This window comes from Ruegeria haliotis, assembly GCF_013377785.1.
Taxonomy (GTDB): Bacteria; Pseudomonadota; Alphaproteobacteria; order Rhodobacterales; family Rhodobacteraceae; genus Ruegeria; species Ruegeria haliotis.
The window spans coordinates 1-113,540 of the sequence record NZ_JABXWT010000015.1; the positions used below are offsets into that span (position 1 = coordinate 1).

The window sequence follows — 113,540 nt, forward strand, 5'->3', positions numbered from 1 at the left end:
ATCTGCGTTTCATGATCCATCCTTTTCTTGGACGGATTACTAACACCTCAAGGGCCTGATTTCAGGGGGCTGGGTCAGTTTTCATCTGGAGGTACGATTGGACTGCTTCGATCTCTCTTGCCTAACATCATGTCCAAGCCCGAACTGGGTGGTATCAATCCGGTCTCAAACCTTCTATGCCTGCCTGAAACCAAAAGAGGACACTCAATGCCTAAATCCAAAAAGCCCAAGGCAAGGCGCCCGGGTGCAAACCCTGTCAAGAAGCCTGCTTGGCATCAAGCGCTCAACGGCACTGCCGGACAACATGGGGAGCGGCCAACTAAGACAGGCAAAAAGGCACAGAACAAATCGGCTTAGGCCGACTGCAAATTTGAAGTGACTTGGTGAGATAGCCGTATTGGACATCTTGGCCGCCAAGTGCCCATTTGCGTGCGTTTCCGCCGGTGACGTTCAAAGGCGGCCCAGAGCCGACATCCATCTGCTAATCGTGATGCTGCGGTCGCAGCCCGCTTTCCGGCATTCGACGCGAGCGCAAAATCTCGCGGTTTTCGAAATGACAGATCAGGACAAAAGCCGCCGTCGCCAAGAAAATCTCAGATGAGCCCATCAATATCTCAATCTGCCGCAACTTCGAGGCAGTCTCTTCCGGTTTTGGTCGCTTGTTTGCCATGTGGTTCCTCCGTTTCTTTAACTATACAGCCGCAGTTTCATCAACGCCTGTGTATTCCGTAACCTTGGTGCCGGGTGGCACCACCAAAGCTTCGTGATCCGGTCCAAACCAGGGGCCAACAAGTCTACGGCAAAATCTGCCCGAGCGGCTCGCAATTGCGTTTCTACGTATTTGATACCGAAAGCCTCCATGCACTCGCGAAAGTGCTGCTTCGCTCCTTCAAGCCCGCCCGTTGCGAGGCCACAGCCCAAAAATTAGAACACACTTGCTGAGTAGTGAGGATTTGACATATTGGATACAATATCCCATATGCACAGCACAGAGGTCTTTGAAAGGGGAGACATGCTCAGAATACTCGCGACTCCAATCTTTATGTGTCGAGATATGATGCTGAGGGTCGAGTCGTTTTACTGAGATCTTAACAATGCTTTGTTCGCACGAACCCGCAAGTTCGGATTAACTTGAACCAAGCGTGGCCGCCCTCTGAAACAGTCATGAAAGTAGACCGAAAATGCCCAAGACGATTTTCTCAGGAACCATGCCAGCCTTGATGACACCCTGCAAAGCTGACCGAACGCCGGATTACGGTGCCCTCGTGAAGAAGGGCGCTGAGATGATTCAGGCTGGCATGTCCGCGGTGGTCTATTGCGGGTCGATGGGGGACTGGCCGCTTTTGACCGACGCTGAACGGATGGAGGGCGTCGAGCGTCTGATCGCAGCTGGCATTCCGGTCGTGGTTGGTACAGGCGCGATCAATTCGAAATCTGCTGTGGCGTTTGCTGCACACGCGCAAAAGGTGGGCGCGGTTGGTCTTATGGTGATACCCCGTGTTTTGTCACGCGGCTCGTCCCTGATTGCACAAAAGAACCACTTCAAAGCAATCCTGAACGCAGCCCCTGATGTTCCGGCGATCATCTACAATAGCCCGGTTTACGGCTTTGCCACCAAGGCCGATCTGTTCTTCGCCCTGCGGGCCGAGCATCCGAACCTTGTTGGGTTTAAAGAGTTTGGCGGCAAAGACGATTTGCGCTATGCGGCGGAACATATCACGTCACAAGACGATCAGGTAACGCTGATGGTGGGTGTCGATACCGAAGTTTACCATGGCTTCGTGAATTGCGGGGCGACCGGCGCGATCACCGGGATAGGAACGGCTCTGCCCAAGGAGGCGCTATTGCTGGTCGCCTTGGCGCAGAAAGCCGCTGCCGGACATCCCGAGGCCCGTATCCGAGCGCGTGAACTGGAAGAGGCATTCGGCGTACTGGCCAGTTTTGACGAGGGCACGGATCTTGTTCTTTACTACAAGCATCTGCTGGTGCTGAATGGCGAGGAAGAATACCGCCTGCATTTCAACGAAACTGACGAGCTGACGGATGCACAACGCAATTATTGCGAACAACAATACACTTTGTTCCGCAGCTGGTTTTCTGACTGGTTCCGTCAGGGCGGTATCATCTCCGAATGCATGTAATCGATAGCCATACTGGGGGGATGCCGACGCGGGTCATCCTTGACGGCGGTCCGGATCTTGGGACTGGCCCACTGGCAGAACGCGCCCGGCGACTGGCCACCGAGCACAAGGCTTTCTACAAGTCCGTCCTGTTGGAACCGCGCGGGCAGCCCGGCATGGTGGCCGCATTGTTGGTCAAGCCAGAGGATCCCACCTGCGAAACAGGTGTCATTTATTTTGACGCTGATGCGGTTTTGGGGATGTGCGGACACGGCACCATAGGTCTGGGTGTGACTTTGACCCACCTGGGGCGGATCGGAACCGGCACCCACAAGATCGAAACTCCGGCAGGTGTGATTTCGATTGAGGTGCTGGACCAGAACACCGTACGCGTCACCAATGTCGAGAGTCGCCGTATTCATCATGCCGTTACCGTCGAAACCGAAGGTTTTGGCGTAGTCACAGGCGACGTGGCTTATGGCGGCAACTGGTTCTTCATTGTCGACCCGAGCCCGATCCCAGTAACACCCGACAATATCCGTCAATTGACGGATTTGGCGATCGCGATCCGCGAGGCATGTAATACACAAAGGATTGGCGGAGAAAATGGAGAGCCAGTCGATCACGTTATCTGTCAGGGGATCTCTCCCAATGTGGGCGTTAATAGCCGGAATTTTGTGCTGTGCCCGGATGATCAATATGACCGTTCACCCTGCGGAACCGGCAGTTCGGCCAGGCTGGCCTGCCTCGCCGCCGAGGGGCGCCTGGCGCCGGGTGAAGAGATCATACAGGAAAGTGTGATCGGCAGCCCCTATCGGTTGTCCTATCAGCCGGGATCTCTGGGCGGTGTCATCCCCTCGCTGACCGGGCAAGCTCATATCATGGCCGAAAGTAAACTTATGTTTGCCGAGAATGATCCGTTTCGATTAGGAATCTTTGACTGATACTAACGTGAGGCCGATCTGGTATCGGCCTCTGCGAGCTTCATTCTTGGGCGGATCATAAATATGCAGTCTGAATCAGAGAACGATGTCTTGGTGATCGGTGCTGGTATCATCGGCATCAGCACCGCGCTCGAGCTGCAAAGACGTGGCCGCAACGTCTGTGTTCTGGATCGTGAAGGAGTTGCTGCCGGCGCATCGCAAGGGAACGCCGGTGCTTTTGCATTTGCCGAAATCGAGCCATTGGCCGCACCGGGGATCCTGCGCAAGGCGCCAAAATGGTTGTTGGATCCTTTGGGACCTTTGTCGGTGCCCCCGTCATATGCGCTGAAGATCGCGCCATGGATGTTTAGGTTCTGGCGCGCAAGCTGGCGTGACCGTTACGCAGCTTCAATCAATGCTCAATCCATTCTCATGGATCACTGCCGCGCGGCTCTGGAACGGCAGGTCGCGAATGTGACGGGCGAGCCCATGATGCAACGTGATGGTCAGTTGCAACTTTATGAAAGCGAAGCAGAGTTCTGCGCCAGCCTCCCAACTTGGGATATTCGCAAAGAGCTGGGTATTCCCTTTGAGTTGCTGCGCAGCCCGGATGCCATTACCGAGATTCAACCCGGATTGAATCCCCGCTTTACCCACGCCGGGTTCACGCCCACATGGCTCAACACCGTCGATCCGAAAAAGTGGACGGATCATCTGGCGTCGCAATTCCTTGCCCGAGGCGGAGCAGTGAAAGTAGCGCAGGTCATGGCGCTGACCCCTACGGATGCAGGCGTGGTTGTCGATACGACAGCCGGTGAAATATCGGCCCGGCAGGTGGTTGTGGCCGCCGGGGCGTGGTCTCACCGATTGGCCGAACACCTTGGCGACCGTATCCCTCTGGAAACTGAGCGTGGCTATAACACGACGCTGCCTCCGAGTGCATTTGACCTGCGCACACATTTGACTTTTGGTGGGCACGGCTTTGTTGTGTCGCGGATAAATGGCGGTGTCCGCGTCGGCGGCGCTGTCGAGCTAGGCGGGCTGGATCTGGCCCCGAATTACAAACGTGCCGACGCGCTTTTGGCCAAGGCAGCTCGGTTCCTGCCTGACCTCGACACCAGCGGCGGCAAGCAATGGATGGGATTCCGGCCTTCCTTGCCTGACAGTCTGCCAGTCATTGATAGGTCAACCAAGGCGCCGCAGGTTCTTTATGCGTTTGGTCACGGCCATCTGGGCCTGACGCAATCGGCTGGAACCGCAGAACTGGTCGCGGATATTGCGATGGGTGCGCCACCGGTCATTGACATGTCACCCTTTGCCTCGTCACGGTTCTGATCCGGAGAACGCCCATGCGCAGCAGCAAGACCATTCACGTGATTTCAGCCCATGCCGAGGGTGAGGTCGGTGACGTCATAGTCGGCGGTGTCACCCCGCCGCCGGGTGACTCCCTGTGGGCGCAAAGAACTTTTATCGCCAAGGACGAAACACTCAGAAACTTCGTATTGAACGAGCCTCGCGGCGGCGTGTTCCGTCACGTGAACCTGTTGGTGCCTCCGAAACACCCCCAAGCGGATGCCGCCTGGATCATCATGGAGCCCGAGGACACGCCCCCCATGTCCGGATCAAACTCGATCTGTGTTTCTACTGTGTTACTGGATGGTGGGATCATTCCGATGCAAGAGCCGGAAACACATATGGTGCTCGAGGCTCCGGGCGGGCTGGTTCGGGTGCGTGCGGAATGCAGGAATGGCAAAGCGGAACGCATATTCGTCCAAAACCTGCCCAGCTTCGTCGACAAATTGTCGGTGCCGCTGCAGGTTCCGGGGCTGGGATCAATCACCGTGGATACGGCTTATGGTGGGGACAGTTTCGTGGTGGTCGATGCGCAAGCCCTTGGATTTGACATCGCTGAACACGAAGCCCGAGATATTGCCCGACTGGGCGTGACAATCACCAATGCGGCCAACGAACAGCTTGGGTTTACACATCCCGAAAATCCGGACTGGGATCACATCTCGTTCTGCGCGTTTTGTGGTCCGCTTGACGAAACTGAAACCGGTCTGACGGGCAAATCCGCTGTGGCTATACAGCCCGGCAAGGTCGATCGGTCACCAACAGGGACTGCTGTTTCAGCCCGGATGGCATTGATGAGCGCAAAGGGTCAAATGAAACCCGGACAGACTTTTGAGGCCGTATCGATTATCGGCTCACGCTTTACGGGTCGAATCCTCGACAGTGCGCGGGTGGGTGATCGCGCGGCCATCGTACCCGAGATAAGCGGTCGCGGTTGGATCACAGGCATTCATCAACATATGCTGGACCCTGACGACCCCTGGCCCAGCGGATACCGGTTGTCGGATACCTGGGGCGTGTGAAGGTAACGGTGCAGGCTTGCGTCCGCAAAGGTTTTGGACGCCCTGGATCACGAGTTCCTGCTGCTTCCTGATTGCGGCCGTGTACGCTGTTGCCGGTCATATCAGTGTTTGGGCAACCGCTCTATTTCAAATAGCTCTGGGGTAACCATTCAGTTGTAAACGCCCCTCGGTAGCCAGTGCATCTGCAATGGAAATGGTCGCCATCTCTTAAAGCCTTGGCGCGCCACTGGAGATCAAGTTAGGCGCTCAACAGGAGAAAACCCAGACAGCTCAATAAACAACAAGACGTGGGAGAAAGTGTGAGAACACCATCCGCTTGATATTGAATTATACTTGTTGTCAGGCGCTTGCACAGGTTTGATGGCGGAGACGAAGGGATTCGAACCCTCGAGACCCTTCCGGGCCTACTCCCTTAGCAGGGGAGCGCCTTCGACCACTCGGCCACGTCTCCGCCGACGGGTATATCCGTGCATGTCACCGAGATACAAGGTCGATTTTTCAAGCCTGCGCATTTTTCTGCATACGCGCGATTGGCAAAGACGGGCGGCAATTCCGATCAAGTAATCTTGCACGGCGTTTCGTTTTCTTCATGATAAGAACCAACGAAAGTGACGAAGCAGTCAGTGCGAACGCTCGAACACTTTTTGCAGTGTTGTGCGAATGGTGACTTCGATAGGTAATCGCTACTGGAAGTGAGTAAATGGGGCGGGTCTGATGGCATTCAAGTTGGTTTCCTGCGATGGCGGCGGGATTAGAGGGTATTTGACATGTTTGATCCTGCAGAGCCTTCAAGATGAAACGCAGTTTCTGGACAAGGCCGATGGCTTCGCGGGCACGTCAACTGGCGGTCTGATCGCAGTCGCCCTGGCTGATGGTCGGTCGCAAGGCAAAGATTTGGGCGCGTTAATCCGGGATCTGACTGTGCTTTACCGCGATGATGCAGACAGGATTTTTCGGGAAAACGAACGCACATTTCTGGACAAGGCCGTCGATGAATTTCTGAGGAAACTCAAACTGGGCGGAGGGCCCGGCATTACCGCCGCCCAATATAACTCGTCCGGCCTTGCTGAAATCGGTCAAGCCCTCGTCGGGGACCGGACGCTGGATTCGCTGGATCCTGAACTTGTTCTGGCAGTCAACACTGTGTGCCTGCATCGAAGCGACAAAGTAGGCTGGTCGCCCTTTACTGTCACAAACCAGGATTTGGAACACGAGAACTGGTTGGATATGCGAGCGGTCAAACTGTTGGACGTTGCCATGGCAAGCTCGGCTGCGCCGACTTACTTTCCACCGCACCTTATTACTGCGGGCGGCGTCGACTATGGCTATTTTGCTGATGGTGGAACGTTTGCCAATAATCCGGTGATGAACGGGATCAACGTTGCCATTGCTGCGGAACGGGCAGGTGGGCTGGACCAGATCGAGGCGCTGTCTATCGGTACGGGTCAGCAACCTACGGACATCTCGGAAGAGATGATCAAGAATCCGGATGACTGGGGGCTGCTCAAATGGTTCGGCATCACGTCAAACGCGACCAAGGGGGCGTTGATTGAGCTTTTGCTGACCACCTCGGCGGAAAACCAGTACTGGATGGCGCATCTGGTATTGAAGGACAGATTGGTTCGTTTGAATCCACCCCTGCCCAAGGTCGTGGGACTGGCTACGCACAAGCCCGAATCCTACGATATGATGGATATGGCATTCCAAGCCAGCAAACAAACTGAACACTGGGAAAAGGCCGTCAATCTACTTCGTAAATGGTAGGCAAGGACAAGGTTGCGCCTGTAGACATAGTGCTTAAGATTTAGTTAATAGATTAATAAAAGTTTAAACGTGCGCCAGGGGGGTGGACATGGGGGAATCCGGCATTGCCGAGAAACTGGTAGAGGTGTTGCATCGCCCCGATGGCGATCGCGCATTGCGGCCGGTTCATACGATTGGGATTGGCGCAACAGGGTATTTCAAGCCTTCGCCGATCGCCCGTAACTTCTGCATTGCCCAGCATTTCAGAGAAAAGCGAACAAACGTCTCCGTGCGTTTCTCGAACGGTTCGGGGGCGGCAACAGCGCATGACGGCTGGTCGGACGTGCGCGGTTTGGCAGTTCGGTTTCACCTGTCAGATGGAAGTGACACTGACCTGATCGCCATGACACTGCCCGAATTCTTTTCGCCCACGCCCGAGGATTTTCTGAACTTTGCCGAGGGAGCAAAGCCAAAGCCCTATAAGGGCGAAACGCCCTGGCAGAAAATCTTCAACCTGTTGCAAGTGATCTTGCCAAAACGCGATCCCTATCCGGGGGAGACGATCAGTCCGGATGAAGGGGCCATCGAGTTTGCCGATCAGAATCCGCATGCGCAGTTGGCTGTTCTGGACGCTGCGGAAATTGGCGCTCCGGTTAGTTATGTGCGCGAATCTTATCATGCAGTTCACACATTCGTTGTTACCGGTGCGGACAAAACACGGCGCTGGGTTCGCTTTTCCTGGCAACCGATTGCCGGTGTCCTGAAAACCAATCCGAACCTGCCTCCGGTTGATGACTATCTTAGGCAAGAGCTGAAAGGCCGTCTGGCATCCGAACCTGCACGCTTTTCCCTGATGATGGCGGTTGGCGAGGTTGGCGACGATTTCAATAACTCATCACGCCCATGGCCGCCGCATCGCAAGCGGATCATGATGGGGACCTTGACGGTGAATGCTGTACCGGAAGATCAAATTGAACACTCCGAAAAGCTCAGCTTTAATCCGGGTCTTTTGACTGAAGGTATCGAAACTTCGGAGGATCCAGTGCTTAAAATCCGCATCGATTCGTACAAAATCTCAAGCGAACGGCGCAGCGCAACGCCCTGCCCATTCTCGCAGGGGTAACAGCATGACACGTCAGAACAGTTGGTTTAATCGCTACGTCAATAGCCTGCCCGAACGGGGGTGGTTCAAATTCCTTTCGCGCTATGTCGTGGTTCCCTATTGGATCTGGAAGGACCCAAAACCAAAGTTGCCGGGTGGCCCCAGACCGTCCCCGCAACCCAGCGAAAACGTTCAACGCATGATGAACCTGATCATGCCGCTCAAAGATCCATCGCCAGCTGGACGCGCGCGTGCGACATTGGCCGTCGCGCAAAACGTAGAAGAGGTTTTTGCCGGGCTCGACAATGTCGGTACAGTTCACTTTGCCCGGTTTCTGCTGATTGACGACAAAATTTGTATGATCTCTGTTTATGACGGGGATTTCAGCAACTACATCCGTGATTTTATCACCACAATCGGCAGTGTGTTCAATGACGTCATCTCTTTGGTGGAAGGAGCAGAGCATCTGATCCCAACCGAGCACAATGTCGAAGAGTTCATTGACTGGGTGCAGGAACATGATCTGTTCCAGGCGCCGGATTTCGCGACCGATTTGTTTGGTTTGCAGGATGCGGCCAAAGGACTGCCGCCGAACAAACCGCCACATAAGCTCGAGTCGTTGCCGCGCGAGTTCGTTCTGCAGCTGCACGCAAATCGCAACATTTCATTGGGGGGCGGTTATCGCGCCTATCCCGGGGTTTCGGCGGCGCAAGTGCGCCAGAAATTTGGACAGGGCTGGTGAATACGACTTTCAATCTCGCCGACATTCAGGGCAACATCCTGCGGGGCTATCGCCGCGATTTCGTGCGCCATCTGATCCTTGAGGTGACCGACAAGGTAACCGCACGGCGGTTTTTGGCAGCCGCTGTTGACGGCAGCAGCACCGACGTCCCAGCCATCACGCGCGATGTAACGTGGAAGGTCAGGCCACCCTTTTGCTTTAACATTGGCATTACGTTCGAAGGATTGCGTGCCTTGGGCACCCCTTCGCAACACCTGAACACCTTCCCGACCGAATTTAAACACGGCATGACCAAGCGCGCGATCAAGATTGGTGATTTCGGCAAGAGCGCGCCGGAAAACTGGCCCGCGCCATTTGATCAGCCCGACCGGGTGCATCTGATCGCATCGATTCACGCGGACGATGAAGCACATCTTGATCAGATCGAAGCACAAGTCGCCAAGGCTTTTACTGTGCTGGGTGTACGCAACGGGCGTAACCTGCCCGATGGCAAGGTGTTCTTCGGCTATGTCGACGGCATTTCGCAGCCACGGTTCAAGCATGTCATCGACCCGGACATGAAGGATGTGGACGAGCCGATGGACCCACTGGGAACGGCCTTGCTGGGCTATCCGACCAAGCAGGAAGGCGTCTTGTATCGTGTGCCCACGCCGCATGAGTTGGGGTTCAATGGATCGTTCAATGCGTTCCGGGTGCTGGAACAGGATGCGGCGGCATTTGAGGCTTATCTGGACGCGGCCGCGTCCACCTTGATGGATCACCCCAAGAAACACCTGCTGGCGAACCCGGATCGGCTGGATCTGATCGGCAAAGATCTGGACATGCACGGCGCCCTGCGTGAGGTGGTCGCCGCGCAGATGTGCGGGCGCTGGCGCAATGGCGTTCCGTATGAGTTGTCGCCGGATGCGCAATTCCCCGAGACCGAGGTCTCACCGACCAATTTCGACTACACACATGCGTCGCGCTGCCCGGCTGGATCGCACCTGCGTCGTGGCAACCCGCGCGGTGGTCCGATCGTTCAGCGTATTGCCAATTACACGCGACGGCTGGTGCGGCGTGGTATGTCTTATGGTCCGGATTTCGACCCCCGGAATCCTGATAGTCGCGAACGCGGGCTGCTGGGCAGTTTCATCGGCGCCAATATCGCCGCCCAGTTCGAGGCAGTAATGTGCGACTGGATCAATCTGGGCCTGCAGGATCCGAACATCACCGGTGCGAACGATCCGCTGCTGGGCGCCAACACGCCCGAGACCAGCTGGTTTGACATGACACTGTCTGACGGCGATTCAATCCGTCTCTATGGGTTTCCCCGACTGATCTTCACGCGCGGAGGGGCCTATACGTTCCTGCCAAGTCTGGCTGCCATCAAATACCTGTCCGAGTTGACGGATTAAGGCAAACGTCAGCTTAATTCGGTCAGCGCCTGATCAATCCGTGTCAGCATCGGTGACCGGCCCGCAGTTTCTACAATGACGCGGGCTTTGGTCAGGTATTCGATGGCCAGCAGCTTCTTTTTCCGGGCCTTGTAGAGCAATCCCATAATCATGTCGCAGCGGGCGATGTAATGTCCCTTGTCGTCGAATTGTGGGTTCTGCCGCACCTTTTCGATCATCGCGATCAGCTCTTTTTCACCAAACAGCATGACCCGGACGATCGAGCGCAGATTCCCGAGCAGAACGCCGAGGGACCCGCCACCTTCGCCGGTCAGAATGGCCAGATACATCTCGCACAGGAACAACCGGGCCCAATCGGCAGAGACCTTTGTGCCCTCGTCGGTTCGTTTCTGGATGGTGTTTTCGATCTGGCGCAGACCGTCCGCTATTTGCCCATTCAGCGCATAAGCCACACCCAACATGGTTGCCGGACCCATTGTGAACAAGGTCCAACCCTTTTCATCACAGGTGTGAATGTGGCGTTGCACGGTCGCGATGGCATCCGGTTTCTTAAGCGGTACCAGTGCGCCGATCCTGGCCGCCTCGGCGATAGCCAGTTCAAATTCGACCTGTGAGGCCTTGCGCGCCTCTTCCGCCATGTTCAGCGCCAGTTCATAATCATCGGTAACCATCGCGATCAGGGCTTTCATTGCGGTCCCATAGCCCAGGGATCGCGGGTCGTTCTTGGAGGTGCCAACTCCGATCATCCGGTCCGAGGTTGCATGCGCCCGTGCGACCCGTCCGCGTGTCAGTTCATTCCAGCCAACCGTGGCAAGAAAGAAATTATGGATGTACGCATCATCAATCTTTTCAAGCTCGGCTTCTATGACGCGTCTTTTCGCGTCAAAGAGCTCATTTTCGATCGGCGAGAAATAGATCGAAACCGATAGTTCATTCACCATGGCATAAACCCGCGACGCCGCATCGCCCAGACGCTCGGCCATGGCGGTCAGATCCTGCTGGACCCAATGGGCCTCGCGGTATTTGCCGTTGCACACAAGACAAGACACGTAATGGTGCAGGAACAGGGCGTGATGCGGGTTGTCACCGACTTGTTCAAGGATTGGCCGAACCGTTCCTGCCAGCTCGATGATAGTCTTGACGCGCAACGAAATATTCGCACAGAGCGCGAAACTGGCCAGAAACGCAGCAAACTGCTCTTTCGTGGCGCAGGTTGGGTCATTTTGGTACAGTTCAAGCGCCGAGACGAAATACCCGTTGGCTTCGTCCAGTGAGTAGACCCCCAGACTTTTGTCCCCGGCCATGGCACTGTAGCGAAAAGCCTGATCTGTCCGATCCGTTTGAGCGTAATGGAACGCAAGGGTCTCTGCGGCTTCCTGCAGACGATTTGCGTTACGCATCTCAAGTGTGTCGGCAATGGCCAGATGTAATTCGGCCCGGCGGCTTGAAACAAGACTCTGACAGACTGAGTCGCGTAACAGCACATGTTTGAAAACGTAGTCCGACGAGTTCGGTTCGCGGTACAGGACATCCTGCGCCTGCAGCCTCTGCAGGGCCGCGCCAGTGCTGTCGGCATCGTCGACCAGTTGCGACAACAAACCGGGATCGAACCGACGACCGATGATGGCCGCAGCTTGCAACAGGTCGCGGTCTTCCGGCTGCAATCGTTCGATTCTGGCGGTCAGAAGGTTGCGCATACTGGCGGGCAACCCGGTTTCGATCAGTTCAGTGTCGAGATATGCTCTGCCGCCTTCAACACGCAAAGCACCCTGATCCTGCAAAAAGCTCAGGATTTCTTCGCCAAAAAGCGGGTTGCCTCCGGCACGCTCGGTTAATTGTTGCGCCAAACCATCTGGCAAGGCGTCGACACCCAGTCGGGTCTGCGCCAAATGTGCAAACTCATCAGGGCCGAGCGGTTTCAGAGCCACGGTCGTCACGCCGACATGGTCCAGCCATTCGGGTGTGTATTCCGGGCGCCGCGTCTGAATGATCAACAGATTTTCCAGACCGTCGTTTTCGACCAGGTTACGCAACAGCTCTTCGGATGCACTGTCGATCCAGTGGCTGTCCTCGAACAGCAGGATAACCCTCTCATGCGCGCATCTGGCCTTCAGCAAGACCGGTAACAGCTTACGTGTGCGCAGGCCGATAAGGACGCCGTCAAGACCGTCAAGCGCACCTGCCGGGGGGGTGAGCCCCAGCAGGTTGAGCAACAAGCCCAGATTTTCCGGGGAATACAGGTTCCACATCTGCAGACCCGCTTCCAGCTTCTGTGCCACTTTGGCCGGATCGTCCCGGTTACGGATCTGAAAAGTGTTTCTGAGAATCTCCAGGATTGGCAGGTACGGAGTCTGTTGGCCGTCGGCAAAGCAATAGCCAGTCATTACCAGAGTGTTCTCAGACGAAATACGCTGGAGGAACTCAAAGACCAGACGTGTTTTACCCAAACCCGGCTCGGCCACCAGGTCGATGACGGACAGAGTGCTGCGCGCTTGGGTCAAGGCGGTGGACATTGCCTTCAGCTCGGTATCACGCCCGACATAGCTGCTGAGGCCCTTTGCGACCGAGGCGTCAAACCGGGTCGCCTCTTGGTGAATGGCCTGAAGGCCCCAGAGTTTCTGAGGCGCTGACAAACCTTTGACCTGATGTTCACCAAAAAAGCGAAGATCGGTTACCCACTCGACCAAGCTGCGTGTTGTATCGCAAATCAGCGTATGTCCGGGTGCCGCCAGGTTTTCAATGCGAGAGGCCAGATTCACCGTGCTACCCACGGCAGTTGCCGGGCTGCCCGCACCCTGTACTGCAGCCATCAACACATTGCCCGAACTGATACCCACGCGCATGACGGGCCGAACGCCGAACCGGGTCTGGATGTCATCGGCCGCTGCGGCAAAAGAAGCATTGATCGACATCGCCGCCCGGCAGGCCCGCAATGCTGGATCTTCCAGAGCATCAGGTATCCCAAACAATGCCATGATACTGTCGCCGGCAAAATCGCGTACTGTGCCGCCGTGTTCTTCAACGGCACCAACGAGGGTTTCATACACCAGGCGAACAAATTCCAGCGATCTCTCTTCACCGAGATCGGCGACAATCGCAGTGTATCCGACCATATCAGCAAACAGCACAGAGACCTGGCGCTTTTGCCCCAGATCCAACTGTCGTCCAGCTGTTGTTACCGTGTTGTCCCCCATATCAGCAAACGGTTTACAACACCCTGTGGTGTCCCGCCAGCTTTTGATGACAACTTGCCGTAAAGGCACAGTCAAAAACCAGCTATTATGTCACGCTTTGCGGCGTCAGACCTGACAGTTGTCGCCGCAGTTGATGCTTCAGGCGGTGTATTCCAGCTTCAGACCGGGGCGCGGCCACCGTGTCTTGTAGATTTTTCCTGTGCTTGAGGCTGTGATCCACAGGTCACGCATGTCGTCACCGCCAAAACACAAATTGGTTGTGAACAGGTCAGGGATGGCCACATGTTCGGTCGTGCCATCCAGACTGAAGACAGTGATGCCGCCGTTGAACAATGTACCGACGCAAATACGACCGTCTTCCTCGACCTTGAGGCTATCCAGCCACTGATACCCCGGCAGAGTTTGCACGACATTGCCGGGCATCCCGTGGATCGGGCCGGGTTCCACCTGACCCGGGCCAGTGATCGTCATGGCCCAGAGCCTGCCGTACACTGTGTCGGATACGTAAACGGTTTTTCCATCCGGTGACAGCCCGACACCGTTCGGCATCGGGATTGTCGCGGCCTTGATCAGCGTTTTCCCGTCTGTTGTCGCATAGTACAGCCCACCATAGCGCGTCGATTCTTCGTCTTCGATCCCGGTGTCGGTGAACCAGAACCCACCGGCGCTGTCGAATACGATGTCGTCGGGTGCGATCAGACGCTTGCCTTCATACGAGTCGAACAGTTGCGTGACGTTACCGGTGGTCAGATCGACCCGGTGCACGGATCCACCCACATAATTCGGACGTATCGGAGCGGGGACGATGATCTGATCCGGGCCATAGGGCACAAAACTGTAGACACCACCATTGTTGCAGACATAGGCCGCGCCGTCCGGCCCGATGGCGACGCCATTCGGGCCGCCGGGGATTTCGGCAACCACACTGACCTGACCGTCTGTTCCAAGTCGCGCAAGGGTCTGGTCCTTGAGGTCGACGAACAGCAGCGATCCGTCATTCATCGCCACGGGGCCTTCCGGAAACCCCAGACCGCTGCACATTTCTTCCAGTTCCAGTTCCAGTTCCATTGCCATGTTGCCTCTCCCTCAGCCTGCTGTCGCCAAGCTTTCTATTTAACTATGATGATGAAAATACGCCACTTTCGAATCCGGAGGGTCCGAAGGTCAAGCTTTGTCCTGAATCAATGATGTCTTCGGGCACAAAAAAACCTGCGGCAGGATAAGCTGCCGCAGGTTGGACGCGAATTGACGTTTATTTGAAGACGTCCGCAAGGTCTGCGACGCTGACGCCTTCTTTGATCTCTTTGAGGCGGGCAAAGATCATCGCGACCGCGACGCTCGCCCAGCCGTAGGCAATCGCGTTCAGCACTGTTTCGGCCAATACCCATGGTCCAAGCGTCGGTGTCGCTGTCTGCAAGACCGAGAAGTCGCCGAGGAGAGCCACGAAAATGAACCCAACGACGGCTGAGACCAGAATGATGCACAGGAAAATTAGGAACAATGTTCCAACGATTGGCCAACGGTAATTCTTGGTCAGATTCGCGCTGCGTCTCATTGCGCCAAAGCCAGCTCGGTCGATCACGATCGCAGGGACCAGAACGGCAAATACGGCGTATAGCCAGACCCCTGGTATGATCAAAAGTAGCATGCCGATCATGATCAATATTGCGACCACGAATGACAGGACCACAATTGCAGGAAGATTGCTGAGAGCGGTGGCAAAGTAGCGGCCGACTTGTGCAGGGCGCCCAAGTTTTGCGTCGTAAGACAACTGAATGACCATCGCAGTTGTGATCGCGGTAGCAACCAATGAAACAAGAAGAGTGACGATCAGGGTGGAAGCAAACCCCGCCCCGTCAAATTCTGCGCCAGGGGCGATATCGAAAGAGGTGTCGACGGCATATGTGTTTACGATGACATCGACCAGCGCAGGTATGAAACCCAACAGGATGACAAGGTGGATCTTCCTGAAGAAGATTGAAAATGTATCGCTGATGACCGCGCCAACGCCAAATGGTACGTGCAGGTCGGGGTTTACTGTATCTGTCATATCGAATTCCTAAATCAAGAATTTTTGTTCTTTGGCCAATAAGGCCGCGCAGCCGCTATCATCCGCAAGCAGAAAGATTCCGATGCCTTCCCGTTTGGGTAAAACAGCAACAACAGACCTTATCCCTGATCGGACTGAATAGCATGATGCTTGTCTTTTCGTTTGTCACCAAACAGCTGGCGCTGTTCCAGGAACGCGCGCTGGGCTTTGTAAAACGCTTCGAGAAAGGCTTGCTGATCCTCAGGACGCACGGGATCGGCGTAGTCGATCTTGCGCCGGACCTGTGCGACAATTGCAGCCAGCGTCTCTTTGTGACGTTTGTATGCGTCCGGTCCTTTTGCTCGGTTTGCGCTGCGCAAAACCCCTTCGAGTGTCTGCAACTCGAACGCGCCATAATGCTCAAGCTGATATGAAAGAAATTGAAATGACGGCTGGGCGGCTGATGGAGGGCGGACAGCCTTGGACATATCCTGCAGCAAGATCGGTTTCGGCAGATGGATCACATAAGTCCCCGCGATGATATCGCCCAGACGCTGGCGACGGCGGTTGAACAGCGGCACGGCGAGTACGCCCATCACCCACAGCAGTGCAAGGATCGAAGGCAGCAATGCCTCGGCGTTCAGTGTCAGGATCAGTGTGCCTGGCAGAAAGATCTCGGCTTCTTTCATCAGGTTGCGCACGACCAGCGACTGCGTGGTCAGGGCCTGCCCATCTACCGAAACGACCTTGATCTTCATCAGGCGCTTGCCAATTGTCTGCCCGTTCCAGATCAGCTCGGACACGGCGTAGTACGGAATGCGGATGAAAAAGAACAGCATCGCAGCAATCGCGATCGCAGTATTTGCAGAGACGATATCCAACGCCAGAACCAAAAGAAAAACCGCCAGCGCACCAATGCCGGTGATCAACAGGTCGGTGAACTGCGCGGCAGTTCGAACGCCAACGCCCGCGATGCGAAAATAGAGCGGCACCCCTTCGGGCGGTAGCAGTCGATCCAATGCAGGCCGGGTCATGGTCGCTTTCTCCCGCCCAATGCGAACCACAACAGCCACAAACCGCCCACGCCCCAACCTACAGCAGTGCGGGTCGTGCGATCCTGGATCAGCTGGCGCCCGAACCCCTCGAGTAGCGCCGCGACCACCAGCATCATCGCCGCGATCAGTGCCAGCTTGACCGCGTCGTGACCTGCTGCGCGCAACGCAGCCCGCCGCGTTTGATGTCCGGGAAACAGGACAGCAAGGCCCAGTTTCAACCCACCCGCGCAGGCGATGCAAATCGCCGATAGCTCAGTCACGCCGTGAATGGAAAGCCAGCCGAACATATCCCAGCCCAATCCCCGATCGATGTACAAGGCGTAGAACACGCCCAGAATCAGGCCGTTATAAAAGACCAACAAAATAGTCGGCGCACATAAGAACGCCCCAAGACCAAAGACGAATATGGCAATGCGGGTGTTGTGTGAAAACAGATAGGTCGCAAACGCGCCCAGACCCGACCCGGAGTCTTCGCCATAGATACTCGCCCGCAAAAACTCGGTGCTCGCGTCCGGACCGCGACCGCCGGATAGTTCAGACGGCATGAAGACGTAGAACCATTCGGGATTATCGAAGTAAAAGAAATACCCGGCAACCGCCCCTGCCGTCATGCACAGAAATCCCATCAGTATGACCCGCCACGAGGCGCGCATCGCTTGCGGCCCGCCCGTGGTCAGAAATCTGCGGATGATCCCGCCAAGGCGTTGTTGCGGGGCATAGACGCACAGATAGGCGCGGCTGGTCAATGCCTCGAGATAGTCAAGAAGGCCCCGATCCAGCGAAATTTCACGCGCGATAGACAATGAGGTCGTCGCCTGACGATAGAGATCTGCCAGATCGCGCGCCTCCTGAAAGCTCATGCGATGCAGGCCCTGACCTTCGGCCTTGTCGACAAGGTCCGACAGCCTGCGCCAGTCACCTTCGCGCTCTTGCCGGAACCGCGCTGAGCGGATCAGATCAGCGTTGGACATCAGATCATCTCCCGCGCTTTGATTTCCAGATAGGTCGAGATCAGGCGGGTCGAAATCTCGCCCGGTTCCGCATCGATGACGGTGATGCCCAGCTGGTGCAGGCGTTCCAGGACAAGGCGGCGTTCGTGCAGCAATTGCCCGGTAGACACGGTTTCCGCCACGCCGTTCATATCTTGAGGCGCGCGGTTGACCTGTGCCTCCAGGATCGGATCGCGCAGCGCCACAAACACGATCAGATGCCGTTTTGCCAGAACGCTCACATTTTCGACCATCAGCTCGGCCGAGATGGTATCGACGAAGTCTGAAAACACGATGATCAGGCTGCGTTTGGGCGTCCGCGCGTTCAGCTCGGTCATGGCCAAAGTGTGGTTGGTCTCAACGCTTTCATAGCTCAACTCGGCCGTGCGGCTGCGCAGCCGGGCAAAGGCGGTGCGGCCCGGTTCGGGGGGCAGAAATAGGCGGGGCTGGGCGTCGTAGGCGTATAACCCAACAAGATCTCCGCCAATGGCTGCAGCCCAAGCGGTTGCCAGAGCGGCAGTGATGGCATGGTCGATCTTTGGCAGGTCTGCGATTTCCTCGCGCATCTGGTAGCCGTTATCGAGCGCGATGATCACGTGATGATTGCGCTCGGCCCGCACCTCTTTCGCCACTAACGAACGGTGCCGGGCCGACCGTTTCCAGTCAATCGATTTGGCGTCCATTCCGGGAACGAAATCACGCAGTTGGTGGAATTCGGTTCCCTCCCCAATGACGCGGTTTTCCTTGACGCCAAACAATCTGGATTGAACGGTTGTCGAAATCTCGCCCGACTGCACCCGGCGGATGTTGGGAACCACTGCGACCTGAAGGTCAAAACCCATCTTGGGAACGAACTCGAACAGCCGCAGGCGAGAGGACCAGGTTAGCCACAGGTTTGCAAACACCCATGTGCCGCGCCGGGTTGCACGAAAAGGGATTTGCACGCGTCCTTCGGATAAATTGAAGTCCTTTGGCCCCCGCAGCCCGTCGGGCCAGTCCAATTCACCGCGCATGTCAGGTGCGGCGGGATTGACGGTCAACTCGATCTGGTTTTCCTCACCCACGAACACGTCGCTTAGGGGCTCTACGGTGACCACCCGCCTGCGCGGCCAGGACAGCAGCAGATCGCAGGCTGCCAGCAGGCCCAGCAGGACCCACGGCCATCCCGCGGCCGGGCGCGTTGCGTCCCCGGCGACGACGGCAATCAGCGACAAACCGAGCGCCACGCAGGCGGCGACCAGCATTATGGGCGTAGGACGGATCAGCGGGGCGCCTCGATCTGATTTAGGATGTTTTCCAGGACCTGACGCGCACCGCGCCCTTCGATCTCGGCCGAAGGGCTGAGGACAATCCGGTGCTGCAGGGCGTGGATGATCAGGTTCTTGACGTCATCCGGGATGGCAAAATCGCGCCCAGCCAAGGCCGCAGCGGTGCGGGCTGCACTCGCAATGGCATCCGCTGCCCGTGTTGATGCGCCAAATGCGATATCCGCATTGTCGCGGGTGGCGCGCACCAGTCTGAGGATATAGGCCAGAATATCATCGTCCAGCACGATGCCATCGATCAACCGACGCGCCGCAGCCATGGTTTGAGCATCCAGAAGGGCATTGACGCTCTGGGTTGCACTTAGAAAATCCAGCGGCTCATTGGCGTGCTGGCGCAGGATCGACAGCTCAATATCTTCGGGCGGGAAAGTCAGGTTCACCTTGAACAGAAATCGGTCAAGCTGAGCTTCGGGCAGGGGGTAGGTTCCCTGTTGCTCAATCGGGTTTTGCGTCGCGACAACGATGAACTCCGAGCCTAGCGAGTGGTCAGTTCCATCGATCGTCACCATACGCTCGTTCATCGCTTGCAGCAGGGCGGCCTGCGTTTTGGGCGGGGCGCGGTTGATCTCATCCGCCAGCAGGATCTGACTGAAGACCGGGCCCTTGGTCAGTACAAACTCACTGGTTTGAAAATTGTAGATCGAGGTGCCCAGAACATCACCGGGCATCAGATCCGGCGTGAACTGAATGCGCCCGAATTGCAGATTCAGCGCACCCGCGAAGCTACGCGCCAACAGCGTTTTGGCCGTACCCGGAGGCCCCTCAAGCAGAACGTGCCCGCGGGCGAACAGTGCTGTAAGCAACAAGTCGATCGCCTCGTGCTGGCCTTGGACAACTTTGCCGATCTCGGCTCGCAGGGCCTCGGCATGGGCGAACAATTCATCAAGCGTCATCGGCAAGTTGCTCCAGTATCAGTTCAAATTGGTCTACATAAGGTATGGCGTCAGCGGCGCTGAGATGCGCGGGCAATGCCCGGATCGTATCGATCAATTCTTCCAGCTGCTGCGCGAGATCAGGGTGTCGGGCGCGGACGAAGTTCAGGTAAGCCACTTCGGGGCGACCTGCTATTTTGTGTGCGGTTCCGAATGTTGCGGTCGCGTGGGCCCGCAGCCGGGTATCAATGAAATCCGTCAGCAAGGCCCCATCCTGATCCGTCAACCGCATGAGCCGCGCCCGAACCCTGTTGGCCGTCCGTTTCCCCGTACCCAACATAGGTTGAGGGTCATGGACAGGTCCGTTGCGAATACCGCCCCGCCAGATCGCAAGAATCAGCAGGATGCCAGAGCCGATCCACAAGATAAGAAACGGCGGCTGGAACAAACGCTTCAGGTCTTCCCAAGTGCGTTCGCGTTCGATCACCTGTTCCGATTCCGTTAGCCAGTTCTGATCGCTGTAATCAATGACAATCCGGCCCTCGCCCGCGATGTCCGGCAAAAGCTGTGCGGCGATCCAGGCATTGTCCCCAAGGCTTAGCCCGTGATTGTTCAGAAGATCGGGATCGGACAGGACATAGACCTGATCCTGCTCACCTTCGCTGGGCAACGGGCATAGGCCCAGCACCATTGCACCGGGTCTGCCCAAAATGGGCACGCATCCTCGGCCTTCGAAAACCTGTGCTGCGTAGATACGCGCCAGCAGGGATTCATCCGGGTCTGACGTCAGGGCGTATTCCGAAAATGGCGTGTGTGCGTGGAAAACTTGCCCCACATCCATCCCGGCCAATTGGTGCAGCAGCGCCTGAACATCCGCGCGTGGCGCAATCAGGAAAGGATGGCCAAAACCCGTCAGCCGCATGCCGCTACGCCATTTCGGTAGAATGATGAGGCTGGGTACGGATTGCGCCTTTTCCCGGATGACCGCAACGTCCTGATCGAATTCATCCGTCTGGAGCAGCAGGTCCTCTTTGGTCTGCGCCACGTCGCGGTCGCTGCCGGGGTTTGTGTCATAAATCGGTTGGATTAGCAGCCCGACCGAACTGCGATCCAACGGCCACCCTCCGGTGAAGCTCTGGGCTGTGTGGCTCTGGTTGTTGAGCCAGTACTCCAGCCCGTCAAACCCGCTGGCCGAGTCGCGCAGGGCGTATTGCCGCCCCGCAAGCAGATAGAGGAATATTCCGGCACACAGCACCACCACGACCCCGATGACGATCCAGTCCAGACGTATCCGATCCTCGGGCTGAAACCCGGTTGTGTCGGTCATGTTCCCACCTTTCGGAGGATCGGTCGAATGCGCGAAATCAATGCGTCGAAATCGCCCTCGTTGATCGAGCGGTGGCCGAAATTCACCCGTTCGCTTTCCAGAACCAGGGCACGAAGGTCCGGGATGTACCACAGGCTTTGCGGCAAGCTGCGCAGCGCTTCACGATGTGTCCAGCTGCGTTTGAACAGCACTTCGTTGGCAGTCAGGCAGCGGGACAGCGCAAGTTGCGCCAGACCAATGACGGCCAGATCGCGATTGCCCAGTTTCAGGATGGCTTCCAGATCAGGTATTTCTCCGTTGGCCATCTCTTGGTGGGATGAGGAAAGCCGGGCTTTCCGCCGTGCATTTTCGGATGACGATCGCAAGGACACCGACGTCTTGCCTGCGGCAAAATAAACAAACACGATCAGAAAAATGAGCACGACCGCAGAAATGATCCCCACCACCCACTGATTGTCGACTGTAACCGTACGAGACTGTCCCGCGTCCGGTGTAAATTCCGTATCGAGGGGCGGAGCCGGCTGTGTGGGGTCAAAATACACAACATCGGTGTCAATCCCCCGATACCTGACGGCTTTCAGATATCCCTGACCAGAAGCGCTGATATCGGGTCGGGACAGTTCGACCTCTTGTGCGCTGACGGATGACAGTGCGCACAGACAGAACAGAGAGATCAGGACCACAAAAAAAAAACGCATTGCGCTACCGATAGATCACTCTCGTTTTGCACGCAACAACCTCGGTGGAATTCACGCAATGATTGACTAAGCCGCAGCGCTGAATGCGTGTTCCCCGACTCGGATTGTTGCCGTGCTGTGACTTCCCGACGACCGCCGGACCCATCGGGTCCGAAATCCCGGCGCGCAATTGTGATTCTCTCTGCTGTGACTTTGATCAGTGATCGGATATTTCCTAAAAACAAATAATATCAATCACATAGATGCTTCAGTGCTATCGGTCACGATCCGGTAACGCCCCCATGGGACCTCTCTTGTGTCGATAAGGAGGACACCATGTCGCAACATCCTGCGTTCATACAGCCGTTGCCGAAATCAAAAGTTTCCACCGATGCGCCAGACCCCGGCCGACGCCGCGCTGCTGCAGTAGTAAAACGCGCTGCGGCAATCATAACGGCTAACAATGGCGAGTCCGAGACTTTCGCGGGGACATGGCCCACGAACTTTTCGAAAGGCCTTGCGCACGATGCCCATGGTGTTGTCGATGCGCAGGCCTATACCGAATTTTTCGAAGAAGTCGCCGAACCCACCTACACAGACAACACAGGCAACCGGATCGCCTTGTTCGACATGCCCGCGTATTCCGGGCCATTTCGCACCAAGGCAAGTGTCGATGGTCGCGATTTCAGGTGGCGCGCGTGGGAGGGGCCGATCTCGGGTCAGCAGTTCGGGCTCGAAGGGTCCGACGCAAGTGTAGTGGGTATAGCGCCTGCGCCGCGGTTGGGCTCGGATGAGCTGGCCGCAGAGATGGCTGAGGTTTATGCGATGGCGCATCTGCGTGATGTTCCTTTCGAGACCATCCGCGGTGGATCCGAAGATGCTGACAAGGTGACCGATGCGCTGGGCCAAATGCCTTGGTTCCAGCCCAACGCGTCCCCTAAGGATGCTAATGGTCAGGAAATAAGCAAAGTATCCGCAGCTCGTCGAATTCGGGATGGTGGCGCACTGACATCGCAAACATTATTTCGCGGTTCGAGCCAGGGTTGTGCACAGGGGCCGTATCTGTCGCAGTTTCTGCTGCAAGGTCACGATCCTCTGGTGGGGGGTGAAACAACACTCACGCGGCTGCCCTCAGATCAGTTCGTGATGGCTCAGGCTGCGCCCGTGGCCGGGATGGTCCCGTTTGGCGCGCAAGGGATTGATCAGCGGATCGCGCCACAAGCGGTTGGCGTCGATTACCTGCGCGACTGGGCCGAATGGCTGGACGTGCAAAACGGGGCCGATACGACCTGCGAACAGGCTTTTACATCTGATGGTTTGAAGTTCATCGAAACGCCCCGTGATCTTGCAACTTTTGTGCATTTCGACACGATTTATCAGGCTTATCTCAATGCCTGCCTTTTGATGCTCAACTGGGGCACTGCCACCGACGAAGGCCTGCCGGAACCTGGCCATCTGGGCTTGTGCGGCCCGTTTGCAACTTTGGGCGGGTCAAACATCCTGACTCTTTTGGCAGAAACTGCGACCCGGGCCCTGCGCGCCATCAAGTGCCAAACCTTCCAGATCCACAATCGCGCCCGTCCGGAAAAACTGGGCAGCGTGGCCAGCCTGGTGGCAAATGGCCATGGCGCCGTACTTGGAACGGCAGAGCGGTTGGCAGAGGCACATCTGAGCAGACTGGAAAGCGCCACTTGCGATGGGTTCAGTCTGATTGACGCTGTTGCCGCTGCGCCGGACGAGAAACGCTTCTCGCATAATGCGAATTCGCACAAAGGACTGCCGAGCAATGATCGCAATCTGCTGTTGCCGATGGCCTTCCCCGAAGGATCGCCAATGACCCCCGCCTATGGTGCCGGTCACGCGGCGGTTGCTGGGGCCTGCGTCACGATTCTCAAAGCCTTTTTCCGAACGCATACGGCGGATGGGACTCGTGTGTCACTGGCGGATGCCGGGGCAGAGGGGGTGTATGTGCCGGCCCCTGGTGGTCAGACGTTGGTCAACGCATCACGGGCAGGGGACGATGTGCACAGCCTCACGCTCAATGGTGAACTGAACAAGCTGGCTGCGAATATCGCGATCGGGCGCAACATGGCCGGGGTGAACTATTACAGCGATTATTTCGACAGCGTTCGCATGGGCGAGCGGATCGCGGTTGGTATTCTGGCCGAGCAGACGGCCACCTGTTCCGACGCGGTCAGTATGTCGCTTGAAACCTTTGACGGCGACTGCCTCAGCATCGTTGGCAACGGCAATCAGGGCAGCGAAATCCGCATCCGAAACAGTACGCCCGAGATGTGGTGGACCCGTCACCTGCCGGAACAGGCGGGGTGGTGAGCGATGTGTGGCACTATGGTTCGGGCGGGCAGACCGATATGACAAATCTTAGTTCGAGCCCCGCAAATGCCGTCATGGCGGCTCCGGATGGATACTGGTCCAGACGACCGGACCTGCGGCCGCATTTTCCTGCAATCGAACGGAATACTGAGATGTCTGTCTATCAATCGCCGGGTTGTGCCGATCAGGGCGTCAGCGAGGCTGCCTTGGCGGCCTGGAATGCGCGTTTGAAGACCGTGATTGATGGTCACGGTGTTAGTCCTTTTCTGGTAGCGGACCCACGCGATATCGACGACGGACAGACGTCTGCCGGCTTCAGATGGCCGGGTAACCCGCGAGAACCTTTGGATTGTCTGGGCGAAGATCTGGCGGCGCGGCTGTCGGATCTGGGTTGGGCCAGTCGGGCCGAACTGCACAATGAATACCTTGAATACGCGCTGGTCATGCGGCCCGATCACAGCGGCAGGTTACGCCCCAAGCGCTTTATCGCCACGACCGAGCTGATGGAATGGTGGATGACCATGGCCGTGTTCGATCTGGAGTATTTCCTGAACGCGGTCGCAACCATTACACGGCGCACCTATAGTTCGAACGAGCTGTTCGGCATGACACCCGAGGCTTGGAACACCTTGGAGATTTCGGCGCGCGTAGCCTGTTTCCACCGGCGTCTGGTGGGTGCGGGCCGCGAGCATCCGCCCGAGCATCCTTTGAATATCGAGCATGTATTGTTCATGGCCAAAGGCATGAACGGGTTGAATGATCTGGCTTTTGCCATGCATTTTAGCTCTTTCCCCTATTTTGTGGTGGACGGTGGCAAGAGACGGCGCGCGCGTCTGGACGAGATATTCGCCTTTGGCAATCGTCAGGATCTTTTCTGCCGCAACGCTGTCTCGCGGGCTGCTCAAGGCGTATATAATCTGGCCTTTATCGAGGGCTCTGACCCGCCGCAGGGTCGCGCAATCGCGTTTGCTGATCCGCTTGGCATGTATATGCAGGCTTTTCCCACGTCCCATCTGTTTATTGATCAGACCGAAGTGCCGGTCGATTGGCTACGGTTTTCGCGTGGGTCCGAAGAGATGCCGATGCGGCTTGAATTTGGGCCCGGCGATGATGATCCTCGGTTTCTGGACGAAGTCACCTTGGGCACGGGGGCTTCGGCGCGACCGATATCGGGGTATTGTCTGGCGCATTTGATTCAGGTCGGTCCGCTGGTGAAGGCCACGGCCAAGCCACGTATGATCACGAAGGTCGAGTTCGTTGAAATCCCCTCGGTCGAACCAGGTGGGATTATATGCGGACTTCCCGGAACCGAACGGTGCAAGCAGATCTCAGAGTTTGCAGACCAGTGCGAATCCTCACCAGGCGTTGGTTCTGATGTCGTGCGGCGGCGGGATGGGTGATTTGTGCCTAGACCGGGACGGCCTTGACCACTGGCAACGGAATTTCCGGTGCGGTCATGTCAAAAACCGCGACGTGTTGCCCTACGGCCTCGGCCGCTGCATTCAGCGCCGCGCCCAAAGTCGGTTCGGGTGCCTGCCAACCGTCGACGTCAAAGCGCGCAGTTGGAGAAACCGGACGATCCCCGCGGGCGCCGCGATACAGTTGGAACAGCCGCGCTTCTTCCTCATCCATTCCGTCCTGTGTGACACCGGTATGGTCCAGAGTGACCATGTTTCGCCAGGACACCACGGCCTCGGATGCGGCGTGCCAGATGCCGTTTTCCAGATTGGCAGAGAACGCCGTTCCATATGTCGGTCGCCCGCCATCAGAATCGGCGCAGACCGCGCGGATCAACAGACCGATGCCCGGTACCTGAGCAAGATGAATGTCCAACTGACGCAGGTGGGCGGCCAGCCACTCAGTCAGATCCTGCGGCATCGCCTCAGCGGGCAGCGCGTAGGCGTAGGCTTGGGGATCAAGCGCGTGCTCCAGACATTCCAGCACTGCATTCAACGCTGCGGCCTCGTACGAAGGACCTGCCGCAGCACCTTTGGACGTGATCTGTCCATTGGTGTCCGGCGCGCCCAAAGCCAGTGCGTGGTTTGGCATCACATGGGTCGCGCCGTCCGACCCGATCAGGCTTTCACGGTTTTCGGGCGCGTCGGAACTGAATTGCAGCGCGTACCGTTCGATCGCCTCGAATCCGGCCAGCCGCGCCGCATCTTCTCGGGTGCGCGCAGTACCGAAAGACAGGCGTCGCGCCATGGCGCCAACGGGTGGCTGGGTTCCGTCCCGCAGCTCAATCAAACGAAAGGCGGCGTGGATTGGCGCAGCCTTTGGAAATTCGGCAAAGGATGGTTTGGAAATGAGCCTTGCCGTTTCGGCCCGTTCAATCAGCGTGTCAGTCATTTTCGTTTCCGGATAACAAGATAAGGAGTTATACAAATGGTTGTGGTTTCGAGGGAAGGACATTTGAAATGGCACGATTGACGCTCAATCCGAATTACTCTCTGAAAGATCTGGGCTGCGAGGTCCTGAAGGCCGCGCGTGGTCGAGCAGTTGGGTCCAAAGGTCAGGAAGAAGAGGCGGAAATGAAAATTCGCGAGATGATCGCGGACCGAGAGCACCTCGACGTCAAATTTGTCTATGACACGGACAAGATGATTAACATCATCATCCCGGATCTGAGCGACAAGATCACAGAAGACAATACGGATCACGACTGCTGGTGCTGTGACTTCGTATACGAAGCAATGGGCGGTATCGTCGTCTACGGCTGCGGCAAGTAGCGTGGTATCCCAGCTCATCTGAGGGACCTACGTGGCAACGGCGCGGACCAAGATATTCCTGACAGGCCCGTTCCAGGTGATTTGCGACGATGGCCGGGATGCAACTCCGCGTGGCACCAAGGCGAAGGCACTTGTCGCCTTGGTGGTGTTGTCCAAGAATACGATCCGCAGCCGGATCTGGCTGCAGGATCGGCTGTGGAGCCAAAGCTCACCGGCACAGGGCGCGGCGTCCCTGCGCAAGGAATTGAGCGTTCTGACCAAACATTTTGGCGCTTTCGGCCTGACATTTCTGGATGTCGGGCGCGGGAACGTGGCCATCAACCTGGCTGAGGCCGAGGTTGATCTTTTCGACGAACAGCTTCAGCCGGATCGGGCCGAGCTGTTAGAGGGGCTGGATGTTGCTGACCCCGAGTTTGAAGAATGGCTTGCCGTCGAACGGCAGGCCTATTGGGATATCGACACCGGCGAAGGTGGTCCGGGTCCGCTGGGTGGACTTGTCCCGGCGCGGTGGGGGCGTCAGCGTCCCGCCGTCGTGGTCGAACCGATGGAGGTTGTCGGGGACACCCCCGACATTGCTGTGGCTGCGACGTCGATACGTGATGAACTGCTGTTCCTGCTGGGCACTTTGTCGGATGTTATCGAACTGCGCGACGCGCGCCGGCAAGAGGGTCCGGTCGACGGCTATGTTCTGAGTGGCAGCGTTGTCGGTGCCGAAGGGCTGAGGGTTGCCGCACAGCTGACCTCGACCTCGGATCAGATTTGCCTGTGGACCGAGCGGTTCCGCTTTCGCAAACAGGATACGTTTGACGCGGTCGAAGAGATCGCCATGAAAGTGGTCGAGGCCCTGCAACTGCGTCTGCGCGATGGCCACTGGTCCGAGATCTGGTCGGCCCGCGGCACCTCGACCGAAGTGTGGACGGCGTTTCAAAACGGGCGCATTCAGGAAAGCCATACGACCGAGACCGGGCTGTTTCATGCAATTCGTCAATACGAGACCTGTCTGCAGCGTGATCCGGATTATCTGCCAGCCATCGTTGCAATCGGGTTTTGCCGGTTGGACCTGATCCGACTGGGAATGGATAACGTACCCGAACAGACATTGGCGCAAGTGGATGCCAAGTGCGTAAGCCTGCGTGCGAAACATCCGACTGATCCGTATTGTGCGGCACTCGAGGCCTTTACTTGCAATGTGGCTGGCAAAACCGAAGACGCTTGCCATTTGATGCGCAAGGTCGTGGACAGGTTTCACAGCAGCCCCGAGCTTTTGGGTTATTACGCTGGCCTGCTTGGGTATGACGATCAGCTCGAGGCTGAAATTGCCGTATATCGGCAGGCTCTTGCACTGACTCCACACCCCCCGATCTGGATCGAGGCCAATCTTGCCATGGCCATGGCACTGCTAGAGGATAAGGCAGCGTGGCAGCACGCGCATAACGTGCTGCGCGTGGATCCCGGCAGCGTGCGTGCACGGGTAGTTTTGTGCATGTTGTCGGTTGCCGCCGGAAACCAGTCCTTGGCCCGCCGCCATGCCCGCCGCATTCTTGAACTGCAACCGGGTTTCACGGCCAAGCGCTGGGCCTGGCCGGCCTGTTTCAAAAATCAGAACCACTACACGGATGTGGCAAACCTTCTGAGTGCTGCGGGGCTGTAGAGGGCTTACTCCGCGTCCAGCACCTTTCGGGCGGCACGAAAGCACTCGAGCGCTTGCGGAACGCCGCAATAAATTCCGATCACGTGGATGATGGCGCGGATCTCCTCCTTGGTGACACCATTGTTGATCGCGCCTTTGCAGTGGAGTTCCCATTCATGCATCTTGCCCAGCGCACCGATCATCGACAGGTTCATCATCGACCGCGTTTTGGCGTCGATTACATCATCCCCCCACCCAAAGCCCCAGCACCAGGCGGTCATGGCTTCCTGAAATGGGCGGGTGAAGTCATCCGCCGCCGCTAAATTCTTTTCAACATATTCAGCACCGAGCGTGCCCTTTCGTTGCTCCAACCCTTTCAGAAAAAGGTCTTCGTCGAAAATATCTGCCATGCGAGGTCTCCGGTTCTTCAGTGTGTCAGGCGGTGTTTATAAAGATGATCATAATGCGGTTTCATCCGGCGGTGCACCTGTTTAACCCGGTCCGGCGCGTCAGTGATCGAGATGTATTTGCGGGGTTGTGGGGCAAGACCGGTCGAGTTTGCAAGGTTGGAATGGAACGATCCGCCATCCCACCAACTGTGCGCCGATGGATCGCCACCTGCCTCCCAGTTCAGCGCCTCCTCAAGGAAGGGAATGCCCACGGCTTCGCAGAATGTCTGTGTCATGGCGTGTGGATCTTCCAGCAAGTCATCACTGTCAATCACCGGTGGGGGTGTTCCGTTCAGGGCGGTCAACAGATCGAACAGAGCACGTTGTTCAGGAAACCCAACCTCGCCTTCGGCAAAGTCCGGCCATTGCTTGTACATCGAAGTGATGGTTTTTGCCGGGTCGCGGATCAGGAACGCATGGGTAAAATGCGATAGAAACTCGGCGTCCCACATGTGGTTGATGTAATGCGGGAAATCCTTGAAGAAGACGGGTCCTTTGGTGGAACGCGCCCGGATGTCCGCCCATACGCTGTCCAGAGTCAGGCCCGGCGTCGTTTTTTCGCCCAACTGATAGCGATGCCATAGCGGTTCCTCGCCTTGATACCACGCCTCGCCGAACGGTTCGTGTAAACAGTCCAGATCACCGCGTTGCCGCATCATCCATTCAAACGCTGTCGACGTGGATCGGGGCACGGCCCAGAGCGCGAGGATTTTGTGCATGTTGTTCCTTTCGGACGATCGGTCTTGCCTGATTTTGGTGCTTACAATCGCCTGAGAAGTTGCCCGTGAGGTGTCGCAGGCGCCAACCCAAGCGATTTGAAGATGCGCCAATAAAGCGCGATATCGTGGCCAATGACCGGCTTGCCCAAGGCGCTTTCCAACCGATCGGCCAGATGCAACGGGCGCTGGGGCAGGCCGTCGGGACCGGTGCGAAAATTACACATGCCATTGATAACGATCGCGTCCGCTTGCGGGGCTTTGTCAGCGACGTATTCAAAGCTTTTCAAGGCAAGATCACCATCGAACACCCAGCGTTGTTTATTCACTTCTTCCTGACTGTCAAACCATCCCTGATCGTGAAAATTTCCAACCCAAACCACGTCGAACCCGGCCTCGCGCAGAAATCTGACCGTGCCTTGCCACCATTCGGGCCAGTGATAGGCCGCGTTTAGCGCCACTTTCTCAATATTCATCTCGCGCAGAGCATCCACTATCGCATAACCAGCCATGTGAAAGCGGATGCCGTACTTGTCGGACAGATCCTCGCAATGCTGCCGCACGCCTTCGACACCCAGCCCACAGGCATGCACCCAGTTGGACCCCACCTGACCGCAGACATCGGCACCATTGCGGGACATGCAGTGGACAAAATCGTCAAGCAAACCGAAATTCTGCTTTCGCTGATCCAACCCATGCACATAGTCCGGCACGTGCAGCATCCAGCCATGCACACCGACTGTCTCTGGACACATGCGCAGGAAATCTGACGGTGCCGCGTCAAAGTCGAATGGCGGAGACGTAAAGCCCACCTGATAGGGGAACAGCTTGTGTTCCGGGCGCCATTCACCGGGCATCAGCATGCGGTTTATTCCTTGTCCGGGTCAGTGGGGTCGGCTTGAAAACTCTGATGTTTGGGGATGTCATCCGCCAGTCGCAGCCATGAGGCCGCACTGCCCATGACCACATGGGCGTCAGGGATGTAGTCAGACGCGTCATCCAGTGTCGCGGAGTGGATGTGGATTTCACCCGGCCATTTGTCAGACCGAAAATAGAGGCGTGAGCCACATTTGAGGCAGAACCCCCGGTGGGTCCCGTGGGAGCTTTCATAGTGATTGATCTCGCCGGTCCAATTGACCATTTCGGGGGCCAGCCCGAGGAAGGTGGTGAAGGGGGAAGACGTAGCCTTTTGACAGTCGCTGCAATGGCAGGACAATCGGCGCGTGACCTTGCCGGTCGAAGACCACTTCACCGCGCCGCACATGCATTGGCCGTTTAGTTCAGCCATCTACGCCCTCCCGCATCCATTGCTGCAACCGGGCGATCGAGTGTTCCGACATCACGCCGCAACCGGGATCGAGGACCAGCGGGCCGGGGCGGTAACCGCGGGATTTGAGGCCACGATGCACGCTTTCGACCAGATGGATGTCCTCTTCAACCGTGGTTTCGCGGTCCTGAACGGCCAGTTGACGGATCACCGCGCTTTCCGAGCCGCCCTCGGTGTACCAGCCGCGCCAGACGGTGCAGTGATCGGCATCAGCCGCGCGCCAGTGATAGGTGTTCAACACATTGCCCGGGTAGCACTGGAACGAGAACATGGGCCACAGAAACCACGACTGGTAATCGCCCGCATGGGGCACTGATAGGTCGATGGGATAGGTCATTTTGTCGAGGCTTTGACATTCGGTCGTGTGCCGAAGGACATAGCCACCGCTGGTGTCGGGCTGGATGTCATAGGTCTCGGGCTTGACCACGCCTGTCGCAAAGGTGGGATGGTTGGTGGGGCAGTGGTAGCATTCCGAGTAATTCTCGATACTGACTTTCCAGTTACAGTTTTCGGGAATCTCGACCCATTCCAGCGGTTCCAGATCGTCGATATGGGGCACAAAGGCGCGGATTTCCTCGCGCACGCCGGGGTACCATTCATCCATAGGTGCTGCATCATCGTCGAGGTTGACGAAGATGAAGCCATTGAACACTTCGGTGCGGACCGAGGTCAGGCAGATCGCGCTGCGGTCAAAGCCGGGGACGGATTTGATATTGGGCCCGGAGCGCAGCTGGCCGGTCAGCTCGTAGGTCCAGGAATGATAGGGGCAAACGACAACGCGGGTTCTGCCTGTGCCCGATACCATCTCATGCGCGCGGTGCTGGCAGACGTTGTAGAATGTCCGGATTTCCCCATCGCGGCCCCGGATGCAGAACAGGTTTTGTCCGGCAATCTCGAACGCAAAATAGTCGCCCGGTGCGTGGATCTGTGCCACATGCCCGGCGAATTGCCATGTGCGGGCCAAAAGGCCCTGCATTTCTTGCTCGAAGATATCCGGGTTGGTGTAATAGCGGGCATCAAGCGAGTGGGTGAGCGGCGCGTTCATTCGGGCTCTTCCGCGTAGAGGCCAAGTTGGTGGCGGCGGCGATGGAAACGTTCGACCCGTTCGACGATTTCGTCGCTGGAGACGGCAATCACAAAAGACAGCAGCGTTTCCAGCAGGGCAATGGTTGAGACGGAGGACGGAAAGAATTGCGGCGTGTCGGCGGCCACGACAAAGCCGTGATGGGCGTTCAGGATCACCGGGCTGGCCGGGCTGTCAGAGATGCCGATGACGGTCAGCCCCTGTTCGCGGGCGAGTTTGATCGCCTCGATCACCTCGGTCCGGTAGGGGTGGCAGGTGATCGCGATCAGCACGTCCTGACCATCGGCCCAGGCCAGATCATCGACAGGGGTTGAGCCGGGGCGGGGGATGGCATGGAACTGTTTCATCCCGGTGGACGCAAGATAGGTAAAGTTGCGCGCGTTCGAGTTGTTGACGCCTACGCCCAGTGTGAAGATCTGACGGCAGTTCCAGATGTCTTCGGCGGCGGATTTCAGGCGCGCGGCGTCGATCCCAGCAAAGGTTTCTTCGATATTGCGGATCGTGGCGCCGATGATGTCGGCATATAACCCGCCCAATTCCCCCGACTTGCCGATATTCTGCAACCATTTGGCACGATCTGGAAACGACACGTGACCTTTGCGGATGGCATCGCGGAAGGGGGCACGGAAATCTTCGTACCCGTCGAAGCCCACCTGCCGGGCCATGCGCACAAAGGTGTTGGGTTTGACGCGGGCGGCTTCGGCAATCTCGCGCACGGTCGAAACTCCGACATCCGTTGGGTTTTCCAACACATACCGTGCGGCCTTCTGCGCCTCGGGCGTCAGGGCGTCCCATTCCTCGGTCAGGCGGTCCAAGGCGGTAGATGATACATTTGTGTCATTCATGATTGACGATGGTACAAATGTGGAATTAGCCTGTCGAGCAGAAAAGCGACTCGGGAAGAGGAAAATCATGTCCGGGAACGAACTGCCGTCACATGCCCGCGTGGTCATCGTAGGCGGAGGAGTCATGGGGGTTGGCCTGGCCTATCATCTGGCGCATGAGGGCTGGGGTAATGACACCGTTCTGCTGGAAAAAGCTGAGCTGACCAGTGGCAGCACTTGGCATGCGGCGGGTCAGATCACCCATTCGATCTCAAGCTTTGGGCTGGGCAAGTGCGTGGACTACAACATTGGCTTGTATTCCGGCGTGTTGGAGGCCGAAACCGGGCAGGCGGTGACCTGGCACGGCTGCGGGTCGTTCCGGCTGGCCTATACCGAAGACGAGATGGACTGGTTGCGCCACACGCTGTCAGTGGGTCGGTCGCTGGGGTTCAATATTGAACTGGTCGGCCCCGAGAAGGTGGCCGAGCTGCATCCGTTCTATAACCTCGACGGCGTGTTGGGCGCGCTGCATACGCCCGATGACGGTCATGTCGACCCAACCAATGTGACCATGGCGATGGCTGCAGGGGCACGTCAGAAGGGCGTTCGTATCGTACGCAACTGCCGGGCGACGAATATCACACAGGCCGAGAATGGTGAGTGGGTGGTCGAGTCTGAGAAGGGCACCATAACTTGCGAGCATGTGGTCAATGCGGGCGGCACCTATGCGCGGCAAATGGGCGAATGGTCGGGGCTGCAACTGCCAATGACCTCGATGACGCATCACTACTTTGTCACCGAGCCGGTGCCCGAGTTTCAGGATCTGGGTAAAGAACTGCCGGTGATCCGCGATGACCGCAAGGTTTCGGGCTATATCCGGATGGAGCAAAACCGCGGGTTAATCGGGATTTACGAAAAAGAGAACCCGAACTCGGTCTGGCATGATCACTGCCCATGGGAATACGAAAACTGGCTGTTCGACGCGGATTACGACCGGGTGATGCCGTGGCTTGAGGAAAGCCTGAACCGAATGCCGATCTTTGCCGAATTGGGTATTCAGCGCGATGTGCACGGCGCGATTTCGCATCCCCCGGATGGCAACCCTCTGATCGGGCCTGCGCCCGGCGTGCGTAACTATTGGTGCTGCTGCGGAACCCAGATCGGCATCGGCTGGGGGCCGGGTTTGACCCGCGAACTGGCGCGGTGGATGGTGCATGGGGCGGCCGATATCTCGATGCGGGAATATGATCCGCGCCGGTTCGGCAACTATGCCACCAAGAATTGGCAGGTGATCAAGGCCGAAGAAGATTACTGCCTGCGCCACGAAATCCCTTTTCCGCATTTCAATCGTCTGGCGGGACGACCGATCAAGCCGTCTCCGTTACATGATCTGTTAAAATCCAAAGGCGCGGTGCACGAAGAAGTCTACGGGTTCGAACGCCCCCGCTGGTTTGCGCGGGGCGATGTGAAACAGCGCGATCACTATTCCTTCCGCCGCACGCCAGCCGATGACATGGTCGCGACCGAAGTCAGAGCCGTGCGCGAACGCGTCGGCATCATGGACGTGACGGCCTTCACCAAGGTCGAGGTTGCGGGTCCGGATGCCTTTGCTCTGCTAGACCGACTGACCGCCAATCGGATGCCGCAAAAGGCCGGTTCAATTACGTTGACCCACACGCTGAACCGGCGTGGGCGGATCGAACTGGAGACTACCATCGTTCGCATGGCCGAGGACCGGTTCTATCTGGTCTGTGCGGCCTTTTTCGAACAGCGCCTGCTGGATCACCTGGCGCAGCAGCGCGCGAATGAGGATGTGCAGATCACCGCGTTGTCCGCCGACTGGTCTGCTTTGTCACTGAATGGGCCCCGGTCGCGGGACGTACTGTCCCGCTGCACCGATGCCGACCTGACCAATGCCGGGTTCCGCTGGCTGTCGGCGCAGGAAATCATCATTGCAGGTCACAAGATCTGGGCCTTCCGCATGTCTTATCCGGGCGAGCTGGGGTGGGAGCTGCATATGCCCAACGCTGCCTGCCTGGATGTCTACACAGCGCTTTGGGCGGCGGGTGAGCCGTATGGCATCACTGACTACGGCAGCTTCGCCATGAACGTGATGCGGATGGAGAAGGGTTTCAAAGGCGCGGGCGAGTTGACAAACGAAGTCACTCTGGCCGAGGCGGATGTGCTGCGGTTTGCCCGGACCGACAAGGAATATCTGGGCAAGGATAAGACGCTGAATTCCGATTTGCCGTGGATCTGCGCCTATCTCGAGATCGAACCAGATGGTGAAATCGACGGCCATGGCGGCGAGGCGGTCATGCTGGACGGGTGTGTCGTCGGTTCGACCGCTTCGGTTGTTTACGGCCACACCGTCAGCAAAATTCTGGCCTTTGCCTATATCAAACCCGATGCCGCAACCCCCGGAACCGCGTTGCAGGTCGTGATCCACGGCAAACCCCGCGCGGCCCGCGTTCTGGGTGAACCTGCCTATGACCCCGAAAGCCTGTTGCCCCGCACAGACGCCATACTGGAGACTGCATGATGGCCCTGCCTGACACGATGAAAGCCATGGTCACGATGGGCCACGGCGGTTTGGAGCAGATGGTGCTGCACAAGGATTGGCCACGTCCGGAGCCCGCCACCGGAGAAGTGCTGATCCGTGTCGCTGCCTGTGGTCTCAATAATACCGACGTCAATACCCGTTCGGGCTGGTACTCGAAGACCGTGACCGACGCGACAACCGGGGGTGCGTTCGATGAGGTTGGAGAAGATGACCCGACATGGGGCGGTGCGCCGATCACTTTCCCGCGCATTCAGGGGGCCGATATCTGTGGTCACATTGTGACCGTAGGCGAAGGCGTGGACAGCGCCCGCGTCGGACAGCGGGTCATCACAGATGGGTGGCTGCGCGATCCGGCAGATCCCGGGAATATGGACAAGACCGGGTATTTCGGGTCGGAACGGGACGGCGGGTTTGCGGAGTACGCTACGACTCTTGCAGTGAATGCTGTTCCAATCACATCGGACCTGTCCGATGCTGAACTGGCGACATTCTCCTGCTCCTATTCCACAGCCGAGGGGATGCTGACCCGCGCAGCCGTCACTGAACATGACACTGTGCTGGTCCCCGGTGCCTCTGGTGGCGTGGGTGGGGCGCTGGTGCAACTGGCCAAGCGTCGCGGCGCACGCGTGATCGCAATGGCATCCGAGGCCAAACATCCAGACGTGGCCAAGCTGGGTCCGGATCTTATCGTGCCGCGCGCGCCTGAAAATTTGCGCGATGCGCTGGGGTCCGAGAAGGTCACGGTGGTGGCTGACGTGGTTGGCGGCCCCTACTGGCCGCATCTGATTGACAGTCTGGAACGTGGCGGGCGGTACACGTGTTCGGGCGCGATTGCCGGGCCGATGGTCGAATTTGACCTGCGTACTTTCTATCTGCGAGATCTGACCTTTACAGGCTCGACCGTGATCGATCCTCAGGTGATGCAGAATCTGGTGAGATACATCGAAGCCGGAGAGATCAAACCTGCCCTTGCTGCGACCTATCCGTTGGAGGAACTGCGGGATGCTCAGGCTGCGTTCATCGCAAAACAGCACACCGGCAACATCGTGGTGATCCCATGACACTGGATGACGTTCTGGGGGCCGCGCGGAACTTACACCGGGCACATCCCGACCTTGCGGATTTTGGGCCATGGCCCGATGATCTGAGTCCATCGGGCTTGCAGCCAAGCCTTGTACCGGCTGCAAATCTGGTGCGCGAGTTTGATCTGTATGGGAATATAGCAACGCAGGATCTGGTCGCGGCCATCAAAGCCACGGCGCATCTGGCGCATTGGAAACTCACTTATACCGAAGAAGAGGTCGGTGCAGATTTCCTCAACCGCTATGGGTACTACGAGCTGTTTGGTCCAACTGGACATTTCTATTCGAACCAGTTGCGGGGCTATGTCGCCTTTTGGGGGAGCGGTCTGAACTATGATTGGCACAGCCACAAAGCCGAAGAGTTGTATCTGACACTGGCTGGAGGGGCGATGTTCCGGATCGACGGAGAGGAAGCCTTTGTAGGCCCAAATCAGACCCGCATGCATGCAAGCTGGCAGAGCCACGCGATGGTTACGGCGGATCAGCCGATCCTGACACTTGTCTTGTGGCGCGGCGAAGGTATGGGTGAATTGCCCCAGATGGATGCCGCATGATGAACTTCATAGAGCGAACAGGTCAGATTTGGGTGACGCGTCGGATTTCGACAGACTTAGCGCACCGATAGAGGAGTTCACCCTATGAAACAGCAAGCTGTTGCAACCCAAATGATTGACGACGCCCGCGTGCGGGTAACGCGTTTTGATTTTGCGCCCGGTGCGGAAACCGGATGGCATTGCCACGCGATGGATTACGTCATCACCGCTGTTACCGATTGCGACATGCGTCTCGAGTTACCGGACGGAACGGTCAACGACGTAATGGTCCCAGCGGGAACCGCGTATCGCCGCGACGAAGGGGTCGAACACAATGTGATCAATGCCGGGGACACGTCCATGTCCTTTGTCGAAGTGGAGCTAAAATGAAGATTGCACGCATTTCGGTCTATCATGTCGACTTGCCGTTGGAGCATCCATACTGGCTGTCTGGCGGGCGGCTTAAGTTCGAAACACTCGATGCAACGCTGGTCAAAATTGAAACGGATACCGGCCTGATCGGATGGGGTGAGGGTACGCCTTGGGGGCACACCTATGTGCCCGCCCATGGTCCGGGTATTCGTGCCGGAATTCAGACGATGGCCCCCTTTGTGCTGGGGCTTGACCCGCGCCGGATGCTGGACGTCGAGCGGGCGATGGACATTGCCTTGCCCGGGCATCTCTATGCCAAAAGCCCGATCGATATGGCCTGTTGGGATATAGCCGGTCAGGCGGCGGGTTTGCCGATTGCAGACCTTATGGGGGGCGGGTCACGCACCCCGCGCCCGATTGCATCCTCGGTCGGCGCCAAGACCGTGGATGAAACGCGGGCGGTGATGGACCGGTATCGGCAGCGCGGTTACGTCGCCCATTCGGTGAAAATCGGTGGTGATGTCGAACGGGACATCGCTCGTGTGCGCGATGTGGAGAGCATTCGGCGTCCCGGTGAAATTGTCCTTTATGACGTGAACCGGGGCTGGACCCGTCAGCAAGCGCTGCGGGTCATGACGGCCTGCGAGGACTTGAACGTGATGTTCGAACAGCCTTGCGAGTCGTTGGATGACATTGCCGCAATCTCGGGCCGCCATGCCTCGCCCGTTTCGGTTGATGAAAGCCTCGTGACCTTGCAGGACGCCGCACGGATTGCCCGCGGTGGGCTGGCCGAAGTGTTTGGGATCAAACTGAACAGGGTTGGCGGTCTGACCAAGGCCGCGCGGATGCGGGACATCGCGCTGGCGCATGGGATCGACATGTTTGTCATGGCAACCGGCGGATCGGTTCTGGCCGATACCGAGGCTCTGCATCTGGCCGCTACCATTCCGGACGATAACTGTCATGCAGTCTGGGCCTGTCAGGACATGATTACGGTCGACATCGCGGGTGGCCGGGGGCCGCGCAATGTCGACGGGCATTTGCACCTGTCCGAAACACCGGGACTTGGCGTACATCCCGACGAAGACGCGCTGGGCGATCCGGTCGGAGTCTATGGATGAAGATCACCAGGATAACGCTCTGGGCTGTCGATCTGACCAGTCATGAGACCTATCATATGGCAGACGGCAAGACTTGCGCGACCGTGACGTCCCATATCCTGTGTCTTGAGACGGACACCGGCCTGAAAGGGTGGGGCGAGGTCTGTCCGATCCCGCATTACCTGCCTGCATTCGCTGATGGCGTGCCGGGTGCGGTTGCGGAGATGGGGCCTGAAATCCTTGGTATGTCCCCCTTTGGTGTCGACGCGCCGATGCGCAAACTGGATGGGTTTCTGCAGGGTCACGCCTATGCAAAGTCTATCGTGGATATCGCACTATGGGACCTGTTTGGGCGGGCATCTGGCCTGCCAGTCTATGCTCTGTTGGGGGGACGCACGCGGCAGGATATGGCGCTGTATCACTCGATCACCTGCATCGCCCCGGATGAAATGGCGCGGATTGCCCAGACCGCGTACCAGACTGGTATTCGTCAGTTTCAGGTCAAGCTGGGCGTCGAAGGGGATTGGCAGGCTGACGCCGAACGTCTGACCAAAGTGCGCGAAGCCGTCGGACCGGGACCGTTGGTTTATGGCGACTGGAACTGCGGCGCTTCGCGTCTGCACGCCACGAGAACCGGTCGCGCTGTGGCGCATCTGGATGTCATGCTGGAACAGCCCTGCAAAACGCTGGAAGATTGCGCCGCCGTCAGGCGGGCGACCGGGTTGCCGATGAAGATCGACGAGAACGCCTATGATCTGGCCTCACTGCTGCGGGCGTACGAACTGGGCTGCATGGATGCAGTGGCGCTGAAACTGTCAAAGTTTGGCGGGATTTCGGCCATGCGTCGGGCGCGGGATTTGTGTGTGCATCTGGGCGCCGAGATCTGTGCCGAATGCACCTGGGGATCAGATATCGTGACCGCTGCCTCGCTGCACTTTGCGGCATCGACCCCACACGGATCATTGCTGAACACATGTGATCTGTCGTCTTACGTTTCGCCACGTGCCTGCCCTGATGCACCGATACGTGAAAACGGCAGGATTGCCCCACCGGATGGACCGGGTTTAGGTGTGGTTCCAGACCCCGACATTCTTGGTTCCCCGATTTTGGAGATCGTTTGAGATGCTTAAGATCAATACCCAATCCGAATGGATCGCCCGCGCACAGGCTGTTTTGCCAGCCGGAGGCTTTGGCAATTTCGACCCCGGCATCATTATCGCCCGGGGTGAGGGGAGTCGCGTCTGGGACGAGGATGGCGCGGAATACATCGACTATCTGATCGGATCCGGGCCGATGCTGCTGGGCCATGGCCACCCCGAGGTGATAGAGGCTGTACTGGAACAACTACCCAAAGGCATGACGTTTTTTGCCAATAACAGCAAAGGCGTCGAATTGGCCGAGGCCATCGTGGATGCCGTGCCCTGCTGCGAACAGGTGCGCTTTGTGGCATCAGGGGGTGAGGCGGATATGTATGCGATCCGTCTGGCCCGCGCCTATACCGGGCGCACCAAGATTCTGAAATTCGAAGGTGGCTATCACGGGATGAGCGCCGAAGCGCAGATGAGCCTTGCGCCCAGCCGCGAGGTGAATTTCCCGCAGGCCGTTCCGGACAGCGCGGGCATCCCGGACGGCGTGGCCGAGCAGGTTCTGATTGCACCCTTCAACGATCTTGAGGCGGTGTCCAACCTGCTGGACGAACATGATGATATTGCCGCGATCATGGTCGAGCCGCTACAGCGCATCGTTCCACCTCTGCCCGGCTATCTGCAGGGGCTGCGGGACCTGTGCGACAAGCATAATGTCTTGCTGATCTTCGACGAGATCGTGACTGGCTTCCGACTGGCCTATGGTGGCGCGCAGGAAAGATATGGGGTGACTCCGGATATCTGTACGCTTGGCAAGATCACCGGTGGTGGCTTTCCGTTGGCAGCCTTGGGCGCGAATGCCGAGATCATGCAACATTTTGATAAATCCCGGGTGGGTGCAGATGGCTGGCTCATGCAGCTGGGCACCCTGTCCGGCAACCCGGTAGCGTCTGTGGCAGGGTTGAAGACGATGGAGATTCTGCGGCGTGACGGGACCTATGATCGCTTGCGCGAAACCGGTCGGGCCTTGCAGCAGATGCAATCGGACGCGTTGCAGCAGGTGGGTATTGCGCACCGGATCTGTGGGGATGAAACCCTGTTCGACATCTATTTTACCAACGGCCCCTGCCGCGATTACCGCAGTGCCAAGCATGACGATCCGCAGCGCAATGCCACTTACAACGCGACTCTGCGCGCGCATGGCGTGTTCAAAGCGCCGGGTAAATTGTACCCGTCGCTGGCGATTACCGATGTCGATCTGGAACAGACACGCGATGCCGTGCAGCGGGCAGTGGCCTCGATCTGCTGAACGTGTGGTGAGAGCAAAAGTAAACGGGTCGCTGTTGAACCCAACAGCGACCCGCTACCTTTTGAAGTCCGGGGCCAGTCTCGCCCCCTCGAATACTAATTAAAACACCAACAATCTGAAACTTTTCGATACTTTCGAGACTGACCCGACTTTCCAATCGGTATGCCACCTTAATGCCTGACTCTTTGGCCTGCGACAGTGAAGCAGGTCACATTCGTTAAACTTTTTCTGAATTTCTCCATTCAAAGAAACCAGGCCCTGCTTTTTTCAGCAGAATCTCAGCCATCGCACGGCCCATTTCGGCCCCGTCTTCAACCGCTCCAGACGATTCTTCGACAATGGCCTCGGACCCATCAGGGCGTAGGACTTCACCGCGCAACCGCAACTGGCCGTTCTGGATTTCTGCCAGCCCGGCGATTGGCGTTTCACACGATCCGTCCAGAGCCAACAGAAGCGACCGCTCGGCTGCCAATTGATGGCTGGTTTCAACGTGATGGATGGCCTCAAGCATCCCGGCAGCGCGGCTGTCATTGCCGCGACGCTCGATACCAATGGTCCCTTGGGCAATTGCCGGTAGCATGTCATCGGTAGAGATCGCCGTCGCGGGAACCTCATCCATACCCAGACGGCGGAGGCCCGCCATGGCCAGAAAGGTGCAATCCGCCACTTTGTCGTTCAGTTTCTTCAGGCGTGTTTGTACGTTTCCGCGAAACTCAACCACAGTCAGGTTCGGACGTCGGTTCAACACTTGCGCCCGGCGTCGCAGCGAGGACGTGCCAACCACGGCGCCATCCGGCAGATCGTGAATTGATTGCAGATGCGGAGAAATAAAGGCATCCCGCACGTCTTCGCGCGGCAGGAACGTGTCCAGCACCAACCCTTCGGGCTGTTCGACCGGCATGTCCTTGGTCGAATGCACGGCGATATCAATATCAGCGCGCAACATCGCCTCTTCGATTTCCTTGGTGAACAACCCCTTGTTGCCGATCTCTTTAAGTGGTCGGTCGGCATCAATCATGGCCCGGTTGTCGCCGGTGGTTTTGATCACGACGATCTCGAAGGCCTCTTGCGGAAGGTCAAACGCGTCGCTCAGCCTTTGGCGGGTTTCATAGGCCTGGGCCAGAGCCAGTGGCGAACCACGGGTGCCAATCCTGAGGGGCGATGCGGGGGTGGGCAGGGTCAAAGTCATATGCACAGCTTTAGTCGCGTCACATTGCCCTGACAATGGGGGCTGAGCTTGACAAATTGACGCCGAAGGACGACCCGTTGCCAAAACCGGAACACTGGGGGCGAAGATGGCCGAGACAAAGACACTGCTGCGGGCGCTGGCGGGCGAAGTGCAGGATGTACCGCCGATCTGGATGATGCGTCAGGCGGGGCGGTATCTGCCGGAATACCGCGCTACGCGCGCACAGGCGGGCGATTTCCTGTCTCTTTGCTACAATCCCGAACTGGCCGCCGAGGTGACGTTGCAACCGATCCGCCGTTATGGATTCGACGCGGCGATCCTTTTTGCAGACATTCTGTTGGTGCCGCAGGCGCTGGGTGCGGATTTGTGGTTTGTCACCGGCGAGGGCCCGCGCCTGTCGACAATCACGCAGCAATCCGAATTCGACGCGCTGAAACCGGTCGAAGCGATCCATGACACCCTGTCTCCAGTCTATGAGACGGTGCGTATCCTGTCGCGGGAATTGCCATCCGAGACAACGCTGATTGGTTTTGCCGGTGCGCCGTGGACGGTGGCCACTTACATGATCGCTGGGCGTGGCACTCCGGATCAGGGTCCGGCCCATGCGCTGCGCGAAGAAAACATCGCTCTGTTCGAAGCGTTGTTGGATCGGATCACGGCGGCCACGATCGAATACCTCTCGGCCCAGATCGAGGCGGGGGCCGAAGTGGTGAAAATCTTCGACAGCTGGGCGGGATCGCTGAAAGGCGATGCGTTCCGAAAATACGTGGTTGAGCCGTGCAGCGTCATTACGCAGGCCATCAAGGCTCGTCATCCGGGCATTCCCGTGATTGGTTTCCCGCGTGAGGCCGGCGAAGGCTATGTTGGCTTTGCCCAAACAACTGGTGTTGATTGTGTGGCGCTGGACAATTCGGTTTCGCCGGTCTGGGCGGCTGAGAATGTTCAGGTGGATGGTTGTGTGCAGGGCAACCTGGCCTCGTCGCATATGGTGACGGGTGGTCAGGCGCTGGTGGTTGAGACGCGTCAGATTGTCGATGCATTTTCCAAAGGCCCGCATATTTTCAACTTGGGCCACGGCATCACGCCAGATGCGGATCCCGAGAATGTTCAGTTGATGATCGATACGGTGCGCGGGCGGTAACCCGATAAGGGGGCCAGCCCCCTTCTTGGCCATTGGCCAATTCAACCCCCGAGGTATTTTGGGCCAGATGAAGACGCGGATCAGCTCTGCGCGTTCAGGCCTGCGAGAATCTCATCGGTGTGTTCACCCCGGGCAGGGCTGGGTTTCGGATGCCATTGGTGGTCGGAGAAACGTGGCGCTGCGGCTGCTTGCAGAGTGCCGTTTACCTGAAGCCAGGTTTGGCGGGTAATGCTCATTTCGTGCGTTTGTGCTTCTTCGGGGCTGAGAACTGGGGCGACACAGGCGTCTGTACCACGGAACAGATCAGCCCAGTGGTCGCGGGGGCGCGTCAGGAATATCGCAGCAAGGCAGCGCGTCTGATCCGGCCAGAGGGAGGGGTTGAATTGCTGCTGGAATGTGTCGTCGTTGGATAACCCCATCAGGTGCAGGAACCGGGTGTAGAATTTGGGCTCCAGACACTGAACTGTAATGAACCCTCCATCTGCGCAGGTATAGGTGCGGCTCCAATGGGGTCCGTCCAGCAGGCTTTGGCCGCGTGCCTCGGATAGGTTGCCGGTTTGGCGCATACTCATCAACAGATTCATCATATGGGCCGAGCCATCGTAGATGGCCGCATCGACAACGGTGCCATGGCCTGTTCTCTGCGCATTGAGCAACCCGGCCAAAATGCCGGCGACCAGATACATGGCTCCGCCGCCGATATCGCCGACCAATGTGGCGGGTGTCTGCGGCGCCTGATCCGGGGTTGATGCGTACCAGAGCGCGCCGGACAGGGAGATGTAGTTCAGGTCATGCCCGGCTGTATCTGACAGAGGACTGTCTTGCCCCCACCCGGTCATGCGGCCATAGACCAGTTTCGGGTTCTGTGCGTGGCAGGGTTCCGGTCCCAGACCCAGTTTCTCCATCACGCCGGGGCGAAACCCTTCGATCAGCGCATCTGCTGTGCCGATCAGGCGTTTAGCAACCGCTAGATCGTCATCGTCTTTGAGGTTCAGCGCGATGGACCGCTTGCCGCGATCCAGAACCGAGCGTTCCGGCATGCCCGGCGTGACACCACCGCCCTTACGGTGGATGGTGACAACGTCGGCCCCCAGATCGGCCATCAACATGGCCGCGAAGGGGCCGGGCCCTAGCCCTTCGATTTCAATGACACGCAATCCGTTCAGCATCAGGCTCCTCCGCTGGGTCCAGACTTTCCGGGTGATTTGCTGGATTGCAAGGGGATTTCCCCTGAGGAGGTTGCCTGAACGTGCCTTTCACCGTTAGATCATCGATGTCCGGGCACGAAACAGCAAAGGGGCTGACACATGCAGATGAGTGACACGCGCGCGATACAAGCCCAACCGACGGCGGTCTATGCGGCGCTGCTGGACCCCGAGGTGCTCAAGGCTTGTGTGGGCGGTGCGCAAGAGGTCTCGGGCAATCCGACAGACGGGTATGAGGCGGTCGTCGTGCAAAAGGTCGGCCCCGTGAAGGCAACGTTTAAGGGTTCTGTAACCATGTCGGACCTGGTCGAAGGTGAAAGCCTCACCATCACCGGTGAGGGTAAGGGTGGTGCAGCAGGGTTTGCCAAGGGCAGCGCAACGGTGACTTTCCAACCCAGCGAAACCGGAGGCACCATTCTCGGCTACGATGTGGATGCCAAAGTCGGAGGTAAACTGGCACAGCTGGGCAGCCGCCTGATCGACGGGTTCGCCCGGAAAATGGCCGACCAGTTCTTTGCCAATCTGCAAGAGTATTTTGAAGGTCCGACAGAAGAAGTTGCAGACGACGCTGATGCCGAGGGTAATACAGGCTGGTTGGGTCGTTTGACGGGGCGCGACTGATCCCCTGATAAAAATGCGCAAAGCACTGTGCGGAATTGACCTGTTCCGCCCCGATCCGGCGCGTTAGTGTCACCGGCAGAACGGGGAACATGCATGACGACCATTTTGTCCATAAAGGATTTGCGCAAATCCTATGCCGATGGGTTTGAGGCGCTGAAAGGCGTTTCGCTGGATATCCAAGAGGGTGAGATTCTTGCTCTGCTTGGGCCAAATGGAGCGGGCAAGACCACTTTGATTTCCACAGTTTGCGGCATTACTACCCCGACCTCGGGGGTCGTTACCGTTGGTGGTCATGACATTCAGACCGATTTTCGTGCTGCGCGTCGGATGATCGGGTTGGTGCCGCAGGAAATTGCGCTGGAACCGTTCGAAAAGGTCTGGAACACGGTCAGGTTCTCGCGCGGATTGTTTGGCTATAGTAGCGATAGCGCCCGGATCGAAGAGATCCTGCGCAAGCTGTCCCTGTGGGACAAGCGCAAGAATGCAATCAAGGAATTGTCTGGCGGCATGAAGCGCCGGGTGCTGATCGCCAAGGCGCTGGCGCATGAGCCGCGCGTGCTGTTTCTGGATGAACCCACTGCCGGGGTGGATGTCGAACTGCGCAAGGACATGTGGGAAATGGTGGCCGAGCTGAAACAAGCCGGTGTCACCATCATCCTGACCACGCATTACATTGAAGAAGCCGAGGCTATCGCCGACCGCGTGGGTGTCATTGATAAAGGCGAGCTGCTGTTGATGCAGGACAAAGACACACTGATGGCGCAGATGGGCAAAAAGCAGATCGAGGTCATGCTGACGGAGGCCATTTCCGAAATTCCGGGCTGCCTGGCCGGGCATAACCTCGCCTTGAACGGCAATGGCGACACGCTGGTCTATACCTATGACACCAATGCCGATCGCACCGGTATCACAACCCTGCTGAACGATGTGGCGCAGGCAGGGCTGGTTCTGCGGGACGTCCAGACGCGGCAATCGAGTTTGGAAGAGATCTTCGTCAATCTCGTGTCGGGAGAGGCCGCATGAACTGGACAGCGATTGCCGCCATCTACCGGTTCGAGATGGCCCGGTTTTTTCGCACGATGATGCAGAGTTTCCTGTCGCCTGTATTGTCCACCTCGCTCTACTTCGTGGTCTTTGGCACCGCCATCGGCAGTCGCATTCAGGAGGTCGAAGGGGTATCTTATGGCGCCTTTATCGTACCGGGGCTGATCATGTTGTCCGTGGTGATGCTGGCAATCTCAAATGCCTCCTTCGGGATCTATTTCCCCAAGTTTCTGGGCACGATCTACGAGTTGCTCTCAGCGCCGGTGAACTTCATCGAAATCGTCATCGGCTATGTCGGGGCTGCTGCTACAAAATCCTTGTTTGTCGGAATTGTGATCCTGATCACGGCGACTTTCTTTGTCGACATTCGCATCGAACATCCGTTTGCTATGGCGGCCTTCCTGATCCTGTCTTGCCTTAGTTTTTCGCTGCTGGGCTTCATCATCGGTATCTGGGCTAGCAATTTTGAACAGATGTCGCTGGTCCCGCAGCTTGTGGTGACGCCGCTGATCTTTCTTGGGGGGACGTTCTATTCGATCTCGATGCTGCCACCAGTGTGGCAGACTATCACCTTGTTCAACCCGGTAGTCTACCTGATCTCGGGGTTCCGGTGGTCCTTTTATGGGCTGGCCGATGTGCCGATTGTCTACAGCCTGTTGGCTATTCTGGCCTTTACCGGGCTTTGTCTGGGCATCATTGGCTGGATCTTCAAAACGGGCTGGCGCATCCGTAGCTAGGCGTTGCATTTTTGCCCGTCGGATGTGTTAATTTGGTTCACGTCGCGTTTATGGCCGTGCCAGTCCCTTGTTTACCACTTGGCAGCACTCTACATCGGCACCCATGAAGCTCAGCCTGCCGTTTCTCAAAAAACAGCCCTGTGTGGCCGTCGTGCGCCTGTCCGGTGCCATCGGAATGGCCGGACGCGGGTCGCTAAACGACGCCACTCTGGCGCCCGTTCTGGAAAAAGCGTTCCGCAAAGGAAAGCCGGTTGCGGTCGCGCTCGAGATCAACTCGCCCGGTGGGTCACCGGTGCAAAGTTCGTTGATCGGAGCAAGGATTCGGCGGTTGTCGGAGGAGTTGAATATCCCGGTCATCGGTTTTGTCGAGGATGTTGCCGCGTCGGGCGGCTATTGGCTGGCGGCGTCGGCGGATGAGATCTGGGCAGATGACAGTTCGGTTCTGGGCTCGATCGGCGTTATTTCCGCCGGGTTCGGTGCCCATGTCTTTCTGGCACGGCAAGGGTTCGAGCGGCGCGTCCACACGGCTGGTCAGTCGAAATCCATGCTTGATCCGTTCGCGCCGGAAAAGAAAGAGGATGTCGCACGGCTGGAAGGCTTGTTGCACGACATCCACGAAAACTTCACGGCCCATGTAAAAGCGCGACGCGGTGACAAGCTGGATCGAAGCGCCGATCTTTTCACCGGCGAGGTCTGGTTGGCCCGGCGCGCGAAAGAGTTGGGTCTGATCGACGGGATTGCCCACCTGAAACCCAAAATGCAGGAACGCTTTGGCGACAAGGTCAAATTCCGCCGCTACGGCGTGCGCAAGCCGATCTGGTCCCGCTTTGGCGCCATGCTGGCACAAGACGCTGTTGCGGGGTTAGAGGAGCGGGCGGCCTACGCGCGTTTCGGTCTGTGACGTGATCATCAAAGTTGTCACCCTGTTTTTGGTCGCCATGGGTGTTTTGGCGATGTTCGGCAAGCTGCGGTTCCCGGGACAGAAGCGGTTGAATTCTGCGAAATGTCCGCGCTGCGGCCGGTTCAGGATCGGCAAAGGCCCCTGCACCTGCGAAAAAGGAGGTCGGACATGACGGCATGGCTGTTTTCCGGCCTGGGATTGGTGATCCTTTTGCTGGCAGGCGATGCACTGGTGCGCGGTGCGGTGAACCTGAGCCTGCGGCTGGGTGTGCCGGCCCTGATCGTTAGTCTGACGATCGTGGCGTTTGGAACTTCTGCGCCTGAACTGCTGATTGCGATCAGTGCGCTGAGAGAAAACGCGCCGGGTATCGCATTGGGGAACGTGGTCGGATCGAACACTGCCAATATTCTGCTTGTGCTGGGTATACCCGCCCTATTGGCCACACTGCACACCAGCGAATGCGACACCCGCAAGAACTATGTTTTCATGCTACTAGCAACGGTTCTGTTCATCGGGCTTGCCTTTTGTGGTGTGTTCAATTTGGTTAGCGGCGCGATTTTGTTGTCAGCACTCGGACTAGTCCTGCTGAACGCCTTCCGCGAGGCAAGGGCTCACCGCAAGGCCTGCGGCGAAGCCTGTGCAGATGACGACGAACTGGACGGTCTGGAAGAGGCCGACCCCGACATGCCGTACTGGAAGGTTTCGATCTACCTGATCCTGGGTCTGATCGGCCTGCCGATGGGTGCGCATTTGCTGGTGGAAAATGCCACCATGATCGCGCGAACCTATGGCGTCAGCGAAACGGTGATTGGTCTGACCTTGATTGCTGTCGGCACCTCGTTGCCAGAATTGGCAACGACGGTGATGGCGGCATTGCGTCGGCAGGCGGATGTGGCGCTGGGCAATGTGATCGGGTCGAACATGTTCAACCTGCTGGCCATTGTGGGCATTGCCACCTGGTTCGGTCGCATCCCTGTGGACCCCGAGTTCCTGCGATTCGACTTGTGGGTCATGCTGGGCGCGTCCCTGCTGCTGATCCCTTTTGTGGTTTTCAAGCAGGACATAACCCGCACGTGGGGTCTGGTGTTGACCTTCCTTTATGCGGTTTATGTCACCACACTATTGGTGTGATCTGACAGAAAGAGGTGATCCATGACCCGAGCTTTGGTGACCGGTGCCGGAATTCGTCTGGGTCGGGCAATGGCGCTGTATCTGGCTAGACGCGGATACGATGTGGCCGTTCATTATGCGACGTCGCAGCAACCCGCGTTAGAGACGGTGGCCGAAGTTCAGGCGCTGGGCCGTCAGTCTGTGGCCCTGCAAGCCGATCTGCTGGATGAGGCGCAGGTTGCGTCTCTGCTGCCCCGATCAGCCGAGGCGCTGGGCGGACCGATTACCTGTCTGGTGAACAACGCCTCGATTTTTGAATACGACAATATGCAATCTGCAACGCGTCAAAGCTGGGACCGCCATATGGACAGCAACCTGCGCGCACCCTTTGTCCTGACTCAGGCCATGGCCGGGCAGGGTTTGAAGCCCGAGACCGACGCGAATGGTGAGCCGGTTGCAACGGGTTTGATCGTCAACATGGTCGATATGCGCGTACGCAAACTGACGCCCGAGTTCATGACGTACACCATCGCCAAGATGGGACTTTGGGCGCTGACCCGCACCGCAGCGCAGGCACTGACCCCGGCAATCCGGGTAAACGCGATTGGACCGGGGCCGACAGTAAAGGGGCATCGGCAAAGCGAAGAGCACTTTCAGGCGCAGCGGTCCAACACAGTTCTGGAACGCGGAGCAAATCCTACGGATATCACTGCGGCGCTGGGGTATTTTTTAGACGCACATGCCGTAACCGGACAGCTTCTGTGTGTGGATGGCGGACAGCATCTGGGATGGCAGACGCCAGATGTTTTGGGCGTGGAATAGACATATTCGGCGTAAGTTTTGCACCGCTCTCGTTTCTGTTACCTGCGCGTTACAGAAATGTCTTTTTTTTCATATACTTGCCATGTGTATAAAAAAATACCTATTAAAAACAGAGACTTGCATATCTGCCTATTTTTTGGGCATTTCGTGGAAATAGCAATGAATCAAGGGAAAACGGCCAGCCCTCAAAACTTATCTGCATAGTTATCCACAGAAACAGTGGATTTGTTTTCTCTTGATCTGAGGCCCGTCAGATTGCAGCCATGGTCAGAGAATCATATCTCAGAGCCATGATGCCCCACAGCGAATCAACTTCGAACCCTCAGCCTACCGGTTATGCCTGCATTCAGCGTTACGTGAAGACGCTGGACAGTTCACCCGGCGTGTACCGGATGCTGGACGGCGAAAGCCGGGTTTTGTACGTGGGAAAGGCGCGCAACCTGAAGGCGCGAGTGTCGAACTATGCGCGCCCGGGGCATTCCGGCCGGATCGAGCGGATGATCGCGGCGACCACCTCGATGATGTTCCTGACTACCCGGACCGAGACCGAGGCGCTGCTGCTGGAGCAGAACCTGATCAAGCAGCTCAAGCCGAAATACAATGTGCTGCTGCGCGACGACAAAAGTTTCCCGAACATTCTGGTCGCCAAGGATCATGCCTTTCCGCAGATCAAAAAACATCGTGGCGCCAAAAAAGAAAAGGGCGCTTATTTTGGTCCTTTCGCCAATGCTGGGGCGGTGAACCGGACGCTGAACCAGCTGCAAAAAGCGTTCCTTCTGCGCAACTGTTCGGATTCCATGTTTGAAAGCCGGACGCGACCTTGCCTGCTCTATCAGATCAAGCGGTGCTCGGGGCCTTGCGTTGGGCTGATCTCGGAACAGGGATATGCCGAAAGCGTCAAGGATGCGGAACGGTTCTTGTCGGGGCGCTCGACCAAGGTGCAGGAAGAACTGGCGGAACAGATGATGGCCGCCTCTGCCGCGATGGAGTTCGAGCGTGCCGCTAGTCTGCGCGACCGGATTCGGGCGCTGACACAGGTGCAGACGTCGCAGGGCATCAATCCACGTAGTGTGACTGAGGCGGATGTGATCGGCCTCTATATGGATAGCGGTCAGGCCTGTGTGCAGGTGTTCTTTATCCGGGCCAACCAGAACTGGGGCAACAAGGATTTCTATCCGCGCGTCGGGCCGGATGTGTCACCCGCCGAAGCGATGGAAGCGTTTCTGGGCCAGTTCTACGACAACAAGGAACCACCCCGGCAACTGATCCTGTCAGATGCCACCGAGAACGCCGACCTGATGCAGGACGCGCTGTCAGAGAAGGCTGGTCGCAAAGTTGAGATCCTCGTGCCCCAGCGCGGGGAAAAGCAGGAGCTGGTTGCAGGCGCCTTGCGCAACGCCCGCGAGTCTCTGGCGCGGCGTATGTCGGAAAGTGCGACGCAGGCCAAGCTGCTGCGCGGTGTGGCCGAGGCGTTTGAACTGAATAACCCGCCGAACCGGATCGAGGTCTATGACAACAGCCACATTCAGGGCACCAACGCGGTGGGCGGCATGATCGTCGCAGGCCCCGAGGGGTTCATGAAAAGTGCCTATCGCAAGTTCAATATTCGAGGCGACGATCTGACTCCTGGCGATGATTTTGGCATGATGAAAGAGGTGCTGACCCGTCGTTTCACGCGCCTGCAAAAGGAAGACCCCGAACGCGACAAGGGGTTGTGGCCCGATCTGTTGCTGATTGACGGTGGCGCCGGTCAGGTCAGCGCGGTGCATGAGATCATGGCGCAGCACGGGGTCGAAGATATACCGATGGTTGGTGTCGCCAAAGGCGTCGACCGCGATCACGGTAAGGAAGAGTTTCACCGCACCGGCCAGCGTCCCTTTGCGCTGAAACGAAATGATCCGGTGCTGTATTTCATTCAGCGGCTCAGGGATGAGGCGCACCGGTTCGCCATCGGAACCCATCGCGCCAAGCGGGCCAAAGCGATTGGCGCGACGCCGCTGGACGAAATTGCGGGGGTTGGGGCCGCGCGGAAACGAGCCCTGCTAGCGCATTTCGGCAGTGCCAAGGCAGTCAGCCGCGCCAATTTGGTGGATCTGAAAGCCGTTGATGGAATCTCGGCCGGACTGGCGCAGAAGGTCTATGATTTCTTCCACGATAAGGGTTAGACCTGTCGCCCACGCCAGAGGATGTAGAGGCCCGAGGCCACAATCAATGCGCTGCCGATCCACATCGTGCGGTCCAGATGTTCGCCGAACATGAAAACGCCCAAACCGATACCGAACAACAGGCGTGTATAGCGGAACGGGGTAACTGCCGAAACTTCGCCGGTTCGCATGGCCTTCATCAGAGACGCGTAGGCGATTGTGCCCAAGATCACCGCACCCCCCATGTGCAGGCTGGTGTTTATAGGCAGCGCTACCATCGGGGCACTCTCCCAAAACCGGTAGGCAAGCCCGGCAATCACGATACATAGAAACCCGTAGAACCCCAACACTTCGGTTCCCAAAGTCGCCGGCGCGGCCCGACTCGCCAAATCACGCCCGGCAAAACCGAACATGCCCAGGATGGCCAGAATTGACAGAATGGAAAAGCTGTCGCCTGTGGGTTGGATGATGATCACAACGCCAATCATTCCCACAAGAATCGCGCTCCACCGTCGCCAGCCAACAGTTTCACCAAAAAACAGCGCAGCACCCGCAACCACGACCAGCGGAGTGGCCTGCAGTATCACCGTGGCCGAAGACAACGGCGTGAGTGCGATGGCCAGCACGTAAAACAGCCGCCCGAGAATTTCGAATACGGCCCGCACCTTCATGGCGGGGGACAGTACGTCTGGGTGCATCAACCGCGTGCCACGCCACGTTGCAGCGCCGGCAAAGATCGCGGCCCCACCTGCTCCGAACAGTACCAGAACCTGCCAGATCGGTAGTACTGCGGACATGTGCTTCAACAAGGCGTCCTCCAGCGCGAACCCGGCCATGGCGACGATCATCCAGGCGCTGCCGATCAGGTTGGAGCGGGGGTCGGTTTGAATATGTGCTGTCATTATGTTCGCGCGCGCCTTTTGGCTGGTCCGTCCGGCAATCTGACTGCAAACCAGCCCCGCGCCAAGATGTATCCGACTGAGAGATCCAGATTGCGACGGTTTGACCTGAATTCCACCAAGCGACTGTGATTGACGCAGTTTTTTGTCGCTCTGCCTTTTCTGTCCGGAACCAGCGATGTAGGGTCCGCTTTATGAAATGGAACCTGCCAAATACCCTGACCATCCTGCGGCTGCTGGCTGCACCCGGTCTGGCCGTCATGTTTTTGTACTTCACGCGCCCCTATGCGGACTGGTTCGCTTTGATCCTGTTTCTGACTGCAGCGATAACCGACTGGTTTGACGGCTATCTGGCACGCGCATGGAAGCAGGAAACCAAGATCGGTGCGATGCTGGACCCGATTGCCGATAAGGCGATGGTCGTGATTGCCCTGATGATCTTGGTTGGGTATTCGGCTGAACACTGGACACCTTGGCTGGTGCTGCCCGCGACCGTGATCCTATTCCGGGAGGTGTTCGTTTCGGGCCTGCGAGAGTATTTGGGCGATGTGGCCGGGACGCTGAAGGTGACGCAGCTGGCCAAATGGAAGACAACGGCGCAGATGATTGCTATTGCGGTGCTGTTTTCGCAGGGAATCTTCGAGCACTATTTCGTGATGTCCACATTCGGCATGGATGCGGAGATGATCGATCAGGTCCTTGGTGGGCAAGTCGAAGACGTGAACGGGTTGGCCTGGAAGCTGGAAGGCATGTTCTGGTCCGGGCGGGTCGGGCTGTGGCTGTTGTGGATCGCGGCGACGCTGACATTGATCACCGGCTATGACTACCTACGTAAAGCTATGCCCCACCTGAAGGAGAGTTAAGGGATGGATGTGCTGTATTTCGCCTGGGTGCGTGAACGGATCGGCCTTCCCAAAGAACGGGTCGAGACCAACGCAGCCACGGTGTCCGATCTGGTCGCCGAACTGAGCGCGCGGGAAGAGCGTTATGCCGCCGCCTTTGCAGATATCTCTGCCTTGCGGGTCGCACTGGATCAGGAGCTGTCGGATTTCGACGCCCCCTTGACCGGGGTGCGAGAGGTTGCGTTTTTTCCGCCCATGACCGGCGGGTAACGCCATGCGCATAGCCGTTCAGGAAGAAGAGTTCGATCTTGGGGCCGAGGCCAACGCCTTTGCCGCGGGTGACGATGCCAACGGCGCCATCGTGACCTTTACCGGCATCGTGCGGGATCTGGCGACCGGTGATCTGGATGTGATGGAGATCGAACATTATCCGGGCATGACCGAGCGGGCATTGACCAAGATTGCCGAAGAGGCAAAGACGCGCTGGTCGCTGGGTGATGTTCTGGTCATCCACCGGCATGGGCGGTTGGCGCCGGGTGAGCGAATCATGATGGTCGCCACCGCCGCACGGCATCGCAAGGACGCCTTCGAGGCGGCAGAGTATCTGATGGATTACCTCAAATCTCGCGCGCCATTCTGGAAGAAAGAAATCACAACGTCAGGTGCGGAGTGGGTCGCTGCCAAGGATGAGGATGAAGACGCGTTGACCCGCTGGTAAGCACCAAGGCGCAATGATGTTGTCTAATCTGCGTTATTAATCCGCCCACGCAGTTCTTCAGCTTCCTGCCGTGCCGCCCGCAATCCGTCCATCGCAGCCCCCAGTTCAGCCTCGGTCTGGGTCAACTGGTTGGTCAGTTCCGCCTCGCGCTGTTGCAGATATGTAATCGCCTGATCGCGGGTTTCCTCGGCCTCGTGCAATTCCTGACTCATACGGTCCAGATCGGCCACGTCGCTTTGGCGGACGCGGGACAGACGATGGGCCAGCCAGTTGGCAAACCAACCCATGCAGAAGGCCGCGAACAGGATGATGGCGGTGGCGATTATGAATTCGATTCGGTTCAACTTACTGGTCCCCTGCGTCCGCATCGGATGCGGTATTGTCCGTCTGCCCGGCCTCCGGCGCGTTTGATTCCGCCTCTAATGCCTCTAGTCCGGTTTCCGTGCTTTCCACCGGTTCGGGCCGGATCAGGCGAAACTCGATCCGCCGATTTTCTTCTCGACCCTCTTCGCTGTCATTGTCGGCAATGGGTTGGGCTTCGCCATAGCCAACAGCCGTGTAGCTTGCGGTTGGAATCCGCCGGCCGCGCAATTCGTTCAGGATCGATTGCGCCCGCGCCTGGCTGAGCTGCTGGTTCATTTCCTCGCGACCCTGACTGTCGGTGTGACCCTGAATCTCCATACGAATCGCACCGCATGCACGCAAGATATCTGCAATCTGATTCACGCTATCGCGCGAGTCGGCGGCGATGGTGGCTGATCCGGGCTCAAAGGCGATTTTGCCCACCGATTGAACCTCAGCAATCTGTTCCTCGCACAGCTCGGGGTCGGGTAGGGCGTCTTTGGGCTCCGGCGGAGGCTGATAGGTGATCGCCAGGGTGAAATCCTGCCCTTCACCCAGCTTGTCCGAGAGGTGCCCTGCAATCTGAGCCTTAGCGTCTTTGTCATGACTCAGGCCGGTCAGATCAACCGACTCTGGTGTCACCGTCAGGGCGCCGTTGTGCAGTTGTGTCAGTGCTTCAAGTCCTGCCAGAACGCGCACGGCCCAATCTGCAGGCAAATCGGGTGCAACGCGTGTGGCCACATGGACCCGTTCTGATCCAAAAGCCGCGCGGGCGTAACTGTCGACCATATCGCGCAAAGTTTCATCGCCCAAACGTCCGCGCAACTGCACCAGACCTTCCGGGCTGCGGGTCGCAGAAAACTCGATGGGGCCAGTCTGTTCTTCGGTTTCCGGTTCCGGCAACACCGCGTGCAGGGCGAAAACCTCGGGCAGCGTGTTCTCCAACTCGCCCACAACCCGGTCGAACAGAGCGGGTTGGGTACCTTGTGCTGCGATCAGCGTGATGTCGGCATCCGAGATGGTGATCGATCCCTGGCCGATTTCGGCCAGCGCCCGAATGCTCAACTCTGCGGCCTCGGGCCAGCGCGGAGAAGGAACTCCCAACCCGATGGTGCACGTATAGGGGCCGGACAAACCAGCGTCTTGGGCTGCTGCTACGATTCGATCGCGGGCCATTTCGCCTTGTGCGGAGCAGGCATCGAACTGACCCCCGGCATCGCTGATCAGATAACGCAGCGTGAAAGGTGTGATAACCGGTCGCGGCGCCGAAATTGACAAACCGATGCGCAGGCTGGGCGGCGCGGCACGGGTGAGGTCCTGTTCCAGCTGCTCTTTTTCTGCCTGACTATCGGCAATGGCTGTGATCCTGACCAGGCCGGGGCTGGCCGAGATTTTTGCACGCGGCAGCCGGGACAGCGCTTCGATCGCGTAATTGATGGCGTCGTCCCAGCCTTTGGGTTTGGGATAATCGGCGGTTTCCATCAAATCTGACACCTCGATCGTGCGACCCAGGCTATGCAATCGGTCCATCAGGGCCGCGCGGTCTTGGCTGGCCGGAATCAGCCCAATGACAGAGATGCCGCTGTCATTGCGTAGAATTTCTGCAGAAAATCGCGGTGCCGCCAGATCCAAGGTCGCCGTGACCCCCATTTCGTCGATGACGCGGGATGTTTCGACTTCGGTTCCTGCGGCCGTCAGCGCATTGAAGCGTGTCGCTTCGTCCGGGGCTGTGCCGGTCAGAACAACGCGCAGCCCATCAGACTGTACTTCGGCCCAGTCGTGTCCTTTGAGATCCAATGCCCGTCGAACGGCAAATTCGGATGTTTCCTCGATCTTTGTCACCGCAAAGCTTGCCGCCAACAATGACAGCCCGGCTGATACGAGGAATATCAGTGAAACGGTGAAAATAAACGGCAGACGCATGTGCGGGTTTGAGACTCCTCAGGCGTTTGAACGGAGTCTTACAGACCCCTGAGCAGAGGTGCAATCAGAGCAACAGCGCGACGCAAAAGAAGATCAGCGGAATAAGGCCGGTGTCGCGGTTGGCGCGAAAAAGTTGCAGCAGTTTGGCGTTATCTTCGATGTCCAGACCACGCAATTGCCACATCATGTGCCAGCCCATGGCCCAAGGTCCCCCAAGCGCGACAACCAGCGCAAACAGAGACGCATCGGGAACACCAGCGTCGATGATGGCCAGGCCCATCAAGGCAATTGTGGCGACCAGAAAGTACTTCAGCCACTTCGCCGTATCTGTACCAAACAGCCGCGCGGTGGACTTGATGCCTACCAACTCGTCGTCTTCTGCATCCTGATGGGCGTAAATCGTATCGTAGAACAACGTCCAAGCGATCCCGGCAAGATAAAGGGTTATGGCAGGCCAGCCCACCGATCCGCTATGCGCGGCCCAGGCCAGCAACGCGCCCCAGTTGAAAGCCAGACCCAGAAACACCTGCGGCCACCAGGTGAACCGTTTGGCAAACGGATAGATGGTCACGGGCAGCAGAGACAGCACGCCCATCGCGATGGCGGCCATGTTGAAGCTGAGCAAAATTGCCAATGCCAGCAGACATTGGAGAATCATCCAGGCTGCGGCCTGACGGACGCTGACCTGACCAGATGGAATCGGGCGCGACCGCGTGCGCTCGACCTGCGCGTCGAACTCGCGGTCGGTGATGTCGTTCCAGGTGCACCCGGCGCCGCGCATCAGAAAGGCCCCAAGCGCGCAGCCTATCGTGATCCAGAGATCCTCCAGCCGCGGACTGCCGTCGCTGAGGATCGCCAAAGCTAGACCCCACCAACAGGGAATCAGCAGTAACCATGTTCCGATAGGTCGATCAGCACGGGACAGGCGCAGATAAGGGCGGGCAAAAGCTGGCGCGTAAGTATCAACCCAATTGCCGGTGACGGCATCGGCGACTTGATGATCTGGTGTTGGAGCATTGCCTTGCATATGTAAGGTCTCATGAGTGCGAAGATCAGACTGTATGTAGAGCAGCCCTTGGGTCAGGGGCAATCGGTTCCTTTGACGCGCGAACAGGCGCATTACCTGTTCGGCGTGATGCGTTTGGCCGTTGGGGGCCGTGTGGCCCTGTTCAACGGGCGGGGTGGTGAGTGGTTGGCCGACGTTGCCGAGGCGGGTAAGCGAGGCGGCACACTGACCTGTCTTGAGTTGAGCAGGCCTTTGCAGTTGCCCCCCGATCTGTGGTTTCTATTCGCGCCAATCAAAAAGGCGCGGACGGATTTCATCGTAGAAAAAGCGGCGGAGATGGGCGCAGCGCGGATCATGCCTGTCCAGACCGAGTTCACCAATTCCGAGCGCATCCGGCAAGACCGGTTGCAGGCCCATGCGGTTGAGGCCGCCGAGCAATGCGGCGGGACATTTGTGCCCGAAGTGGCCGATCTTCAGAGGTTGGATAAAGTCCTCGATGCTTGGCCCGAAGGCCGTCAGTTGATGTTCTGCAACGAAGCCGAGGTCGGCTCGGCCCTGCGTTTGGCTGAAAATGAAAAAGGGCGCCCCTGGGCTATTCTGATTGGTCCCGAAGGTGGGTTTTCCGAGCGGGAACGGGCGCGGTTGACCACATTGCCATATGCGCATGTTGTCAGCCTTGGGCCCCGTATCCTGCGGGCCGACACGGCAGCCGTAGCGGCTCTGACCATGTGGCAACAGGCGCTGGGGGATTGGGCGTGACGTGGCGGATGGCGCAGGAGGATGACATTCCTGCTGTCGAACGTTTTCTTTACGAGCACGTGCAAAGTTCAATGTTCCCGCTGGCAAACCTGCATGATTTTGGTCTGAACGGAACATATGCCCGGTCCGTGCAGATTTGGTTGCTGGGGGACGATCTCCGCGGCGTTTTTGCCATAACAAATGAAGGCATGGTTCTTCCGCAATGCCCCGACTGTTGCGACGCTGAACTTGTGGCCGCGACAGACTTGGTGAGGGATCGCGAGATCCTTGGCGTTATTGGTGAGGCCACACAAACCCGCCGGATCATGCGTTTGGCAGGATGGAGCGACAGGGCGACTCAATTGGATCATGACGAACCTGCCTTTTCTCTTGAATTGGCCTCGTTGATCATTCCGGAATTACCGGCGTCCCGGCTTGTTCCGCTGTCTATGATCGATCATGGGTTGGCGGTTGAATGGCGTCGTGCCTACCTCATTGAAACTCTCGGTGTTCTTCAGAAGGACGTGACGGAACAAGCCAAGCGCGATATCGATTCTTATCTGTCCCGGGACTCCCATCGCGTATTGTTGGTTGATGGGGAACCCGTCGGCATGACCGGTTTCAACGCCGTGCTATCCGATGTTGTCCAGATCGGTGGTGTGTATACGCCACCTCACCTGCGGGGTCTCGGCTATGCCCGTCAGGCAGTGGCCCTGCATCTGAATGAGGCGCGCGCGTCGGGTGTCTCTCGGGCAGTTCTGTTTGCCGCATCAAACTTCGCCGCGCGCGCGTATGTCGCCATCGGCTTTGTCCGAGCGGGCGATTTTGCGTTGATTTTGTTTCAGACAGACAAGGAAACCATCGCATGAGCTTTATCCGACCCGAAGCCAAGCTCGCCCTATGGCGTTGGCGCGAAGTTTTGGTGGCCGCGTTTGTTCTGACCCTTGGGCTCAGCTGGATCAGCGGCCCGGGCGGGTTGTTGGGGTGGCTCGGCTGGGTATTGGTTGCGGTCTCAGTGGCGCTGGCTGTCATTGGTGTGCAACGCGCCCGGTTTCGAACTGGCGCAGGCGGACCTGGCGTTGTGACCGTTGATGAAGGGCAAATCACCTATCTCGGCCCGCTCGATGGGGGAATCTTCGCCACCCGTGAAATTGAACGGTTGGCGCTGGACCCCACATCCAACCCGGCGCATTGGATACTGGATCAGCCGGGGCAACCAACGCTTCACATTCCTGTGAATGCCGAAGGAGCTGAGGCGCTGTTCGATGTGTTCTCAAACCTGCCCGGGCTGAAAACCGAACAAATGCTGTCGGAACTGAACGGCGGCGCGGCGCATCCGGTGGTCATTTGGGAGCGCCACCCGTCGCGCCCTGCACACCTTCGGCTGCATTGACACTGGCGCAATTTGCCCCCACGACTGGCCAAAAGACAGACACATCAGGATCGGAGAACGGTTCATGTCCATCCCTCAGTCCGGCGGCGGTCCGATCGAACGCCATGAGCAACTGGCCGAATATCTGGAATCGGGTTGCAAGCCCAAAGATGATTGGCGCATCGGCACCGAGCATGAGAAATTCGGCTACTGCAAAGATACGCTGAAGCCGCTGCCGTTCGAAGGCACCCGCTCGATCGTCGCTGTGCTCGAAGGTCTGCGTGATCGGCATGCTTGGGGCGAAGTGCGCGAAGGCGGACACCTGATCGGTCTGGAAAAAGATGGCGCCAATGTCAGCTTGGAACCGGGCGGCGCGCTGGAGTTGTCGGGCGCCCCGCTGGAAACCATCCACGAGACATGCGACGAGGTGAACACCCACCTGCGCGAGGTCAAGGATATCGCCGATGAGATCGGCGTGGGTTTTATTGGTCTTGGTGCGGCCCCGATCTGGTCTCATGAAGAGATGCCGTTGATGCCCAAAGGGCGCTATCGGCTGATGAATGACTACATGGAGAAGGTCGGCACCATGGGTCGCGCCATGATGCGCCGGACGTGTACGGTGCAGGTCAATATCGACTTTGGCTCCGAGGCAGACATGGTGCAGAAGCTGCGCGTGGCGCTGGCGCTGCAGCCGGTGGCGACCGCCCTGTTTGCCAATTCTCCGTTTTTCGAGGGTAAGCCCAACGGCCAGAAAAGCTGGCGCAGCTATATCTGGCGGCATCTGGACGATGCGCGAACAGGCATGCTGCCCTTCGTGTTCGAAGAGGGCTTTGGGTTCGAGCGCTATGTGCAATACGCCTTGGATGTGCCGATGTATTTCGTCTATCGCGACGGCCAATATATCAACGCGCTGGGCATGTCCTTCCGCGATTTTCTGCAGGGTAAACTGCCGGCTCTGCCGGGTGAAACGCCGACGCTCAGCGATTGGGCAGATCACCTGACCACCGCTTTCCCCGAGGCGCGGATCAAGAAATTCATGGAGATGCGCGGCGCTGATGGTGGCCCGTGGCGTCGCCTATGTGCGCTGCCAGCGTTCTGGGTTGGCCTGACCTACGATCAGGGCGCGCTGGACGCCGCCTGGGATCTGGTCAAGGGCTGGGATACTGAGACCCGCGAGGCCCTGCGGGTCGGAGCCGCCAAAGACGGATTGCAGGCTCGGGTCGGTAGTATCAATATGCACGATCTTGCTCGCGAAGTTGTCGCGATCTCCGAGGCTGGCCTGAAGGCGCGTGCGCGACCCGGTGCGGGTGGTCTGGTGCCGGATGAGACCCACTTCCTGAATGCGCTCAAGGACAGTGTCGAATCCGGCAAGGTTCCGGCGGACGAATTGCTGGATCACTATAATGGCGATTGGAACGGTGATCTGACGCGAGTCTTCCCGGACTACAGCTACTGAACGCGCCTGGCTGAGTTTAAGGCTATGTTTGCCAAGGCAGGAATCCCGTCTTGATCTGCAACCGGGCTGTCGGATACTAGCGGATGTTACGTCTTGCGAGTGAAGAATGGCCCGTATCAGCGAACTGCACTATTCCAATGCCTATGCTGCCAGCTCGGGCGTAAACGAGTTTCTGGAGGTGTCGCTGAACCCTGCAGAGGATCCGGCGAATTTCACGGTGTCCTTCTATCAGGACGACGGGTTCGTCGGGATCGAAATTCCGCTGGACGATCCGGCGGTGCAGGTTTCAGTCGATCCGGACAACAACGAGCTGGTTTACGTCATATCGGCGGATAATTTCCCGATCCTGCTGACCGATCCGGATGGTGGCGGGTCCACCAACTACGAAGCCTTTGCGCTGACCAATACCGATACGGGTGAGGTTATCGATTTCTACGATATCGGTGGCGGCACCCAGAATATCTTGGCACAAAATGGTCTGGCTGCGGGTGAGGCCTCGGTCAACCTGCCGGTTCTGGTTGGGCCGAGCCAGACAACAACGACGCTGCAATTCAACCAGCCTGATCCCGACACGCTGACTCATGGCACACTGAATCCAGGCGACAGTGGCGCGGCCTGTTTCACGGCGGGAACTCTGGTGGACACGCCTTTGGGTCCACGCCGTGTCGAAACCCTGCGCCCCGGCGATCTGGTCAATACGGTCGATGATGGCCCCGTCCCGGTGTGCTGGATTGGTGAACGCACGGTTGAAGGGCGCGGTAATTTCGCACCGGTACGGATCAAAGCTGGCATGCTGGGGGCAGAAGCGGATGTGCTTGTGTCGCCGCAACACCGCATTCTGATCTCTGGCTGGCGTGCCGAATTGCTGTTTGGCGAGGACGAGGTTCTGGTGCCCGCCAAAGCGATAGTCAACGGCACAACCGTGACTGCGGTGCCCTGTGATATCATTCGTTATGTGCATCTGCTGTTTGACAGGCATCAACTGGTCACAACTTGCGGTCTGGTGTCCGAAAGCTTTTTCCCTGCGCAGGAAGGGCTGGCGGGGTTGACCTCGGACGCCGCGGCCGAGCTTCTTGCGTTGTTCCCTGAATTGCGGGTCTATCCGGCTGCGTATGGTGTGGCTGTTCGACCGGTGCGTCAGGACCGGACCGTGGCATTATTGCGCTCTGCCTGATTGCGCCTCTGCCCCCTCTTGCTTTCGCGGGCTGCTGTGATAGCAGGTCGTCAACAGCATTCAGGGGCCAAGTTCAGGAAGCGTCATGGACGATCTCAAGGCAAAATATCTGGGCCAAATCGCCGAAGCAGGCGACGAAAACACGCTTGAGGCGATCCGCCTCGCCGCCGTTGGTAAGAAGGGCGAAGTGGCGCTGAAGATGCGCGAGCTGGGTAAGATGACGCCCGAAGAGCGTCAGGTCGCAGGTCCCGCGCTGAATGCGCTGAAGGACGAAATCAACTCGGCCCTGTCCGCCAAAAAGGCAGGTTTGGCCGATGCCGCACTGGACGAGCGTCTGCGCACTGAATGGCTGGACGTGACCCTGCCGACGCGGCCACGGGGTCAGGGGTCGATCCATCCGGTCAGTCAGGCCACAGAAGAGCTGACCGCGATCTTTGCCGAACTGGGTTTCTCGGTCGCCGAAGGGCCGCGGATTGAAACCGACTGGCATAACTTTGACGCGCTGAACATCCCCGGCCACCATCCCGCGCGGGCCGAGATGGACACGTTCTATATGCACCGGGTCGAGGGCGATGATCGCCCGCCGCATGTGCTGCGCACCCATACCTCGCCCGTCCAGATCCGCTCGATGGAGCTACAGGGCGCGCCAATCCGCATCATTTGCCCGGGCGGCGTATACCGCGCCGATTATGACCAGACCCACACGCCGATGTTCCATCAGGTCGAGGGGTTGGCGCTCGACAAGAACATCTCGATGGCGAACCTGAAATGGGTTCTGGAAGAGTTCGTGAAAGCGTTCTTCGAGGTCGATGATGTCGAGCTGCGCTTCCGCGCCTCGCACTTCCCCTTCACCGAGCCATCGGCCGAGGTCGATATCCGTTGTTCGTGGGATAACGGTCAGTTGAAGATCGGTGAGGGCGACGACTGGATGGAGATTTTGGGCTCTGGCATGGTCCATCCCAAGGTGATCGCCGCCGGTGGGATTGATCCTGAGGTCTATCAGGGCTTTGCCTTTGGCATCGGCATCGACCGTCTGGCGATGCTGAAATATGGCATCCCCGATCTGCGGGCGTTCTTTGATTCCGACCTGCGGTGGTTGCGGCACTATGGGTTCGCGGCGCTGGATATGCCGAACTTGCATGGTGGTCTTAGCCGCTGATGAACCCAGTAATCGAGTTTTAGAACTTCCTGGGATCAATGCAAGAGTTTATCCTAGCATTGGTTCTGGCGCTGTTGACCTCATTTATTCTCTGGCTTTTTCGAGCAAAGGCAAAACTCATCTGGGGCTCAACAAGTACCAGCTTTCATTCGTTCCAACTGGACAAAGAGTCTCCACCAGAAGCAATTTGGACAGAAAAGTTCTACGTCCAAAACACTGGTCGAAGCGCAGCTTCAAACATTGAAATTGTGTTCAGCGAACCGCCGACCAGTTACAGCCTCTGGTCACCACGAGAGCATTCCAAAGTTATTCTAGAGAATCAGACATTTGTTCTGCGAATCCCGTCTCTCGCGCCTGCTGAGTTGTTGATCGTTGATGTCGTCGACATTCATGCTAGGAGCGTAAGGCTGCTTTCTGTCAATTGCCCGGACTCTCTGGCAAAAGAAGTCCCTTTCCTTCCAATGCGTCAGTTTGGAAGTGTTTTTAACGGTTTTGTTCTTTATCTGATGTTTGCCGGATTGGTAGGGACTTTGTATTTGGCATTACAGCTTACCTTTGGGAAGTAACTCTGTTTTCGTCGGGTTGTGTATTACCTGAGCGGAACAAAGACAGGTAGGCCGCCGCGCTATCGCCAGACCGCCCGCACGGGCTGGCGATTTGTCTCCGCAGGCGCTCCGTTTGAACGTTACACGGACTTGGCCAGCATGAATTGCCCACTACAGCCAGAAGATCGCCACCCCGCGGTCTGGCGATAGCGCGGCTTGTCACAAACTCCCACGCGGTTGTGACGTGACAGCGGCCGCAGGCTCGCTAGGGTTCGGCAGATGATTTACCGACTGCTCTGCCTCTTCCTGCTGACCGCCACCCAAGCCGCCGCTGTGGATACATGCCACGGCGATACCGCCTGTCAGGTAGGCGACCGTTCCTATCATGTGCTTGAACCGGACGGGTGGGATGGCGAAACGCCTCTGCCAGTACTCTTGCATTTCCACGGCTGGGCGCGGCAGGGGGATGTGGTGGTCAATCATGAGCGGATCGCGGGGGCGACCAAGCTGCGCGGTGTGCTGTTGGTTGCGCCGAACGGGCTGGGTAAAAGCTGGGATTTCTGGACGTCTGATACCGGCGATGTGGAATTTGCGGACCGGGTGCTGGAGGACGTCGCCAGCCGCTATCCGATTGACCGAGACCGCATCTATGTCTCGGGGTATTCCTTTGGCGGCGCGATGGCGTGGCGCTATGCCTGTCAGTCGGGAAATGACACCGCTGCGCTGTTGGCGATCGCCGGTTCGATTCGCCAGACCGAGGACTGCCCGCAGGCCCCGGCTCAGGTGCGTCATGTGCATGGCCTCAGCGATACGGTGATGGACTTCCCTTATGGCACGAACGGCGATGCGACCTATCCGGTGGCGCTGTGGCGGCAGAAATATGAGTGTGGCATCGCCACCCCGCGCGGGGATTGGGGCGTGGTGCCCATCCTGACCCTCAGCCGGGTCGAATGGACCGATTGCACGACGGGGCGCGTCACGCTGGACACTCATCCCGGTGGGCATTTCATCCCGCATGGCTGGATCGGCTGGCAGTTGGATGAGTTGGCGGGGCGAGAACCGGCCTATCCCTGAGGTGTTTGACATCAAGGCGCGCCCGGCGTTCCTTGTGCCAAGTCATTTGAAACAGGAGTTGATCTAGTGAAACCGCTGCTGCTGAGCGCCTTGATCCTTGCCGCCTCACCGGTGATTGCGCGTGATACCTATCCGCCGGTCGAAGTGCTGTTGCAGACCGAGACCTCGGTCATAGGTGAGCCGTTGGAATACCCCGAAGGCACGCCGCAGATCACCATGGCCATCGTCACGATGAAGCCGGGACAGAAGACGGGCTGGCACCGGCACGAGGCGCCGCTGGCGGCCTATATTCTGGAAGGCGAGATTACCGTCGATTATGGCGATGTCGGGCGCAAAACCTATAACGAAGGCGACGCACTGATCGAGGCGTTCCGCTCGCCCCATGCAGGTGAGAATACCGGTGACGGGATCGTGCGGATTCTGGCGGTGTTTGCTGGCGCCGATGGTGTTTCCAACACGGTCACCGACGAGTAGGCGCACCAGCCCCACGCGCCCTCTTTCCCCTGTGCGCAATATCCGTTAAACGCGGTCTGACCCGAGATTTACAGGCGGAAACCGACCGATGAAATTCACCCTTTCCTGGCTCAAGGATCACCTGGACACCGACGCCTCGGTTGCGGAAATCACCGAGGCGCTCACCGATCTTGGCCTCGAGGTCGAAGAGATCGTGAACCCGGCGGACCGGCTGGCGGGCTTTACGCTGGGCCATGTGAAACATGCCGAGAAGCACCCCGACGCCGACAAGCTGCGCGTTTGTACGGTTGAGACGGATGAGGGCGATCTGCAGATCATCTGCGGTGCCCCGAACGCGCGCGAGGGGATCACGGTCGTGGTCTGCAAACCCGGCATGTATATCCCCGGTCTGGATATCACCATCAGCGTCGGCAAAATCCGCGGCGTCGAAAGCTTTGGCATGATGGCATCCGAGCGTGAGCTGGAGCTGTCGGAAGAGCATGACGGCATCATCGAGTTGCCCTCGGGTGAGGTGGGCGACAGGTTTGTCGATTGGCTGGCCGAAAATGACCCTTCAAAGATCGACCCGATGATCGAGATCGCGATCACGCCGAACCGCCCGGATGCGTTGGGTGTGGCGGGGATCGCGCGTGATCTGGCGGCGCGTGGGATCGGTACGCTGAAACAGCGCGCCTATGTGCCTGTTCCGGGTGACTATGACAGCCCGATCAAGGTGTCGATCGCCGACGATACAAAGGACGGATGCCCGCATTTCACAGGACGTTTGATCAAAGGCGTGAAAAACGGCCCCAGCCCGCAGTGGTTGCAGGATCAGTTGAAGGCAATCGGCCTGCGTCCGATCTCGGCTTTGGTGGATATCACCAATTACATGACTTTCGATCACAACCGCCCGTTGCACGTATTCGATGCCGACAAGGTGCAGGGAAACCTGCTTGTGCATCGCGCCAAAGGTGGCGAGACGTTGGTTGCGCTGGATGAGAAAGAATACACGCTGCAACCCGGCATGATGATGATTTCGGACGACAAGGGTCCGGAATCGATTGCCGGTGTGATGGGCGGCGAAGAAACCGGATGTACCGAAGACACGGTGAATGTGTTTGTGGAAAGTGCGTTCTGGGATCATGTGCAGATTGCTCTGACGGGGCGGGCGCTCAAGATCAACTCGGATGCGCGGTATCGGTTCGAGCGTGGCGTCGATCCTGAATACACGCTGGAAGGACTGGAACACGCGACGCAGATGATTCTGGATATCTGCGGCGGTGAAGCCTCGAGCGTGGTCGAGGCGGGCAAAGCGCCAAGTCACTCGCGGGCGTACAAGCTGGATGCTGCGCGTGTGCAGTCGCTGGTGGGCATGGATATCCCGGAAAGCGAGCAGCGTCAGACCCTGACCCGCCTGGGATTCCGTTTGGAAGGTGAGATGGCCCATGTGCCAAGCTGGCGCCCCGATGTCATGGGCGAAGCTGATCTGGTGGAAGAGGTGGCACGGATTGCGTCGTTGACCAAGCTGCAGGGCAAGCCGCTGCCGCGTGTCACGGATGGCATCCCCAAACCGGTGATGACACCGACGCAGCGGCGCCAGTCGATGGCGCGGCGCACCTGCGCGGCTCTGGGATACAACGAATGTGTTTCGTATACGTTCATCGATCAGGCGTCGGCGGCTCTGTTTGGCGGCGGCGACGATGTGGCCATGCTGGAAAACCCGATCTCGTCCGAGATGAGCCACATGCGCCCCGATCTGTTGCCCGGTCTGTTGCAGGCAGCAGCCCGCAATCAGGCGCGCGGCTATGCCGATCTGGCCCTGTTCGAAGTCGGACCGGTGTTCCATGACGGAGAACCAGGTGATCAGAAGGTACAGATCAGCGGCCTTTTGGTGGGTCGGAGCGGACCCAAGGATGTCCACGGGGCATCGCGCCCGGTTGACCTGTTCGACGTCAAGGCGGATGCCGAGGCAGTGCTGGCCGCCATCGGTGCACCTGCCAAGGTTCAGGTCTTGCGCGACGGTGATGCCTGGTGGCACCCGGGTCGTCACGGCAAGATCTGTCTGGGTCCGAAAAAGGTGCTGGGTATCTTTGGTGAGCTGCATCCGCGCGTGTTGCAGGCGATGGACATCAAAGGACCGGCGATGGCTTTCACCATCTGGCCCGACGAAGTGCCATTGCCGCGCAAATCCGGCGCCACGCGTTCGGCGCTGGAATTGCGCGATCTGCAGGCGGTGGAGCGTGACTTTGCCTTTGTCGTTGATGCGAATGTCGAGGCGCTGACGCTGATCAACGCCGCTGCTGGCGCGGACAAAGCGCTGATCGAGGATGTGCGTGTCTTTGACGAATTCATCGGCGGCAGTGTTGGTGAAGGCAAGAAATCGCTGGCCATCACGGTGCGTTTGCAGCCGACGGATCAGACGCTGAAGGAAAAGGATATCGAGGCGGTGGCCGATAAGATCATCGCCAAGGTATCCAAAGCCACTGGTGGAACGCTCAGAGGGTGACGAGAGTCATCCCTTTTGGCGATGCCTGACGAGTCGATATGCCCAGTTGAAGACCTGAAAGCCGGGGATACTCTGCTGACCAGAGACAATGGTCCGCAAAAGGTCGTGTGAATCGGGCATGACAAGCAGAGTTTGAGCATCCGCCAAATCTGCCTCCCGTCCGGATTTGCGCTGGTGCACTTGGCGATGGAGTGCCAAAGCGGGATCTGGTGATATCCCGACAGCACAGAATCCTTGTCGCCTCGGACCTGGCGCACGAGATGTTTGGCACGTGCGACGTGCTGATTGCGGCAAAGGACCTGATAGATGTGCCGGGGGTGTTTCTGGACAAGACGATACGGCAAATCGAGTGTTATCACCTGCTGATGGAGGCTCATCAGATACTGTGCGCCGAAGGTTGCCCGGCTGAGAGCTTTTATCCCGGCCCCGTGGCGGTGGATACCCCGTCCGATACTCAGAAAAGCGAAGTCCGGCAGGTTCTGCCCGGTCTCTTGCAGGACGGTTATGTCCCGATTGCTGCAGCCCATATCCCGAAAAAGGGATCTGAGCGGCGATTGCTGGTCAAGAAAATGCTGGAACAGGGATTGACGCTGGCACCGCGTGAAACAGAATGTGCATGACAGATCAGAGATCCGATGCCCGGATTTTCATAAATGCAAGGCGTGGAAAAGATGTTGAACGTATACCTGTCCGGGGAAATTCACACCGACTGGCGTGAGCAGATTATTGATGGGGCGCAGGGATTGGACATCACGTTCAACAGCCCGGTTACCGATCATGCTGCCAGCGACGATTGCGGTGTCGCCATTCTCGGCGCTGAGCCGAACAAGTACTGGCATGACCACAAAGGAGCGATGGTCAATGCGATCCGGACCCGCAAGGGGATTGCGGATGCTGACGTTGTCGTGGTTCGGTTCGGTGATAAGTACAAGCAGTGGAATGCGGCGTTCGACGCAGGCTATGCCGCCGCTCTGGGCAAGTCGCTGGTCGTGCTGCATGGTCCCGATCATCAGCACGCGTTGAAAGAAGTCGACGCCGCGGCGTTGGCCGTTGCGGAGGACCCCGCTCAGGTGGTTGAGATCCTGCGCTATGTCCTGACAGGACAGTTGCCGGGCTGAGTGTTCTCAGTGGATGCCACGATCGGCATCCACCAGCTTTCCACCCGGTCAGTCGCGTTCTGGAATCGTCAGCCCCTTCTGTACGGCGGGACGTTCGAGGAAGCGGTCCAGATAGGCCGCTACATGCGGATAACCCTCCCATCCCAACAGTTCTTTCGCGCCGTAGTAATCCAGTCCACGCAACCAAGGTGCGATGGCGATATCCGCGATCGAGTACTCGCCGGCGATCCAGTCCTGACCATCCAGTTGTGAGTTCAGGACGTTGAGCAGCCTTTTCGTCTCGTTGATATACCTTTCGCGCGGACGTGGATCTTCGATCTCGTTTCCTGCGAACTTGTAAAAATAGCCCAACTGTCCGAACATCGGACCGACGCCACCCATCTGGAACATCAGCCACTGCGTGACACGGTATTTGTCCGCCTTTGTTCGACCCAGAAATTTGCCGGTTTTTTCGGCAAGATACAGCAGGATCGCGCCGCTTTCGAACAGCCCCAGGGGCTCACCGTCCGGGCCGTCCGGGTCGATGATCGCGGGGATCTTGTTGTTGGGATTCAGCGACAGGAACGCGGCGCTTTTGACATCCGCATCCGCCAGAGTGACCAGATGAGGCTCATAGGGCAGGCCTGTCTCTTCCAACGTAATCGACGCTTTGACACCGTTGGGAGTTGGAAAAGAATAGAGCTGGATCTTTTCCGGGAACTGAGCAGGCCAGCGGGCCGTGATTGGGTGCGAAATGGTGTCCAGCATTTGGGGCTCCTGACTGGGTGATATCTGAACGTAAGCAGCGACCGTCGATCTTGTAAGCCTTTTTGCTGTGCAAGGTTGGTCAGCAGATGTTTGTTGATGAACAACGGGGAAAACCGATGAAACTCGCACCTAGACCAAAACGTGTTTATCCCCCACAATTCCGCGACTCCCGCGTAAACATCGCGGGTTTATTGCTGTTTGAAAGGAAATGCGCGTGGATGAGGTTGTAACACAGGTGGGTGCTTATGCGCCCCTGATCATGAGCGCGGTCAAGGCGCTGGTCGTTCTGATCCTGGGTTGGATCGTGGCTGGAGCGATCGCTGGAATGGTCCGTCGCCGGATCAACTCGACGCCGCAAATCGATCCGACTTTGGGTAACTTCGTTGCCAGCCTGGTCAAATGGGTGATCCTGATAATCGTGCTGGTCGCTGTTCTGGGCATTTTCGGGATCGAGGCGACCAGTATCGTTGCCATTCTGGGTGCTGCGTCCCTGGCCATTGGTCTCGCGCTGCAAGGCACACTGAGCGATCTGGCTGCGGGTGTCATGCTTGTTGTGTTTCGCCCCTACAAGCTGGGTCAGTATGTCGACATCGGCGGCACAGCGGGGACGGTGAGAGATTTGAACCTGTTCACGACGGAACTGGTGACGCCGGACAACGTGCAGATCATCGTTCCCAACGGTCAGTCCTGGGGTTCGATCATCACCAACTATTCGGCGCATGACACCCGGCGCGTCGATCTGGTGTTCGGCATTGATTATGGCGACAACGCTGATGAGGCGATGAAGATCATTCTGGACATCGCGAAGGCTGACGAACGTATTCACAGCGATCCCGAGCCGTGGGTGCGGGTTACCAATCTGGGTGATAGTTCGGTTGATCTGACCGCGCGTCTTTGGTGTGCGGCAGCCGACTACTGGGACGTCAAGTTCGAGTTGACCAAGACCGTGAAAGAAGCCTTTGACGCCAAGGGTGTTTCGATTCCCTATCCGCATTCAGTGGAAATCCAGAAACAGGGCTGATGGCTCCCGCCTGTCGATCGGGCATTTGAAATGCCCTCCTCCCGTTGGGCCCGGCGCCGCGCTGATGCGCGGCGCCTTTTCGTTTGTGGCAATGGTGGTAACTGGAACGACCGCGCCGCGCCTTTGGCGCGGCGCTATGCCCAACGCTGTAAAGCGCCCTTTGCAAAAAGGGCGCTTTCAGGGGCGGGAGGCTTTAGGCCTTGATGACGGTGTCGGGTGAAACGACATCAATCCCCAACGCTTTGCCGACGGCATCGTAAGTCAGCTGACCGGCGTGTACGTTCAGCCCTGCTAGCAGGTGTGGATCGTCCTGACAGGCTTTTTTCCATCCTTTGTCGGCCAGCGCCAACATGAACGGCATCGTTGCGTTGCCCAGGGCGATTGTCGAGGTCCGCGCAACGGCGCCCGGCATGTTGGCGACGCAGTAGTGCATAACGCCATCCACCTCATAAATCGGATCGGCATGCGTTGTGGCGCGCGAGGTTTCAAAGCAGCCGCCCTGATCGATGGCCACATCGACCAGCACAGCGCCGGGTTTCATTGTGGAAAGCTGCGCCCGCGAGATCAGCTTAGGTGCCGCGGCACCGGGAATCAGAACAGCGCCGATGACCATATCGGCGGTCTGGATCAGTTCTGCAGTTGCACCAGCGGTGGAGTACTGGCTTTTGAAGGTGCCGCCGAAGACATCATCCAGGTACCGCAAGCGTGGCAGTGAGCGATCCAGAACGGTCACATCCGCGCCCATGCCTGCCGCGATCTTTGCTGCGTGGGTGCCGACCACACCACCACCGATGACGACCACATTGGCGGGGCCAACCCCGGGTACGCCGCCCATCAGAACGCCGCGACCGCCATTGGCCTTCTGCAATGTCCAAGATCCGACCTGAGGCGCCAGCCGCCCCGCGACTTCGGACATGGGAGCCAGAAGGGGCAGACCGCCATTGGGATCTGTTACGGTTTCATAGGCAATCGCCGTACAGCCCGATTCCAGCAGATCATGCGTCTGATCCGGATCCGGTGCCAGGTGCAGATAGGTAAACAGCAGCTGCCCTTCGCGCAGCATCTTGCGTTCACCCGCCTGAGGCTCCTTGACCTTGACGATCATGTCGGCAGTGGCAAACACCTCTTCTGCCGTGTCCAGGATGCGGGCTCCGGCGGCGATGTAGGCTTCGTCGTCAAAGCCGGCTCCGATCCCGGCGCCGGTTTCGATTAGTACCTCATGACCACGCGCAACCGCTTCTTGTGCGGCGTTGGGGGTCACTCCAACACGGAACTCCTGGGGTTTGATTTCCTTGGGGCAGCCGATTTTCATGTGGGATCTCCGTTCATACACTGCCTAAATTATGTGCATTTTCCGGTGCAATTATTGTGAAACAATGCGTGCATATGGGCTTTCTTTTGAAAGATTTTCCCGTATTATCTATTTTCTTTGCAATGGATGTGCGTCAATGAGCATAGATGCGACAGATCGTAAGATTTTGGCTGCTCTGCAACGAAATGGCCGGATGTCGAATGCGGAACTGTCCGATCAGGTGAACCTGTCCCCGTCTGCCTGCCACAGGCGGGTGCAGCGGTTAGAGCTGGACGGATATATTCGCAATTACGTCGCCCTGCTGGACGCCCGCAAGATGAATGTGCCCACGACGGTGTTTGTCGAGATCACGCTACAGGGGCAGGCCGAAGAGGTTCTGGACGCCTTCGAAAAGGCAGTCGCGCGTATCCCGGACGTGCTGGAATGCCATCTGATGGCGGGGACAGCGGATTACATCCTGAAGGTGGTTGCTGAGAACACCGAAGATTTTGCCCGCATCCACAGGCAATATCTGTCGCGTTTGCCAGGGGTCGCCCAGATGCAAAGTTCGTTTGCCTTGCGCACGGTGTTCAAGACCACTGCGCTGCCGGTTTGATGTTCAGACGGGGCCTGGGTAGGTGAACAAAGCCAAATGCAGAAAGTTAAAGCTGAAGTGCATTGCTACAGACACCCATAAACGACCCGTTGCAAAGTAACCTAGCCCGCAGCCCAATCCCAAGATTGACGCGAACACCACCAGAGCAAAGCCGCCACTAAAATGTGCGAGTCCAAACAAAAGGCTTGCCGCTACAATCCCGGCTGCAGCGCCGACACGAGATGTGATCGCGGATTGCAGATAGCCACGAAAAAAGGCCTCTTCTGCCAAGCAAGTCATGAAGAGATTGGATAGTGCGAAGACCAACCACCATGGCGGTAAGCCAACTTCGAGGCGTATTGCACCAGCACCTAAACCCACAGCAAATAAAAGCGGCAGTATTGCCAGGCCAGGGATGAGAGTTGGAAAACTAGTTGCCCTCGTATTGTTCAACATTCCCGGCCAAGCCAACAGGACCGCGAAAAAGATCATCGGTTTGTCCACGTTCAGAAACATCGTGAAATCGGCGCTGCGCGCGCCAGCCTGTACCTGATCCAATATTTGCAGATTATTAAAGCCGGGAACTAGATGAGCGCCCAATGCCAGACACCAAAGGATCAGCGCAACGTGTCCAACCCCGGCTGCCCAGCCAGACAAGCGTGGAAGGCAACGCGCGCCCAGAAGACCAAAACCGATCATTGCCATGGCCAGAGGCGATATCAGCCCGATAACCAATGAGACACTCGCGAACACAGCCAGCAAAGCCACGCTTAGGGCGGATCGCCTCGCCAGCGCCGCGACTTGCGCGGTGATCAGGATCAGCCAGGACCAGATTTCTGGCAGAAATGAGAGAAATTGCGGCACACTGGTCTCTTTGGTTTGATATTGGTTGTGATGCCTTGCAATTGTACCTTAGCGCAAGATACCGAGTTGATCTGCTTGGGCCGTTCGCAAGTGTTGCGGCAATTCTGACGCTTGTATCCCCGGCGCGAGACGTCCACATTCAGACGAATACAGCGCAGCTCGCCCTGCGCCGAAATTGCTTTGCAGGTTCGGTCCCGACAGATCAGAGCATTGCGGTGGCATCAATTTATCCGATGACATCAGGCGGTTACACAGATCCGGTACGATCCGAACCCGATGACTGAGAAGGAGCAGACTTTGGCATACGAAAACAACAGCGCCCCCAAAGACTGGCTTGAAGCCGAGTTGGAAGACACGCTGGACGAAGATTTCGAGATCGAATTCAGCGAACCGATGCTCTCGGTGGAAGTTCGCAAGATCTATCGCGAGCAGCATCCGGATATGCTGGATCGCACGGTCTATTTCCGCAACCTGCTGCGGCTGCAGGCCGAATTGATCCGGGTGCAGGATTGGGTTCAGCACACCGGTGCCAAGGTTTGCATCCTGTTCGAAGGCCGTGACAGTGCGGGCAAAGGGGGTGTGATAAAACGCATCACTCAGCGGTTGAACCCGCGCGTCGCGCGCGTGGTCGCCTTGCCGGCACCCAGCCGCCGCGAGCAGAGCCAATGGTATTTCCAGCGCTACGTGCCGCATCTGCCTGCAGCGGGCGAGATCGTTCTGTTCGACCGCTCCTGGTACAACAGGGCCGGGGTCGAGCGGGTGATGGGCTTTGCGTCGGATGATCAGGTCGAACAGTTTTTTCAGGACGTTCCGGAGTTTGAACGCATGTTGGTGCGGTCGGGGATCATTCTGCTGAAATATTGGTTCTCGATCACGGATGAGGAACAGCAATTGCGATTCCTCATGCGCATTCATGATCCGATGAAGCAGTGGAAACTGTCGCCGATGGATCTGGAATCCCGCATCCGCTGGGAATCCTATACCAAAGCCAAAGAGGATATGTTCTTCCGCACCAACATCCCCGAGGCGCCCTGGTACATCGTGGAAGGTAATGACAAGAAACGCGAGCGCCTGAACTGTATCGAGGACTTGTTGACCAGAATCCCTTATGAGGATGTGCCACAGGAAAAGGTCAACCTGCCGGACCGCCGATACAACCCGGACTACGAACGCCGGGTTTTGCCGGATGAGTTATACGTGCCAAAGGTTTATTGACGTTTCCGGCGGTGATGCGAGGCAGGCAACCTGCCTCGCACCGGGTTATCAATCAGGCGGCGTCCAACATGCAGTTCATGTCGAAATAGTTGAACACAAAGATGTCGCCGGTGCCATCACCCGCCATGTCTGAGCAGGTCGAGACGGTTTCTTCAACCGGCTCGGTCTCGCTAACCATGACAGGGTCTATATCGTCCTCGGTGGTTTCAGGCGGGGTCATCCCGTCGTCATCCCATACGAACTGATCAAGATTTGATCGCAGGTCTTCGATAAATGCCTCGATCTCAGCAAGGAAGGCAGCAACGTCGAAACATCCTTCCGCCGGTTCCTCGGTTCCGGGTGTCTCGGTTTCCGGCTCTTCAGTATCGGTGACATCGGTACCGGGTTCTTCGGTTTCCGGCTCTTCAGTATCGGTGACGTCGGTACCGGGTTCTTCGGTTTCCGGTTCTTCAGTATCGGTGACATCGGTACCGGGTTCTTCGGTTTCCGGCTCTTCAGTGTCAGTGACGTCGGTTCCGGGCTCTTCGGTTTCCGGTTCTTCAGTGTCGGTAACGTCGGTGCCCGGCTCTTCGGTTTCCGGTTCTTCGGTTTCGGGTGTTTCAGGTACCGGTGGCTCTTCAGTCTCGGTGACGTCGGTTTCAGGGGGTTCGGTCACTGGCTGTTCTGGTTCGACAACCTCTTCCTCCGGCGGAACAGGAGCAGGGGGCGTTGTGCCGCCATTATCCAGCATGACCTCGGCACTCGTTTCAGCGAAATTCTGGGTTACCATGACAGCATCGAATCCCTGCATGTCCCCGGTTTCGATCCCAATCCCGATATATCGGAAATCCGGGTTCAGAATGTTGGCCCGGTGGCCGGGGCTGTTCATCAGGTTCTGGTGCAGCTGTGCGACATCGTCGCTGATGCCGGGGGCGCCACGTTCGGATTGCCACGCGATATTTTCGCCGGTGCGCCAGCTTCCTTCAAGATCGAAACCGGCAGCTTCCATCCGCTGGGTCGCAGTGGACCCGCCCGATCCGGTGTGGCTGAACGTATCCGTGCCCAGCATCCATGCGCTGTGATCCTCGGACGAGTCGTTCAACTGAGTCTCCAGTTGCAGTGCTTCCAGCCCACGTGATGTGCGCTCCTGGTTAATAAGCGTCAACATTTCACGTTCGAAACTACTTGCAGTCGACATTTTTGCCTCCGTTTGGTTGTGCGTCTTTGCAGACCGGGCCAGTTACAGAGGGCTGTGTCGGTGCCGATAGGGGCGTTGCAATCTAAGGCGGATTTTGGCGGTGCAGTGCTACCAAAGCGAGATTCGCTGCGCTGCAAAATGCCGGGCAAAATGTTGCTGAGAGGGAAATGGCAGGTTGCCGCACGCGCGGGACCCATGTCGGCGGAATGTGTCCGACCCTGAAAACGACAAACCCCCGGGCAATGCCTCGGGGGTCGTCAAATAGTGTCATCCAAAGCTGGACGAGCTCGGATCTCAGAGGAGACCTTCGCGCTGTGCTTTCTTACGTGCCAGTTTACGGGCACGGCGGATCGCTTCAGCTTTCTCGCGCGCTTTTTTCTCGGACGGTTTCTCGAAATGTTGCTTGAGCTTCATTTCGCGGAACACGCCTTCGCGCTGCAGCTTTTTCTTCAGGGCACGAAGCGCCTGATCGACGTTATTGTCGCGAACACTAACCTGCATGTGGTTGTCACCACCTTTCTAGATAGAGTTGCAAGGAAATTGCAGGAATTGGCCGTATAGCAAAGCGCCTCTATCTTGTCTAGTACTGGGCCTGAGAACCGGAGAACCGCCATGACCCCTACTTATGAAGATGCAAAACAGCAACTTTTGGACGCGATGCTGAACCACGTTCCGTTCGATGGCTGGTCTGAAACAAGCTTTCGCGCAGCAATTGCAGACTGCGATCTGGATGATGGTTTGGCGCGGGCAGTTTGCCCACGCGGTGCGGTTGATCTGGCGCTTGCTTATCACGCGCGCGGTGACGCAGCCATGCTGGAACGGATCAAGACCGAAGACATGAGCGATCTTAAATTCCGGGACAAGATCGCCGCTGCGGTACGCTTCCGGCTTGAAGCGGTCGAGGACAAAGAGCTTGTGCGTCGGGGGATGACGTTGTTTTCGTTACCCTCGCATGCTGGCGCGGGGGCAAAGGCGGTCTGGCAGACGTGTGACTTGATTTGGGACGCGCTGGGCGACACCTCTGATGATGTGAACTGGTATACGAAACGTGCCACGTTGTCGGGTGTGTATTCCTCGACATTGCTGTTCTGGCTGGGGGATGACAGCCCGGACCATCAACGCACATGGGAGTTTCTGGCTCGCCGCATTGCCGATGTCATGCAGTTCGAAAAGCTCAAGGCGCAGGTGAATGAAAACCCTTTGCTCAAACCGTTTCTCGCGGTTCCGAACTGGCTGGCCAGTCAGGTGAAGGCGCCGGATAAGATGCGCGCCGATTTGCCCGGAATGCTCAACCCGAAAAAGTGACGTTTTCTTGCTGCTGGGCCTTTGTTCGGATGCCTGCTAGGCATTGGACAAAGGAGATTTGCCGATGACTCAGATGATGCGTGCTGTTGAGATTTCCAAGCCGGGCGGCCCCGATGTTTTGCAGTCGACCGAACGCCCGGTGCCCGGCCCGGAAGCAGGCCAGGTTATCCTCAAAGTGGCTTATGCGGGGGTGAACCGACCGGATGCATTGCAGCGCGCCGGGGCTTATGATCCGCCGCCGGGCGCAAGTGATCTGCCGGGGCTGGAAGCATCTGGCGAAGTGGTTGCGGTGGGGTCTGGCGTCGAAGATGTGTCGATCGGTGACAAGGTCTGCGCCCTTCTGCCCGGAGGTGGATACGCGGAATACGTTGCCACTCCCGCTGCCCATTGCCTGCCTGTGCCGCAGGGAATGGGTATGAAAGAGGCCGCTTGCTTGCCCGAAACATGCTTCACCGTCTGGTCCAACGTCTTCACCCGTGGTGGCCTGCAAGCCGGAGAGCGGTTTCTGGTTCATGGCGGTTCCAGCGGGATTGGGACCACGGCGATCCAGCTTGCCAATGCTTTTGGGGCCCGTGTTTTTGCCACTGCCGGGTCGGATGAAAAATGCGACGCTTGCGTCAGGTTGGGGGCCGAGAAGGCGATCAACTACCGGGATGAGGATTTTGTGGGCGTCATGCGGGCCGAGGGCGGCGCGAACCTGATCCTGGACATGGTCGGTGGCGACTACATCCCGCGCAACGTCAAAGCGCTGGCCGAGGATGGGCGTCTGGTACAGATCGCCTTTCTGCAAGGGCCGAAAGTCGAGCTGAACTTTGCCATGATGATGGTGAAACGATTGACCCTGACCGGCAGCACGCTGCGCCCTCAAAGCGATCTGGCCAAGGCGGAGATTGCGCAGGATCTGCGCGAGGCGGTTTGGCCCCTGCTCGAAGCTGGCAAGGTTGCACCGGTCATGGATAGTGAATTTGACCTGTCCGACGCCGCAGCGGCCCATGCGCGAATGGAAAGCTCAGGCCATATCGGGAAAATCGTATTGAAAGTGTCTGGCTGACATACTGATGCGCGGGTTTGTCCCGCGCATCCTCAAACGTTCAGGCAACCGCGCGGCGGTACAGGTGCCAGGTGGCGTGACCCAGAACTGGCATGACCACGATCAGCCCCAATAGCATTGGAATTGCACCGAGAACCAACAGCGCCGCCACAATGAAACCCCACGCCAGAATGACTCCCGGATTGTGACGCAGCACGCGGAATGAGGTGACAACGGCCACTGGAAGCCCGACTTTGCGGTCCAGCAATAGGGGAAAGCTGACAACACTGATGGCCAGCGCGCAAAGGGCAAACAGGAACCCTGCGGTGGTTCCAAAGATGATCATGGTCCACCCCGCACCGGTTGTGAATATCTGCGCGGCAAACGCGCTGAGCGATGCGGGTGGTTCCGGGCCAAGTGTGTGTACATAGATGCTCTGCGCGACCATCAGCCAGATCAGCAACAACATCACGAGATAGAAACCCAGCACCAGGATAGCGCCAAACGACGGAGATCGGAAAACGCTGAACGCATCCAGCCAATGCACTTCGTTGCCCTGTTCACGCTTGCGGCTGATTTCGTATAGCCCTACAGCCGCCACGGGGCCGATCAGGGCAAAGCCCGCAACCAATGGGGCCAGCAGCGGCACCATGTTCATGTTGAACCCCAGCCCGAACATCAATAGCCCGGCAATAGGGTAGATCAGCACGATAAATATCACGTCGGCGCGGGTTTCCAGAAAGTCGTGGTATCCCGCCTTCAGGCAGGCGCGTAAATCCTGCAAAGTCAGCGTCTGTACCATGGGCAGATGCTTTGTGTCTGAACTGCCAATCCGGGATACGCTTTCCGTGACATGATCACCAGAGGCACCCAGATTTTGGGTCACCCAACTGATCGGATTACCGATTGTTTTTGCCATGTTCATTCCCTTCCCTGGCGCGGGTGCGCCGCGGAGTGAATCCGGCATCAGGTTGCCCATGGCCGGACCGACCGGCAACGCCTGCTGTCAGTATAGCACAGTTTGATATTTCACTGAATCACCACTGCGAGATCGCCTGATTGCCCTGTCGCGCAGGCATGTTAGCTTAGCATCAGGCAAGAGGAGGTCAGCATGCAGCAAACAGCGCGTACGGTTGTCATTCATGAATTCGGCGGCCCCGAGGTTTTACAGGTAGAAGACAGGCAATTGGGGGATCCCGGGCCGGGTGAGGTGCGTATTCGTCACCATGCCTGCGGATTGAATTTTATTGATGTATATCAACGTACTGGCCTGTATCCATTGGACCTGCCACACGCGCTGGGCATGGAAGCTGCAGGCCTGATCGAGGCGGTGGGTGAAGGGGTGACACATCTGGAACCGGGCCAGCGTGCGGCATATGCTGCAACGCCGTCTGGTGCGTATTGCGAGGCGCGGGTGATGCCAGCGGCGCAGGTCTGCCCGCTACCGGATGGAATTTCTTTCGATGCCGCGGCAGCGATGATGCTCAAGGGTATGACAGTGGAATACCTGTTTCATCGAACCACTCCGCTGAAACGGGGGGATACGGTTCTGTTTCATGCGGCGGCCGGTGGTGTCGGGTTGATTGCCTGCCAATGGGCAAAGTCCGAAGGCATCACCCTGATCGGTACGGCCGGGACAGATGAAAAATGCAGTCTGGCCCAATTCAACGGTGCTGCGCATTGCATCAATTACCGAACTGAGAATTTCGCCGAGCGGGTGGCTGAAATCACCCAAGGTAAAGGCGTGAACGTCGTAATGGACTCGGTCGGGGCGGATACGTTCGAAGGGTCGCTGGATTGCCTGAAGCCTCTGGGCATGATGATATCCTTCGGTAATGCCTCGGGTCCGGTGCCGCCGCTGAATATCGGAATTCTCGGACAGAAAGGGTCGCTCAAGATCACCCGGCCAACTTTGTTCACGCATATTTCCGACCAAACGGTCTGCCAGGCAATGGCGCGACGCCTGTTTGGCAAGGTCGAGGGCGGTGAGGTCAAGATCCATATCGATCAGCGTTTCCCGCTGGATCAGGTCGCGGACGCGCATCGCGCGCTTGAGGCGCGGCAGACTACTGGCAGTACAATCTTGGACATTTGACCAAAAAGACCCGGCGCTGAACGCCGGGTCCGGTCAATTTCAAAGCGATAGCCTCAGAATCGGTAGGCTGCTCGGATCTGAAGGGTGGTTGCGTCTACATCCACACCTGATGAGTTGAAGTTGTCAAATTCATGGTACAGCAGTTCACCGGCAATGCTGACATTGGGGGCGACGATCTGCTCATAGCCTGCGCCGATGAACCAGCCATTATCGCTGCCCAGATTGTCGGTACTTGCATCGGCATATCCTGCAGTGCCGTAAAGCAGGCCTTGCGGGTTCACTTTGTAACCAGCGCGCGCCTTGATGCGCCAGACATCCTCGACCGTGGCGGCGCTGGACAGGTTTATGTCGGTCCAGTCGTAATCGAAACCACCACCGACGACCCAGTCGCCCAGATCATAGTCGTACCCCAGAATGATACCGCCGATCAGGCCGTCGCCGTCAACACCGGACAGGTTGGTGTCCACATCGGCGTAACCGATTTGCGCACCACCATAAAACCCGGTCCAGTTGCCCGAAGATTGTGCCATGGCTGATCCTGCCGCCAGAGTCGCGACAGCGGTTGCGAGTGCCAATTTACCTGTCATCTCATTCTTCCTTTTGTTCGAATTTCTGTACCGCAGGCGTGGAATTCACCTGTGCGCGTGTACAGACTCATACGCTCCGGTCCGAAGACCGGATCACTGAAGTTCTACGTATTCCGACCCGAATTGCGGCATGTCCGAATGCTCACGGAAGCCTGCGCCCATTAAAATTGGGCGCTTATTTTCTGAATAGATAGGTGCCAAATATAGTGGCTTCAAACGACAAGCGGCGGCGGAACAATCCGCCGCCGACATGTCTGAATTCTTCAGCGGATTATTGCTGCAGCTCTGCCGGGTCTTTGTCGGCAATGTCTTCCCAGTTGACGTCAGCACGTTGGTTGAAGCCCGGGATGTCGCCTTCCCAACGTTCTTGGATATCCTTCGACAGGTTCAGGTACAGCTTGTTGTCGACGATTTTCCAGTAGGTCGGGTCGCCGTCAAACTTGAAGCCCATCGCGGTGCCGAATGCGCAGTAGCCACCATAGGCGGGCAGGTAGGCTTCAGGGTTTGCTTCGAATGCGACTTTGTTCTCTTCCGAGGCAAAGCGGTACAGCGCGTCGTTGTGCAGCGTGGTGATCTTGTAATCGCCCTTGGTTGCCTCGCCTACGGTGAAATAGGCAACCGGGTCATAACCCTGCATGGCGAGACCGGTCGAGCTTGCGTTGATTTCAACGCCAGCCGCCAGAGCCGAAGTTGCGATTGCTACGGACAGCGCGACGCCGCCGACCAGAGATTTAAACGTGTTCATAGCTTTACCTTTCGTGAGTTGGGCCTCCATGGTCACTATATTCGTGACTGGTGGTCCCAGAGATTTTGTCCTGTGCAGCCGGTAATTGACCGTCACGAGAATTCAGGTGGGAAGCGGTCGGATCACGTTCAAAGCAATCAATTGTGATTGTGCGGACGTGAAGGGTATCTGTTCAAAAATGCAAAGAGTGATCAGAGATCGGGCCTTAGCGCGATCACGAAATCGGTAACTTTGTACGCAGACATTTCGCAGGGGCGCAGCAAGGCACCGCTGTTCCGCGTCTGATACAGGTTCAGACTGACGTAATCCGGACCACCCAGTTCGTGTGCCACCAGTTTGTGCGATTTGCCTGCTGCCATCACCCGACGGGAGACAACATATCGCCGGGTATCTGTCGTGCCGGTAAACGTACCCAGAGGCAGGGCAAAAAATGCCGTCAGAAAAGTTTCTGATGCGGTCACGGTTTTCCGATTTTTGGTTCTGTACCGGCTTTGATACGGGCAACATTGGCGTTGTGACGCCAGTAGACCAGCATTGTCAGTATTATCCCCAGAAAGAAGGCCGACCCATCTGTCAGAACAACGATCCACGTCGTGGACAGAGCGGCCGCTGCCAAGGCACCGACGGATGAGATCCGCCAGATTGCGGCCGCCGCAAGCCAGGTCAGACAGCAGGCAATCCCGACACGCCAGTCCAGCGCCAGCCAAAGGCCCAGAAATGTTGCGACACCCTTGCCGCCCTTGAAGCCCAGCCAGACCGGAAAACAGTGGCCCAGAAACGCAGCCAGTGCGGCGATCTGCGCGGCATCATCCCCGGCAAAGGCACGGGCCAGAAGCACGGCTGCCGCCCCTTTGGCGGCATCAAACAGCAAGGTCAGTGCGGCGGCAGCCTTGTTTCCGGTGCGCAATACGTTCGTGGCGCCGATATTGCCCGATCCGATCTGGCGCAAATTGCCCAGCCCCATGATCCGCGCAATAAGCATTCCAAACGGGATCGACCCCATCAGATACCCGAGGGCAGCCCAAAGGATCAGCTGCGTGGTTGTACTGTCGATCAGGGGCATCAGGGTCTCCGGTAGATTTCTTTGCCAGCAACATAGGTTGCGGTGACCTTACCTTGCATCCGCTGCCCGTCAAACGGCGTGTTTTGTGATTTGGATTTCAGCGTGAACCGATCAAGTACAAAGGGCACATCGGGGTCAAACAACACCAGATCGGCTGGGGCGCCTTCGGACAGGCGACCACTGTTCAGTCCGAGACGTTTTGCCGGGTTCAACGCCATGGCGCGGAACAGCGTCGGTAGATCCAACTGACCCGAATGATAGAGCCGCAGCGCCGCCGGGAGCAATGTTTCCAACGCGACCGCGCCCGAGGCGGCCTCTTCGAATGGCAGGCGTTTGCTTTCTTCGTCCTGCGGTGTGTGCATTGAGCTGATCGTGTCAATCAACCCGCTGCGTACCGCCTCGATCACGGCTTGCCGATCATCTTCGGACCGCAGGGGCGGCTTGACCTTGAAGAAGGTGCGATAGTCGGCCACGTCCAGTTCGTTCAACGTCAGATGATGGATCGAGGTGCCAGCGGTGATATCCAGCCCATTCCCTTTGGCCCGTTCCAGCGCGGGCAGAGCACGTGCAGTGGTGATCTGATCCGCATGGTACGCCGCCCCCGTCATTTCCAGCAGGGCGATGTCGCGGTCCAGTCCCATGCGCTCGGCCCGTGCGGATACGGCGGGAAGGCCGCGCAGTGCGGCGAACTTACCACTGGTTGCGGCGGTCCCGGCGCTGAGTCCCGGCTCCTGCGGGTGGGCGATAACCAAAGCGCCGCAGGAGCGGGCATAGGTCAAAGCGCGCGAGAAAACCTTGGTGTTGGCGACGACATGGTCACAGTCGGTGAAAGCAACTGCGCCTGCATCCAGCAGAAACCCGATCTCGGTCATTTCGCGCCCTTCGCGCCCTTTGGTCAGGGCAGCCATGGGCAATACGTTGACCGGCGCGTCTGCTTGCGCGCGGCGGGTGACGAATTCCAGTGTTTCAGGTGTGTCGATGGCGGGGCTGGTGTCGGGGCGGGTGATGATGGTGGTCACGCCCCCGGCAGCAGCGGCGAGCCCCGCTGATTTATAGCTTTCCTTGTGCCGCTCGCCCGGCTCACAAACTTTGACGCCGATATCGACGATACCGGGCGCGAGGCATTTGCCATTGCAGTCGATAACCTGAGCATCCGTTGTCGGGGCATTCCCGTCGCCGCGCGCCGCGATGCGTCCGCCGACCACGTGCAGCCAACCGATGCTGTCCGTGCCGGTTTCCGGGTCGATCAGGCGGGCATTGGTGAAAATTGAATTGCTCATGGCAATGCCCTTTCAATCGCGGCTTTGGTGGCTGCTGGGTCCGCTTGGTATTTGATCAGGTGTTTGTCGCCGCTTTTGGTGACGATCTGGACAAAGCTGCCCATCGTGTTGACCGCAGCGACCTGGTTCAGGGGTATGACACGTGGGCCGGGGCCGGTCAGAGTGGTGTCGCTCATCTCCCACTTGGTGGCCAGCTCTTCCGAGGCCAGATACCAGGCGCGGATGCCGATGGCGGCCAGACCTGCTGGCGCGCCGGTCCAGATGTAGGGATTGCTGAGCAGCCACAGCACGATCATCGCCGCGGCCATGGCTCCGGCGGCCAGCCAAGTGTTTGTGCGGATATAGGCCCCTTTATCCGGCGTGAAGATCACAGGATCAGCCATAGGGCACCTCCGACAGCCAGAAGGATGACAAGAGCCAGAATGGCGGAGCCAATGCGGTGAGGCTGACCGATCCCTTCAGTGCTACCTTGCGGGGCAGAGAACGGTTTGGCGCTGTCGGTCTCGATGACTCCGCCGGACCAGCTTGTTGCGTCTTCGGTGTACAGGCCGATCAGGCGGAGTTTCGGGTCCGGGTTCAGCGTCGCTGCGTGCCCGCCAAAAGCGGCGCTGCGCAAGACCATCACCCAGCCGTCGATGGCCTGAAGCGCGTCGCGATCCAGTTGATCCTCGGAGATACCGCAGCCTTCATTGAGATAACCGAAAAGTCCCAGATCCTCGAGGTCGGAGACAGGGAAGATATCGATCTGTTCAGGGTCCAACCCGGCAACCCCTAGTAGCTGATCGATTGCGCCGGGTTCGCGCAGGAACTTTGCCTCTTCCGGGCGCATGTCCAGTGCAAACAGGCGCACAACGCCGTGCTCGTGAGGGGCGACAGTCAGATCGCTCATGCGGCTTCACCTAGATTGCGGGCCAGCAACTCCATCGCGGCCATACGGACCGCGACACCCATTTCGACCTGTTCCTGGATGACGGAACGGTTGATGTCGTCGGCCAGAACGCCGTCGATTTCAACGCCTCTGTTCATCGGGCCGGGGTGCATGACGATGGCATCGGGCTTGGCCAGCGCCAGCTTGGCGGCGTCCAGTCCGTAACGATGATAGTATTCCCGCTCGGACGGGATAAAGCCGCCATCCATCCGCTCTTTCTGAAGGCGCAGCATCATCACGACGTCGACGTCCTTAAGGCCCTCGTTCATGTCGTCGTAAATCTCGGCACCGAATTCCGAAAACTGTGAGGGCACCAGTGTCGGTGGGCCGATCAGGCGGATGCGGTTTTCCATCTTGCCCAGCAGGATCAGATTGGACCGGGCCACTCGGGAATGTGCAACGTCGCCGCAGATGGCGATGTTCAGACGATGCAGCCGCCCTTTGGCGCGACGAATGGTCAGCGCGTCCAGCAGGGCCTGCGTCGGGTGTTCATGCCGCCCGTCACCTGCGTTCAGCACGGCGCAATTTACCTTTTGTGCCAGAAGATCGACTGCGCCAGAGTGAGGGTGGCGCACCACCAGCAAATCGGGATGCATCGCGTTCAGCGTCATCGCCGTGTCGATCAGCGTCTCGCCCTTTTTGATCGAACTGGCCTGCATCGCCATGTTCATCACATCGGCGCCCAGCCGTTTGCCGGCTATCTCGAAGCTGGCCTGCGTGCGGGTCGAGTTTTCAAAAAACATGTTGATCTGGGTCAGCCCGGCCAGAACGTCCGAGTGTTTGGCCGATTGCCGGTTCAGATCGACGTATTTTTCGGCCAGATCCAGAATGGCGGTGATATCGGATTGCGACAGATGCTCAATGCCAAGAAGGTGACGATGGGCGAAACGCATGGGGCGGGCTCCTGTCTGACAGTCGCGCCGGTTATAAGTTCGCAAACGCGGCGGGGCAACCTACGGTTCTTCGCCTTGGGGCAGTTTCTCGCACCCGCCATCCGGCAGGCACTGCTCGCCGGGTTTGCACCATTTACCGTACCCGCAGTCGATGGCCTTGATCGGCACACACCCCTGATGTTGCGAACACTTAAAGCCAGTGCGGCACTGCGAGTCGGTTTCTTCACATAGAAACCATCCGGGGCGAGAGCACCCACCGCCGGGCAGGCACGATGATCCGGGCGCACAGGTCAGCCCGCTTTCGCATTTTGTCGGGGGGCTGGGGTCAAATTCCGGCGTAGTCCGCTCGCATTCGCCGCGCGCGTTGCAGAAACTGCCGCCCGGGCAATCCAGGCGCGACGTGCATTTGTTCGCACCGATGGGCGCACAGCGGGTTCCACCTGCCACGCAACGCTCAAACGGGCCGCAGGACCGACCGCCACCGCAATAGGTGCCGCCGGGTCTGATGCAGTGGCCGTCAAAGCTGCACCTTTGTCCTGCCGAACAGCACCCGCTGCCGCACTGGAATTGACCTGCCCGGCATTGGCCGTGCTTGTCATGGAAGGTTGCCGCTGCAGGTCCGCCGCTGGTCGTGGCGAACAGCAATCCAATCAGAAGATATCGTAAGACGAACAGCATGACAGCATCCATGGTCGGTGCGACCGAGCGCCATGGCAAGGTCTATTCGCTTTCCCTCAGTCAAAAGGTGGTTAGATTGAGAGGTATGGAATCGGCTTTGGATTATCATACGGCGCGGGCCCTGCTGGAATGGCAGGTCGAACTGGGCGTGACCGACGCGATCGGCGATGTCCCGGTGGATCGCTACGCGCTGCCGGATACGACCCCCAAGACGAAGAAACCCGCGCAGGCGCAAAGCGCACCCGTTAAACCAGTGCAGGTTGACCCAATAGCTGCCGCAGAACAGGCGGCTAGAGGCGCCAAGTCACTGGAGCAGTTGCGGGCGGTGATGGAGGCGTTCGAGCATTGCGAGTTAAAACGTGGTGCGCGGCAGTTGGTCTTTGCGGATGGCACGCCGGGTTCGCGGGTGATGATCATTGGCGAGGCGCCGGGGCGGGATGAAGACCGCGAGGGCAAACCCTTTGTAGGTCGCGCCGGGCAGCTTCTGGACCGGATGCTGGCTGCGATTGATCTGAACCGAACCGAGAACGTCTATATTACCAATGTCTTGCCATGGCGACCGCCGCAGAACCGTGACCCCAAGCCCGAAGAAATCGGCATGATGAAGCCGTTTCTGGAACGGCATGTGGCATTAGCCAAGCCAGAGGTGCTGGTGGTGATGGGCAATATCAGTTGTCAGGCGGTATTGGGTAAACGTGGCATCACGCGGTTGCGCGGGCAGTGGGATCAGGCGTTGGACTTGCCGGTTATCCCGATGTTCCATCCTGCTTATCTGCTACGCCAGCCTCAGATGAAACGACAGGCATGGTCTGACCTGTTGGAACTCAGGGCGCGTCTGGAGAGTGTGTGATGAATATCCTGGCTTTCTCTGATCTTCACATGGCGCGCAACCGGGCTGCGGATTTGGTTGCCGCAAGTGCCGACGCGGATCTGGTGATCGGGGCCGGGGACTACTGCAACATGCGGCAAGGGTTGGATGACGCGATGCAAATGCTGTCAGGCATCTCTGCGCCGTTGGTATTGGTGCCCGGCAACGCCGAAAGCGCCGGAGAGCTGACGGACGCCGCGCCTGAAGGTGTACACATTCTACACGGGGCGGGCATGACCGTGGATGGCGTGCGCCTGTTCGGCCTTGGATATGGTGTTCCTGCCACGCCGTTTGGCGAGTGGTCCTGCGACCTGACCGAGGCGGAAGCCGCCGAGATGCTGGATCGCTGTGACGACACAGATATCCTGATCGTGCATTCCCCGCCGAAAGGGTATGGCGATACGACCTCACAAGGTGTGTCCGTGGGGTCAGTGGCGGTGCGGGATGCAGTCGAACGGGTACAGCCGGGATTCGCCTTTTGCGGCCACATTCACGACAGCTGGGGCTATCGCGGCACAATCGGGCGCACGCAAATCGCCAATCTGGGGCCGAGGCCAAACTGGTTCGAGGTCGCCCAATGATAGAGACGGTAACGTTGCTGGCTTTTGTGCCCGCCGCTTTAGCCCTGAACTTCACACCCGGGGCGGACATGATGTTCTGTTTCGGGCAAGGGTTGAGGTCCGGGGCGAAACCCGCGCTTCTGGCCAGCGCGGGGGTGTCGGTCGGATTGCTCGTCCATGTTTTGTTGGCTGGTCTGGGGCTAGGGGCGGTGGTCGCCACCATACCTTGGGTGTTCGATGTCATCCGCTGGTTGGGTGTTGTCTACCTGCTGTATCTCGCTTGGGGTACCATTCGAAACGGGGCTGTGTCGGCTGAAGGGCCGGGCAAATCCACACGGTTTGCTTTTCGGGACGGGTTGATTGTGAACCTGACCAATCCAAAAGTCATTTTGTTCGTGCTGGCCTTTATTCCGCAATTTGTTGACCCGACCTCAGGCTCAATTCTGATCCAGTTTCTGACTTTCGGATTGATTCTTGCGGTGGGCAGTATTGTGGTGAACGGCTTGGTCGGCATCTTTGCCGGTGGCGCAGGCCGGGTTCTGATCTCGAACCCGCGTGCCTCACGTATCATGGGCTGGGTCACCGGGGGCATTTTCACTGCTCTCGCGATTCGGCTTGCCATCATGGAAAGGGCCTGACGCCACATGTCGCGTATTGACGAAACCATGGACTTCATTCCGGTCCGCATTGCCGTTTTGACCGTGTCAGATACGCGCTCGCCGGATCAGGACCGCTCGGGTCAAACACTGGTGGATCGCATTGAACGGGCAGGTCACTCGGTTGCGGGTCGCAAGATCATTCGCGATGAGCGCGCCGAGATCGCCGATCAACTGCGCATCTGGATTGCGGACCCGGAGATCGACGTTGTGATCTCGACCGGCGGTACCGGGCTGACAGGGCGCGATGTGACGGTCGAAGCCCACCGCGACGTCTATGAAAAGGAAATCGAGGCGTTTGGAACTGTTTTCACCATTGTGTCCATGGAAAAGATCGGCACCTCGGCGGTGCAATCGCGTGCGACGGGCGGCGTGGCGGGTGGCACCTATCTGTTTGCACTGCCCGGCAGCCCCGGCGCGTGCAAGGACGCCTGGGACGGTATTTTGGAAAAACAGTTCGATTACCGTCATCGTCCCTGCAATTTCGTGGAAATAATGCCCAGATTGGACGAACATCTGCGACGGAAGTAGACTGGTCGTACGTTCAATATCTCATAACCGCTTTGTGGCTTGGCATATTTCACACGCCAGCTACATTTTGCGGAAGGCAGCCTATTGCAACCAGAGTGAGTGATTAATGCGATTCTTACGGCAGAGTCTTGTCGGTGTTTTTCTGGCGTCCCTGACGCTGGCTCTGTTATTTGTCGCCGCGCAAATGATCGTTGGCGCGGTGCAGGACGTGTTGAAACGCGAAAATGCGGCGCCGCAAGCGCGGGAGAGGATATTCGCGGTTACGGTCAGACCTGCGGAATTGGAAACGGTTACGCCTTATCTGGAAGCCTTTGGCGAGGTGCAAAGCCGTCGTCGTCTGGAACTGCGCGCCGCACTTGGTGGGCGTGTGTTGTCTTTGGCCGATGATTTTGAGGATGGTGGCACGGTTTATGCCGGTGAAATGCTGGTCGAGCTTGATCCGGCAGATGCTCAGTCCGCACTGGATCGCGCCAAGTCCGATCTTTTGGACGCGCAGTTCGAAGAGCGTGACGCAGAACGCTCGTTGCTGCTGGCGCAGGATGAATTGAAATCCGCCGAGGCGCAGGCCGAATTGCGCGAGCGGGCCCTGCAGAGGCAGCGCGATCTTGAGTCCCGCGGCGTCGGCGCCACAGCAAGTGTGGAAGAGGCGGAATTGGCAGCCGCGTCCGCTCAGCAATCGGTACTTACCCGCAGGATTGCGCTGGCTCAGGCCGAATCTCGGGTTGATCAGGCGACAACCTTGTTTGCCCGGGTACGTATTGCGCTGGAAGCGGCCGAGCGGGATCTGGATGACATGACCATCCGCGCTGGCTTTGGTGGCACACTGACCGATGTGACGCTGGTCGAAGGACGGTTGGTTGCCGCCAATGAAAAGCTGGCGGAGCTGGTTGATCCCAATGCGTTGGAAGTGGCGTTCCGGATTTCGACCGCGCAGTATGTCCGGCTTTTGGATCAGGACGGCGCGCTGATCAACGGGCCTGTGACAATATCGCTGGAGGTCACGGGCGCTGATCTGACGGCCACTGGTCGTATCAGCCGAGACAGCGGTTCGGCCGGTGCGGGGCAGACCGGGAGGTTGATTTACGCCCGTCTGGACAATGCGCCGGGGTTCAAACCGGGTGATTTCGTAACGGTCACAGTTCAGGAACAACCGTTGGAGGCTGTTGTGCGCCTGCCATCCTCGGTGTTGGACGCATCGGGAACGGTTCTTGTTCTGGGCGCGGACGACAGGCTTGAAACACTGCCCGTGCTATTGATCCGCCGTCAGGGCGACGAAGTCCTGATACGTGGTGAGGGGTTGGAAGGGCGTGAGGTTGTGATTGGTCGCACGCCGCTGCTGGGTTCGGGCGTGCGAGTGCGCCCTGTACGCGTTGAAGCCAGCGCAGAACCCGATATGGTTGAACTGAGCGACGCGAAGCGGGCGCAGTTGATGGCTCAGGTCGAGGCATCCGAAGGGGTGTCGAAGGACGTGAAATCGCAGATGCTGGGCCAGCTTGAAGAGGCGAGAGTGCCCGCATCTCTGGTGCGGCGCATTGAAAACCGGGCAGGGGGCTAAGCGCCATGATGCGCGAGATCCCCGGCGCGGCGAGTGGCATTCTTAGCTATTTCACCCGACATCGGACCGTGGCGAATCTGCTGCTGTTGGTGATGTTGGTACTGGGTGCAGCCGCGATTCCAAACATGCGGGCGCAGTTCTTTCCCGATGTGATCCTCGAACGGGTGGACGTTAATGTCGAATGGGACGGAGCGGGCCCCGAGGATGTAGACAACGGCATCGTTCAGGTGCTGGAACCTGCTCTGTTGGCCGTCGAGGGCGTGGCCAGCACCGACACAACCTCGCGCGAGGGATCGGCCCGGATCAGGTTGGAATTTGAGCCCAACTGGGACATGTCCCGCGCGGTTGAAGAAGTCAGAACAGCCGTTGATGGCGTAACCAGCCTGCCCGACGATGCCGAGGAGCCGACGATCCGGCGGGGCGCTTGGCGGGATCGTGTGACAGATGTTGTCGTCACCGGACCGATCGCGCCCGAACAGCTGGCCAAGTTCACGGATGAGTTGATTAACCGCTTGTTCGCCGTAGGAGTCACGCGAACCACGATCCGGGGCCTTGCCGCGCCGCGCGTGGTGGTCGAGGTGCCGACCGCGCAGCTGATTGCCAACGATATCGCGATGTCTGACATCGCCTCGGCCATTGCCGCCGAGGTTAGTGCCAGTCCAGCGGGGGATGTGACCGGGGCAAATGCCCGTATTCGCACGGGTGCAGAGAAACGCACTCCGGAAGAGATCGAAGGCATCGCGCTGCGAAATTTTGCAGACGGATCCAAACTGTTCGTTGGCGATGTCGCGCAGATCCGGATCGAAGGCGTGAACCGCAACCGCAGCTATTTTGTGGGCGACAACCCGGCCATGTCGATCCGGGTTGACCGATCCAATCTGGGCGATGCGATTGATATCCAGCACACGGTCGAAGACGTCGTCGCCGAGATGCAGGCCAGCCTGCCCGAGGGCGTCACCGTTGAACTGATCCGAACCCGCGCGCAGGCCATCACCGACCGGTTGGATATTCTGATCGACAATGGCTTGATGGGCCTTGGTCTGGTCGTCTGTCTGCTGTTCCTCTTCCTCAACGCGCGGATCGCGTTCTGGGTTGCCGCTGGTATTCCTGTCGCCATGTCGGCCGCGATTGCGCTGATGTATCTTGGCGGTTTGTCGATCAACATGGTGTCTTTGTTTGGGCTGATCATCACGCTGGGCATTGTTGTCGATGACGCCATTGTGGTGGGCGAACATGCCGATTTCCGGGCTCGACGTCTGGGCGAGCCACCCGTGGTTGCGGCAGAACGCGCGGCTCGGCGCATGGCGATGCCAGTCTTTGCCGCGACGATCACCACCGTGATCGCTTTCTTTGGACTGACCCTCGTTGGCGGTCGGTTCGGAGAGTTGATCCGGGATATCCCGTTCACCGTTATTGCCGTCCTGATCGCATCGCTGATCGAGTGTTTTCTGATCCTGCCCAACCACATGGCTCACGCCATCGCGCATTCGGCCAAAGAGCATTGGTATGACTGGCCAAATCGCGTGGTGAACCGGGGTTTCCGTTGGGTGCGCGACCATTTGTTCCGCCCTTTTATCGCGTGGGTTATCTGGGCGCGATATGTGGTTGTGGCACTGATGATCGTGATCCTGGCCAGCCAAGTTGCCCTGTTCATCCGCGGCGATGTGAACTGGCGGTTTTTCAACGCGCCCGAGCGTGGCTCGGTCACCGGCAATTTCATCATGGTCGAGGGTGCAACCCGCGCCGACACGATTGAAATGATGCACCAATTACAGCGTGCAACGGATGAGCTTGGCCAGATCTACGAAGACCGGCATGGCCGCAATCCCATCGACTATGTTCTGGCCGAAGTGGGCGGAAGCGCCGGGTTCGGCCTGGCCGCCGCCGACGGCAAGGATCAGGATCTGCTGGGCGGCATTTCCATCGAGTTGATTGATGCCGACCTGCGCCCCTATTCCAGCTTCGAGTTTGTGGGTGAATTGCAGGATTTCGTGCCGCGCCACCCCAAGGTCGAGCTGCTCAGTTTTCGCGGCTGGCGCTCGGGGCCTGGCGGTGATGCCATCGACGTCCAGTTTTCCGGCGCTGATGTAAACACACTCAAGGCCGCGTCTGAGGATTTGCAGACTGAGCTTTCAAAATACCCTGAGGTGTCAGCGCTCGAGGATAATCTGGCCTACGACAAGGAAGAGTTCATTCTGGACCTGACCGCACAGGGTCAGGCGCTGGGCTTCAGAATCGAAACGCTGGGCCGTGTTCTGCGCAACCGGCTGAACGGGATCGAGGCGGCGACCTTCCCCGATGGTCCACGTAGTGCAGAAGTCCGCGTTGAATTGCCCGAAGGTGAGTTGACCGCCGATTTCCTCGAAGGGACGCTGATGCGGACGCCCGATGGCGTCTATGTGCCGCTTGCCGACATCGTCTCGGTCGAGCGCAAGTCGGGATTCTCGACTGTGCGGCGCGAAAATGGCTTGCGGGTGATATCGGTGAACGGCGACATCTCGGAAGATGACCCGGCGCGAGCGGCGGATATCGAGCGGGCGATGCAAGAAGAGATTTTGCCCAACATCGCGGCTGAGCGACAGGTAGAATGGACCATGGCAGGTCTCAGCGAGCAGGAGGATGAGTTCCTGTCCGAAGCACGCACTGGCCTGATCTTGTGCCTGACGGGTATCTATCTGGTTCTGGCCTGGGTTTTTGCCAGTTGGACACGACCCCTGGTTGTCATGGCGATCATCCCGTTTGGGTTGGTTGGGGCCATCTGGGGTCATTACATCTGGGGCGTACCGCTGAGCATGTTCACAGTTGTGGGCCTGTTGGGGATGACCGGTATCATCATCAACGATTCCATCGTGCTGGTGACGACCATCGACGGATATCAACAAGAGCGTGGGTTGGTCCCGTCTATCGTCGAGGGGACCGCCGACCGCTTGCGGCCCGTTATGCTGACCACCCTGACCACTGTGCTTGGCCTGACGCCGCTGCTTTACGAAAGTTCGCAGCAGGCTCAATTTCTCAAGCCGACCGTGATCACGTTGGTCTATGGACTCGGATTCGGGATGTTGCTGGTTTTGATCCTGGTGCCCGCCTTGCTGGCTATTCTAAATGACGTATCCCGCCCGATGACGGCCATGCGCCGCGCATTCCGGGCACCGGACCGGGTCGTTCAGGGGGCGCTTTCCACAACCGGTTTGGCGTTGCTGATCTGGTTCGGAGTGACGATGGTTTGGCCCTTGTTGACTGATGCGCCGGCTGCGCTTCTGTCCGGTCTGTATCCCGGAGAGGACGGCATCGCAGCGCTGCAAATGGGCCTTGGGGCCTTTCTCGCCGGGGCCGTTCCGATTGTGGTCCTGAGCGTCGTATTGTCCGGGTTGCTTTACGTGCGCCTCAAGGGGCGGGTTGGCGCTTGATCTGCGCGCAAGGCATGTTCCAGCAGGTCAACGACACGCGCGCTCATCGGCAGATCGCCTTGACGTATTTGATCCAAAGGAAACCAGCGGGCATCCAGCGCGTCATCACCTGCCGTTGGCTCACCGGCCTGATAATCACAAGCCACCCCGACAAGTAAATAGTGGGAAACAACCTGCCCCTCTTGATCCCAGCGCAGCAGGTCCAGATTGTCCAGATAGCGCGAGGGGATGGCGATCACCGTGGTTTCCTCGCGCAATTCCCGTTGGGCGGCCTGCAGGACGGTTTCACCCCATTCGACATGACCGCCGGGAAACCCCCAAAGTCCCAAATCTGGTTCTTTGCTGCGTTGAACCAACAGAACCTGATCCTGATGCAAAACAACGGCCAGAGCGCCGATCTTCGGAGTTTGGCTCATGCCATCAGCCTGCGCTGCAACCTTGGATGTCCACGGCGTGCTTGGCGCCTAACACCGTTATCCGGATCTCGGATCGGTCCAGCACAAAGGGCGCGCCCGAGGCATTGATGATCTCGGACCGCGCGATCAGGGTATCGCCGTGCCGTTCGGTATCAGGCCGCGACGCCCAGAGCGCCGGGTTGCCCGGTTCGATCACCGCGACCTCTCGCCCTCCGGCCGAAGGCATGGTCACGCGGGCTTCGATCTGCATTCCGTCGGCTGTGGGTGTCAGATGGCAGCTGGCTTTTGCCACGCGCGCTTCGCGGGCGGAATAGGGGCGCTGAGCAAACGCCGCTGCGATGGCGGGGTTGCGTGCTGCGTCGGCATCCAGCGTGTGATCGAAATCCAGCCGTTCGGGGATACAGACATCTTTGCAAACGCCCAGATCCATCTCTCCGCGAAGACGCACCGGTTTGGTCGGGTTCTTCGGAGTGATCTCGACCGGCAGTACCAATTGATTCGCGTAACCGATCGACTGCAGGCCGTTCTGATCAAAGACTTCCGGCGCAGGCCAGGTAATCGCGACATCACCGACATTACCCGATGCGCCCCAATCGAATTGCGGCGGGATACCGGCGTCGCCGGGCGCGCGCCAGTAGGTTTTCCACCCGTCTTTCAAGGTTAGTCGCAGTGCTCCCAGATAGGTGCCATTGGCCGTGCGGCCACCATCAAGAATGTCCAGTTGAACAACGCCATCGAAGCCTTGCGCAGAAACGGGTGTAGCAAAACTCAGGCAGGCTGTCAGAAGGGCAGCGGCGGGTCTCATGAAAGTCATCATACCTTATAAATGCGCGGTGCGGCCCGGGATTCCAAGTCACGTTCGGGTCACCGAAATGAAATCTGGCGAAATATCGGCTGATCCCTTGCCAATCCCGGTGCTGCGGGGCCATTGTTGAAGGGAACAGTGCAAGAGATACAGCCCATGGATTTGACTGGAAAACTGTTGATTGCGATGCCCGGCATGGGCGATTCACGTTTCGATCATTCGGTCGTGTATATGTGCAGTCATGGCGGCGACGGCGCGATGGGTTTGATCATCAACAAACCGTCGGATTTACGGCTTAAAACTTTGCTGGGTCAGTTGAATATACCCTGTCGGATTCCGGTCGTCGGAGAGCGTCTGGTCCATTTTGGTGGTCCGGTCGAGATGTCGCGGGGATTTGTTCTGCACAGCGCGGACTATGAGGCCAATCTGCACTCGATGCAGATCTCGGATGATTTCAGCATGACGGCGACGCTCGACGTGCTTGAAGATCTGGCTTCGGGCCGGGGGCCGCTGAACTCGATGCTGACACTTGGGTATTCCGGTTGGGGGCCCGATCAGCTTGAGGATGAGATTGCGATGAACGGATGGCTGACGACCGAAGCGACATCGAAACTGGTATTCGATGTGCCGGATGACGAAAAGTGGGAGGCCGCGTTGGCGACGCTTGGGGTCGACCCGTTGACCCTTTCGGCCACCGCAGGTCGCGCCTGATCAGCTGTCCCTTGGGGCTGCGGCGCGGCGTAGCCGGTCGTTGATCGCTGCGCCCAGACCGTGATCGGGGATCGGGGATACGGCAATTGGGCGACCGGTTTTGTTGAGTGTGTGTAGCGCTGCAAACAGATTCGCGGCCGCTTCGCTCAGGTCGCCCGTGGATGACAGGTTCAGGTCGCAGTCGACGGACCCAAAACCCAGCAGGACCTCATCTCCCTGACGAACCCCAGCGTTCAAACGCACGGGCGCGTCAGGCGCATAGTGAGATTGCAACTGTCCCGGTGCGGTCAACAGGTCGCCAGACTGATGCAGATGCAATCGCGTTTTCAGGACGTCTTCGATCTGCTCCAGTGCCACGCCGCCGGGGCGCAGCAGCGCCGGTTCTCCGGCGAGGCCAACAATGGTTGATTCCAGACCGACGCCGCAGGGGCCGTCATCCAGAATCGCAGCGATACGCCCACCAAGGCCTGCGCGGACATGATCTGCGGTGGTTGGACTGATCTGGCCTGATGGGTTGGCGGAGGGCGCTGCCACCGGGCCATCGAATTCGGCCAGTAGCAATCGCGCGGCGGGATGAGCGGGCACCCGAACGGCCAACGTGTCCAGCCCGGCGGTGACCAGCGACGAAATCCGATGCCCGTCGCGTAGCGGTAGGACCAGCGTCAAAGGGCCGGGCCAGAAGGCATCGGCCAGCTGCTGGGCCATGTCGGACCATTCGACGAACCGCCGAGCCGCTTGAACCGAGGCGACATGAGCGATCAGCGGGTTAAAGCTGGGCCGCCCTTTGGCCTCATAAATCCCGGCGACGGCTTGTCCATTGCGGGCATCGCCGCCCAGGCCGTAAACTGTCTCGGTGGGGAACGCGACCAGAAGGCCTTGGCGTAACAAATCTGCGGCATAGGCAATACCGGCGGGGTCTGCGGTCAAGTCGTGTGTGCCGATAGAGATCATGTCTGGTGACGCCGCGTTTTGGTTGCTTGCAACATTGGGAAGAGTAGGTAATTCATCCAAGCCCAGATGCATACCGGCGCAGACCCGAGATTCCAAGCCCACCTGCGCAAACCATTCAGATAGCCCCGAGGGAAGCCATGCCGTATCGCGCCCCAATCTCAGATTACGAATTCCTGCTCCGCAATGTGGTTGGATTTGATCAAGTCGCTGAGACCGAAACATTCGCTGATGCCACTGCGGACGTCGTCAGCGCGATCCTGACCGAAGCCGGCAAGATGTGCGAAGAAGTACTGGCCCCGCTGCAACGCCCCGGCGATCTAGAACCCGCGCGGCTGGAAAATGGCGTGATGCGTACGTCGCCGGGATATGCCGGTGGTTGGAAAGCGATTGCCGAGGGTGGCTGGATCGGGATGAGCGGTGATCCGGAATACGGCGGTATGGGCTTGCCTATGACAGTGACCAGCGCGGTGAACGAGATGATGAGCGCCGCTTGCCTGTCGCTGCAACTGGCACCCTTGATGAGTCAGGGTCAGATTGAAGCGCTGGCGCATCACGCAAGTGAAGCGATCAAGGCGCTGTATCTTCCCAATCTGATGTCGGGGGCGTGGGCGGGCACGATGAACCTGACCGAGCCGCAAGCCGGATCAGATGTTGGCGCGCTGACATCCAAAGCCGAAGCAAATAGTGACGGCACCTACGCCGTGACTGGCCAGAAGATTTTTATCTCATGGGGTGATAACGACTTTTGTGAAAACATCTGCCACCTTGTGCTGGCGCGATTGCCTGATGCCGCCGCAGGTACAAAGGGCATATCCCTGTTCCTGGTGCCGAAATACCTTCCGGATGAAAACGGAAATCCTGGTGCCGCCAATGATCTGAAAGTGGTGTCGTTGGAGCACAAGATGGGACTTCACGGCTCGCCGACCTGCGTGATGCAATATGATGGTGCCACCGGCTGGCTGGTTGGCAAGGAAAACGGCGGTATGGCGGCGATGTTCACCATGATGAACAACGCGCGTCTGGGTGTTGGCGGACAAGGCGTCGGGTCAGCAGAAGGTGCCTATCAGCATGCGCTGGCGTATGCGTTGGAGCGCAAGCAGGGCAAGACGGAGTCGGGTACGATCATCGACCACGCGGATGTGCGCCGGATGCTGACCGAAATGCGCGCGGATGTCTTTGCGGCCCGTGCGATCATGCTGGCCAACGCCGCAGCTATCGATATGGCGCAAGCGACGGGTGATGCGGATTGGGCGGCGCGCGCTGCGCTACTGACGCCGATTGGTAAGGCGTTCGGAACGCAGACCGGCATGCGCGTGGCTGAAACCGGTGTGCAAGTCCATGGAGGCATGGGCTATATCGAAGAAACCGGTGCTGCGCAGTATTACCGCGATGCCCGAGTGACCGCGATCTACGAGGGAACCAATGGCATTCAGGCAATGGACCTTGTTGCCCGCAAGATGATGGACGGGGGCGAGGCGGCCTCGCGCCTGCTTGATGAAATTGAGGATCAGGCGGAAAAAGCCCGAGCGACCATGCCCGATCTGGCTGGCCCGGTTTGGGAGGCCACCGAAACCCTGCGTGAGGCAACGGAATGGTTGGTGTCGCAAGGCGACATGAACAATCGCTTTGTCGGGGCCGTGGCCTATCTCCATGCTTTTGCGCGCGTGTTGGGTGGGCACTACCACCTGTCCGCGGCGCTGGCTGAACCGGATGGGGCGCGGGCCAAGTTGGCGCGGTACTACATCAACGCATTGCTGCCAGAGCATGCAGGCTTGCTTGTTCAAGCACAGAATGGTGCGGACGACCTGTTTGCGCTGACTGCGGATGATCTGGTCGCGTGATGGATGACGTGCAGTCCCCCGCGATCCGATATCCATGGCCCGAGCCTCCGGCGTCGGGCGAAGCTATCGAGGTCGCAGAGGGTGTGTTGTGGATACGGTTGCCGCTGCCGATGGCGCTGGATCACGTCAATGTCTATGCGCTGGATGACGGGGACGGCTGGACCGTAATCGACACCGGTGTGTCGTCGAAAAAGACCCGTGGCATCTGGGGAACGCTGATGTCGGGCCCGCTTGCAGGCAAGCCGGTGAATAGGGTCGTCGTCACCCATCATCACCCTGATCACGTTGGTAATGCGGGTTGGTTTCAATCGGCGCATGGCGCCGAGTTGGTCGCGAGCCGCACCGCCTGGCTGTTTGCCCGCATGCTGACGCTGGATGCGCAGGACAGCTGGCCGCAGGAAACTTTGGATTTCTATCGCAGCGCAGGTATGGCGCCCGAGGTTCTGACCAAACGGATGGCGGACCGCCCGTTCAATTTCGCTGATACCGTTTATCCGATGCCGCTGGGTTTCACCCGCGTCAAACAGGGCGATGTGATCCGCATGGGCGGGCGTGCTTGGGATGTTCATATGGGCAATGGCCACGCACCTGAACACGCGACGTTTTGGAGCCGTGACGACAATCTCGTACTGACTGGCGATCAGGTCATCAGCTCGATCAGTCCAAATCTGGGTGTCTATGCCACTGAACCCATGGCCGATCCTGTGGCTGGCTGGCTGGAGGCGTGCGAGCGGCTTAAGGCGCTGGCGCGTCCTGATCATCTGGTTTTGGGTGGCCACAAATTGCCCTTCACAGGCCTGCCACTGCGGATGAAGCAGTTGATGGATAACCATCACGGCGCGCTGGAACGCCTGTTGGCGCATCTGGACCAGCCCAAAGCTGCGGCCGAGTGTTTTGCGCCGCTGTTCAAGCGTTCAATTCGGGAAGGCGAATATGGCCTCGCACTGGTCGAAGCGGTTGCACACCTGAACCATCTCTACCACATTGAGGCTGTAACCCGATCACGACGCGCGGACGGGGCGTGGACCTTTCAGCGCAAAGGATAAAGAGATGCAGGACCAGATCGAAACCTCGGCCGAGGCCGCCGAAGCGGCAGCCCTGCCGCGCTGTTACGAAGTGCATGCCAATTCAAAAGAGGAATCCGGCTCAAAGGATCTGCCGAAGCCGTTACAACAACCTGTCGAGACCAAAAGTCCGGCGCAATGGGCCTATGAGCGCTTGATCCTCTATATCCAGAACTTCGAAAAGACGCTGGATGGTGATCACGAGGTCGCCATGGGCTTTACCGGCGGCGACGCCGGTGTGATGCGGATTGAGGGGATGGGCTATTTCGATCCTGATATCATAACTTTTTACGGCTCTGACGGGACGGGCGCGCGCACTCAGTTGGTGCAGCATGTCAGCCAGTTGAACGTGATGTTGCGCGCTTTGCCCAAATCAGTCGAAGATAAACCCGCAAACCGCATCGGTTTTCGGTTGGCGGCGGATTTGGAAGAAAGCTGACTTGCAATTCACGCTTTCGCAGCCTTGAATGAGTTCATCATTCAGGAGGCCCCAGCGTGCGCTATTTCTCAGCCGTTACAAATGCCTATGCCGGGGCTTGGTCGCGGCGACGGGTGTTTGTGCCCATATATATCGCGGTCCGGTTGCTGCTGGTTGCGCTGATCGCTCCGGGTGTTGCGGTTGCGGTTAATCTGGCGGTGTCGCTGTCCAGTCAGACGGCGTTGACGGATCAGGACATTGCGATGTTCCTGCTTTCGCCTGTGGGTTTTCTTGCGGCCATTGTGGTGCTCAGCCTGTTTTTGATGGCCGAAGTGTTCGTCTTTTCTGTCATGGCGGGGTCACTGCGCATGGGCGAGCGCGACCCATGGCGCGCGGGCGGCTCTGCTATTGGTCTGATCCTGTCCCGGCTGCCTGCGTTGTTCGGGTTTGCGGTGCGGTTCATCCTGCGTGTGTTGATTTTGGCACTGCCTTTCGTGGCAGTGTCCGGTCTGATCGCGTGGTGGACCCTGACCGAATATGACATCAACTACTACCTGACCTTCCACCCGCCGGCCTTCTGGGTCGCCGTGGTTCTGATCGGATTTATCGTTCTGACCTTGGCATGGATTTTGATCCGGCGGCTTTCGGCCTGGGCGCTGGCCTTGCATCTGGTCATCTTTGAACAATGCGCGCCCAAGGCGGCCTTTGACGAAAGCGCGCGGCGGATGGACGGAAAGCGGGGGCGCCTCAAGATCGAACTGGCCCTGTGGCTGGGTCTGCGCCTTTTCATTGCGGCACTGATCGCTGCGATGGCGGGGATGCTGTTCGCACTTGTGCCGCTGCAAGAGGGTGTGAATTTGAGATTTGCCCTGATGCTCAGCCTGATCGTAGCGGCGCTGTGGTCTTTGGCGGGTTTGATACTGGCGGCCACTGCTTTGGGTGCGTTGGCTGTTTTGTTGGATGGATTCTTCGACACCAAGGCAAAGGATTTCCCTCACGCGGAACCGAAAGAAATCCGCGTGCCGATGTTTGCGACAGTAGGCGCTGCAGTAGTCGCTTTGCTGATCGGTCTGTGGTTTGGGCAGGATTTGTTAGCACGTGTCCAGGCGCCCGATCATGCGGATGTCATAGGTCACCGCGGGGCGGCGGCATTACGGCCCGAGAATACCATGGCTTCGGTTCTCAAGGCGATTGAGGACGGCGCTGACTGGGTTGAGATCGACGTGCAGGAAACGGCGGATGATGTGATCATCGTTGCCCATGACAGTGATTTCATGAAGCTTGCGGGTGTGAACCTAAAGGTCTGGGATGCCACGATGGAGGATGTGGCCGAGATTGATATCGGCAGCTGGTTTGGGCCTGAATATGCCTCGGAACGCACGCCGACTTTGCGCGATGTGCTGTTGGCGGCCAAGGGCAAGGCCAAAGTTATTATCGAATTGAAGTATTACGGTCATGACGTGGACCTTGAAAACCGGGTGGCTAATCTGGTCGAGGAACTGGGCATGCAGGACGACATCGCCACCATGTCGCTGAAATACCCGGCTGTGCAAAAGATGAAGACCTTGCGCCCGGATTGGCGTGCAGGTGTACTTGCCGCCACAGCCGTCGGAGATTTGTCGGGTCTCGAAGGTGATTTTGTCGCCGTGAACGCGTCGATGGCGTCGCCGGGGCTGATCCGCTCGGTCCACGAAGCTGGTAAGGATATTTACGTCTGGACGGTGAATGATCCGTTGCAGATGTCTGCTATGGCGTCGATGGGCGTTGACGGGTTGATCACAGATCGCCCGGCCATGGCAAAAGAAGTTCTGCGTGTCCGCGCCGAAATGGGCCCGGGTGAGAGGTTGCTGCTGTGGCTTGCCACCACATTCGGCATGCAGGTTGATACCAAGGCGATGCGCGATGCTAGCCCGTAATCTGGTGCTGATCCTTGTTGCTCTGTCGTCGCCTGCGTCGGCGCAGGACCTGATGCGAAATGTCGAGATGCCCGCCCACCGTGCCCTGATTGCGCAAAGGGGCGAAGCCAGATTGACGTCATTTGAAACCGACGGCTGTTCCGGTGGCTTGTCGACCAGCTGGCGATGGGTGGCCGACACGTTTCCCCAGATTGGTGAGTTGTATGAAGTGCAACCGCCGTGGGAGGACTGCTGTGTGATCCATGACCGGGCCTATCATAACGCTGGTGGCGCGCTGCGGGCTGAAGACAGCTATGACGCGCGTCTGTCCGCGGATAAGACCTTGCGCGCTTGTGTTGTTGCGCATGGTGATACCCATGCCGAAGACTATGCGCGCCGGTATGACATGACGCCCGAGCAGATCAGGTCCATTCATTCGATCACGGCCGATGCCATGTTCGGCGCGGTCCGTTTTGGCGGTGGGCCCTGCAGCGGACTGCCGTGGCGGTGGGGGTTCGGCTATGCTGGTTGTTCCGTCTTCGGAGAACGTGCCCCTGCGCGCGAATGACGTGGTGACAGGCCCCGCATTTTCCATTATCCAACGGATAAACACGCGAATTGGGAATCTTTGACACATGGCTGAACACAAACACGGCGAAATGGACATCACCGTTCAAACCAAAACCTTTGATGGCTTCATCAAAGCCACCACATGGTGTGCGGTTGCTATCATTTTCCTTTGCCTGTTCCTGGCAGTCTTCGCAGCTTAAGCACTATTGGGGGCGGATGTGTTCAGGATCTTGATTGCCTGCCTGCTGGCAGCAACAGTAGCAGGCTGTGCAGTCTCCAAGCGTCCTCAGGCGGATCAGTCAGAGATTGTGTCCCGATCCTATAGCGATCCGGGGCCATCGACCTTGACCCTATACACCATGATCAACACCCGCACCGGATCAGGCGCGCATACCTCGTTGATGATTGGTGCCAGCGAGCGGGTGATCTTTGATCCTGCGGGGTCGTTTCGGGCAGATGTTGTGCCAATCAGGGACGATGTCCTGTATGGGATCACGCCGGCGGTTGAGCAGGCCTATCGCAGTTCGCATGCCCGCGAAACGCATTATGCCCGGGTTCAGACGATCCAGGTGTCCCGGCAACAGGCAGAGATTGCGTATCAACTGGCCAAGCAGGCAGGCCCCGTTCCTGGGTCATACTGCGCAAATTCGACAGCACAGATTTTGCGGCAGATACCTGGGTTCGAGCAGATTAACGTCACCTTTTTCCCCGTAAAACTGTCAGAGCAGTTTGGGCAGATCCCCGGCGTCGTCACGGAAGAGTATCGCGAGAATGATGACGCGGACCTGCAAAAAGGTCTGGTTGCCAACAATGCACGCCTCAACCAGTTGGATGGGACTTCAACCCAGTAAATACAATAGTCCATAGAGCGTGGCAGCCCCGGTGAAGATGGCTGCCAGAACGTTCTTGGTGATCACCCCGACCGCCAGTGCTACCGCTGCGGCGGCCATGCGGGGCATGTCCAGCTGCCCACCTGTTGCGGTAGGCCAGACAACCAGCGGTGTGATGAGCGCCGGAAGAATTGCCACCGCCGTGTACCGCAAATGACGCAGTAGCCATGGCGGCATTGGGCGGTCCCCAACAAAGCCGATGAAGACAAAACGCAGGGCAAAGCTGCCGATGGCCAGACCGATGACAATGGTCCAGATGGTTACGGGATTCACTTGTGTCATGTTCTGACCTTTCTGCGTTCCAGCATTGCCTCGGCTTGTGCCCCTGCCATCATCCCGGCGCAGCCTGCGATTAGAAGGCCCAGATTAAAGGGGATGGCGACCATCAGCAGCGAGACTACGATGGCCACCAGCGCAGCGACCACATGGGCCGGGGTTCGCATCATCGGGCCGATCATGGCCAGAAAGGTGATCGGCAGAGCAAAGTCCAGCGCCCAGCTTTCGGGGATTTGTGTTCCCAGAACTGCGCCAAGATAGGTGCTGAATATCCAAAGCGGCGTAATCGGCGTCACTGAGCCAAAGAAATACGCCATCCGCTGTGGTATGCTCAGGTCCGGTTCTTTCTCAAAGCGCACGATTGAACAGGCGTAAGATTGGTCAACGGTCAGATAGGCGGCAATCGCGCGTTGCCACATTGGCGCGGCCCCCAGATACGGCGTCAGAGAGGCAGAATACATCGCCATTCGCAAATTCACCGCCAGCGCCGAGATCAGAATGATGGCAGTTGGCGCACCTTCCTGTAGCAATTGAAGTGCCGCGAATTGCGCAGCGCCGGCAAACACGGTCGCAGTGAAAGCCATGGTCTGAATAATGCTCAGCCCGGCTTCGGTGGCAAACACGCCGAACAGGGTGCCGAAAGGGATGGCCACAAAGATGAACGGAGACCCGTCGCGAAAACCCTTCCAGAAGTATGACTTGGATGTGGTGAATGCCATGGCTAAATCCTATGGTGCTGACAGCAGCAGTAGCGGTCTTGGGAAAGGGTTGCAATTGGCCACGGAATTCGATGTCTCGGACTATATCATCGCCCCTGATCCCGGCGCGGTACGCTTGACCCGCGCGGTCGAGGGGGTCGATCAGAATGGTGAACTCAGCCAGATCTCGGTGGTCGAGGAACGGCCGCTGACGATATTCCTGAACTCGCAGGAAATTGTGACGGCGATGACCATCGGCGATTACCCAGATTATCTAGCACTGGGCTTTCTGCGCAATCAGGGCATGTTGCTTCCCGACGATGAGATAACGCGGGTCGAATACGATGATGATCTGGAGACGGTCGTGGTCCGCACCGCGCGTGAGACCTCGTACGAAGACAAGCTGAAGAAAAAGACGCGTACCAGTGGCTGTGCCGTGGGCACAGTGTTCGGCGATATGATGGAAGGGCTCGAGGACGTGCGGTTGCCACAGGTCTCGGTGCGGACCTCTTGGCTTTATGATCTGGCAGCAAAGATCAACCGTACGCCATCGCTGTATCTGGAGGCGGGGGCGATCCACGGTACCGTGTTGTGCCGCGAAACCCGCCCGCTGGTCTATATGGAGGATGTGGGCCGCCACAACGCGGTGGATAAAATCGCAGGCTGGATGTTGTCCGAAAACGAAGAGGCAGACGACAAGATCCTCTACACCACGGGGCGCCTGACCTCTGAAATGGTGATCAAGACGGCGATGATGGGCATTCCGGTACTGGCGTCGCGGTCCGGGTTCACGGCATGGGGTGTCGAGATCGCGCGCGAGGTTGGTTTGACCCTGATTGGTCGGATGCGGGGGCAGCGTTTTGTGTGTCTGGCGGGCGAGGATCGTTTGGTCCGGGACGCAGACCCGGCAACGGTCGCGGTTGAGGGCAAGAAGCACCGCAGGAAAAGCGCCTCTGATGAGGCATAGGCCCGCATGGCAGGTTTTACGGATGAACTGCTGAATATGGGCGAATTTGGAGGCAGAGCTATTGGAATTTGTTAACCTGATCGCGCCAGTGTTTGGCGTCATTGCCACTGGCTATCTCTTTTCTCTCACCAAGATATTTGATGAAAAACTGGCTGATGTGCTTGTGCAGTTCGCGGTGTATGTTCTGATACCGGCGCTTCTGTTCATGCTGATCGGACAGGAAGAGTTCAGCAAACTGTTGAACTATGGCTTTCTGATTGCCTTCGGTGGGGTGACGGCGGGCCTGTTTATTGTTCTATACATTTTGATCCGCCGCGTGATGGGATGGAGTGCAGGCGAGGCGACGATGCTGGCCTATCTGTCCATCGCCTCGAACGCGGGGCTGGTGGCTTTGCCGGTTTTGCACTCTCTGTTCGGCTCCAAGGGGTCGCTTCCGGCGGTTATTTCGATCGTGGTGATTGCGATGCTCTTGTTCGTTGTCACGGTGATGTTGGAAAACGCCACCTCGGCGCAGGATCAGAACCGTGTTGGACTGATGACGCTGGTATTCAACGCCCTGAAAAGCCCGATCATCTTATCCGCCTTTCTGGGCGTCTTGTATTCGCTGTCTGGGATTGGGTTTTCTGACATCGTGGCCGACTATCTGCAGATTTTGGGGCAAGGCTTGTCGGCTGTAGCGCTTTTTGCAATTGGATTTGCGACGCGGCTTGGGGCGATCAGGCAAACTGGGCTTTATGTTCTGGGTGCCTCGACGATCAAACTGATCCTGCTGCCGGGTCTGGTTCTTGTGATGGCCGACGCGTTGGGCATGACACCGCTCTGGATCGTTGCTGCGACGGTGTCGGCTGCGGTGCCAACAGCCAAGCATGCGTTCCTTTTGGCCAAACATTACGACCAAAGGGCGGAACTGGCTGCGCATACTGTCTCGGTCACTTCACTTGTTTCGATCGGTACCCTGGTTATGTGGTTGTATATTCTGCATCACCTTTACCCATCGGCATTCCAGCTGAGCTGAATACACGCTACGGTGCCGTGCAAATCTAAGGGCGTGAACAATTGATCGGGATCACCAGATGAAACAGCCATTGGGCGTAATCCTCGCTGGCGGGCTGGCCACCCGCATGGGCGGCGGAGACAAGGGATTGCTCCAGCTCGGCGGGCAAAATCTGCTAAGCCATGTGATCCAACGGCTTGGGGTTCAGGTAGATGCGATGGCGTTGAACGCCAATGGCGATCCTGCACGGTTTGCTGATCTGGGTCTGCCGGTTATCCCGGATACGATCGAAGGGTTTGCTGGACCATTGGCGGGCGTTTTGGCGGGTCTCGACTGGGCGGCAGAGCAGGGCGGGGACTGCATTGTCACTGCTGCAGCGGACACGCCGTTCTTTCCACACAACCTGGTGGAGCGACTGGTGCAGGCTGCTGCGGGGCAGGCGCACCCTTTGGTGCTGGCAACCACTCCTCGGGCCGGCGACGAAGCGTTGAAATCTGGGGGCGGCAAAAAGGTGAACCGGCATCCGACTTTTGGTCTCTGGCCTGTCGCTCTTCGGGATGACCTGCGGGCGGCTCTAACGGACGGGCTGCGCAAGGTTGTTTTGTGGACCGATCAACATGGCGGGCGCGAGGCGTTGTTCCCGGCGGATCCGTTCGATCCGTTCTTCAACGTTAATACGCCCGATGATCTGGAACGTGCGAAAAAGATGTTGGAACAGGCATGAGAGTTTATGGTGTCACCGGCTGGAAAAACGCGGGCAAAACCGGGTTGATGGAACGTCTGGTGGCCGAGATCACCGGGCGCGGATTTACCGTTTCAACCGTCAAACACGCCCATCACGCATTCGACGTTGATCAACCCGGTCGGGACAGTCATCGCCACCGGCTGGCGGGGGCCAGTGAGGTGCTGTTGGCCTCTGGACAGCGTGTGGCATTGATGCAGGAACTGCGGGGCGCCGCAGAACCGACGCTGGATGCGTTGCTGGCGCGCCTGTCCCCTGTCGATCTGGTGCTGATCGAAGGATACAAGCGCGCGCGCCACCCCAAGGTCGAAGCGTTCCGCGCTGAACCCGGAAATCCGTTGATCGCTACTTGCGACGAAACAATTCACGCAGTGGCCAGTGATACGCCGCTGGAACTAGACCGTCCGGTCTTTGATCTGAACGATACAGGCCGCATCGCGGATTTCATTCTGCAAGAGGTCGGTTTGTGACCGTATTTGACACATTCGCCATGGTGGATTGGGCAAGCGGAAATGATACCGGCCCAACCCCCCGTCAGGATGCGATTTGGGCGTGTGTTGTGCGCAAAGCTTCGGTGCATGAGTCGAAATATTTGAGAAATCGGACAATTGCTGAATCCTGGCTGCATGACCTGATTGCCGAAGAACTGTCTGCCGGTCGCCGCTTGTGTTTGGGGTACGATTTCCCGTTTGGCTATCCAAAAGGCTTTGCCCGTGCCCTGACCGGCTCGGATGACCCGCTGAAACTCTGGGATTGGTTTGAGGAGCGGATTGATGATGAACCCGGGGCAAACAATCGGTTTGATCTGGCTGGAGAGATCAACCGGCAGTTTGGCGGGAAAGGCCCGTTTTGGTTCAACGGGCTGAAACGCGAAATTCCAGGGCTGGCCAAGAACAAGAGGGACTATCACAACCCGTTCCCAGAGCGGCGAGCGGTTGAGACAGCACCAGACGCAAAGGGCAGTTTCACCTGCTGGCAAATGGGCGGTGCAGGTGCGGTCGGCGGGCAGATCATGACGGGCATCTCTGTATTGGCTCGGTTGCGGCGGCATTTTGAAAACCAAGTTGCGATTTGGCCATTCGAGCGTCTGGATAAGCCGGTTGCTTTTGTCGAAATATGGCCTTCCCTGAACTTGGGTGCCGCACCGGAAGGGCGTATAAAAGACGCATGGCAGGTCGAGCAGGTGGCCTGCAATCTGGCCAAAATGTCGGATGAGGATTTGTGCTGGCAATTGGACGTTTCAGCGGCAGAGGAAGGTTGGATTTTGGGTGTATCTCAGGACAAACCGAACATAGCGCCACCGCCCTTACGAAACGACTGTTTCGCGTTGCCTGCGGGGGTGAACTGGACGCCGGTCGACGAGGCACTTGCCCTGCTGCAGGAAAGGTTGCGCCCGATTACGGCATCCGAGCATGTTCCGCTGATGCAGGCCTGTGGTCGGGTTCTGGCCGAGGACGTGTTTGCGAAACGGTCCAATCCCCCTCAGCCCAACACGGCGGTAGATGGCTATGGATTTGCAGGCGCGGTACCGGAAGGGCCTCGGATATTGCCGCTGGTCGATGGGCGCGCAGCGGCAGGTATCCCGTTCGATGGTGAGGTGCCTGAAGGTCGGGCGCTGCGTGTGCTAACCGGCGCGGCGCTGCCAGAAGGCGTGGATACGGTCATTTTGGAAGAAGATGTCACGGTTCAGGATAACCATGTCGCGTTTCACGGCCCCCTAAAGCGGGGTGCTAACACACGGCGCGCCGGTGAGGATGTTGTTGAAGGCGACATGGCCCTACCGGCAGGGCGCAAGGTGACGTCTGCTGATCTCGCTCTGCTGTCTGCCGTCGGCATTGCTGACGTCCCGGTGCGCAAACCCCTGCGCGTTGCGGTCCTGTCTACGGGCGATGAATTGGTCGAACCGGGCGAATGTGCCGGGTTGGGGCAGATCTTTGACGCGAACCGTCCGATGCTGCTGTCCCTGATTGAGCGTATGGGTTTTGTCCCGGTCGACATGGGCCGCGTCGGAGATGATCGTGAATTGCTGAGCGCGCGCCTGGATGAAGCGGCGCAAAAGGCAGACGTGATCCTGACCAGTGGCGGAGCTTCGGCCGGCGATGAAGATCACGTATCCGCCTTGTTGCGGCAGTCTGGCGCTTTGCAGGAATGGCGGATCGCACTGAAACCCGGACGCCCGCTTGCCTTGGGCATGTGGTCGGGTGCACCGGTTTTTGGCCTACCGGGCAACCCGGTCGCGGCGATGGTCTGCACACTGATCTTTGCTCGTCCGGCTTTGGGTTTGATGTCTGGCGAGGGTTGGTCTGAACCACAGGGCTTTGACGTTCCGGCGGCCTTCGAGAAACGCAAGAAACCGGGGCGCCGGGAATATCTGCGCGCGCGCATTCGGGATGGTCGGGCCGAGGTTTTTCACTCCGAAGGCTCGGGTCGCATCAGTGGCCTTAGCTGGGCTGAAGGGCTGGTCGAAATTGAAGATGGCCAGCGGCATGTCAGGCCCGGCGACCTTGTGCGGTTTATTCCCTACGGAAGTTTTGGCCTGTGACCGTAACCGTTTCACATGGGTTCCGCCCGGCAGAAAGGCCCCAGGTGGCGGCCCTGTTCTGGCAGGCGTTTTCGGCCAAGTTGCACAAGGTTATGGGGCCAGATGAAAAGGGTCTGGAATTTTTCGAACTGGCGCTGAATCCCGATTTTGCTTTGGTTGCCCGCGACCCGGCCGGGCGGATGTTGGGACTTGCGGGGTTCAAGACGCAGGACGGTGGGTTGGCCGGTGGCAGTATGTCCGATCTGGCGCGCGTTTATGGGTGGTTCGGTGCGGTATGGCGGGGGTTGGTCCTAAGTGTTCTGGAACGCGATCTGCAGCCCGGTGTATTTCAGATGGACGGTATTTTCGTTCAGGCAGAGGCGCGCGGGCAAGGCATTGGAACTACATTGTTGTCTGCCATAAAGGCCGAAGCGCAGCGCATGAGCATGACTCAGGTTCAGTTGGATGTGATCGACACCAACCCACGCGCGCGAGCCTTGTACGAACGCGAAGGATTCCGTCCGGTGAAGCAAGAGCAGACCGGACCATTCAAGCATCTGTTTGGGTTCAATAGCGCCACGAAAATGAGCTGGGCGGTCACCCGGGATTAATCAAACGTGCCAGCCACACGCCCCAGTAACATGAACGCCCGCGCGGTGCGGGTCTCACCCAGATCGGTCAGTTCCGAGTCACTGGCATGAGGTTCGAATTCGACGATCATATGGTCGAAGCGCCGCAGGAAGTGATGAGCTGCATCGCGAAAAATCGGGTCCTGTTTCATCCGCGCCGCAGTCAGTGCCAGCGAAGACCGGTCTCGAATGCCGCCCAACGCGGCGACCGCACGGCCCCGAGATCCATGCGCGAACTGGCGCCAAATTTCGGGCCGGGCCATATCAGGACGCAGATCGTCCATATAGATGCCTTCCTGACTGAGCAGGGTCAGAACGTCCTGCGAGGCCTGAACCAATTGCGCGACCTTCCTGTCTTTCAAGGCCCTTCGCAGCGCGTTGAACCCTTCGGTGTCATCTTGCGTTTCCGGAAAGTTCAGCGCCCGGATGAAGATGTCAGTGGTCAGGGGTGGTGCGATCTCTTCGGCGGACGTGCCAAGCTCCAACGAGGTCTGATCGCCCGGGCCGGACTCTTGCACCGTCACTTTTGCCGGCTCACGGCGCTTGGAGGAGAAGGTCGCCAGCGCGTCTTCAGTCTTTTTTGCAGTTTCCGCAATTTCATCCAGTTTTTTGCTGACAGCGGGCTCATAGGTGCTGGCTGCGCGCTGTTGCTGGATCACATAGGTATTGCGGATCGCGTCTATAGCTGTCTGCAACCTTGCGCTTTCTTCGCGCATAACCCGGCTGGCCCGCATGGCTGTGGCCGCGACCCAGATCATAGCCACGGGCATGAACACCGCCAGAAATGTCACGATAAAACCACTGCCCTGCCCCTGATCCGGCAGAACCAGAAACACGACGGACACAACCAGCCAGATCAGGCTGAGCACAAGTGCGGCAATCTCGATCCCGCTCACGGACGGCACCAGGGGGCGATCATATATGCCCAGCGAGGTTGGCCGTTCGGTTTCTGGATCAGGCTTGGACCCTGACATGACACGTGCTCCGGTCAGGCGTATTTGACACTCAGAACTTCATAGGACCGTACCCCACCCGGGGTTCGGACCTCGACACTGTCGCCTTCGTCCTTGCCGATCAGGGCGCGTGCGATGGGTGATTTGATGTTCAGCAATCCATTTTCGATGTTGGCTTCGTATTCGCCGACAATCTGCCAGGTCTTTTCTTCATCGGTGTCTTCGTCCACCAGCGTGACCTTGGCACCGAATTTGACTGCGCCGGACAGCTTGGCAGGGTCGATCACGTCGATCAGCGACAGGATACCCTCCAGCTCTTTGATGCGACCTTCGATAAAGCCCTGTTTTTCGCGGGCCGAGTGGTATTCGGCGTTTTCCTTAAGGTCACCGAGTTCCCGTGCCGTAGCAATCGCTTCGATGACTGCCGGACGCTCGACGGATTTGAGGTTTTTCAGTTCCGCCTCGAGCGCGGCAGAGCCGGCGGGCGTCATTGGAAATTTTTCCATATTCTCTTCGTCCACGCATAAATTGAGTCGCCCCGCCGCACAAAGCGTCGGGGCGAGTGATGGGTCGTTGAATACCTGACCCAAATGGCGCGTGAATTGCAAGAGGCCACAGGATGCCGACTGTTCAATTTGCGGCTTAGCGCCGGTCTGGCGGCTTGGAATTCCACCTTTGGCGGTGTTCCGAATGCTTGTCTCGCCGCCAGCGGTGTGGCGGCGTGCACAGCCACAACATCTCAATCATATTGAACAACCTCGAATTCGATGCCGTTATCGTCCTCGAAATAGAACCTTTTTCCCGGCTCGTAATCCGCATGGTTATGCGGCTTGAACCCGGCTTGTCGGACTTTGTCCTCGGTTGCGTCGATGTCTTCGACCAAGACGCCGACGTGATTCAACCCGCCTACGATGTCATAACTGCTTTCGCCTGACGGTTTCGGGTCGCTGGGGGCATAAAGCGCCAGATAAGTATGCGGGCTGCCAACGTGCACCGTGTAACCACCGGCGATCGCGGGGCCTTCCCAGCGGGTTTTCCAGCCAAACACTTTCTGCATCCAGGCTGCCGAGGCCTTTGGATCACGTACAGTGAAATTGGTGTGTTCAAGCGTGGCCATCATGGGATCTCCTTTTCATTTTCAGGCTTGTCCCGACTCACCGTAGTTTCTAAACCTAACTTTAGGTCAAGGTATTTCTGCGAGGGCTCATGGCTGTTTCCGAAGGGTTGGCGATTGGCGCATTGGCGCGACGCACCGGTTTGGCGGTGTCGGCCATCCGTTACTACGAGGCGCAGGGGTTGATCTCGCCTTGGCGCAATGCGGGAGGGCAGCGACGGTATCAAAGGGCCGACATACGGCGGTTGAGCTTTGTCATGATCGCCCAGCAGTTCGGTCTGACCCTGCCCGAAATCCGAGAGGTTCTGTCCGATCTGCCCGGAAACCGCACCCCAACGCCGAAAGATTGGAAAGATATCAGCATCAGGTTGCGCACCCATCTGGATCAGCGAATCGACACCTTGATGCGGTTGCGCGATAATCTGGATGGCTGCATCGGATGTGGATGTCTCAGCTTGCCAAAATGCGCGCTCTACAACCCCGATGATCGCGCTAAATCCCATGGTAGCGGTCCCAGATACCTCATGGGGGACGCGCCAGAGGGATAAACTGCCGCAATGCGGCGTTGTTACGCCGTGTTTCGATTGACCAATACCTTTTCCAACAGGTAATCAGCCGTGAAACAAAATTGCGCAGACCATGCACTGAGAGCGCCAATTCGGAAAGTTAGCTTAGGAGCCCACGATGGCCGAGATTGAACGCGAAGCGATGGAATATGATGTTGTTGTTGTGGGGGCTGGTCCTGCGGGAT

The 113,540-nt window shown here is 58.2% G+C and carries 114 protein-coding genes, 1 tRNA gene and 1 pseudogene; 69 read left to right on the plus strand and 47 right to left on the minus strand.

Translation table 11 applies throughout. The annotated features are described in order from the left end of the window. Window positions 1–481 precede the first annotated feature (481 nt). On the minus strand, window positions 482–670 hold the full coding sequence (locus HW561_RS18570) for a hypothetical protein (protein ID WP_176866873.1): 189 nt from the start codon (window positions 668–670) through the stop codon (window positions 482–484). Between the two features lie 511 nt (window positions 671–1,181). Here HW561_RS18570 and HW561_RS18575 point away from each other — a divergent pair. From HW561_RS18575 to HW561_RS18590, 4 genes are all read left to right on the plus strand, one after another. Next, window positions 1,182–2,141, plus strand: coding sequence for a dihydrodipicolinate synthase family protein (locus HW561_RS18575; RefSeq protein ID WP_176866874.1), 960 nt, complete (start codon window positions 1,182–1,184; stop codon window positions 2,139–2,141). After that, window positions 2,132–3,064: a 4-hydroxyproline epimerase gene (locus HW561_RS18580; RefSeq protein WP_176866875.1), complete on the plus strand. Its 933-nt coding sequence runs from the start codon at window positions 2,132–2,134 to the stop codon at window positions 3,062–3,064. The genes HW561_RS18575 and HW561_RS18580 overlap by 10 nt, the downstream gene beginning before the upstream one ends. Window positions 3,065–3,127: 63 nt before the next feature. Further along, window positions 3,128–4,378, plus strand: coding sequence for an NAD(P)/FAD-dependent oxidoreductase (locus HW561_RS18585; RefSeq protein ID WP_176866876.1), 1,251 nt, complete (start codon window positions 3,128–3,130; stop codon window positions 4,376–4,378). A 14-nt stretch (window positions 4,379–4,392) separates the two neighbouring features. Beyond that, the gene (locus HW561_RS18590) at window positions 4,393–5,418 is read left to right on the plus strand and encodes a trans-3-hydroxy-L-proline dehydratase (RefSeq protein ID WP_176866877.1); all 1,026 of its coding nucleotides are present in this window, start codon (window positions 4,393–4,395) and stop codon (window positions 5,416–5,418) included. A gap of 361 nt (window positions 5,419–5,779) precedes the next feature. Here the strand turns inward: HW561_RS18590 and HW561_RS18595 are convergent. After that, window positions 5,780–5,869 (minus strand) — tRNA-Ser (locus tag HW561_RS18595). A gap of 263 nt (window positions 5,870–6,132) precedes the next feature. Here HW561_RS18595 and HW561_RS18600 point away from each other — a divergent pair. From HW561_RS18600 to HW561_RS18615, 4 genes are all read left to right on the plus strand, one after another. Then, window positions 6,133–7,182, plus strand: a complete 1,050-nt coding sequence (locus tag HW561_RS18600; protein ID WP_176866878.1) for a patatin-like phospholipase family protein — start codon at window positions 6,133–6,135, stop codon at window positions 7,180–7,182. An 88-nt stretch (window positions 7,183–7,270) separates the two neighbouring features. Continuing rightward, complete coding sequence (locus HW561_RS18605) at window positions 7,271–8,284, plus strand: catalase (RefSeq protein ID WP_176866879.1); 1,014 nt, start codon at window positions 7,271–7,273, stop codon at window positions 8,282–8,284. Between the two features lie 4 nt (window positions 8,285–8,288). Next, entirely contained in the window at window positions 8,289–9,005 is a 717-nt protein-coding gene (locus tag HW561_RS18610; protein ID WP_176866880.1) for a hypothetical protein, read from the plus strand. After that, window positions 9,002–10,399, plus strand: a complete 1,398-nt coding sequence (locus HW561_RS18615; RefSeq protein WP_176866881.1) for a Dyp-type peroxidase — start codon at window positions 9,002–9,004, stop codon at window positions 10,397–10,399. Before HW561_RS18610 ends, HW561_RS18615 begins: the two co-directional genes overlap by 4 nt. 8 nt (window positions 10,400–10,407) lie before the next feature. On the opposite strand, the gene HW561_RS18620 is transcribed toward HW561_RS18615, so the two are convergent. The 9 genes from HW561_RS18620 to HW561_RS18660 form a co-directional block, all read right to left on the minus strand. Then, the gene (locus tag HW561_RS18620) at window positions 10,408–13,593 is read right to left on the minus strand and encodes an ATP-binding protein (RefSeq protein WP_176866882.1); all 3,186 of its coding nucleotides are present in this window, start codon (window positions 13,591–13,593) and stop codon (window positions 10,408–10,410) included. 138 nt (window positions 13,594–13,731) lie between these two features. After that, a complete protein-coding gene (locus HW561_RS18625) occupies window positions 13,732–14,667 on the minus strand; it encodes an SMP-30/gluconolactonase/LRE family protein (RefSeq protein WP_211198693.1) in 936 nt (311 codons plus the stop codon). Window positions 14,668–14,845: 178 nt separating this feature from the next. Further along, complete coding sequence (locus tag HW561_RS18630) at window positions 14,846–15,643, minus strand: hypothetical protein (protein WP_176866883.1); 798 nt, start codon at window positions 15,641–15,643, stop codon at window positions 14,846–14,848. A 119-nt stretch (window positions 15,644–15,762) separates the two neighbouring features. Further along, window positions 15,763–16,656 (minus strand): RDD family protein, encoded by an 894-nt coding sequence (locus HW561_RS18635; protein WP_176866884.1) that lies wholly within the window; start codon window positions 16,654–16,656, stop codon window positions 15,763–15,765. Continuing rightward, window positions 16,653–17,648, minus strand: coding sequence for a stage II sporulation protein M (locus tag HW561_RS18640; RefSeq protein ID WP_176866885.1), 996 nt, complete (start codon window positions 17,646–17,648; stop codon window positions 16,653–16,655). The genes HW561_RS18635 and HW561_RS18640 overlap by 4 nt, the downstream gene beginning before the upstream one ends. After that, a complete protein-coding gene (locus HW561_RS18645; protein ID WP_328803305.1) occupies window positions 17,648–18,892 on the minus strand; it encodes a DUF58 domain-containing protein in 1,245 nt (414 codons plus the stop codon). Before HW561_RS18645 ends, HW561_RS18640 begins: the two co-directional genes overlap by 1 nt. A gap of 35 nt (window positions 18,893–18,927) precedes the next feature. Further along, window positions 18,928–19,884 (minus strand): AAA family ATPase, encoded by a 957-nt coding sequence (locus tag HW561_RS18650; protein WP_176866887.1) that lies wholly within the window; start codon window positions 19,882–19,884, stop codon window positions 18,928–18,930. Continuing rightward, window positions 19,874–21,190 carry an ATP-binding protein gene (locus HW561_RS18655; RefSeq protein ID WP_176866888.1) on the minus strand — a complete coding sequence of 439 codons (1,317 nt, stop codon included), beginning with the start codon at window positions 21,188–21,190 and terminating at the stop codon, window positions 19,874–19,876. Before HW561_RS18655 ends, HW561_RS18650 begins: the two co-directional genes overlap by 11 nt. Further along, window positions 21,187–21,888, minus strand: a complete 702-nt coding sequence (locus HW561_RS18660; protein ID WP_176866889.1) for a hypothetical protein — start codon at window positions 21,886–21,888, stop codon at window positions 21,187–21,189. The genes HW561_RS18655 and HW561_RS18660 overlap by 4 nt, the downstream gene beginning before the upstream one ends. A gap of 315 nt (window positions 21,889–22,203) precedes the next feature. Between HW561_RS18660 and HW561_RS18665 the strand changes: the two genes are divergently transcribed. Together HW561_RS18665 and HW561_RS18670 are read left to right on the plus strand one after the other, a co-directional pair. Beyond that, window positions 22,204–24,201, plus strand: a complete 1,998-nt coding sequence (locus tag HW561_RS18665) for a phosphatase PAP2 family protein (protein WP_176866890.1) — start codon at window positions 22,204–22,206, stop codon at window positions 24,199–24,201. 38 nt (window positions 24,202–24,239) lie between these two features. Further along, entirely contained in the window at window positions 24,240–25,601 is a 1,362-nt protein-coding gene (locus tag HW561_RS18670; protein ID WP_176866891.1) for a hypothetical protein, read from the plus strand. 7 nt (window positions 25,602–25,608) lie between these two features. Here HW561_RS18670 and HW561_RS18675 read toward each other — a convergent pair whose 3' ends face one another. Further along, entirely contained in the window at window positions 25,609–26,550 is a 942-nt protein-coding gene (locus HW561_RS18675) for a YcaO-like family protein (protein WP_176866892.1), read from the minus strand. 68 nt (window positions 26,551–26,618) lie between these two features. Here HW561_RS18675 and HW561_RS18680 point away from each other — a divergent pair, with 68 nt between their 5' ends. Together HW561_RS18680 and HW561_RS18685 are read left to right on the plus strand one after the other, a co-directional pair. Then, window positions 26,619–26,930, plus strand: a complete 312-nt coding sequence (locus HW561_RS18680) for a hypothetical protein (protein ID WP_176866893.1) — start codon at window positions 26,619–26,621, stop codon at window positions 26,928–26,930. A gap of 31 nt (window positions 26,931–26,961) precedes the next feature. Continuing rightward, window positions 26,962–28,581, plus strand: coding sequence for a hypothetical protein (locus HW561_RS18685; protein ID WP_176866894.1), 1,620 nt, complete (start codon window positions 26,962–26,964; stop codon window positions 28,579–28,581). Window positions 28,582–28,586: 5 nt separating this feature from the next. On the opposite strand, the gene HW561_RS18690 is transcribed toward HW561_RS18685, so the two are convergent. Genes HW561_RS18690 through HW561_RS18715 form a run of 6 tightly spaced genes read right to left on the minus strand, consistent with a single transcriptional unit; the run spans window position 28,587 to window position 32,981 of the window. Beyond that, complete coding sequence (locus HW561_RS18690; RefSeq protein ID WP_176866895.1) at window positions 28,587–28,970, minus strand: carboxymuconolactone decarboxylase family protein; 384 nt, start codon at window positions 28,968–28,970, stop codon at window positions 28,587–28,589. 17 nt (window positions 28,971–28,987) lie between these two features. After that, complete coding sequence (locus tag HW561_RS18695; protein ID WP_176866896.1) at window positions 28,988–29,728, minus strand: sulfotransferase-like domain-containing protein; 741 nt, start codon at window positions 29,726–29,728, stop codon at window positions 28,988–28,990. 41 nt (window positions 29,729–29,769) lie between these two features. Then, the gene (locus HW561_RS18700; protein WP_176866897.1) at window positions 29,770–30,588 is read right to left on the minus strand and encodes an aspartate racemase/maleate isomerase family protein; all 819 of its coding nucleotides are present in this window, start codon (window positions 30,586–30,588) and stop codon (window positions 29,770–29,772) included. 5 nt (window positions 30,589–30,593) lie between these two features. Further along, window positions 30,594–31,013 (minus strand): GFA family protein, encoded by a 420-nt coding sequence (locus HW561_RS18705; protein WP_176866898.1) that lies wholly within the window; start codon window positions 31,011–31,013, stop codon window positions 30,594–30,596. Next, entirely contained in the window at window positions 31,006–32,097 is a 1,092-nt protein-coding gene (locus tag HW561_RS18710) for an aromatic ring-hydroxylating oxygenase subunit alpha (protein ID WP_176866899.1), read from the minus strand. The genes HW561_RS18705 and HW561_RS18710 overlap by 8 nt, the downstream gene beginning before the upstream one ends. Next, window positions 32,094–32,981: a MurR/RpiR family transcriptional regulator gene (locus HW561_RS18715; RefSeq protein WP_176866900.1), complete on the minus strand. Its 888-nt coding sequence runs from the start codon at window positions 32,979–32,981 to the stop codon at window positions 32,094–32,096. Before HW561_RS18715 ends, HW561_RS18710 begins: the two co-directional genes overlap by 4 nt. A 67-nt stretch (window positions 32,982–33,048) precedes the next feature. Here HW561_RS18715 and HW561_RS18720 point away from each other — a divergent pair, with 67 nt between their 5' ends. The 7 genes from HW561_RS18720 to HW561_RS18750 all read left to right on the plus strand — a co-directional run bounded on the left by HW561_RS18720 (window position 33,049) and on the right by HW561_RS18750 (window position 41,004). Next, window positions 33,049–35,502, plus strand: a complete 2,454-nt coding sequence (locus HW561_RS18720) for an FAD-dependent oxidoreductase (RefSeq protein ID WP_176866901.1) — start codon at window positions 33,049–33,051, stop codon at window positions 35,500–35,502. After that, window positions 35,502–36,584, plus strand: a complete 1,083-nt coding sequence (locus HW561_RS18725; protein ID WP_235962982.1) for an alcohol dehydrogenase family protein — start codon at window positions 35,502–35,504, stop codon at window positions 36,582–36,584. Before HW561_RS18720 ends, HW561_RS18725 begins: the two co-directional genes overlap by 1 nt. Then, the gene (locus HW561_RS18730; protein ID WP_176866902.1) at window positions 36,581–37,159 is read left to right on the plus strand and encodes a dimethylsulfonioproprionate lyase family protein; all 579 of its coding nucleotides are present in this window, start codon (window positions 36,581–36,583) and stop codon (window positions 37,157–37,159) included. Before HW561_RS18725 ends, HW561_RS18730 begins: the two co-directional genes overlap by 4 nt. 84 nt (window positions 37,160–37,243) lie before the next feature. Next, window positions 37,244–37,528 carry a cupin domain-containing protein gene (locus HW561_RS18735; RefSeq protein WP_235962983.1) on the plus strand — a complete coding sequence of 95 codons (285 nt, stop codon included), beginning with the start codon at window positions 37,244–37,246 and terminating at the stop codon, window positions 37,526–37,528. Further along, a complete protein-coding gene (locus tag HW561_RS18740) occupies window positions 37,525–38,631 on the plus strand; it encodes a mandelate racemase/muconate lactonizing enzyme family protein (protein ID WP_176866903.1) in 1,107 nt (368 codons plus the stop codon). Before HW561_RS18735 ends, HW561_RS18740 begins: the two co-directional genes overlap by 4 nt. Beyond that, a complete protein-coding gene (locus HW561_RS18745; RefSeq protein WP_176866904.1) occupies window positions 38,628–39,731 on the plus strand; it encodes a mandelate racemase/muconate lactonizing enzyme family protein in 1,104 nt (367 codons plus the stop codon). The genes HW561_RS18740 and HW561_RS18745 overlap by 4 nt, the downstream gene beginning before the upstream one ends. A gap of 1 nt (window position 39,732) precedes the next feature. After that, the gene (locus HW561_RS18750) at window positions 39,733–41,004 is read left to right on the plus strand and encodes an aspartate aminotransferase family protein (RefSeq protein WP_176866905.1); all 1,272 of its coding nucleotides are present in this window, start codon (window positions 39,733–39,735) and stop codon (window positions 41,002–41,004) included. A 217-nt stretch (window positions 41,005–41,221) separates the two neighbouring features. Here the strand turns inward: HW561_RS18750 and hemC are convergent, their stop codons facing one another. Further along, window positions 41,222–42,193: a hydroxymethylbilane synthase gene (hemC, locus tag HW561_RS18755; RefSeq protein WP_176866906.1), complete on the minus strand. Its 972-nt coding sequence runs from the start codon at window positions 42,191–42,193 to the stop codon at window positions 41,222–41,224. A 106-nt stretch (window positions 42,194–42,299) separates the two neighbouring features. On the opposite strand from hemC, the gene hemE reads away from it, so the two are divergent. Next, window positions 42,300–43,334, plus strand: a complete 1,035-nt coding sequence (gene hemE, locus HW561_RS18760; protein WP_176866907.1) for a uroporphyrinogen decarboxylase — start codon at window positions 42,300–42,302, stop codon at window positions 43,332–43,334. A gap of 80 nt (window positions 43,335–43,414) precedes the next feature. On the opposite strand, the gene HW561_RS18765 is transcribed toward hemE, so the two are convergent. Then, window positions 43,415–44,503, minus strand: a complete 1,089-nt coding sequence (locus HW561_RS18765) for a CaiB/BaiF CoA transferase family protein (RefSeq protein WP_176866908.1) — start codon at window positions 44,501–44,503, stop codon at window positions 43,415–43,417. 138 nt (window positions 44,504–44,641) lie between these two features. On the opposite strand from HW561_RS18765, the gene HW561_RS18770 reads away from it, so the two are divergent. From HW561_RS18770 to uvrC, 7 genes are all read left to right on the plus strand, one after another. Then, a complete protein-coding gene (locus HW561_RS18770) occupies window positions 44,642–45,160 on the plus strand; it encodes a CoxG family protein (protein WP_176866909.1) in 519 nt (172 codons plus the stop codon). 93 nt (window positions 45,161–45,253) lie between these two features. Continuing rightward, the gene (locus tag HW561_RS18775; protein ID WP_176866910.1) at window positions 45,254–46,183 is read left to right on the plus strand and encodes an ABC transporter ATP-binding protein; all 930 of its coding nucleotides are present in this window, start codon (window positions 45,254–45,256) and stop codon (window positions 46,181–46,183) included. Next, window positions 46,180–46,941: an ABC transporter permease gene (locus HW561_RS18780; RefSeq protein ID WP_176866911.1), complete on the plus strand. Its 762-nt coding sequence runs from the start codon at window positions 46,180–46,182 to the stop codon at window positions 46,939–46,941. The genes HW561_RS18775 and HW561_RS18780 overlap by 4 nt, the downstream gene beginning before the upstream one ends. A gap of 103 nt (window positions 46,942–47,044) precedes the next feature. Further along, the gene (locus HW561_RS18785) at window positions 47,045–47,842 is read left to right on the plus strand and encodes a S49 family peptidase (RefSeq protein WP_176866912.1); all 798 of its coding nucleotides are present in this window, start codon (window positions 47,045–47,047) and stop codon (window positions 47,840–47,842) included. Between the two features lie 168 nt (window positions 47,843–48,010). Then, window positions 48,011–48,973, plus strand: a complete 963-nt coding sequence (locus HW561_RS18790; protein WP_176866913.1) for a calcium/sodium antiporter — start codon at window positions 48,011–48,013, stop codon at window positions 48,971–48,973. 21 nt (window positions 48,974–48,994) lie between these two features. Beyond that, the gene (locus HW561_RS18795) at window positions 48,995–49,774 is read left to right on the plus strand and encodes an SDR family oxidoreductase (RefSeq protein WP_176866914.1); all 780 of its coding nucleotides are present in this window, start codon (window positions 48,995–48,997) and stop codon (window positions 49,772–49,774) included. A 293-nt stretch (window positions 49,775–50,067) separates the two neighbouring features. After that, window positions 50,068–51,939, plus strand: a complete 1,872-nt coding sequence (uvrC, locus tag HW561_RS18800) for an excinuclease ABC subunit UvrC (RefSeq protein ID WP_235962984.1) — start codon at window positions 50,068–50,070, stop codon at window positions 51,937–51,939. Here the strand turns inward: uvrC and HW561_RS18805 are convergent. Beyond that, on the minus strand, window positions 51,936–52,820 hold the full coding sequence (locus tag HW561_RS18805) for a DMT family transporter (RefSeq protein ID WP_176866915.1): 885 nt from the start codon (window positions 52,818–52,820) through the stop codon (window positions 51,936–51,938). The genes uvrC and HW561_RS18805 overlap by 4 nt on opposite strands. Window positions 52,821–53,011: 191 nt before the next feature. Between HW561_RS18805 and pgsA the strand changes: the two genes are divergently transcribed. From pgsA to HW561_RS18820, 3 genes are read left to right on the plus strand one after another with little or no spacing between them, the layout of a single operon-like run. Then, window positions 53,012–53,680 carry a CDP-diacylglycerol--glycerol-3-phosphate 3-phosphatidyltransferase gene (pgsA, locus tag HW561_RS18810; protein WP_176866916.1) on the plus strand — a complete coding sequence of 223 codons (669 nt, stop codon included), beginning with the start codon at window positions 53,012–53,014 and terminating at the stop codon, window positions 53,678–53,680. Between the two features lie 3 nt (window positions 53,681–53,683). Then, complete coding sequence (gene moaD / locus HW561_RS18815) at window positions 53,684–53,929, plus strand: molybdopterin converting factor subunit 1 (protein WP_176866917.1); 246 nt, start codon at window positions 53,684–53,686, stop codon at window positions 53,927–53,929. A gap of 4 nt (window positions 53,930–53,933) precedes the next feature. After that, entirely contained in the window at window positions 53,934–54,377 is a 444-nt protein-coding gene (locus tag HW561_RS18820; RefSeq protein WP_176866918.1) for a molybdenum cofactor biosynthesis protein MoaE, read from the plus strand. 23 nt (window positions 54,378–54,400) lie between these two features. Here the strand turns inward: HW561_RS18820 and HW561_RS18825 are convergent, their stop codons facing one another. From HW561_RS18825 to ubiA, 3 genes are all read right to left on the minus strand, one after another. Further along, on the minus strand, window positions 54,401–54,721 hold the full coding sequence (locus HW561_RS18825; protein ID WP_142635291.1) for a hypothetical protein: 321 nt from the start codon (window positions 54,719–54,721) through the stop codon (window positions 54,401–54,403). A gap of 1 nt (window position 54,722) precedes the next feature. Beyond that, complete coding sequence (locus tag HW561_RS18830; protein ID WP_176866919.1) at window positions 54,723–56,642, minus strand: OmpA family protein; 1,920 nt, start codon at window positions 56,640–56,642, stop codon at window positions 54,723–54,725. A gap of 64 nt (window positions 56,643–56,706) precedes the next feature. Then, window positions 56,707–57,669, minus strand: a complete 963-nt coding sequence (gene ubiA, locus HW561_RS18835; RefSeq protein WP_176866920.1) for a 4-hydroxybenzoate octaprenyltransferase — start codon at window positions 57,667–57,669, stop codon at window positions 56,707–56,709. Between the two features lie 12 nt (window positions 57,670–57,681). Between ubiA and HW561_RS18840 the strand changes: the two genes are divergently transcribed. The 12 genes and pseudogenes from HW561_RS18840 (at window position 57,682) to HW561_RS18895 (ending at window position 69,243) form a co-directional block, all read left to right on the plus strand. Further along, window positions 57,682–58,407, plus strand: coding sequence for a 16S rRNA (uracil(1498)-N(3))-methyltransferase (locus tag HW561_RS18840; RefSeq protein WP_176866921.1), 726 nt, complete (start codon window positions 57,682–57,684; stop codon window positions 58,405–58,407). After that, a complete protein-coding gene (locus HW561_RS18845; protein WP_328803306.1) occupies window positions 58,404–59,255 on the plus strand; it encodes a GNAT family N-acetyltransferase in 852 nt (283 codons plus the stop codon). The genes HW561_RS18840 and HW561_RS18845 overlap by 4 nt, the downstream gene beginning before the upstream one ends. Beyond that, window positions 59,252–59,779 (plus strand): hypothetical protein, encoded by a 528-nt coding sequence (locus tag HW561_RS18850; RefSeq protein WP_176866922.1) that lies wholly within the window; start codon window positions 59,252–59,254, stop codon window positions 59,777–59,779. Before HW561_RS18845 ends, HW561_RS18850 begins: the two co-directional genes overlap by 4 nt. Before the next feature lie 64 nt (window positions 59,780–59,843). After that, window positions 59,844–61,214, plus strand: coding sequence for a glutamate--cysteine ligase (locus tag HW561_RS18855; RefSeq protein ID WP_176866923.1), 1,371 nt, complete (start codon window positions 59,844–59,846; stop codon window positions 61,212–61,214). A 106-nt stretch (window positions 61,215–61,320) separates the two neighbouring features. Beyond that, the gene (locus HW561_RS18860) at window positions 61,321–62,388 is read left to right on the plus strand and encodes a Hint domain-containing protein (protein WP_176866924.1); all 1,068 of its coding nucleotides are present in this window, start codon (window positions 61,321–61,323) and stop codon (window positions 62,386–62,388) included. An 85-nt stretch (window positions 62,389–62,473) separates the two neighbouring features. Next, window positions 62,474–63,547, plus strand: coding sequence for a phenylalanine--tRNA ligase subunit alpha (gene pheS, locus HW561_RS18865; protein WP_176866925.1), 1,074 nt, complete (start codon window positions 62,474–62,476; stop codon window positions 63,545–63,547). A 38-nt stretch (window positions 63,548–63,585) separates the two neighbouring features. Further along, window positions 63,586–64,113, plus strand: a complete 528-nt coding sequence (locus HW561_RS18870; protein WP_176866926.1) for a hypothetical protein — start codon at window positions 63,586–63,588, stop codon at window positions 64,111–64,113. Between the two features lie 258 nt (window positions 64,114–64,371). Then, complete coding sequence (locus HW561_RS18875; RefSeq protein ID WP_176866927.1) at window positions 64,372–65,166, plus strand: alpha/beta hydrolase family esterase; 795 nt, start codon at window positions 64,372–64,374, stop codon at window positions 65,164–65,166. A 66-nt stretch (window positions 65,167–65,232) separates the two neighbouring features. Then, complete coding sequence (locus HW561_RS18880; RefSeq protein WP_176866928.1) at window positions 65,233–65,640, plus strand: cupin domain-containing protein; 408 nt, start codon at window positions 65,233–65,235, stop codon at window positions 65,638–65,640. 88 nt (window positions 65,641–65,728) lie between these two features. Further along, the gene (gene pheT / locus HW561_RS18885) at window positions 65,729–68,125 is read left to right on the plus strand and encodes a phenylalanine--tRNA ligase subunit beta (RefSeq protein WP_176866929.1); all 2,397 of its coding nucleotides are present in this window, start codon (window positions 65,729–65,731) and stop codon (window positions 68,123–68,125) included. 140 nt (window positions 68,126–68,265) lie between these two features. Continuing rightward, window positions 68,266–68,745, plus strand: a pseudogene (locus HW561_RS18890) (Hint domain-containing protein); the annotation flags it as partial. Between the two features lie 51 nt (window positions 68,746–68,796). Beyond that, window positions 68,797–69,243 carry a YtoQ family protein gene (locus HW561_RS18895; protein ID WP_176866930.1) on the plus strand — a complete coding sequence of 149 codons (447 nt, stop codon included), beginning with the start codon at window positions 68,797–68,799 and terminating at the stop codon, window positions 69,241–69,243. A gap of 48 nt (window positions 69,244–69,291) precedes the next feature. On the opposite strand, the gene HW561_RS18900 is transcribed toward HW561_RS18895, so the two are convergent. Further along, a complete protein-coding gene (locus HW561_RS18900; RefSeq protein ID WP_176866931.1) occupies window positions 69,292–69,990 on the minus strand; it encodes a glutathione S-transferase family protein in 699 nt (232 codons plus the stop codon). Window positions 69,991–70,198: 208 nt separating this feature from the next. Between HW561_RS18900 and HW561_RS18905 the strand changes: the two genes are divergently transcribed. After that, window positions 70,199–71,011: a mechanosensitive ion channel family protein gene (locus tag HW561_RS18905; RefSeq protein ID WP_211198694.1), complete on the plus strand. Its 813-nt coding sequence runs from the start codon at window positions 70,199–70,201 to the stop codon at window positions 71,009–71,011. Between the two features lie 193 nt (window positions 71,012–71,204). Here the strand turns inward: HW561_RS18905 and ald are convergent, their stop codons facing one another. Next, entirely contained in the window at window positions 71,205–72,323 is a 1,119-nt protein-coding gene (gene ald, locus HW561_RS18910; protein WP_176866933.1) for an alanine dehydrogenase, read from the minus strand. Window positions 72,324–72,459: 136 nt separating this feature from the next. Here ald and HW561_RS18915 point away from each other — a divergent pair, with 136 nt between their 5' ends. Next, window positions 72,460–72,918: an Lrp/AsnC family transcriptional regulator gene (locus tag HW561_RS18915; RefSeq protein WP_176866934.1), complete on the plus strand. Its 459-nt coding sequence runs from the start codon at window positions 72,460–72,462 to the stop codon at window positions 72,916–72,918. A gap of 3 nt (window positions 72,919–72,921) precedes the next feature. Here the strand turns inward: HW561_RS18915 and HW561_RS24210 are convergent, their stop codons facing one another. Continuing rightward, on the minus strand, window positions 72,922–73,761 hold the full coding sequence (locus HW561_RS24210; RefSeq protein ID WP_176866935.1) for a CPBP family glutamic-type intramembrane protease: 840 nt from the start codon (window positions 73,759–73,761) through the stop codon (window positions 72,922–72,924). Window positions 73,762–74,037: 276 nt separating this feature from the next. On the opposite strand from HW561_RS24210, the gene ppk2 reads away from it, so the two are divergent. Then, a complete protein-coding gene (gene ppk2, locus HW561_RS18925) occupies window positions 74,038–74,976 on the plus strand; it encodes a polyphosphate kinase 2 (protein WP_176866936.1) in 939 nt (312 codons plus the stop codon). 52 nt (window positions 74,977–75,028) lie between these two features. On the opposite strand, the gene HW561_RS18930 is transcribed toward ppk2, so the two are convergent. Together HW561_RS18930 and rpsU are read right to left on the minus strand one after the other, a co-directional pair. After that, window positions 75,029–76,153: a CAP domain-containing protein gene (locus HW561_RS18930; RefSeq protein ID WP_176866937.1), complete on the minus strand. Its 1,125-nt coding sequence runs from the start codon at window positions 76,151–76,153 to the stop codon at window positions 75,029–75,031. Between the two features lie 294 nt (window positions 76,154–76,447). After that, window positions 76,448–76,654, minus strand: coding sequence for a 30S ribosomal protein S21 (rpsU, locus tag HW561_RS18935; RefSeq protein WP_005614280.1), 207 nt, complete (start codon window positions 76,652–76,654; stop codon window positions 76,448–76,450). Between the two features lie 111 nt (window positions 76,655–76,765). Here rpsU and HW561_RS18940 point away from each other — a divergent pair, with 111 nt between their 5' ends. Together HW561_RS18940 and HW561_RS18945 are read left to right on the plus strand one after the other, a co-directional pair. After that, the gene (locus HW561_RS18940; RefSeq protein ID WP_176866938.1) at window positions 76,766–77,458 is read left to right on the plus strand and encodes a COQ9 family protein; all 693 of its coding nucleotides are present in this window, start codon (window positions 76,766–76,768) and stop codon (window positions 77,456–77,458) included. A 64-nt stretch (window positions 77,459–77,522) separates the two neighbouring features. Further along, window positions 77,523–78,509, plus strand: coding sequence for an NAD(P)H-quinone oxidoreductase (locus HW561_RS18945; RefSeq protein ID WP_176866939.1), 987 nt, complete (start codon window positions 77,523–77,525; stop codon window positions 78,507–78,509). 40 nt (window positions 78,510–78,549) lie between these two features. Here HW561_RS18945 and HW561_RS18950 read toward each other — a convergent pair whose 3' ends face one another. After that, entirely contained in the window at window positions 78,550–79,407 is an 858-nt protein-coding gene (locus tag HW561_RS18950; protein ID WP_176866940.1) for a DUF2189 domain-containing protein, read from the minus strand. Between the two features lie 192 nt (window positions 79,408–79,599). Here HW561_RS18950 and HW561_RS18955 point away from each other — a divergent pair, with 192 nt between their 5' ends. Then, a complete protein-coding gene (locus HW561_RS18955; protein ID WP_176866941.1) occupies window positions 79,600–80,583 on the plus strand; it encodes a quinone oxidoreductase family protein in 984 nt (327 codons plus the stop codon). A 53-nt stretch (window positions 80,584–80,636) separates the two neighbouring features. Here the strand turns inward: HW561_RS18955 and HW561_RS18960 are convergent, their stop codons facing one another. From HW561_RS18960 to HW561_RS19000, 9 genes are all read right to left on the minus strand, one after another. After that, complete coding sequence (locus HW561_RS18960) at window positions 80,637–81,170, minus strand: outer membrane protein (RefSeq protein ID WP_176866942.1); 534 nt, start codon at window positions 81,168–81,170, stop codon at window positions 80,637–80,639. A 271-nt stretch (window positions 81,171–81,441) separates the two neighbouring features. Then, window positions 81,442–81,915: a YHS domain-containing (seleno)protein gene (locus HW561_RS18965; protein ID WP_176866943.1), complete on the minus strand. Its 474-nt coding sequence runs from the start codon at window positions 81,913–81,915 to the stop codon at window positions 81,442–81,444. Window positions 81,916–82,106: 191 nt separating this feature from the next. Beyond that, on the minus strand, window positions 82,107–82,376 hold the full coding sequence (locus HW561_RS18970) for a hypothetical protein (protein ID WP_176866944.1): 270 nt from the start codon (window positions 82,374–82,376) through the stop codon (window positions 82,107–82,109). Beyond that, entirely contained in the window at window positions 82,373–82,978 is a 606-nt protein-coding gene (gene plsY / locus HW561_RS18975) for a glycerol-3-phosphate 1-O-acyltransferase PlsY (protein ID WP_176866945.1), read from the minus strand. Before plsY ends, HW561_RS18970 begins: the two co-directional genes overlap by 4 nt. Beyond that, window positions 82,978–84,258 (minus strand): dihydroorotase, encoded by a 1,281-nt coding sequence (gene pyrC / locus HW561_RS18980; RefSeq protein WP_176866946.1) that lies wholly within the window; start codon window positions 84,256–84,258, stop codon window positions 82,978–82,980. The genes plsY and pyrC overlap by 1 nt, the downstream gene beginning before the upstream one ends. Further along, on the minus strand, window positions 84,255–84,641 hold the full coding sequence (locus HW561_RS18985; RefSeq protein ID WP_176866947.1) for a hypothetical protein: 387 nt from the start codon (window positions 84,639–84,641) through the stop codon (window positions 84,255–84,257). Before HW561_RS18985 ends, pyrC begins: the two co-directional genes overlap by 4 nt. Continuing rightward, the gene (locus HW561_RS18990; protein WP_176866948.1) at window positions 84,626–85,147 is read right to left on the minus strand and encodes a hypothetical protein; all 522 of its coding nucleotides are present in this window, start codon (window positions 85,145–85,147) and stop codon (window positions 84,626–84,628) included. Before HW561_RS18990 ends, HW561_RS18985 begins: the two co-directional genes overlap by 16 nt. Then, complete coding sequence (locus tag HW561_RS18995) at window positions 85,144–86,079, minus strand: aspartate carbamoyltransferase catalytic subunit (RefSeq protein ID WP_176866949.1); 936 nt, start codon at window positions 86,077–86,079, stop codon at window positions 85,144–85,146. Before HW561_RS18995 ends, HW561_RS18990 begins: the two co-directional genes overlap by 4 nt. A gap of 60 nt (window positions 86,080–86,139) precedes the next feature. Continuing rightward, window positions 86,140–86,757, minus strand: coding sequence for a scavenger receptor class F, member 2 (locus tag HW561_RS19000; protein WP_235962985.1), 618 nt, complete (start codon window positions 86,755–86,757; stop codon window positions 86,140–86,142). An 85-nt stretch (window positions 86,758–86,842) separates the two neighbouring features. Between HW561_RS19000 and HW561_RS19005 the strand changes: the two genes are divergently transcribed. The 6 genes from HW561_RS19005 to HW561_RS19030 all read left to right on the plus strand — a co-directional run bounded on the left by HW561_RS19005 (window position 86,843) and on the right by HW561_RS19030 (window position 94,334). After that, window positions 86,843–87,607, plus strand: coding sequence for a uracil-DNA glycosylase (locus tag HW561_RS19005; protein ID WP_176866983.1), 765 nt, complete (start codon window positions 86,843–86,845; stop codon window positions 87,605–87,607). Then, complete coding sequence (locus HW561_RS19010) at window positions 87,607–88,206, plus strand: metallophosphoesterase family protein (RefSeq protein WP_176866951.1); 600 nt, start codon at window positions 87,607–87,609, stop codon at window positions 88,204–88,206. Before HW561_RS19005 ends, HW561_RS19010 begins: the two co-directional genes overlap by 1 nt. Next, entirely contained in the window at window positions 88,203–88,823 is a 621-nt protein-coding gene (locus tag HW561_RS19015) for a LysE family translocator (protein WP_176866952.1), read from the plus strand. Before HW561_RS19010 ends, HW561_RS19015 begins: the two co-directional genes overlap by 4 nt. A gap of 6 nt (window positions 88,824–88,829) precedes the next feature. Beyond that, the gene (gene moaB / locus HW561_RS19020) at window positions 88,830–89,372 is read left to right on the plus strand and encodes a molybdenum cofactor biosynthesis protein B (protein ID WP_176866953.1); all 543 of its coding nucleotides are present in this window, start codon (window positions 88,830–88,832) and stop codon (window positions 89,370–89,372) included. A gap of 106 nt (window positions 89,373–89,478) precedes the next feature. After that, window positions 89,479–90,927: an efflux RND transporter periplasmic adaptor subunit gene (locus tag HW561_RS19025; protein WP_176866954.1), complete on the plus strand. Its 1,449-nt coding sequence runs from the start codon at window positions 89,479–89,481 to the stop codon at window positions 90,925–90,927. 5 nt (window positions 90,928–90,932) lie between these two features. Next, window positions 90,933–94,334 (plus strand): efflux RND transporter permease subunit, encoded by a 3,402-nt coding sequence (locus tag HW561_RS19030; RefSeq protein WP_176866955.1) that lies wholly within the window; start codon window positions 90,933–90,935, stop codon window positions 94,332–94,334. Here the strand turns inward: HW561_RS19030 and HW561_RS19035 are convergent. Together HW561_RS19035 and HW561_RS19040 are read right to left on the minus strand one after the other, a co-directional pair. Next, window positions 94,301–94,750 (minus strand): NUDIX hydrolase, encoded by a 450-nt coding sequence (locus tag HW561_RS19035; protein ID WP_176866956.1) that lies wholly within the window; start codon window positions 94,748–94,750, stop codon window positions 94,301–94,303. The two genes, HW561_RS19030 and HW561_RS19035, sit on opposite strands and share 34 nt — an antisense overlap. Before the next feature lie 4 nt (window positions 94,751–94,754). Further along, window positions 94,755–95,555 carry a protein-disulfide reductase DsbD domain-containing protein gene (locus HW561_RS19040; protein WP_235962986.1) on the minus strand — a complete coding sequence of 267 codons (801 nt, stop codon included), beginning with the start codon at window positions 95,553–95,555 and terminating at the stop codon, window positions 94,755–94,757. A gap of 156 nt (window positions 95,556–95,711) precedes the next feature. On the opposite strand from HW561_RS19040, the gene HW561_RS19045 reads away from it, so the two are divergent. Continuing rightward, window positions 95,712–96,266, plus strand: coding sequence for a YqgE/AlgH family protein (locus HW561_RS19045; protein WP_176866958.1), 555 nt, complete (start codon window positions 95,712–95,714; stop codon window positions 96,264–96,266). Here HW561_RS19045 and HW561_RS19050 read toward each other — a convergent pair whose 3' ends face one another. Beyond that, on the minus strand, window positions 96,267–97,217 hold the full coding sequence (locus tag HW561_RS19050; protein WP_176866959.1) for an L-threonylcarbamoyladenylate synthase: 951 nt from the start codon (window positions 97,215–97,217) through the stop codon (window positions 96,267–96,269). A gap of 137 nt (window positions 97,218–97,354) precedes the next feature. Between HW561_RS19050 and HW561_RS19055 the strand changes: the two genes are divergently transcribed. The 7 genes from HW561_RS19055 to HW561_RS19085 all read left to right on the plus strand — a co-directional run bounded on the left by HW561_RS19055 (window position 97,355) and on the right by HW561_RS19085 (window position 103,856). Then, on the plus strand, window positions 97,355–99,058 hold the full coding sequence (locus HW561_RS19055) for an acyl-CoA dehydrogenase (RefSeq protein ID WP_176866960.1): 1,704 nt from the start codon (window positions 97,355–97,357) through the stop codon (window positions 99,056–99,058). Then, window positions 99,058–100,104, plus strand: coding sequence for an MBL fold metallo-hydrolase (locus HW561_RS19060; protein ID WP_176866961.1), 1,047 nt, complete (start codon window positions 99,058–99,060; stop codon window positions 100,102–100,104). Before HW561_RS19055 ends, HW561_RS19060 begins: the two co-directional genes overlap by 1 nt. Window positions 100,105–100,108: 4 nt before the next feature. Beyond that, the gene (locus HW561_RS19065; protein ID WP_176866962.1) at window positions 100,109–100,561 is read left to right on the plus strand and encodes a DUF6173 family protein; all 453 of its coding nucleotides are present in this window, start codon (window positions 100,109–100,111) and stop codon (window positions 100,559–100,561) included. A 56-nt stretch (window positions 100,562–100,617) separates the two neighbouring features. After that, window positions 100,618–102,456, plus strand: coding sequence for a glycerophosphodiester phosphodiesterase family protein (locus tag HW561_RS19070; RefSeq protein WP_176866963.1), 1,839 nt, complete (start codon window positions 100,618–100,620; stop codon window positions 102,454–102,456). Then, window positions 102,443–103,003: a hypothetical protein gene (locus HW561_RS19075; protein ID WP_176866964.1), complete on the plus strand. Its 561-nt coding sequence runs from the start codon at window positions 102,443–102,445 to the stop codon at window positions 103,001–103,003. The genes HW561_RS19070 and HW561_RS19075 overlap by 14 nt, the downstream gene beginning before the upstream one ends. Window positions 103,004–103,070: 67 nt before the next feature. Then, the gene (locus HW561_RS19080; RefSeq protein ID WP_176866965.1) at window positions 103,071–103,205 is read left to right on the plus strand and encodes an aa3-type cytochrome c oxidase subunit IV; all 135 of its coding nucleotides are present in this window, start codon (window positions 103,071–103,073) and stop codon (window positions 103,203–103,205) included. 18 nt (window positions 103,206–103,223) lie between these two features. Further along, a complete protein-coding gene (locus tag HW561_RS19085) occupies window positions 103,224–103,856 on the plus strand; it encodes a hypothetical protein (RefSeq protein WP_176866966.1) in 633 nt (210 codons plus the stop codon). Here the strand turns inward: HW561_RS19085 and HW561_RS19090 are convergent. Then, complete coding sequence (locus tag HW561_RS19090) at window positions 103,845–104,177, minus strand: AzlD domain-containing protein (RefSeq protein ID WP_176866967.1); 333 nt, start codon at window positions 104,175–104,177, stop codon at window positions 103,845–103,847. The genes HW561_RS19085 and HW561_RS19090 overlap by 12 nt on opposite strands. Beyond that, entirely contained in the window at window positions 104,174–104,890 is a 717-nt protein-coding gene (locus HW561_RS19095; protein ID WP_176866968.1) for an AzlC family ABC transporter permease, read from the minus strand. The genes HW561_RS19090 and HW561_RS19095 overlap by 4 nt, the downstream gene beginning before the upstream one ends. A 49-nt stretch (window positions 104,891–104,939) precedes the next feature. Here HW561_RS19095 and HW561_RS19100 point away from each other — a divergent pair, with 49 nt between their 5' ends. From HW561_RS19100 to HW561_RS19125, 6 genes are all read left to right on the plus strand, one after another. Continuing rightward, complete coding sequence (locus HW561_RS19100) at window positions 104,940–105,836, plus strand: formate dehydrogenase accessory sulfurtransferase FdhD (protein WP_176866984.1); 897 nt, start codon at window positions 104,940–104,942, stop codon at window positions 105,834–105,836. 61 nt (window positions 105,837–105,897) lie between these two features. Then, a complete protein-coding gene (locus HW561_RS19105) occupies window positions 105,898–106,851 on the plus strand; it encodes an AEC family transporter (protein ID WP_176866969.1) in 954 nt (317 codons plus the stop codon). A 58-nt stretch (window positions 106,852–106,909) separates the two neighbouring features. Next, the gene (gene mobA, locus HW561_RS19110; RefSeq protein WP_176866970.1) at window positions 106,910–107,554 is read left to right on the plus strand and encodes a molybdenum cofactor guanylyltransferase MobA; all 645 of its coding nucleotides are present in this window, start codon (window positions 106,910–106,912) and stop codon (window positions 107,552–107,554) included. Next, window positions 107,551–108,042 (plus strand): molybdopterin-guanine dinucleotide biosynthesis protein B, encoded by a 492-nt coding sequence (mobB, locus tag HW561_RS19115; RefSeq protein WP_176866971.1) that lies wholly within the window; start codon window positions 107,551–107,553, stop codon window positions 108,040–108,042. Before mobA ends, mobB begins: the two co-directional genes overlap by 4 nt. Beyond that, window positions 108,039–110,114: a molybdopterin-binding protein gene (locus tag HW561_RS19120; protein ID WP_176866972.1), complete on the plus strand. Its 2,076-nt coding sequence runs from the start codon at window positions 108,039–108,041 to the stop codon at window positions 110,112–110,114. Before mobB ends, HW561_RS19120 begins: the two co-directional genes overlap by 4 nt. Beyond that, window positions 110,111–110,704, plus strand: coding sequence for a GNAT family N-acetyltransferase (locus tag HW561_RS19125; RefSeq protein ID WP_328803307.1), 594 nt, complete (start codon window positions 110,111–110,113; stop codon window positions 110,702–110,704). The genes HW561_RS19120 and HW561_RS19125 overlap by 4 nt, the downstream gene beginning before the upstream one ends. Here the strand turns inward: HW561_RS19125 and HW561_RS19130 are convergent. The 3 genes from HW561_RS19130 to HW561_RS19140 form a co-directional block, all read right to left on the minus strand. Beyond that, a complete protein-coding gene (locus tag HW561_RS19130) occupies window positions 110,701–111,696 on the minus strand; it encodes a hypothetical protein (protein WP_176866973.1) in 996 nt (331 codons plus the stop codon). The genes HW561_RS19125 and HW561_RS19130 overlap by 4 nt on opposite strands. 14 nt (window positions 111,697–111,710) lie before the next feature. Next, a complete protein-coding gene (greA, locus tag HW561_RS19135) occupies window positions 111,711–112,181 on the minus strand; it encodes a transcription elongation factor GreA (RefSeq protein WP_176866974.1) in 471 nt (156 codons plus the stop codon). Window positions 112,182–112,414: 233 nt separating this feature from the next. After that, a complete protein-coding gene (locus HW561_RS19140) occupies window positions 112,415–112,795 on the minus strand; it encodes a VOC family protein (RefSeq protein ID WP_176866975.1) in 381 nt (126 codons plus the stop codon). Window positions 112,796–112,881: 86 nt separating this feature from the next. Between HW561_RS19140 and soxR the strand changes: the two genes are divergently transcribed. Further along, window positions 112,882–113,337: a redox-sensitive transcriptional activator SoxR gene (gene soxR, locus HW561_RS19145; RefSeq protein WP_176866976.1), complete on the plus strand. Its 456-nt coding sequence runs from the start codon at window positions 112,882–112,884 to the stop codon at window positions 113,335–113,337. Window positions 113,338–113,540: the final 203 nt, after the last annotated feature.

Coding starts and splice junctions, on each gene's coding strand:
- HW561_RS18570 (WP_176866873.1), bottom strand. CDS start 670: ATGGCAAACAAGCGACCAAAACCGGAAGAGACTGCCTCGAAGTTGCGG.
- HW561_RS18575 (WP_176866874.1), top strand. CDS start 1,182: ATGCCCAAGACGATTTTCTCAGGAACCATGCCAGCCTTGATGACACCC.
- HW561_RS18580 (WP_176866875.1), top strand. CDS start 2,132: ATGCATGTAATCGATAGCCATACTGGGGGGATGCCGACGCGGGTCATC.
- HW561_RS18585 (WP_176866876.1), top strand. CDS start 3,128: ATGCAGTCTGAATCAGAGAACGATGTCTTGGTGATCGGTGCTGGTATC.
- HW561_RS18590 (WP_176866877.1), top strand. CDS start 4,393: ATGCGCAGCAGCAAGACCATTCACGTGATTTCAGCCCATGCCGAGGGT.
- HW561_RS18600 (WP_176866878.1), top strand. CDS start 6,133: ATGGCATTCAAGTTGGTTTCCTGCGATGGCGGCGGGATTAGAGGGTAT.
- HW561_RS18605 (WP_176866879.1), top strand. CDS start 7,271: ATGGGGGAATCCGGCATTGCCGAGAAACTGGTAGAGGTGTTGCATCGC.
- HW561_RS18610 (WP_176866880.1), top strand. CDS start 8,289: ATGACACGTCAGAACAGTTGGTTTAATCGCTACGTCAATAGCCTGCCC.
- HW561_RS18620 (WP_176866882.1), bottom strand. CDS start 13,593: ATGGGGGACAACACGGTAACAACAGCTGGACGACAGTTGGATCTGGGG.
- HW561_RS18625 (WP_211198693.1), bottom strand. CDS start 14,667: ATGGCAATGGAACTGGAACTGGAACTGGAAGAAATGTGCAGCGGTCTG.
- HW561_RS18630 (WP_176866883.1), bottom strand. CDS start 15,643: ATGACAGATACAGTAAACCCCGACCTGCACGTACCATTTGGCGTTGGC.
- HW561_RS18635 (WP_176866884.1), bottom strand. CDS start 16,656: ATGACCCGGCCTGCATTGGATCGACTGCTACCGCCCGAAGGGGTGCCG.
- HW561_RS18640 (WP_176866885.1), bottom strand. CDS start 17,648: ATGTCCAACGCTGATCTGATCCGCTCAGCGCGGTTCCGGCAAGAGCGC.
- HW561_RS18650 (WP_176866887.1), bottom strand. CDS start 19,884: ATGACGCTTGATGAATTGTTCGCCCATGCCGAGGCCCTGCGAGCCGAG.
- HW561_RS18655 (WP_176866888.1), bottom strand. CDS start 21,190: ATGACCGACACAACCGGGTTTCAGCCCGAGGATCGGATACGTCTGGAC.
- HW561_RS18660 (WP_176866889.1), bottom strand. CDS start 21,888: ATGCGTTTTTTTTTTGTGGTCCTGATCTCTCTGTTCTGTCTGTGCGCA.
- HW561_RS18665 (WP_176866890.1), top strand. CDS start 22,204: ATGTCGCAACATCCTGCGTTCATACAGCCGTTGCCGAAATCAAAAGTT.
- HW561_RS18670 (WP_176866891.1), top strand. CDS start 24,240: ATGACAAATCTTAGTTCGAGCCCCGCAAATGCCGTCATGGCGGCTCCG.
- HW561_RS18675 (WP_176866892.1), bottom strand. CDS start 26,550: ATGACTGACACGCTGATTGAACGGGCCGAAACGGCAAGGCTCATTTCC.
- HW561_RS18680 (WP_176866893.1), top strand. CDS start 26,619: ATGGCACGATTGACGCTCAATCCGAATTACTCTCTGAAAGATCTGGGC.
- HW561_RS18690 (WP_176866895.1), bottom strand. CDS start 28,970: ATGGCAGATATTTTCGACGAAGACCTTTTTCTGAAAGGGTTGGAGCAA.
- HW561_RS18695 (WP_176866896.1), bottom strand. CDS start 29,728: ATGCACAAAATCCTCGCGCTCTGGGCCGTGCCCCGATCCACGTCGACA.
- HW561_RS18700 (WP_176866897.1), bottom strand. CDS start 30,588: ATGCTGATGCCCGGTGAATGGCGCCCGGAACACAAGCTGTTCCCCTAT.
- HW561_RS18705 (WP_176866898.1), bottom strand. CDS start 31,013: ATGGCTGAACTAAACGGCCAATGCATGTGCGGCGCGGTGAAGTGGTCT.
- HW561_RS18710 (WP_176866899.1), bottom strand. CDS start 32,097: ATGAACGCGCCGCTCACCCACTCGCTTGATGCCCGCTATTACACCAAC.
- HW561_RS18715 (WP_176866900.1), bottom strand. CDS start 32,981: ATGAATGACACAAATGTATCATCTACCGCCTTGGACCGCCTGACCGAG.
- HW561_RS18720 (WP_176866901.1), top strand. CDS start 33,049: ATGTCCGGGAACGAACTGCCGTCACATGCCCGCGTGGTCATCGTAGGC.
- HW561_RS18725 (WP_235962982.1), top strand. CDS start 35,502: ATGGCCCTGCCTGACACGATGAAAGCCATGGTCACGATGGGCCACGGC.
- HW561_RS18730 (WP_176866902.1), top strand. CDS start 36,581: ATGACACTGGATGACGTTCTGGGGGCCGCGCGGAACTTACACCGGGCA.
- HW561_RS18735 (WP_235962983.1), top strand. CDS start 37,244: ATGAAACAGCAAGCTGTTGCAACCCAAATGATTGACGACGCCCGCGTG.
- HW561_RS18740 (WP_176866903.1), top strand. CDS start 37,525: ATGAAGATTGCACGCATTTCGGTCTATCATGTCGACTTGCCGTTGGAG.
- HW561_RS18745 (WP_176866904.1), top strand. CDS start 38,628: ATGAAGATCACCAGGATAACGCTCTGGGCTGTCGATCTGACCAGTCAT.
- HW561_RS18750 (WP_176866905.1), top strand. CDS start 39,733: ATGCTTAAGATCAATACCCAATCCGAATGGATCGCCCGCGCACAGGCT.
- hemC (WP_176866906.1), bottom strand. CDS start 42,193: ATGACTTTGACCCTGCCCACCCCCGCATCGCCCCTCAGGATTGGCACC.
- hemE (WP_176866907.1), top strand. CDS start 42,300: ATGGCCGAGACAAAGACACTGCTGCGGGCGCTGGCGGGCGAAGTGCAG.
- HW561_RS18765 (WP_176866908.1), bottom strand. CDS start 44,503: ATGCTGAACGGATTGCGTGTCATTGAAATCGAAGGGCTAGGGCCCGGC.
- HW561_RS18770 (WP_176866909.1), top strand. CDS start 44,642: ATGCAGATGAGTGACACGCGCGCGATACAAGCCCAACCGACGGCGGTC.
- HW561_RS18775 (WP_176866910.1), top strand. CDS start 45,254: ATGACGACCATTTTGTCCATAAAGGATTTGCGCAAATCCTATGCCGAT.
- HW561_RS18780 (WP_176866911.1), top strand. CDS start 46,180: ATGAACTGGACAGCGATTGCCGCCATCTACCGGTTCGAGATGGCCCGG.
- HW561_RS18785 (WP_176866912.1), top strand. CDS start 47,045: ATGAAGCTCAGCCTGCCGTTTCTCAAAAAACAGCCCTGTGTGGCCGTC.
- HW561_RS18790 (WP_176866913.1), top strand. CDS start 48,011: ATGACGGCATGGCTGTTTTCCGGCCTGGGATTGGTGATCCTTTTGCTG.
- HW561_RS18795 (WP_176866914.1), top strand. CDS start 48,995: ATGACCCGAGCTTTGGTGACCGGTGCCGGAATTCGTCTGGGTCGGGCA.
- uvrC (WP_235962984.1), top strand. CDS start 50,068: ATGCCCCACAGCGAATCAACTTCGAACCCTCAGCCTACCGGTTATGCC.
- HW561_RS18805 (WP_176866915.1), bottom strand. CDS start 52,820: ATGACAGCACATATTCAAACCGACCCCCGCTCCAACCTGATCGGCAGC.
- pgsA (WP_176866916.1), top strand. CDS start 53,012: ATGAAATGGAACCTGCCAAATACCCTGACCATCCTGCGGCTGCTGGCT.
- moaD (WP_176866917.1), top strand. CDS start 53,684: ATGGATGTGCTGTATTTCGCCTGGGTGCGTGAACGGATCGGCCTTCCC.
- HW561_RS18820 (WP_176866918.1), top strand. CDS start 53,934: ATGCGCATAGCCGTTCAGGAAGAAGAGTTCGATCTTGGGGCCGAGGCC.
- HW561_RS18830 (WP_176866919.1), bottom strand. CDS start 56,642: ATGCGTCTGCCGTTTATTTTCACCGTTTCACTGATATTCCTCGTATCA.
- ubiA (WP_176866920.1), bottom strand. CDS start 57,669: ATGCAAGGCAATGCTCCAACACCAGATCATCAAGTCGCCGATGCCGTC.
- HW561_RS18840 (WP_176866921.1), top strand. CDS start 57,682: ATGAGTGCGAAGATCAGACTGTATGTAGAGCAGCCCTTGGGTCAGGGG.
- HW561_RS18850 (WP_176866922.1), top strand. CDS start 59,252: ATGAGCTTTATCCGACCCGAAGCCAAGCTCGCCCTATGGCGTTGGCGC.
- HW561_RS18855 (WP_176866923.1), top strand. CDS start 59,844: ATGTCCATCCCTCAGTCCGGCGGCGGTCCGATCGAACGCCATGAGCAA.
- HW561_RS18860 (WP_176866924.1), top strand. CDS start 61,321: ATGGCCCGTATCAGCGAACTGCACTATTCCAATGCCTATGCTGCCAGC.
- pheS (WP_176866925.1), top strand. CDS start 62,474: ATGGACGATCTCAAGGCAAAATATCTGGGCCAAATCGCCGAAGCAGGC.
- HW561_RS18870 (WP_176866926.1), top strand. CDS start 63,586: ATGCAAGAGTTTATCCTAGCATTGGTTCTGGCGCTGTTGACCTCATTT.
- HW561_RS18875 (WP_176866927.1), top strand. CDS start 64,372: ATGATTTACCGACTGCTCTGCCTCTTCCTGCTGACCGCCACCCAAGCC.
- pheT (WP_176866929.1), top strand. CDS start 65,729: ATGAAATTCACCCTTTCCTGGCTCAAGGATCACCTGGACACCGACGCC.
- HW561_RS18895 (WP_176866930.1), top strand. CDS start 68,797: ATGTTGAACGTATACCTGTCCGGGGAAATTCACACCGACTGGCGTGAG.
- HW561_RS18900 (WP_176866931.1), bottom strand. CDS start 69,990: ATGCTGGACACCATTTCGCACCCAATCACGGCCCGCTGGCCTGCTCAG.
- HW561_RS18905 (WP_211198694.1), top strand. CDS start 70,199: ATGCGCGTGGATGAGGTTGTAACACAGGTGGGTGCTTATGCGCCCCTG.
- ald (WP_176866933.1), bottom strand. CDS start 72,323: ATGAAAATCGGCTGCCCCAAGGAAATCAAACCCCAGGAGTTCCGTGTT.
- HW561_RS18915 (WP_176866934.1), top strand. CDS start 72,460: ATGAGCATAGATGCGACAGATCGTAAGATTTTGGCTGCTCTGCAACGA.
- ppk2 (WP_176866936.1), top strand. CDS start 74,038: ATGACTGAGAAGGAGCAGACTTTGGCATACGAAAACAACAGCGCCCCC.
- HW561_RS18930 (WP_176866937.1), bottom strand. CDS start 76,153: ATGTCGACTGCAAGTAGTTTCGAACGTGAAATGTTGACGCTTATTAAC.
- rpsU (WP_005614280.1), bottom strand. CDS start 76,654: ATGCAGGTTAGTGTTCGCGACAATAACGTCGATCAGGCGCTTCGTGCC.
- HW561_RS18940 (WP_176866938.1), top strand. CDS start 76,766: ATGACCCCTACTTATGAAGATGCAAAACAGCAACTTTTGGACGCGATG.
- HW561_RS18945 (WP_176866939.1), top strand. CDS start 77,523: ATGACTCAGATGATGCGTGCTGTTGAGATTTCCAAGCCGGGCGGCCCC.
- HW561_RS18950 (WP_176866940.1), bottom strand. CDS start 79,407: ATGGCAAAAACAATCGGTAATCCGATCAGTTGGGTGACCCAAAATCTG.
- HW561_RS18955 (WP_176866941.1), top strand. CDS start 79,600: ATGCAGCAAACAGCGCGTACGGTTGTCATTCATGAATTCGGCGGCCCC.
- HW561_RS18960 (WP_176866942.1), bottom strand. CDS start 81,170: ATGACAGGTAAATTGGCACTCGCAACCGCTGTCGCGACTCTGGCGGCA.
- HW561_RS18965 (WP_176866943.1), bottom strand. CDS start 81,915: ATGAACACGTTTAAATCTCTGGTCGGCGGCGTCGCGCTGTCCGTAGCA.
- plsY (WP_176866945.1), bottom strand. CDS start 82,978: ATGCCCCTGATCGACAGTACAACCACGCAGCTGATCCTTTGGGCTGCC.
- pyrC (WP_176866946.1), bottom strand. CDS start 84,258: ATGAGCAATTCAATTTTCACCAATGCCCGCCTGATCGACCCGGAAACC.
- HW561_RS18985 (WP_176866947.1), bottom strand. CDS start 84,641: ATGGCTGATCCTGTGATCTTCACGCCGGATAAAGGGGCCTATATCCGC.
- HW561_RS18990 (WP_176866948.1), bottom strand. CDS start 85,147: ATGAGCGATCTGACTGTCGCCCCTCACGAGCACGGCGTTGTGCGCCTG.
- HW561_RS18995 (WP_176866949.1), bottom strand. CDS start 86,079: ATGCGTTTCGCCCATCGTCACCTTCTTGGCATTGAGCATCTGTCGCAA.
- HW561_RS19000 (WP_235962985.1), bottom strand. CDS start 86,757: ATGCTGTTCGTCTTACGATATCTTCTGATTGGATTGCTGTTCGCCACG.
- HW561_RS19005 (WP_176866983.1), top strand. CDS start 86,843: ATGGAATCGGCTTTGGATTATCATACGGCGCGGGCCCTGCTGGAATGG.
- HW561_RS19010 (WP_176866951.1), top strand. CDS start 87,607: ATGAATATCCTGGCTTTCTCTGATCTTCACATGGCGCGCAACCGGGCT.
- HW561_RS19015 (WP_176866952.1), top strand. CDS start 88,203: ATGATAGAGACGGTAACGTTGCTGGCTTTTGTGCCCGCCGCTTTAGCC.
- moaB (WP_176866953.1), top strand. CDS start 88,830: ATGTCGCGTATTGACGAAACCATGGACTTCATTCCGGTCCGCATTGCC.
- HW561_RS19025 (WP_176866954.1), top strand. CDS start 89,479: ATGCGATTCTTACGGCAGAGTCTTGTCGGTGTTTTTCTGGCGTCCCTG.
- HW561_RS19030 (WP_176866955.1), top strand. CDS start 90,933: ATGATGCGCGAGATCCCCGGCGCGGCGAGTGGCATTCTTAGCTATTTC.
- HW561_RS19035 (WP_176866956.1), bottom strand. CDS start 94,750: ATGAGCCAAACTCCGAAGATCGGCGCTCTGGCCGTTGTTTTGCATCAG.
- HW561_RS19040 (WP_235962986.1), bottom strand. CDS start 95,555: ATGAGACCCGCCGCTGCCCTTCTGACAGCCTGCCTGAGTTTTGCTACA.
- HW561_RS19045 (WP_176866958.1), top strand. CDS start 95,712: ATGGATTTGACTGGAAAACTGTTGATTGCGATGCCCGGCATGGGCGAT.
- HW561_RS19050 (WP_176866959.1), bottom strand. CDS start 97,217: ATGATCTCTATCGGCACACACGACTTGACCGCAGACCCCGCCGGTATT.
- HW561_RS19055 (WP_176866960.1), top strand. CDS start 97,355: ATGCCGTATCGCGCCCCAATCTCAGATTACGAATTCCTGCTCCGCAAT.
- HW561_RS19060 (WP_176866961.1), top strand. CDS start 99,058: ATGGATGACGTGCAGTCCCCCGCGATCCGATATCCATGGCCCGAGCCT.
- HW561_RS19065 (WP_176866962.1), top strand. CDS start 100,109: ATGCAGGACCAGATCGAAACCTCGGCCGAGGCCGCCGAAGCGGCAGCC.
- HW561_RS19075 (WP_176866964.1), top strand. CDS start 102,443: ATGCTAGCCCGTAATCTGGTGCTGATCCTTGTTGCTCTGTCGTCGCCT.
- HW561_RS19080 (WP_176866965.1), top strand. CDS start 103,071: ATGGCTGAACACAAACACGGCGAAATGGACATCACCGTTCAAACCAAA.
- HW561_RS19090 (WP_176866967.1), bottom strand. CDS start 104,177: ATGACACAAGTGAATCCCGTAACCATCTGGACCATTGTCATCGGTCTG.
- HW561_RS19095 (WP_176866968.1), bottom strand. CDS start 104,890: ATGGCATTCACCACATCCAAGTCATACTTCTGGAAGGGTTTTCGCGAC.
- mobA (WP_176866970.1), top strand. CDS start 106,910: ATGAAACAGCCATTGGGCGTAATCCTCGCTGGCGGGCTGGCCACCCGC.
- mobB (WP_176866971.1), top strand. CDS start 107,551: ATGAGAGTTTATGGTGTCACCGGCTGGAAAAACGCGGGCAAAACCGGG.
- HW561_RS19130 (WP_176866973.1), bottom strand. CDS start 111,696: ATGTCAGGGTCCAAGCCTGATCCAGAAACCGAACGGCCAACCTCGCTG.
- greA (WP_176866974.1), bottom strand. CDS start 112,181: ATGGAAAAATTTCCAATGACGCCCGCCGGCTCTGCCGCGCTCGAGGCG.
- HW561_RS19140 (WP_176866975.1), bottom strand. CDS start 112,795: ATGATGGCCACGCTTGAACACACCAATTTCACTGTACGTGATCCAAAG.
- soxR (WP_176866976.1), top strand. CDS start 112,882: ATGGCTGTTTCCGAAGGGTTGGCGATTGGCGCATTGGCGCGACGCACC.